General features: G+C 63.5%; 101 protein-coding genes and 2 tRNA genes (2 of these 103 running past the window's edge). 30 read left to right on the top strand and 73 right to left on the bottom strand.

The features are described 5' to 3' along the window. From AC0CMF_RS02325 to AC0CMF_RS02310, 4 genes are all read right to left on the bottom strand, one after another. On the bottom strand, positions 1-597 hold the 5' portion of the coding sequence (locus AC0CMF_RS02325; protein ID WP_208977442.1) for an inositol monophosphatase family protein. It extends 204 nt beyond the left edge of the window; only the first 597 of its 801 coding nucleotides appear in the window; its start codon is at positions 595-597; its stop codon lies beyond the left edge, outside the window. A gap of 122 nt (positions 598-719) precedes the next feature. Further along, positions 720-2,147, bottom strand: a complete 1,428-nt coding sequence (der, locus tag AC0CMF_RS02320; protein ID WP_122520189.1) for a ribosome biogenesis GTPase Der — start codon at positions 2,145-2,147, stop codon at positions 720-722. A 40-nt stretch (positions 2,148-2,187) separates the two neighbouring features. Then, a complete protein-coding gene (locus tag AC0CMF_RS02315) occupies positions 2,188-3,537 on the bottom strand; it encodes an outer membrane protein assembly factor BamB family protein (protein ID WP_244284724.1) in 1,350 nt (449 codons plus the stop codon). Continuing rightward, positions 3,537-4,214, bottom strand: coding sequence for a tetratricopeptide repeat protein (locus AC0CMF_RS02310; RefSeq protein ID WP_374629832.1), 678 nt, complete (start codon positions 4,212-4,214; stop codon positions 3,537-3,539). Before AC0CMF_RS02310 ends, AC0CMF_RS02315 begins: the two co-directional genes overlap by 1 nt. 464 nt (positions 4,215-4,678) lie before the next feature. Here AC0CMF_RS02310 and AC0CMF_RS02305 point away from each other — a divergent pair, with 464 nt between their 5' ends. Both AC0CMF_RS02305 and AC0CMF_RS02300 read left to right on the top strand, forming a co-directional pair. Beyond that, positions 4,679-4,954 carry a PilZ domain-containing protein gene (locus AC0CMF_RS02305; protein ID WP_374629833.1) on the top strand — a complete coding sequence of 92 codons (276 nt, stop codon included), beginning with the start codon at positions 4,679-4,681 and terminating at the stop codon, positions 4,952-4,954. Positions 4,955-5,089: 135 nt separating this feature from the next. Continuing rightward, positions 5,090-5,722, top strand: coding sequence for an NAD(P)H-dependent oxidoreductase (locus tag AC0CMF_RS02300; RefSeq protein WP_374629834.1), 633 nt, complete (start codon positions 5,090-5,092; stop codon positions 5,720-5,722). 115 nt (positions 5,723-5,837) lie between these two features. Here the strand turns inward: AC0CMF_RS02300 and AC0CMF_RS02295 are convergent, their stop codons facing one another. After that, positions 5,838-6,401 carry an isochorismatase family protein gene (locus tag AC0CMF_RS02295; RefSeq protein WP_374629835.1) on the bottom strand — a complete coding sequence of 188 codons (564 nt, stop codon included), beginning with the start codon at positions 6,399-6,401 and terminating at the stop codon, positions 5,838-5,840. Between the two features lie 134 nt (positions 6,402-6,535). On the opposite strand from AC0CMF_RS02295, the gene AC0CMF_RS02290 reads away from it, so the two are divergent. Then, the gene (locus tag AC0CMF_RS02290) at positions 6,536-6,958 is read left to right on the top strand and encodes an Lrp/AsnC family transcriptional regulator (protein WP_374629836.1); all 423 of its coding nucleotides are present in this window, start codon (positions 6,536-6,538) and stop codon (positions 6,956-6,958) included. A 23-nt stretch (positions 6,959-6,981) separates the two neighbouring features. On the opposite strand, the gene AC0CMF_RS02285 is transcribed toward AC0CMF_RS02290, so the two are convergent. From AC0CMF_RS02285 to AC0CMF_RS02260, 6 genes are all read right to left on the bottom strand, one after another. Continuing rightward, the gene (locus AC0CMF_RS02285) at positions 6,982-8,916 is read right to left on the bottom strand and encodes an alpha/beta hydrolase domain-containing protein (RefSeq protein ID WP_374629837.1); all 1,935 of its coding nucleotides are present in this window, start codon (positions 8,914-8,916) and stop codon (positions 6,982-6,984) included. A gap of 95 nt (positions 8,917-9,011) precedes the next feature. Further along, entirely contained in the window at positions 9,012-10,523 is a 1,512-nt protein-coding gene (locus AC0CMF_RS02280) for a malonate--CoA ligase (protein WP_374629838.1), read from the bottom strand. Further along, positions 10,520-11,941: a malonyl-CoA decarboxylase gene (locus tag AC0CMF_RS02275; RefSeq protein WP_374629839.1), complete on the bottom strand. Its 1,422-nt coding sequence runs from the start codon at positions 11,939-11,941 to the stop codon at positions 10,520-10,522. The genes AC0CMF_RS02280 and AC0CMF_RS02275 overlap by 4 nt, the downstream gene beginning before the upstream one ends. After that, entirely contained in the window at positions 11,941-13,254 is a 1,314-nt protein-coding gene (locus AC0CMF_RS02270; RefSeq protein ID WP_094461823.1) for a TRAP transporter large permease, read from the bottom strand. The genes AC0CMF_RS02275 and AC0CMF_RS02270 overlap by 1 nt, the downstream gene beginning before the upstream one ends. Beyond that, positions 13,254-13,784, bottom strand: coding sequence for a TRAP transporter small permease subunit (locus AC0CMF_RS02265; RefSeq protein ID WP_094461824.1), 531 nt, complete (start codon positions 13,782-13,784; stop codon positions 13,254-13,256). The genes AC0CMF_RS02270 and AC0CMF_RS02265 overlap by 1 nt, the downstream gene beginning before the upstream one ends. Positions 13,785-13,863: 79 nt before the next feature. Continuing rightward, complete coding sequence (locus AC0CMF_RS02260; protein ID WP_019966126.1) at positions 13,864-14,850, bottom strand: TRAP transporter substrate-binding protein; 987 nt, start codon at positions 14,848-14,850, stop codon at positions 13,864-13,866. Positions 14,851-14,989: 139 nt separating this feature from the next. On the opposite strand from AC0CMF_RS02260, the gene AC0CMF_RS02255 reads away from it, so the two are divergent. Continuing rightward, positions 14,990-15,664 (top strand): GntR family transcriptional regulator, encoded by a 675-nt coding sequence (locus AC0CMF_RS02255; RefSeq protein ID WP_374629840.1) that lies wholly within the window; start codon positions 14,990-14,992, stop codon positions 15,662-15,664. Positions 15,665-15,682: 18 nt separating this feature from the next. Here the strand turns inward: AC0CMF_RS02255 and AC0CMF_RS02250 are convergent, their stop codons facing one another. Beyond that, positions 15,683-16,591 (bottom strand): LysR family transcriptional regulator, encoded by a 909-nt coding sequence (locus tag AC0CMF_RS02250; RefSeq protein WP_050473256.1) that lies wholly within the window; start codon positions 16,589-16,591, stop codon positions 15,683-15,685. A 226-nt stretch (positions 16,592-16,817) separates the two neighbouring features. Between AC0CMF_RS02250 and AC0CMF_RS02245 the strand changes: the two genes are divergently transcribed. From AC0CMF_RS02245 to AC0CMF_RS02235, 3 genes are read left to right on the top strand one after another with little or no spacing between them, the layout of a single operon-like run. Further along, positions 16,818-17,162, top strand: coding sequence for a Dabb family protein (locus tag AC0CMF_RS02245; protein ID WP_374629841.1), 345 nt, complete (start codon positions 16,818-16,820; stop codon positions 17,160-17,162). Then, on the top strand, positions 17,162-18,226 hold the full coding sequence (locus AC0CMF_RS02240) for a maleylacetate reductase (RefSeq protein WP_374629842.1): 1,065 nt from the start codon (positions 17,162-17,164) through the stop codon (positions 18,224-18,226). The genes AC0CMF_RS02245 and AC0CMF_RS02240 overlap by 1 nt, the downstream gene beginning before the upstream one ends. 17 nt (positions 18,227-18,243) lie before the next feature. Beyond that, on the top strand, positions 18,244-19,083 hold the full coding sequence (locus AC0CMF_RS02235) for an intradiol ring-cleavage dioxygenase (RefSeq protein ID WP_374629843.1): 840 nt from the start codon (positions 18,244-18,246) through the stop codon (positions 19,081-19,083). Between the two features lie 91 nt (positions 19,084-19,174). Here the strand turns inward: AC0CMF_RS02235 and AC0CMF_RS02230 are convergent, their stop codons facing one another. Further along, complete coding sequence (locus AC0CMF_RS02230) at positions 19,175-19,741, bottom strand: nuclear transport factor 2 family protein (RefSeq protein ID WP_019966132.1); 567 nt, start codon at positions 19,739-19,741, stop codon at positions 19,175-19,177. A 518-nt stretch (positions 19,742-20,259) separates the two neighbouring features. On the opposite strand from AC0CMF_RS02230, the gene AC0CMF_RS02225 reads away from it, so the two are divergent. The 8 genes from AC0CMF_RS02225 to AC0CMF_RS02190 are packed head-to-tail and all read left to right on the top strand — an operon-like array spanning position 20,260 to position 27,024. Continuing rightward, complete coding sequence (locus AC0CMF_RS02225) at positions 20,260-21,423, top strand: amidase (protein WP_374629844.1); 1,164 nt, start codon at positions 20,260-20,262, stop codon at positions 21,421-21,423. Between the two features lie 2 nt (positions 21,424-21,425). Next, positions 21,426-22,565 (top strand): acyl-CoA dehydrogenase family protein, encoded by a 1,140-nt coding sequence (locus tag AC0CMF_RS02220; protein WP_247648004.1) that lies wholly within the window; start codon positions 21,426-21,428, stop codon positions 22,563-22,565. Positions 22,566-22,601: 36 nt separating this feature from the next. Next, positions 22,602-22,967, top strand: coding sequence for a hypothetical protein (locus AC0CMF_RS02215; RefSeq protein ID WP_050473251.1), 366 nt, complete (start codon positions 22,602-22,604; stop codon positions 22,965-22,967). 47 nt (positions 22,968-23,014) lie between these two features. Further along, positions 23,015-24,277 carry an aromatic ring-hydroxylating oxygenase subunit alpha gene (locus AC0CMF_RS02210; RefSeq protein ID WP_058899732.1) on the top strand — a complete coding sequence of 421 codons (1,263 nt, stop codon included), beginning with the start codon at positions 23,015-23,017 and terminating at the stop codon, positions 24,275-24,277. After that, positions 24,274-24,768, top strand: a complete 495-nt coding sequence (locus AC0CMF_RS02205) for an aromatic-ring-hydroxylating dioxygenase subunit beta (RefSeq protein WP_050473249.1) — start codon at positions 24,274-24,276, stop codon at positions 24,766-24,768. Before AC0CMF_RS02210 ends, AC0CMF_RS02205 begins: the two co-directional genes overlap by 4 nt. After that, complete coding sequence (locus AC0CMF_RS02200) at positions 24,768-25,529, top strand: SDR family NAD(P)-dependent oxidoreductase (protein WP_058899731.1); 762 nt, start codon at positions 24,768-24,770, stop codon at positions 25,527-25,529. The genes AC0CMF_RS02205 and AC0CMF_RS02200 overlap by 1 nt, the downstream gene beginning before the upstream one ends. Continuing rightward, positions 25,526-26,506 (top strand): PDR/VanB family oxidoreductase, encoded by a 981-nt coding sequence (locus tag AC0CMF_RS02195; protein WP_374629845.1) that lies wholly within the window; start codon positions 25,526-25,528, stop codon positions 26,504-26,506. The genes AC0CMF_RS02200 and AC0CMF_RS02195 overlap by 4 nt, the downstream gene beginning before the upstream one ends. Before the next feature lie 11 nt (positions 26,507-26,517). Then, on the top strand, positions 26,518-27,024 hold the full coding sequence (locus AC0CMF_RS02190; protein ID WP_374629846.1) for a flavin reductase: 507 nt from the start codon (positions 26,518-26,520) through the stop codon (positions 27,022-27,024). A 24-nt stretch (positions 27,025-27,048) separates the two neighbouring features. Here AC0CMF_RS02190 and AC0CMF_RS02185 read toward each other — a convergent pair whose 3' ends face one another. After that, a complete protein-coding gene (locus tag AC0CMF_RS02185; RefSeq protein WP_374629847.1) occupies positions 27,049-27,549 on the bottom strand; it encodes a MarR family winged helix-turn-helix transcriptional regulator in 501 nt (166 codons plus the stop codon). Positions 27,550-27,661: 112 nt separating this feature from the next. On the opposite strand from AC0CMF_RS02185, the gene AC0CMF_RS02180 reads away from it, so the two are divergent. The 3 genes from AC0CMF_RS02180 to AC0CMF_RS02170 are packed head-to-tail and all read left to right on the top strand — an operon-like array spanning position 27,662 to position 30,503. Continuing rightward, complete coding sequence (locus AC0CMF_RS02180; RefSeq protein WP_374629848.1) at positions 27,662-28,684, top strand: TRAP transporter substrate-binding protein; 1,023 nt, start codon at positions 27,662-27,664, stop codon at positions 28,682-28,684. Next, positions 28,681-29,217, top strand: coding sequence for a TRAP transporter small permease (locus AC0CMF_RS02175; RefSeq protein ID WP_050473245.1), 537 nt, complete (start codon positions 28,681-28,683; stop codon positions 29,215-29,217). Before AC0CMF_RS02180 ends, AC0CMF_RS02175 begins: the two co-directional genes overlap by 4 nt. Then, positions 29,214-30,503 carry a TRAP transporter large permease gene (locus AC0CMF_RS02170; RefSeq protein WP_050473244.1) on the top strand — a complete coding sequence of 430 codons (1,290 nt, stop codon included), beginning with the start codon at positions 29,214-29,216 and terminating at the stop codon, positions 30,501-30,503. Before AC0CMF_RS02175 ends, AC0CMF_RS02170 begins: the two co-directional genes overlap by 4 nt. A 168-nt stretch (positions 30,504-30,671) precedes the next feature. Here AC0CMF_RS02170 and AC0CMF_RS02165 read toward each other — a convergent pair whose 3' ends face one another. Next, positions 30,672-32,042 carry an aminotransferase class III-fold pyridoxal phosphate-dependent enzyme gene (locus AC0CMF_RS02165; RefSeq protein ID WP_050473319.1) on the bottom strand — a complete coding sequence of 457 codons (1,371 nt, stop codon included), beginning with the start codon at positions 32,040-32,042 and terminating at the stop codon, positions 30,672-30,674. A gap of 98 nt (positions 32,043-32,140) precedes the next feature. Then, positions 32,141-33,589 (bottom strand): APC family permease, encoded by a 1,449-nt coding sequence (locus AC0CMF_RS02160; RefSeq protein WP_094461827.1) that lies wholly within the window; start codon positions 33,587-33,589, stop codon positions 32,141-32,143. A gap of 159 nt (positions 33,590-33,748) precedes the next feature. On the opposite strand from AC0CMF_RS02160, the gene AC0CMF_RS02155 reads away from it, so the two are divergent. After that, positions 33,749-34,798, top strand: a complete 1,050-nt coding sequence (locus AC0CMF_RS02155) for an AraC family transcriptional regulator (protein ID WP_094461828.1) — start codon at positions 33,749-33,751, stop codon at positions 34,796-34,798. 24 nt (positions 34,799-34,822) lie between these two features. Here AC0CMF_RS02155 and AC0CMF_RS02150 read toward each other — a convergent pair whose 3' ends face one another. From AC0CMF_RS02150 to AC0CMF_RS02130, 5 genes are all read right to left on the bottom strand, one after another. Then, positions 34,823-36,163 carry a TRAP transporter large permease gene (locus AC0CMF_RS02150; protein WP_374629849.1) on the bottom strand — a complete coding sequence of 447 codons (1,341 nt, stop codon included), beginning with the start codon at positions 36,161-36,163 and terminating at the stop codon, positions 34,823-34,825. Continuing rightward, positions 36,153-36,668, bottom strand: coding sequence for a TRAP transporter small permease subunit (locus AC0CMF_RS02145; protein WP_050473240.1), 516 nt, complete (start codon positions 36,666-36,668; stop codon positions 36,153-36,155). The genes AC0CMF_RS02150 and AC0CMF_RS02145 overlap by 11 nt, the downstream gene beginning before the upstream one ends. A 74-nt stretch (positions 36,669-36,742) precedes the next feature. Further along, positions 36,743-37,783: a TRAP transporter substrate-binding protein gene (locus tag AC0CMF_RS02140; protein ID WP_374629850.1), complete on the bottom strand. Its 1,041-nt coding sequence runs from the start codon at positions 37,781-37,783 to the stop codon at positions 36,743-36,745. A gap of 320 nt (positions 37,784-38,103) precedes the next feature. Further along, the gene (locus tag AC0CMF_RS02135; RefSeq protein WP_374629851.1) at positions 38,104-39,204 is read right to left on the bottom strand and encodes an NAD(P)-dependent alcohol dehydrogenase; all 1,101 of its coding nucleotides are present in this window, start codon (positions 39,202-39,204) and stop codon (positions 38,104-38,106) included. A gap of 70 nt (positions 39,205-39,274) precedes the next feature. After that, complete coding sequence (locus AC0CMF_RS02130; RefSeq protein ID WP_374629852.1) at positions 39,275-40,747, bottom strand: benzaldehyde dehydrogenase; 1,473 nt, start codon at positions 40,745-40,747, stop codon at positions 39,275-39,277. 283 nt (positions 40,748-41,030) lie between these two features. Here AC0CMF_RS02130 and AC0CMF_RS02125 point away from each other — a divergent pair, with 283 nt between their 5' ends. After that, positions 41,031-42,773, top strand: coding sequence for a sigma 54-interacting transcriptional regulator (locus tag AC0CMF_RS02125; RefSeq protein WP_472480885.1), 1,743 nt, complete (start codon positions 41,031-41,033; stop codon positions 42,771-42,773). A 43-nt stretch (positions 42,774-42,816) separates the two neighbouring features. On the opposite strand, the gene AC0CMF_RS02120 is transcribed toward AC0CMF_RS02125, so the two are convergent. The 9 genes from AC0CMF_RS02120 to AC0CMF_RS02080 form a co-directional block, all read right to left on the bottom strand. Next, positions 42,817-44,520: an ABC transporter ATP-binding protein gene (locus AC0CMF_RS02120; RefSeq protein ID WP_374629854.1), complete on the bottom strand. Its 1,704-nt coding sequence runs from the start codon at positions 44,518-44,520 to the stop codon at positions 42,817-42,819. A 13-nt stretch (positions 44,521-44,533) separates the two neighbouring features. Beyond that, on the bottom strand, positions 44,534-45,466 hold the full coding sequence (locus AC0CMF_RS02115) for an ABC transporter permease (protein ID WP_374629855.1): 933 nt from the start codon (positions 45,464-45,466) through the stop codon (positions 44,534-44,536). Between the two features lie 10 nt (positions 45,467-45,476). After that, positions 45,477-46,448, bottom strand: coding sequence for an ABC transporter permease (locus tag AC0CMF_RS02110; protein ID WP_050473235.1), 972 nt, complete (start codon positions 46,446-46,448; stop codon positions 45,477-45,479). Between the two features lie 169 nt (positions 46,449-46,617). Then, positions 46,618-48,249, bottom strand: coding sequence for an ABC transporter substrate-binding protein (locus tag AC0CMF_RS02105; protein WP_374629856.1), 1,632 nt, complete (start codon positions 48,247-48,249; stop codon positions 46,618-46,620). 133 nt (positions 48,250-48,382) lie between these two features. Further along, the gene (locus AC0CMF_RS02100; protein ID WP_208991343.1) at positions 48,383-49,375 is read right to left on the bottom strand and encodes a sugar-binding transcriptional regulator; all 993 of its coding nucleotides are present in this window, start codon (positions 49,373-49,375) and stop codon (positions 48,383-48,385) included. A gap of 40 nt (positions 49,376-49,415) precedes the next feature. Beyond that, a complete protein-coding gene (locus AC0CMF_RS02095; RefSeq protein WP_374629857.1) occupies positions 49,416-50,735 on the bottom strand; it encodes an acetoin dehydrogenase dihydrolipoyllysine-residue acetyltransferase subunit in 1,320 nt (439 codons plus the stop codon). Continuing rightward, complete coding sequence (locus tag AC0CMF_RS02090; protein ID WP_374629858.1) at positions 50,735-51,745, bottom strand: alpha-ketoacid dehydrogenase subunit beta; 1,011 nt, start codon at positions 51,743-51,745, stop codon at positions 50,735-50,737. Before AC0CMF_RS02090 ends, AC0CMF_RS02095 begins: the two co-directional genes overlap by 1 nt. Continuing rightward, on the bottom strand, positions 51,742-52,785 hold the full coding sequence (locus tag AC0CMF_RS02085; RefSeq protein WP_374629881.1) for a thiamine pyrophosphate-dependent dehydrogenase E1 component subunit alpha: 1,044 nt from the start codon (positions 52,783-52,785) through the stop codon (positions 51,742-51,744). The genes AC0CMF_RS02090 and AC0CMF_RS02085 overlap by 4 nt, the downstream gene beginning before the upstream one ends. A gap of 10 nt (positions 52,786-52,795) precedes the next feature. Beyond that, positions 52,796-54,130, bottom strand: a complete 1,335-nt coding sequence (locus AC0CMF_RS02080) for an NAD(P)H-dependent oxidoreductase (protein ID WP_374629859.1) — start codon at positions 54,128-54,130, stop codon at positions 52,796-52,798. Positions 54,131-54,443: 313 nt separating this feature from the next. Between AC0CMF_RS02080 and AC0CMF_RS02075 the strand changes: the two genes are divergently transcribed. From AC0CMF_RS02075 to AC0CMF_RS02045, 7 genes are read left to right on the top strand one after another with little or no spacing between them, the layout of a single operon-like run. Then, positions 54,444-56,000: an ABC transporter substrate-binding protein gene (locus AC0CMF_RS02075; RefSeq protein WP_186393306.1), complete on the top strand. Its 1,557-nt coding sequence runs from the start codon at positions 54,444-54,446 to the stop codon at positions 55,998-56,000. A 9-nt stretch (positions 56,001-56,009) separates the two neighbouring features. Further along, positions 56,010-56,951 carry a carbohydrate ABC transporter permease gene (locus tag AC0CMF_RS02070; RefSeq protein ID WP_050473230.1) on the top strand — a complete coding sequence of 314 codons (942 nt, stop codon included), beginning with the start codon at positions 56,010-56,012 and terminating at the stop codon, positions 56,949-56,951. Positions 56,952-56,954: 3 nt separating this feature from the next. Beyond that, positions 56,955-57,797 carry a carbohydrate ABC transporter permease gene (locus tag AC0CMF_RS02065; protein ID WP_058899717.1) on the top strand — a complete coding sequence of 281 codons (843 nt, stop codon included), beginning with the start codon at positions 56,955-56,957 and terminating at the stop codon, positions 57,795-57,797. A gap of 5 nt (positions 57,798-57,802) precedes the next feature. Beyond that, positions 57,803-58,852, top strand: a complete 1,050-nt coding sequence (locus tag AC0CMF_RS02060; RefSeq protein ID WP_374629860.1) for an ABC transporter ATP-binding protein — start codon at positions 57,803-57,805, stop codon at positions 58,850-58,852. Between the two features lie 8 nt (positions 58,853-58,860). Beyond that, on the top strand, positions 58,861-59,862 hold the full coding sequence (locus tag AC0CMF_RS02055; protein WP_374629861.1) for a carbohydrate kinase family protein: 1,002 nt from the start codon (positions 58,861-58,863) through the stop codon (positions 59,860-59,862). Further along, on the top strand, positions 59,834-60,538 hold the full coding sequence (locus AC0CMF_RS02050; RefSeq protein WP_374629862.1) for a hypothetical protein: 705 nt from the start codon (positions 59,834-59,836) through the stop codon (positions 60,536-60,538). The genes AC0CMF_RS02055 and AC0CMF_RS02050 overlap by 29 nt, the downstream gene beginning before the upstream one ends. Position 60,539: 1 nt before the next feature. Continuing rightward, the gene (locus AC0CMF_RS02045; protein WP_374629863.1) at positions 60,540-61,151 is read left to right on the top strand and encodes a hypothetical protein; all 612 of its coding nucleotides are present in this window, start codon (positions 60,540-60,542) and stop codon (positions 61,149-61,151) included. A 439-nt stretch (positions 61,152-61,590) separates the two neighbouring features. On the opposite strand, the gene AC0CMF_RS02040 is transcribed toward AC0CMF_RS02045, so the two are convergent. Beyond that, positions 61,591-63,852: a ComEC/Rec2 family competence protein gene (locus tag AC0CMF_RS02040; protein ID WP_374629864.1), complete on the bottom strand. Its 2,262-nt coding sequence runs from the start codon at positions 63,850-63,852 to the stop codon at positions 61,591-61,593. 202 nt (positions 63,853-64,054) lie between these two features. Here AC0CMF_RS02040 and gltX point away from each other — a divergent pair, with 202 nt between their 5' ends. Together gltX and gltA are read left to right on the top strand one after the other, a co-directional pair. Further along, on the top strand, positions 64,055-65,479 hold the full coding sequence (gltX, locus tag AC0CMF_RS02035) for a glutamate--tRNA ligase (RefSeq protein WP_374629865.1): 1,425 nt from the start codon (positions 64,055-64,057) through the stop codon (positions 65,477-65,479). 240 nt (positions 65,480-65,719) lie between these two features. Further along, a complete protein-coding gene (gltA, locus tag AC0CMF_RS02030) occupies positions 65,720-67,012 on the top strand; it encodes a citrate synthase (RefSeq protein ID WP_050473222.1) in 1,293 nt (430 codons plus the stop codon). 128 nt (positions 67,013-67,140) lie between these two features. On the opposite strand, the gene lpxB is transcribed toward gltA, so the two are convergent. The 41 genes from lpxB to AC0CMF_RS01825 all read right to left on the bottom strand — a co-directional run bounded on the left by lpxB (position 67,141) and on the right by AC0CMF_RS01825 (position 111,058). After that, on the bottom strand, positions 67,141-68,343 hold the full coding sequence (gene lpxB / locus AC0CMF_RS02025; RefSeq protein WP_374629866.1) for a lipid-A-disaccharide synthase: 1,203 nt from the start codon (positions 68,341-68,343) through the stop codon (positions 67,141-67,143). Beyond that, entirely contained in the window at positions 68,340-69,230 is an 891-nt protein-coding gene (locus AC0CMF_RS02020; RefSeq protein WP_374629867.1) for an LpxI family protein, read from the bottom strand. Before AC0CMF_RS02020 ends, lpxB begins: the two co-directional genes overlap by 4 nt. Before the next feature lies 1 nt (position 69,231). Then, the gene (lpxA, locus tag AC0CMF_RS02015; protein ID WP_050473220.1) at positions 69,232-70,038 is read right to left on the bottom strand and encodes an acyl-ACP--UDP-N-acetylglucosamine O-acyltransferase; all 807 of its coding nucleotides are present in this window, start codon (positions 70,036-70,038) and stop codon (positions 69,232-69,234) included. 7 nt (positions 70,039-70,045) lie between these two features. Then, the gene (gene fabZ, locus AC0CMF_RS02010; RefSeq protein ID WP_208977450.1) at positions 70,046-70,513 is read right to left on the bottom strand and encodes a 3-hydroxyacyl-ACP dehydratase FabZ; all 468 of its coding nucleotides are present in this window, start codon (positions 70,511-70,513) and stop codon (positions 70,046-70,048) included. Between the two features lie 57 nt (positions 70,514-70,570). Then, positions 70,571-71,611 carry a UDP-3-O-(3-hydroxymyristoyl)glucosamine N-acyltransferase gene (gene lpxD, locus AC0CMF_RS02005; protein WP_186393297.1) on the bottom strand — a complete coding sequence of 347 codons (1,041 nt, stop codon included), beginning with the start codon at positions 71,609-71,611 and terminating at the stop codon, positions 70,571-70,573. Positions 71,612-71,696: 85 nt separating this feature from the next. Next, positions 71,697-74,069 (bottom strand): outer membrane protein assembly factor BamA, encoded by a 2,373-nt coding sequence (gene bamA, locus AC0CMF_RS02000; RefSeq protein WP_058899705.1) that lies wholly within the window; start codon positions 74,067-74,069, stop codon positions 71,697-71,699. Between the two features lie 147 nt (positions 74,070-74,216). Further along, complete coding sequence (gene rseP, locus AC0CMF_RS01995; protein WP_050473217.1) at positions 74,217-75,365, bottom strand: RIP metalloprotease RseP; 1,149 nt, start codon at positions 75,363-75,365, stop codon at positions 74,217-74,219. 162 nt (positions 75,366-75,527) lie between these two features. After that, the gene (gene dxr, locus AC0CMF_RS01990; protein ID WP_374629882.1) at positions 75,528-76,721 is read right to left on the bottom strand and encodes a 1-deoxy-D-xylulose-5-phosphate reductoisomerase; all 1,194 of its coding nucleotides are present in this window, start codon (positions 76,719-76,721) and stop codon (positions 75,528-75,530) included. A 75-nt stretch (positions 76,722-76,796) separates the two neighbouring features. Continuing rightward, positions 76,797-77,660 carry a phosphatidate cytidylyltransferase gene (locus AC0CMF_RS01985; protein WP_374629868.1) on the bottom strand — a complete coding sequence of 288 codons (864 nt, stop codon included), beginning with the start codon at positions 77,658-77,660 and terminating at the stop codon, positions 76,797-76,799. 2 nt (positions 77,661-77,662) lie between these two features. Continuing rightward, a complete protein-coding gene (locus AC0CMF_RS01980) occupies positions 77,663-78,430 on the bottom strand; it encodes an isoprenyl transferase (RefSeq protein ID WP_050473216.1) in 768 nt (255 codons plus the stop codon). Between the two features lie 66 nt (positions 78,431-78,496). Next, positions 78,497-79,060 (bottom strand): ribosome recycling factor, encoded by a 564-nt coding sequence (gene frr / locus AC0CMF_RS01975; protein WP_050473215.1) that lies wholly within the window; start codon positions 79,058-79,060, stop codon positions 78,497-78,499. 198 nt (positions 79,061-79,258) lie between these two features. Continuing rightward, positions 79,259-79,975 (bottom strand): UMP kinase, encoded by a 717-nt coding sequence (pyrH, locus tag AC0CMF_RS01970; RefSeq protein WP_050473310.1) that lies wholly within the window; start codon positions 79,973-79,975, stop codon positions 79,259-79,261. A gap of 81 nt (positions 79,976-80,056) precedes the next feature. Next, complete coding sequence (gene tsf, locus AC0CMF_RS01965; protein WP_050473214.1) at positions 80,057-80,980, bottom strand: translation elongation factor Ts; 924 nt, start codon at positions 80,978-80,980, stop codon at positions 80,057-80,059. A gap of 189 nt (positions 80,981-81,169) precedes the next feature. Beyond that, on the bottom strand, positions 81,170-81,946 hold the full coding sequence (gene rpsB, locus AC0CMF_RS01960) for a 30S ribosomal protein S2 (protein WP_026355731.1): 777 nt from the start codon (positions 81,944-81,946) through the stop codon (positions 81,170-81,172). Positions 81,947-82,153: 207 nt separating this feature from the next. After that, the gene (dnaE, locus tag AC0CMF_RS01955; RefSeq protein ID WP_374629869.1) at positions 82,154-85,597 is read right to left on the bottom strand and encodes a DNA polymerase III subunit alpha; all 3,444 of its coding nucleotides are present in this window, start codon (positions 85,595-85,597) and stop codon (positions 82,154-82,156) included. A gap of 581 nt (positions 85,598-86,178) precedes the next feature. Beyond that, positions 86,179-86,859: an ABC transporter ATP-binding protein gene (locus AC0CMF_RS01950; protein WP_374629883.1), complete on the bottom strand. Its 681-nt coding sequence runs from the start codon at positions 86,857-86,859 to the stop codon at positions 86,179-86,181. Positions 86,860-86,915: 56 nt separating this feature from the next. Beyond that, a complete protein-coding gene (locus tag AC0CMF_RS01945; protein WP_050473309.1) occupies positions 86,916-88,139 on the bottom strand; it encodes a lipoprotein-releasing ABC transporter permease subunit in 1,224 nt (407 codons plus the stop codon). Positions 88,140-88,379: 240 nt separating this feature from the next. Further along, the gene (proS, locus tag AC0CMF_RS01940; protein ID WP_058899702.1) at positions 88,380-89,708 is read right to left on the bottom strand and encodes a proline--tRNA ligase; all 1,329 of its coding nucleotides are present in this window, start codon (positions 89,706-89,708) and stop codon (positions 88,380-88,382) included. Between the two features lie 1,028 nt (positions 89,709-90,736). Then, the gene (locus tag AC0CMF_RS01935) at positions 90,737-90,997 is read right to left on the bottom strand and encodes a DUF1467 family protein (RefSeq protein WP_019964661.1); all 261 of its coding nucleotides are present in this window, start codon (positions 90,995-90,997) and stop codon (positions 90,737-90,739) included. Positions 90,998-91,007: 10 nt separating this feature from the next. After that, the gene (mce, locus tag AC0CMF_RS01930; RefSeq protein ID WP_058900795.1) at positions 91,008-91,412 is read right to left on the bottom strand and encodes a methylmalonyl-CoA epimerase; all 405 of its coding nucleotides are present in this window, start codon (positions 91,410-91,412) and stop codon (positions 91,008-91,010) included. Positions 91,413-91,506: 94 nt separating this feature from the next. After that, on the bottom strand, positions 91,507-93,174 hold the full coding sequence (locus tag AC0CMF_RS01925; RefSeq protein WP_374629870.1) for a ribonuclease J: 1,668 nt from the start codon (positions 93,172-93,174) through the stop codon (positions 91,507-91,509). Between the two features lie 48 nt (positions 93,175-93,222). Next, positions 93,223-93,987 (bottom strand): biotin--[acetyl-CoA-carboxylase] ligase, encoded by a 765-nt coding sequence (locus AC0CMF_RS01920; RefSeq protein ID WP_374629871.1) that lies wholly within the window; start codon positions 93,985-93,987, stop codon positions 93,223-93,225. Between the two features lie 17 nt (positions 93,988-94,004). Next, positions 94,005-95,447, bottom strand: a complete 1,443-nt coding sequence (gene nuoN / locus AC0CMF_RS01915) for an NADH-quinone oxidoreductase subunit NuoN (protein WP_050473209.1) — start codon at positions 95,445-95,447, stop codon at positions 94,005-94,007. A 26-nt stretch (positions 95,448-95,473) separates the two neighbouring features. Next, positions 95,474-97,009 (bottom strand): NADH-quinone oxidoreductase subunit M, encoded by a 1,536-nt coding sequence (locus AC0CMF_RS01910; RefSeq protein WP_058899699.1) that lies wholly within the window; start codon positions 97,007-97,009, stop codon positions 95,474-95,476. Further along, complete coding sequence (gene nuoL, locus AC0CMF_RS01905) at positions 97,009-99,036, bottom strand: NADH-quinone oxidoreductase subunit L (protein WP_374629884.1); 2,028 nt, start codon at positions 99,034-99,036, stop codon at positions 97,009-97,011. Before nuoL ends, AC0CMF_RS01910 begins: the two co-directional genes overlap by 1 nt. 10 nt (positions 99,037-99,046) lie before the next feature. After that, positions 99,047-99,355: an NADH-quinone oxidoreductase subunit NuoK gene (gene nuoK, locus AC0CMF_RS01900; protein WP_019964668.1), complete on the bottom strand. Its 309-nt coding sequence runs from the start codon at positions 99,353-99,355 to the stop codon at positions 99,047-99,049. A 90-nt stretch (positions 99,356-99,445) separates the two neighbouring features. After that, the gene (locus tag AC0CMF_RS01895) at positions 99,446-100,060 is read right to left on the bottom strand and encodes an NADH-quinone oxidoreductase subunit J (RefSeq protein ID WP_050473207.1); all 615 of its coding nucleotides are present in this window, start codon (positions 100,058-100,060) and stop codon (positions 99,446-99,448) included. Between the two features lie 129 nt (positions 100,061-100,189). Continuing rightward, positions 100,190-100,678 (bottom strand): NADH-quinone oxidoreductase subunit NuoI, encoded by a 489-nt coding sequence (nuoI, locus tag AC0CMF_RS01890; protein ID WP_019964670.1) that lies wholly within the window; start codon positions 100,676-100,678, stop codon positions 100,190-100,192. A 28-nt stretch (positions 100,679-100,706) separates the two neighbouring features. Continuing rightward, the gene (locus AC0CMF_RS01885) at positions 100,707-100,937 is read right to left on the bottom strand and encodes a hypothetical protein (RefSeq protein ID WP_019964671.1); all 231 of its coding nucleotides are present in this window, start codon (positions 100,935-100,937) and stop codon (positions 100,707-100,709) included. A gap of 4 nt (positions 100,938-100,941) precedes the next feature. After that, complete coding sequence (gene nuoH / locus AC0CMF_RS01880) at positions 100,942-101,991, bottom strand: NADH-quinone oxidoreductase subunit NuoH (RefSeq protein WP_050473206.1); 1,050 nt, start codon at positions 101,989-101,991, stop codon at positions 100,942-100,944. Positions 101,992-102,007: 16 nt separating this feature from the next. Further along, positions 102,008-104,077, bottom strand: a complete 2,070-nt coding sequence (nuoG, locus tag AC0CMF_RS01875; protein WP_374629874.1) for an NADH-quinone oxidoreductase subunit NuoG — start codon at positions 104,075-104,077, stop codon at positions 102,008-102,010. Further along, positions 104,077-104,412 (bottom strand): pentapeptide repeat-containing protein, encoded by a 336-nt coding sequence (locus AC0CMF_RS01870; RefSeq protein WP_374629875.1) that lies wholly within the window; start codon positions 104,410-104,412, stop codon positions 104,077-104,079. The genes nuoG and AC0CMF_RS01870 overlap by 1 nt, the downstream gene beginning before the upstream one ends. Before the next feature lie 4 nt (positions 104,413-104,416). Further along, entirely contained in the window at positions 104,417-105,718 is a 1,302-nt protein-coding gene (gene nuoF / locus AC0CMF_RS01865; RefSeq protein ID WP_050473203.1) for an NADH-quinone oxidoreductase subunit NuoF, read from the bottom strand. A 10-nt stretch (positions 105,719-105,728) separates the two neighbouring features. After that, positions 105,729-106,535, bottom strand: coding sequence for an NADH-quinone oxidoreductase subunit NuoE (nuoE, locus tag AC0CMF_RS01860; protein WP_058899697.1), 807 nt, complete (start codon positions 106,533-106,535; stop codon positions 105,729-105,731). Positions 106,536-106,595: 60 nt separating this feature from the next. Then, entirely contained in the window at positions 106,596-107,549 is a 954-nt protein-coding gene (locus AC0CMF_RS01855; RefSeq protein ID WP_374629876.1) for an FkbM family methyltransferase, read from the bottom strand. Positions 107,550-107,552: 3 nt separating this feature from the next. Beyond that, entirely contained in the window at positions 107,553-108,737 is a 1,185-nt protein-coding gene (locus AC0CMF_RS01850) for an NADH-quinone oxidoreductase subunit D (RefSeq protein ID WP_374629877.1), read from the bottom strand. A gap of 11 nt (positions 108,738-108,748) precedes the next feature. After that, entirely contained in the window at positions 108,749-109,354 is a 606-nt protein-coding gene (locus tag AC0CMF_RS01845; protein ID WP_050473200.1) for an NADH-quinone oxidoreductase subunit C, read from the bottom strand. A 99-nt stretch (positions 109,355-109,453) separates the two neighbouring features. Then, positions 109,454-110,035, bottom strand: a complete 582-nt coding sequence (locus AC0CMF_RS01840; protein WP_050473199.1) for a NuoB/complex I 20 kDa subunit family protein — start codon at positions 110,033-110,035, stop codon at positions 109,454-109,456. Beyond that, positions 110,026-110,391, bottom strand: coding sequence for an NADH-quinone oxidoreductase subunit A (locus AC0CMF_RS01835; RefSeq protein WP_026355734.1), 366 nt, complete (start codon positions 110,389-110,391; stop codon positions 110,026-110,028). Before AC0CMF_RS01835 ends, AC0CMF_RS01840 begins: the two co-directional genes overlap by 10 nt. A gap of 474 nt (positions 110,392-110,865) precedes the next feature. After that, positions 110,866-110,942 (bottom strand) — tRNA-Asp (locus AC0CMF_RS01830). 39 nt (positions 110,943-110,981) lie between these two features. Further along, positions 110,982-111,058 (bottom strand) — tRNA-Asp (locus AC0CMF_RS01825). Between the two features lie 353 nt (positions 111,059-111,411). Here AC0CMF_RS01825 and AC0CMF_RS01820 point away from each other — a divergent pair. Then, positions 111,412-113,100, top strand: a complete 1,689-nt coding sequence (locus AC0CMF_RS01820; RefSeq protein WP_050473198.1) for a methyl-accepting chemotaxis protein — start codon at positions 111,412-111,414, stop codon at positions 113,098-113,100. Positions 113,101-113,206: 106 nt separating this feature from the next. Here AC0CMF_RS01820 and AC0CMF_RS01815 read toward each other — a convergent pair whose 3' ends face one another. Beyond that, positions 113,207-114,457, bottom strand: partial view of a diguanylate cyclase domain-containing protein gene (locus AC0CMF_RS01815; protein WP_374629878.1) — the 3' portion only. 57 nt of this gene lie beyond the right edge of the window; the window shows 1,251 of its 1,308 coding nt (coding positions 58-1,308); its start codon lies beyond the right edge, outside the window; its stop codon occupies positions 113,207-113,209.

Genomic DNA, 114,457 nt, shown 5'->3' with positions numbered 1-114,457 from the left:
GAGCCGGCCGGCTGCCACATAGGCCAGCATCAGCCCGCCGGAGGCATTGCGGAAGAAGACGCCGCCCCGGTCCACCAGCGCATCGATCAGCTGCACGGCACCGCAGACCTTGTTGCGGCCGCTGAAGCCGACACCGGCAGAGCCGGTCTTGAGGCTGGTGCTGGCGGAGACCCGCGCCGGCCGGCCATTGACCGTCAGCCCCTTGCCGCGCTCAGCGGCGAACATTTCGCCCGACACCGGATCATGGATGACCCCGATGACGGTCTCCCCGTTGTGAACGCAGGCAATGATGACGCACCACTGCGGGATACCGGCAACGAAATTCGCCGTGCCATCGATCGGATCGATCACCCAGGTGTAGCCGGATGAGCCTTCCACGCGGCCATGCTCCTCGCCGACGATGCCATCGCCCGGGAAGACGGCCGCGATCTCGTCGCGCACCAGCGTCTCCACGTTGCGGTCGGCTTCCGTCACGAGGTCCTGGTGGCCCTTGTTGATGATGGTCAGCGTTTCCAGCTTGCGGAAATAATCAAGGCCAAGCGCGCCTGCGCGGCGGGCGAGGCCAACGGCAAACTCCATGCGTTGCGTCGTCGTCATCGCGGTCCCCATGTCATTCGGTTGCAGATGGTGTGCGGGGCTGAGGCGCCCCGATGGGAGAGGAAAGGTCACAGAAAAGGCCGGAGCGGATGCCCCGGCCTCGAAAGGGCCCTTGCCGGGGCCTAACGGGTTTTCTTTTTCTTGCCCGCATAGGGATTTTCGCCCTTGCGGTAGCTGAGACGGATCGGCGTGCCCGGCATGTCGAAGGTCTGGCGCAGGCCGTTGACGAGATACCGGGTGTAGCTTTCCGGCAGCTCTTCGGGGCGCGAGCAGAACACAACGAAATGCGGCGGACGGGTTTTCGCCTGGGTCATGTAGCGCAGCTTGACGCGGCGTCCCTGCACCGCCGGGGGCGGATGGTGGGTGAGGATCTTCAGGAGCCAGCGGTTGAGGCGCGAAGTTGAAATGCGGGAGTTCCAGACCTCATAGGCGTTGAACACCGCTTCCATCAGCCGGTCGATGCCCTGCCCCTGCAGGCCCGACATGGTGACGATCTGAACGTTGCGGATCTGGTTGAGATAGCGGTCTTGCGCGTCCTTGATGGCGGACCAGGCCGCCTCCCGGTCCTCGATCAGATCCCACTTGTTGATGGCGATCACCAGAGCACGGCCTTCACGGGCCACCAGCTCGATGATCTGCAGATCCTGCTTCTCGAAGGAATTGGTCGCGTCCAGCGCCACGACAACCACTTCGGCAAACTTGATGGCGCGCAAGGCGTCGGCAACGGAGAGCTTTTCCAGCTTCTCCTGCACACGCGCCTTGCGGCGGATACCGGCCGTGTCGAACAGCTTGAGATGGCGCTCGCGCCACAGCCAGTCAACAGAGATTGAATCGCGCGTGATTCCGGCTTCAGGCCCGGTCAGCATGCGCTCTTCGCCCAGCATCCGGTTGATCAGCGTCGACTTGCCCGCATTCGGACGCCCGACGATGGCCACCCGCAGCGGGCGTTCGCTGGTGCCCGCGGGAGCTGCTTCCGGCAGCAGCGGATTGCCGTCCTCGTCCAGCTCAACGGAAAAGTCTGCCTCGTCCTTGGCCGCCTGCTCTTCTTCCTCGACCTGCTCCACATAGGGAAGCAGCGCCTCGTAGAGACCGGCCAGACCCTCGCCATGCTCGGCGGAGATGGCCACCGGCTCGCCAAGACCCAGCGAGAAAGCCTCATAGAGACCGCCCTCGCCTGCCCGGCCTTCCGCCTTGTTGGCCAGCAGGATCACCGGTGTCTCGCTCTTGCGGGCAACGGCGGCAAAATGCGCATCAAGCGGCGTTACGCCCGCACGGGCGTCGATGACGAACAGAACGACATCGGCTTCCGCGATGGCTTCCTCGGTCTGGGCGCGCATGCGGCCTTCAAGGCTCGTTGCGTCCGCATCCTCAAGGCCTGCGGTGTCGATGATGGTGAAGCGCAGGTCGCCCAGGCGCGCCTCGCCCGGCCGCCGGTCGCGGGTGACGCCCGGCGTGTCATCGACAAGCGCCAGGCGCTTGCCGACCAGCCGGTTGAACAGCGTCGATTTGCCCACATTCGGACGGCCAATAATGGCTACGGTAGCGCCCAAGCCCCTTACTCCTCAGGCCGCAATCCCTGCGGCCCATCTATCAGTTGAATCCGGCGATGCCGCTGTCGCCTTCCAGCACCACGATCCGGCCGCCGGCAACAATCGGGGTCACGAAGACCTTGGCCGAAATGTCACGCACGCTCTGGATCTGGCCGCTGGCAGCGTCCACAAGGGCAATGCGGCCATCGTTGGAGAAGGCCACCAATGTGCCGTTTGCCAGCACCGGGCCCGCCCAGTTGCGCCGCTTCTTCTTGTTGTCAAGCTGCGGCAGGTCTGCCCGCCATAGAGCGTCACCGGTCTTGCGGTCAAGAGCAACCATCTTGTCATCCAGCGTTACCATGAAAATGGCATTACCGGAGACGACCGGCGTGTGCACCGATCCTACGTTCTGCTCCCACTGGCGCTCACCCGTCCTGAGCGAGGCAGCGACGATCTTGCCGCCGACGCCCGTGGCATAAACCGTGCCGCCGGAGACGACCGGGCTCGCGGCAACATCCGTCAGCGTGGACACCGCCAGGGTGCGGAAGGCACGCGAAACGCCTTCAGCCCAGATCGGCTCGCCCTTGCGGATGTCGAAGGCCATGATCTCGCCGGAGGAGAACGGCACCACAACGGTTCCGCCCGACACAGCCGGGGACGCGGCCGTCAGCAATCCTGCGTTTTCCTGAATGCCGGAATAGGTCCAGGCCACGGTGCCATCGTCCTGCTTGACCGCATAGACCTCGTTGGTCTGCGTCACGACGAAGACATGGCCACCGCCAACCGCCGGGGCGCCGCGCGCCGGGGCGCTGAGCTCGACGGACCACAATTCCTGACCCGATCCGGCGTCCAGCGCTGCAAGCGAGCGATAGCCGGTTGCGGCGAAGACACGGTTGCCGGAAACGGCAACACCGCCGCCGGAGGCAATGCCGTTCTCGTCGGCCGGACGCAGGTTCTTCGTCCAGGCACGGGCGCCGCCCGTGCTCATCGCAATCACCTCACCCGTGGGCTTGTAGACGAACAGACGCCCGCCAGAGGCCACTGGCCTTGCAGCCGTGCGCATGCCCGAAGACGTCAGGCCGCCGCCGGAACTGCCGATCGAGGCGCGCCAGGCCTGCTGGCCACTGAAGGACACGGCAACATTGCCCGGGTCATTGCTTTCATTGCCGCCAGCCTGCGGCCAGTCCTGACCGCCCGTGGCGGAACCGATGCTGGCGGAGCGGTTTGCGGTCTGCTCCAACGGATCAGCGCCCTGAAACAGCGGCTGACGGTCGCCGGGAAGAATCTTCTGCTTGGTCGCAAAGGGATTGATGGCATCGGTATATTCAGACACCGAGGAGCAGCCCGCCAGAAGCGTGGCAGCCAGAAAAACACTGGCAAACTGCCGGGAGGGCTTGGTCATACGCAACATCAGTTCGTCTCTCCCTTGTCGGCAATGCTGGGCTGTGAGCCACGGATCACCTTGGTGAGAATGGAAACCCGCGCCCCAATTTCGCGCGGCGCAGCGGCATCGTCCGTAATCTGGCTGGCATATTCGGTTGCAGCATCCATGTCGCCTGCGCTCCAGGCCGCGAAGGCAAGGATTTCGCGGGCCGCAAACCGCCAGGAATTGTTTTCGGCCGTCAGGGGCTCCAGCCGTGCCTTCAGCGCCGCAAGATCAGCCGTATCGAGGGCAATGTAGCCGGCGCGCACCGCAGCCAGGCCACGCAGAACCGATTCAACGGACGAATCGGCAGCCAGCGCATCATAGGCGGCGACGGCTTCATCCGCCTTGCCGGAGGCCGCAAGGCTCTCTGCGAGACGGAATTTTGCCAGCACCGGATAGCCGCCGGTGGCAGATCCCATGGCGGCGAAGGCAGCTTCCGCCTCCTCGGCCTTGCCCTCCTGCGCCAGGCGCACAGCCTCGATATAGGCATCACCGGCCTTCATTGACTGCTGGCCTTGCCAGTACAGCCAGCCGCGGTATCCGGCCGTTCCGGCCACAATCGCAACTGCCAGGATGATCACCCAAACGCCGAGACGGTCCCAAAGGCGACGGAATTTTTCGTGACGGATATCTTCGTCGACTTCCCGGAAAATGTCGGACATGCGTTCGAGCTTCCTGCAAACATCTGGACTTGTGTGTGAGGCCTTACACCCCGCGCAAGGCGGCGCCACCGCTCTGTCGCCCAGCTGCCGGTCACGGTGGAGCCTTACACCCCGCGCAAGGCGGCGCCACATTACAGTGTCACCGGCCCTGTGGCAAACGCCTGTATCCGGCTCTTTTCAATGGCTTGATGGCGCAAGTGAGGCGAGATCCGGCCAATCCGGCTTTTTGAAGGGCAGCGTATCCGGAATCACGCTCTCTTTTGGCCGGCTGACGAGGCAGAGCTCAATCCAAGGTGAAACACGCGCAAAACGCACACTTCAGAAATTCACCAGCGCTTTTCTCTCGTTACGTCATTCATCAATTTCGCAGACTGTCCTTTCCAATGTGAAGCGAATGAAATATTCTTGAAATATAACAAGCAGATACACGCACCCAACAAAGGGCAATGGCTGGGAGCACCCGCATGAACGAGGAAAAGCGCAGCAGCCCGCGGCGGCGGGCGCTCAAATCGGCCAGATTGGTCTTCGGCAATCTTGACCGGGTTTTCGACGGCACGATCCGCAATCTGTCTGAAGGGGGCGTGATGGTGAAGGTCGATAACACCCATCTCATCCCGGACGAGCTGCTGCTCTATATCGACAGCGAGAATATCCGCCGGCCCGCGCGCGTTGTCTGGCGCACGGATACGGAACTCGGGCTGGAATTTTCCGGCCCGCCCGAGCCGCTGGCCAAACGCTGACACAAAACGGACCGCGGGCAACCGGAGCCTTGAAGCAGCGATAAGAAGGTTTATCTAGCTGCAGACAGTTGTCTTGACGCGGCCAGCCCCTTTCCCCTCCCCTGGCCGCGGCTTTCCAGCCCGAAAGGCCATAGAATGCTGATTGAAAAGCTGAACTGGCGCTATGCGACCAAGAAGATGGACCCGTCGAAGACGGTTCCGGAAGACAAGGTCGAGCGCATTCTGGAGGCTGCCCGCCTTGCCCCCACCTCCAGCGGCCTGCAGCCGTTCGAGGTTATCGTCGTCACCAATCCGGAAGTCCGGGCGAAGATTCAGGAAATTGCCTGGAACCAGGCGCAGGTGACCGAAGGGTCGCACCTGCTGGTGTTTGCGGCCTGGGACAACTACACCGCAGACCGCATCAACATGATGTTCGACCTCGTCAACGAGGAACGCGGCTTCACCAACGAAGGCTGGGAAAACTACCGGCAGATGCTGCTCAACACCTATGTGCCGCGCGATGCCGAGACCAACTATCAGCACGCCGCCCGTCAGGCCTATATCGCCTTCGGCATCGCTCTGGCTGCAGCGGCCTTCGAAGGCGTTGATTCCACCCCGATGGAAGGTTTTGACGCGGACAAGCTCGACGAGATTCTGGGCCTGCGCGCCAAGGGTCTGCGGTCCGTCACCATTCTGCCGCTCGGCTACCGGGATGAAGCCAATGACTGGCTGGCCAGCCTGAAGAAGGTGCGCCGCCCGCGCGATCAGTTCGTCATCGAAGTGAAGTAACCAAAGAAAACGCGCATCACCGGATCCTGCTGGCGGACCGGTGATGCGCTTGCAGCCAGAAGCAATGGGTGGGCCTTCAACCCCTGATCCGCAATCCGGGATAGATCAGCCAGGTTCAGCTGGCGGAACCAAGCAGCTCCGCCGTTTTCACGACCTTGCAGAACTCAAAGCCAAGTGTGGCTCTGTGCACCTCGTGAACAGTGCGCGCGGGGATGACCGTCCCGCCCTCTCCCGGTAAATCGAAACAGTCACAGGCATCTTCGACCAGCGTCATGCGCCACCCGAAATTCGCTCCCGTGCGGATCGTCGTGGAGACGCACATGTCGGTGGAAATGCCGAAGACAACCACATCCTCAGCCCCGATGCGGCGCAGGCGCAGATCCAGATCCGTGCCGATGAAGGCCGAATTGACGCTCTTCACCACCAGCTGCTCGCCGTTCTGCGGCTCAAAGCCGGGGCGGAAGCGGTTGCCGGGCTGCCCGGGCCGGAGCGTCGAGCCGGGCTCGGCAGAATCATGCCGCACGTGGATGATAGGCAGGCCCAGCCTGCGCCACAGACCCAGCAGCGCCAGCCCGTTGCGGTCGATATCCGCGTTCCAGCGCGGCGGCCAGGGCGCCCCGTCGAAGGCGGTCTGCATGTCGACCGGCAGCAGCACGGTCTTTTCGTTGAGTGGCAGCATGGCCCGGGGGTCTCCGTCAGGAACCTCAGAAGTGTTGCCGCTTCTATCGCCCGCAGCGCTGCCGGTTGCACCCCGGCAAGACGCCGGATATGACCGGCATTATGCCGGTCTGGGCGTGGAGGATGGTGAAGGCCATGGATGAGAAGGATCAGCTGCTTCTGACCGCGCTCCGCCGCGATGCCCGCCGCCCGCTCGTGGCGCTGGCAAGGGACATCGGCCTGTCGCGCAGCGCCACGCAGGACAGGCTGAACCGGCTGCTGCGCAGCGGCGCAATCAGTGGCTTCACTACGGTGGAACCGGCCGGGAGCACGGGCAAGGTGGCGGCCCATTTCCTCGTCACCCATGCGCCGGGCGGCAGCTGCGCCAAGCTGATGCCGCATCTGGAAAAGATCCCGGGCATCCGCAGGATCCATGCTCTGGCCGGTCCCATCGACCTCGTCATCTTCGCCGAAGCTCCGGATATGGCCGGCATCGAAGCCATCCGCGCCGCCATCGACGCCCTGCCCCTCATCTCAGGCCTCACCACCCACATGGTGCTGGAACGGCATATGGGGTAGGAGCGAAGAATGCCGGGCACGGCTCAAGGCAATGCTGCGGCGTCTTCCTTGGCTCTTTCGACCACCAGCCCCATGTCGGCCTCCAGCATGTAGCCGGCCTTGATCAGGTCCTTCGCGGCCCCTTCGACAGCCGCCAGATAGGCCTGTTTGGTCTCGTAGCGCTGAGCGAAAGGTTTGCGGCCATCTTCGGCCAGAATGCTGCGGGGCAAGGGAATGTAGGATCCGGCAAGGCCGCAGAGTGCGCCCTCCGCATAGCCCTTGCGCCGCAGGTTCCAGCCGAGATAGCTGGCGGCAGGTGCCGCGACTGCCGGGAGGCGGATACCGCCTGTTTCCAGCCCGTCCTGATCCACCGCCGGGACAAAGGCCGGATAGGCCGCGCCATGCAGGGGGGGGACAGCCGTGTGGTTTTCCACCCGGACCAAATTATAGGGCGGCTTCAGATGCACCCCGCCGATCAGCGGCATGGTGAACCCGTCATGGGGCACAAGCGTGCCGTCAGCGAGGCTCGGGAACCGGCTTTCCGGCGGCAGCCCGCTGCCCTCGACCCATTTTGCCATGGCATCATAGAGGGCCCGCATCACCGGCGCGGGGCTCAAGGGATTGAAGGCAAACAGGCAGCTGGCGTTTTCCGTCGGCCGTGCCGTCCAGGTGTTGAGATGCGGCACGCTGGCAAGGCCGTAGAGCCGGACATTCTCCGGCATGGTCAGGGGCGCGCCATCGGGGCCTAGGGTAATCAGCGCCGAACGCGCCTGCCAGAACTCCGTAGAACTGTCCGAATGCATCAGCTTGGGGCAGGTTTTGCTGGCCTCGCAGCGCGCCAGCACCGAATCGGAGCGGTTCGTCAGCGGGTCCGTGCTCATGGCATAGCTGAAGGGGAACTGGTCGCCCGGATAATCATGCTCCTCGTGCTGACGGGAGTAGCGGCCCGGCTGCGAGAAGGGATAGTTCAGGAAGAGCTTGCGCGATCCGGCAACATGCACCATCGCCCCATCAAAGACCTTGCGGCCGAGGCCATCGGCGTTGAAGCCGTGGTAGAGGAAGTCCCGCAGGAACCGGCCCGACTGGGAAATGCCCATGACGACCGTATGCCGGATGTTTTTCAAGGGCGGCATCGCCTCATGCCCCGGCAACCCGCGCAGGAAGGAATTGAGGTCGCTGACGGCGGCAAAGCCGAGCCCGGCAGGAACCGGGTTCTTGGCCGTATAGACCACCTCATGGATGGCGCCCGCATCATGGTCCTTGCTGCGGGTGACTGTGATCTGGCTCTCGTTGTCGATCACAAAGGCCAGCGGCACGGCCGGCGCATCGGGCCCGGCCTGCACCGTCACCCGTATGGCGGACGGATCAAGGCTTGCCATGGGAAACTTCAGCGCCAGCGTGCTGCTGTCTTCCAGACGGTCAAAGACCACCTGCTCGCGCGCCAGCCCGGTCTTGCCCTCCAGCACCGGCAGAGTGATGCGGAAGAGGCCGGGCGCCACATCGGCCTGCCAGCCCGACCAGACGATGGTGTCGCCACGCAGCATCTGAAAGCCATCGCCTGCATCCGCCGCCTTGTCCGGCACGGAGGCACCCGGTGCAAGGTTCAGCAGGATGGGGCTGATGCTGCGGCCCCGGTTGGCGATTTCATAGAACAGCAGCCCGGAGGCACGGGCAGGATCGGCCGGCTTCAGGATGGTGACATTGGCCGAAAACTCCACATCGCCTTGCGCATTCACCGGCGCGTCATCGACACCCACAATCGCATCAAGGCGCGGCTCGTCCGGATCGACGGCGAATTCGGCAATGGCATCGATGCGCTCATAGGCACCCACTGCGCCAAAGGTCCGGCCCTCAAAGACCGGACGCTGGGAGACAATGGTGAATCCCGTCACACGGGCCTGCGCCTGATCTGCTGCGAAAGGAAATGCGAGACACGCTGCCATGGCGGCAGCAAGAAGCGAATGACTGGTCCGGCCCATCTACGTCCATCCATTGACACCGGGCAAGCAATACCACGCCAGCCCCGGCCTCAGGCAAATCATCTTGAGGCCGGGGACAATCTCACGTCTTTGTGTCAGGACTGATAAAGCCCGGCATAGGTGTCGCGCAGCACGTTCTTCTGCACCTTGCCCATGGTGTTGCGCGGCAGTTCATCCACAAAAATCACCCGCTTGGGCTGCTTGTAACGCGCCAGCCGGTCCTGCAGCTTTGCCAGAACATCGGTTTCCGCCAGATTCGCGCCTTTCTGGCGCACGACGATGGCGGTGACACCTTCACCGAAATCCGGATGGGCAACGCCGATGACGGCGCTTTCCACCACGCCGGCCAGCTGGTCGATCTCGGTCTCGACTTCCTTGGGATAGATATTGTAGCCACCGGAAATCACGAGATCCTTGCCGCGCCCGACGATGTGGACATAGCCGCGTTCATCGATCTTGCCGAGGTCGCCGGTGATGAAGAAGCCGTCGTCGCGGAACTCGGCCCTGGTCTTCTCCGGCATGCGCCAGTAGCCCTGGAACACATTCGGCCCCTTCACCTCGATCATGCCGGTCTCGCCATCGGCAACAGACGCACCCGTCTCCGGCTCGGTGACCCGCAGCGACACGCCCGGCAGCGGGAAGCCAACCGTTCCGGCCACACGCTCGCCCTCATAGGGGTTCGACGTGTTCATGTTCGTCTCGGTCATGCCGTAGCGCTCAAGGATGCGATGGCCGGTGGCCTCTTCGAACTGGCGGTGCGTATCGGCCAGAAGCGGCGCCGAACCGGAGATGAACAGCCGCATGCGCGCCGTTGCCTCCTTCGTCAGGCCCTCGCTCTGCAACAGGCGGACATAGAAGGTCGGCACGCCCATCAGCACGCTGGCCGACTGCATCAGCCGCAGCACCTCCTCCGGATCGAACTTGCTGAGGAAATACATGGAAGCGCCGGACAGCATGATCACGTTGGAGGCAACGAAGAGGCCATGGGTGTGGAAGATCGGCAGTGCATGGATCAGCCGGTCACCGCTGGTGAAGCGCCAGTATTCGCGCAAGGTCGCGGCGTTGGAGAGCAGGTTGTCGTGGGAGAGCATCGCCCCCTTCGACCGGCCGGTGGTGCCGGAGGTGTAGAGAATGGCCGCCAGATCATCCGGACCGCGCTGGACATTGGCAAAGTCTGCGGACTTGCCGGTGGCCTTGTCCATCAGGCTGCCGCCGCCCGCCTCATCCAGTGTCTCGACACGGGCGCCATATTTCGCCGCCACCGGCTCAAGCCCTTCTCTCGCCTTCGGCGCGCAGACGACGAGGCGTGGCTCGGCATCGGAGATGAAATAGTCGAGCTCGGCCAGCGTATAGGCGGTGTTCAGCGGCAGATAGACTGCCCCTGCCCGCACGCAGGCAAGATAGAGCATCAGCGCCTCCGCGCTCTTTTCCACCTGCACCGCCACCCGGTCGCCCGGCTCGACGCCAAGCTCAAGCAGCACGCCCGCAAGCTTCCCCGACTGGTCCATCATGTCCTGATAGGTCCAGGACCGGCCGTCGAGGGTTTCGATGAAGGGCGCAGCAGGATTTGCGGCGGCCCGGATTGCATCGAAAAGGTGATTGCTCATGCGGTGAACTCCTTGGTGGATTTTGTCTTTGTGCCGTCCTCGGACGGGCTGGAGGCAACGGGAACGAGCTGGCGGGGCTGCCGGTCCGGCGGCAATTGCTTGCGGACCTGAGAGGAGGCCGCCACTTCACCGCGGACGGCGAAGGCCTCGTGATTGGTTTCGATGTCGTCGAGCTTGTAGAGATAATTGACCATCAGCCCATGCGACTGTTCGAGCGCACGGGGCGAAAGATCGCCGAGGAAATTCAACCGCTCCAGCCGGGCGCCATTGCCCAGATGGAACCGGGCGACCGGATCGACCACCTTGCCCTGCGGCGTGCGAGCCTTGAGGAAATACCAGGCGGCAGCCCCCATCAGCACGGGCCGGATGCGCCCGGAAAGCTCCTCATCCAGATGCCAGCCTTCCGTATCAAGCCCCTGCAGCACCTCCCGGTCCTGCGCGCTCAGCACATCGGAGACCTCCGCCCGGCGCTCGCGCGAAAGCCAGGCGGCAAAGCCGGGAACCGGCGACAGGGTGACGAAGGTTTCCAGTTTCGGCAGCTCCCGCCGCAGATCCTCCACCACCTGCTTGATGAGGAAGTTGCCGAAGGAAATACCGCGCAGGCCGTCCTGACAGTTGGAGATGGAATAAAACACCGCCGTCGTCGCCTCTCCGGCGCCAATGGGCTCACGCTCTTCGCGCAGCACCTCGGCAATCGTGTCCGGCGTTGCGGTCGTCAGCGCCACTTCCACGAAGATCAGCGGATCATCGGCAAGGCGGGGATGGAAGAAGGCAAAGCAGCGCCGGTCCTCGGGCGCCAGCCGCAGGCGCAGCTCCTCCCAGCCGCCGATGTGATGAACCGCTTCATAACGGATGATCTTTTCCAGAATGTTCGCGGGCGTCGACCAGCTGATCGAGCGCAGGGTGAGAAAACCCCGGTTGAACCAGGAGGCAAAGAGATGGGCAAAATCCTGATCGACCGTCTCCAGCGTCTTGTCGGAGGCCTTCATCTTCAACAGCGCCTCACGCATGCGCACCAGCGTGGCGATGGCATCGGGCGCCAGATTGAGCCGGCGGATCAGCTCCTGCCGGCGCGGCTCGCTGGCCGTATGCAAGGCTGCCAGCGACACCGGTGACGGGTCTTCCTGATAGGCCTTGATGGCCTTTTCCAGCCGTCCGGTGTTGGGGCCGAAGCGGTCCAGCAGCAGCCGGGCGAAGCCGGTCTTCCCGGCCTCGTCCAGCTGATCCCAGCGGGTCAGCACATCCTTGGCCAGCGCCATGCCGGAGGCCTCGCCCTGACTGGACAGCAGCGTATCGCAGCGCTGCTCTAGGATGGCGAGCGGATCACCATCTCCGGTCTGGGGCGAGATGGACAGGAGACGGCGCCCCCGTTCCGTGATGGCCTGCAGCATTTCACTGAAGAAGGATGTGGTGTTCATCAGACCGCTCCGAGCATTTGGTTGGGTAACCAGGTTGCGATCCCCGGGAAGAGGCACAGGATGAAGATCGCAAGGAACATCACCAGCACATAGGGCAGCGCCCCCCACAGGATATCCTTCGTCGGGATCTTCGGCGCAATGGCGTTGATGACGAAGAGATTGAGCCCGATGGGCGGCGTGATCAGCCCCACTTCCATGTTGATCGTCAGCACGATTGCGAACCAGTAGGGATCAAAGCCCGCCTGGGTGACGATGGGGAACAGCATCGGCGCCGTCATCACGATCACCGCCACCGGCGGCAGGAACATGCCGCAGACCAGCAGGAAGACGTTGATGACCAGCATCAGAACCCAGGGGTTCAGATCCATCCCGGCAATGGCCGTGGCCACCGTCTGGGTGATGAACAGCGACGACAGGGCGAAGGCAAAAAGTTCTGCCGCCGCCATGATCATCATGATCATCACGCTCTCGCGCATGGCCGAGCCGAAGATCTGCGACACGGGCTTGAAGCGGAACAGCCGGTAGGCAATCACCACGACCACAAGCGTCAGAAACGCCCCTGCCCCGGCCGCTTCGGACGGCGTTGCCACACCGCCGTAGAGCACATAGAGCGTCCCGGCGATGATCAGCAGGAACGGCAGGATGCGCGGCAGCTGCTCCAGCTTCTGCTTCAACGTAAAGCTGATGCCCCGGCCGCTGAGGTCATAGCCCTTGCGGCGGCAGTCGATCAGCGCCCAGATCATGAACATGCCCGTGAGCATGATACCCGGAAACACCCCGGCCATGAACAGGCGGCCGATGGAGGTTTCCGTGGCGATGCCATAGACGATGAGCGTCACCGAAGGCGGGATCAGAATGCCGAGCGTGCCGCCCGCGGCAATGGAGCCTGCCGCAACGGAGTTGGGGTAACCCCGGTTCTGCATCTCCGGAATGCCCATCTTGCCGATGGCCGCACAGGTGGCGGGCGATGAGCCGGTCATGCCGGAAAAGATGGCGCAGGCACCAATGTTGGACAGAACCAGCCCGCCCGGCACCCGGTTGAGCCAGCGGTCCAGCGCCGTGTAGAGATCCGAGCCCGCTGGCGAGGAGGCCACCGCCGCGCCCATGAGCACGAACATGGGGATCGACACATAGGCCAGGTTGGCGATGCCGGCGAACATGGTTTCGCCGAGCACATAGACAATGCCGGGACCGATCTGCAGGAACAGGGCGGCGACGGCGGCGAGGCCGAGGGCAAAGGCGATCGGCATGCCCGTGCCCAGAAGCACGAAGAGCGCACCGATGAGCAGAAGACCGGAAGCCATGGGGCTCATCAGCGTCCCTCCCCGGCAAGCGCCGCGTGGCCTGTGTCCGTGGGGGCGGAACCGGTCAGGAGCAGCAGGATCTGCGCCACATATTGCAGGCACAGCATGGCAAAGCTGAGCGGCAGCGCCGACAGGGGGATCCACAGCGGCGGCGCCCACATGCTGGCATGTTTCCAGTTGCCGGCCCAGGCTTCATGAAACTGGATCCAGACCGCCCAGAGCATGATGGCGCAGAAGGTGAGCCCCAGCAGGCTGCCGAGGATCTTGAGGCCGTGGCGGGTGCGTGACCCCACCATCATCTCCACCACGTCAACGCCCACATGCCCCCCCTTCATCAGCACATAGGGCGCGCCGAGGAACATGGCCGCAGTCGCGGAGAAAACCACAAAGTCCGTCTGCCAGATCGTTGGATATGTAAAGACGTAGCGCATCAGGATCATCTGGCAGACGACCAGCATCGCCGCGATGATGAGCAGTGTGGCAATCACGGCCAAAGCCCGCGAAAGATGCCCGACTGCCCGGATATAGGCCCCGATCATTTCAAACCTCTCAGTTTGACCGTCCACATGCGGCCCGGCCCTGTCCGTCCGGCAGGTCCGGGCCGTGTGAGGGCCGGTATCACTCGACCGCAAGGGCCTTTTCGATCAGGGCGCCGCCGTTCGGCACCTTGGCGGCAAAGTTCTTGTAGGCAGACTCCTGAGCCACCGCGAGCCAGGCGTCATAGTCGGCCTTCGACATTTCAACGACCTCGACCCCGGCCTTCTTGTAGGTGTCGATCATCAGCTGATCGCCCTTGCGCACCTCGGCGTCGAAATAGGCTTCGGCCTTCTTGCCAGCCTCCAGAACGGCTGCCTGCTGCTCCGGCGTCAGGCGCTCGAACACCTGCTTGGAAAAGAGCACCGGCTCATACATGAACCACAGCGCATTCTCGCCCGGCGCCGTCAGGCACTTGGCCTGTTCGAACAGGCGGTAGGACACGAAGCTGGCCGACGAGGTGTTCGCCGCATCCAGAACACCAGTCTGCATACCGGTGTAGATTTCCGATGACGGCATGGAGGCAATCGAGGCACCGGCTGCGGCCAGCATCTCCTCAAATGCGGGACCTGCGGCGCGGATCACCTGCCCCTTCATCGTATCGGGCGAGGTGATGCAGCCCTTCTTGGACGCAAAGGCGCCCGACAACCACGCATCGGCAATGACGATGGCGCCGTTATCCTCGATGATCTTCTTGATATCCTGCATGAATTCGGACTGATTGAGCCGGTTGGCACGGTCGAAATTGCCGACAAGCCCCGGCATCAGCGTGACCGAAAACTCCGGATGGCGGCCGGAGGCATAGTCGAGCGGAAAGGATGTCATCTCCAGCAGGCCGCGGGTCAGCGCGTTCCACTGCTCATTCGGCTTGAACAGCGAGGAGCCGGGGAAGACCTGCACGGTCAGCCCCACATTCGCCGCCTCGACTTCACGCGCAATGACCTGCACCATTTCGTCGCGGATATCGCCCTTGCCGCCGGGAAACTGATGCGAGGCCTTGAGCACGGTCTGGGCGCTGGCAGACCCTGCCGCCGCTGCCATGCCTGCAAGGAGCACACCTGTCTTCAACATGCGAGTGAGTTTCTTCATCGTTCTTCCTCCCAGAAATCCGGCCTCCCTGCCGGATGAGAGCGAATGATGCGTTTGCCTTGCACGCGATGTCAATAATCTTGTATACAAGAAATTTCACGGCGTACGCGAGGGCGGAGCGATGTCAGAGAACACATTCCAGAAGCTTCGGGACGAGATCGAGAACGGCATCGTCACGGGGGAATTCGAGCCGGGCCAGCGGCTGGACGAGACGCAGCTTGCGGCGCGCTACGGCGTGTCACGCACGCCGATCCGCGAAGCCCTGATGCAGCTGAGCGCCATCGGCCTTGTCGAGATCCGCCCCCGGCGCGGTGCCGTGATCGTGGATCCGGGCCCGCACTATGTGCTGGAAATGTTTGACGTGATGGCGGAGCTCGAAGGCATGGCTGGAGCGCTGGCCGCCCGCCGCCACACGGCCGGGGACAGAACCGCGCTGGAAACCGCGCATGCCACCTGCGAGGCCGCCGCCGCACGCGATGACACCGACGCCTATTATTATGAGAACGAGCAGTTCCACCACGCGATCTACGCCGCCAGCCAGAGCGCCTTCCTGAAGGAGCAGTGCATCGCCCTGCACCGGCGCCTCAGGCCCTACCGCCGCCTGCAACTCAGGGTGCGCAACCGCATGAAAGTGTCTCTGCAGGAACATGCCGGCATCGTTGCCGCAATCCTTGATGGCAATGAGGACAGCGCCCGCCGCCTGCTGCGCGACCATATCGCCGTGCAGGGGGACAGGTTCTCGGACCTTGTGGCCAACATGGAACGCCTGCGCAGCCGCACGGCAGGACAGGGATAAGCCCCGTCCGGTGCCTGCCTACCACAGCGCCTCAAAGTTGTTGCGCCGGAAATACTCGACCAGCGCATCGATGAAGAGCCGGGTGCGGGCAGGCATGTGGGCGCGGGAGGGAAAGGCCAGGTTCATGCTGAGGCGCGGCAGATGCCAGCCTTCCAGAACCTTGACGAGGCGGCCCGACTGAAGATCGTCATGCAGCACATAGGACGGCTGCACGACAATGCCGAGCCCGTCCCTTGCAGCCTGGCGCAGCAGCAGCCCGTCATTGCACACCATGGTGCCGCTGACCGGGATCCGCATGCTTTCGTTGCCGCGGGTGAAGGTCAGATTCTCCCAGTCATCGGCGAGGCTGTAGAGCAGCAGGTCGTGGTCCGCCAGATCATGCGGATGGACAGGCTCGCCCCGCGCGGCGATGTAGTCCGGCGAGGCGGCGAGCGTGCGCTGGGTCTCCGCCAGCTTGCGGATGGTGATCGAGCTGTCCGCCTCGCCCCGCCGGGTGCGGATGGCAAGGTCAAGGCCGTTCTCGATCATGTCGTAGTAGCGGTTGGAGGCCTGCAGCTCGATGTTGACCAGCGGATAGCGCGCCCGGAACTCGCGGATCACCGGCATCAGATGCAGTTTGGCAAAGGCAAGCGAGGCACCGACACGGATGGTGCCGCGCGGTTCGGCCGAAACCGCACTGACACTGGTTTCCGCCTCATTGAGGCTTGAGAGGATTTCCCGCGCACTGGCGGCGAACCGCTCCCCCTCCCCGGTCAGGAACAGCTGCCGCGTGGTCCGCTGCACCAGCCTCACGCCCAGCCGGTTTTCCAGGCTGGTCAGATGCCGGCTGACGCCGGAGACAGACAGGCCGAGCGCATCGGCCGCCCGCGTCAGGCTGCCTGCATCGGCGATCTGGGTGAATACCTCAAGCTCTGCCAACCGGTCCATTCTTGCCCCTCCTGCAAGATTGTTACGGTATTATTACCGTATAAACACATATCTTGCAATTGTTCTGTCGCATGCCCGGCGGACGCGTTCATTTTTGCGCGCCGGGCAAGAAACATTCCCAGATTACGGGATTTATCACCTAATCAGCCAATGCAACTCTGATGCCACGTGATCAGGGCCGCCGCAAAGAGAAGCAGCCCGCACCAAGCCAGAGGGAGCGCCCGCAATGGACGCGAGCACTAGAAGCACCGCAGCGGTGCGGCATATCGTGATGTGGAATGTGGCCGGAGAGACACCGGAAGACCGGGATAAGGCCAAGGCGCAGATCAAGACGGCCTTTGAAAGCCTGCGCGGGCTGATCCCCGGAATGACCTGTCTGGAGATCGGCATCGATGTGAGCCGCATCGATTACGCCTGCGACCTGGTGCTGTTCAGCGAATTTGAGAGCGCCGAAGCGCTCAAGGCTTATGCAGTTCATCCGGCCCATCTGCGTATTCGTGATGCACTGGAAGGCCTGCGGATCACGCGCCATCAGGTGGATTATCCAGTGAACGGGGAGAGGGACCGGTGATGGCAGGCTTTACCTACACGGCCCATCCGGCGCGGGTCATCTTCGCCGATACCGCTCTTGATCAGCTGGACGCGGAGGCCGAACGTCTGGGAGCAAGGCGGGTGCTGATCATCACCACCCCGCGCCAGACCGGGCTGATGGACACCATCACGGCTGCGCTCGGAGACAGGGTCTGCGGCACCTTCGCCGGCGCTGCGATGCACACGCCCGTCGATATCAGCGATCTGGCCGCCGACACCGCCCGCACCCGCAAGGCCGATCTGGTGGTGGCCGGCGGCGGCGGTTCCGCCATCGGCCTGTCCAAGGCGGTGGCACTGCGCACCGGCCTGCCGCAACTCGTCATCCCCACCACCTATTCCGGCTCGGAGATGACGCCTGTTCTCGGCGAGACCCGCAACGGCCAGAAGCAGACGCAGGTTTCGGCCAAGGTGCTGCCGCAGACCGTGCTCTATGACGTCAGCCTCAGCCTTGCCCTGCCGGTCCATGTCAGCATGACCAGCGGCATGAATGCCATCGCCCATGCGGTGGAAGCGCTTTATGCCCGTGACCGCAATCCGGTCATCGGCCTGCTGGCGCTCGAGGCCATCAGCGCCATGGCCGGAGCATTGCCCGCCATCCACCGCACGCCAGATGATGGCGAAGCACGGCGCAAGGCGCTTTATGGCGCATGGCTCTGCGGCCTGTGTCTCGGCTCCGTCGGCATGGCGCTGCATCACAAGCTCTGCCACACGCTGGGCGGCAGTTTCGCCCTGCCCCATGCCGAGACGCATACGGTGCTTCTGCCCCATGCGCTGGCCTACAATGCCCCGGCCATTCCGGAGGTGATGGATCAGCTGGCCGGCGTTCTGGGCAGCGATCCGGCCCGCCGCCTTCAGGACCTTGCCCGCACCACGGGTGCACCGGTCAGCCTGGCCGAAATCGGCATGCCGGAAAGCGGACTTGAGCGGGCGGCAGACATCGCCCTTTCCAACCCCTACTGGAATCCGCGGCCGCTGGAGCGGCAGGCCATTCTGGCCCTGCTCCGGCGCGCCCATGACGGGTCCCTGCCCCAGATGGACAGCTGATAGCGAAGGAGACCGCCATGATCGACTACTTCACAGAAGACCGGTCTGCCGAGCAGGTGAACGGCCGCATTGGACCTGCCACCAGCCCGCGCCTTGCCCATGTCATGACCTCACTCGTCAACCACCTGCATGCCTTCATCAAGGACGTGGAACTGACCGAAGAGGAATGGGCTACAGCCATCAGCTTCCTCACCCGCAGCGGCCAGATCTGTTCGGATACGCGGCAGGAGTTCATCCTGCTGTCGGATATTCTGGGCGTGTCGATGCTGGTGGATGCCATCAACCACCGCCAGCCGGAAGGCGCAACGGAGACGACCGTCTTCGGCCCCTTCCACGTGGACGGCGCGCCGGAGCGGCAGATGGGCGACAGCATCAGCCTCGACGGCAAGGGCGAAACCTGCCTCTTCGAGGGCCGGGTGCTGGATCTGGATGGAAATCCTGTCGAAGGCGCGCTGATTGACGTGTGGTCGGACAATGAAGACGGTTTCTACGACGTGCAGCAGCCCGGCGTGCAGCCGCCCTTCAACAATCGCGGCATCTTCCGCACGGGCGCAGACGGGCGCTATGCCTTCCGCGGCATCCGGCCCGTCTCCTATCCGATCCCCCATGACGGGCCGGCCGGGCAGCTGCTCGACGCCCTTGGCCGCCACCCCTGGCGGCCCGCCCACATGCATTTCATGGTCACGGCACCGGGCTACCGGCGGGTGATCACCCATCTTTTCGTTTCAGGTGATCCGTATCTGGAAAGCGATGCCGTGTTCGGCGTCAAGGCCTCGCTCATCACGCCTTTCGAACGGGTGGACCGGGACAGCGAGACATGGCACGCAGCCTATGACTTCGTGCTGCAGGCAGAATAAGACACGGGTCAGCCTCCATGCCCAAAAAGCTGAAGCCCCGGCGGTGACCGGGGCTTCAACTCGTACTGCAGGTGCCGGAAGGAGCCGCCGCTCAGGGCCGCATCAGCACGGACTTTGACGGATAGTCCGAGGCCCAGGTGGACGGCAGCGGGGCAACGAAGACGTTTTCCGTGCGGGTGCGGGTGATCTTCCACACCCCGTCCGGCTCCTTGCGGAAGGTGTTGTTGAGGCGCGAGGAGCGCAGGAGCGCCTTGCCGTCGGAGAACAGCCACGGCTGCATGTGCACCCACTGCCCGTCTGCCGTTGTCCCGCCCTCATGCACGTGGATCTGCTCCGAGGTGAGATAGTGGCAGTTGAGGATCAGGGCCGGATCGGTCTTGCCGCCCCAGAAGCCCTCGAAATGCTTGCGGATGGCCGCCGCCCCCACAGCCCGGCCGAACTGGTTGTCGTAATATTCGCCAACGCCTTCCCACACCGCATCTTCCGTGTAGAGCGCCATGATCAGGCCGATGCGCTCCGCATCGCTTGTCACGCCGAACTCCGGCATGGGTGTGTCGCACAGGAACATGTAACGGGCCTGAAGGCGCCGGATATCGGCTTCCGCTTCCAGCACCTCGATCCGCCGCACCAGTGCGTCCAGCCTTGTGGTCTCAGTCATGACTTCCCCTCTTTTCGTTGCAGATGAACAGGCGCATGAGCCGTCAGATGAACCGGCACACGCCTGCGCGCTAGCGCAAGGCTTGCGCCGTCCGCCCTCAGGGTCAAGCGGTAATATTCACGTAATATGGCGCAAAAGATGAGTTTCCAATACAGGATTACTCTTCACCGCGTGCAAAACACCTTCAAAACCAAGAACCCTTGCAAAGGCCACAAGGGCAAGCGGTGCAGCAGACATCACCAGCGCAAAACAGACTTTCAGAATACGCAACAATTCACGTGATTTTACATGTTACGCTCTGGCTGTCTGTATTTCGTTGAAATTGCGCCGAGTGTTCATTCCGCGCCTGAAGAGAACGGCACAGCCGATAGGGCTGGCGCCGCATTTCTCGTTTATCTAATTGATTTCAAATAATTTTTTTGATCCTTATCAACGATTTTACGTTGACGGCTTTCCGATTTGCGGTAATTTTACCGTATCCAGAGGGAACGGAGCCGCAAGCGCTCCGCATAGAAAAAATGACAAATGACTCTTCAGCCCTGACCGGCGGCTCGCCGGTCTTTACGGCCACGCTTGCGCTTGGCCAGACGGGTCCGCGTGTTGCAGTCAAGGACTGCATCGACATCGCGGGCACCGTAACGCGCTGCGGCTCGGCGGCCTTCGACGCGGCCCCTGCCGCCACAGTGCATGCCGATGTGGTGGCGGCCCTGCTTGATGCCGGGTGCCGCATCACCGCCAAGACCAACATGCACGAGCTTGCCTATGGCATGACGGGCGTGAACGCCCGCTTCGGCACCCCGGTCAATCCGCGCTGGCCGAACATCATCCCCGGCGGCTCGTCCTCCGGCTCTGCTGCCGCCGTGGCAGGCGGGCTCGTCGACTTTGCCATCGGCACCGACACCGGCGGCTCCATCCGCCAGCCTGCGGTCTGCTGCGGCGTCATCGGCTTCAAGCCCACCTTCGGGCGGATCAGCCGCAAGGGCGCAAGCCCGGCGCAAAGCTCGCTAGACTGCATCGGCCCCTTTGCCAGAAGCATGGACCGGATCGAGCAGGCGATGGCCGCACTCGACGGCAGCTTCACGCCAACACGCCTGACGGCAGCGCCGAAACTTGCCATCACCGGCATGGATGCCGAGCCCGCCATCCTGGCAGCACTCGCCCCGGTGATCACACCGCAGGCGGGAGCGCTGACCGCCGTGAACCTGCCCTCACTGGAAGCCGCCTTCAAGGCGGGCATGACAGTGATCGGCCGCGAGACAGCAGCAGCCTTCGGCCATCTGGTCACGGAAGGCGCGCCGCTGGGCGCAGATGTCAGGGCGCGCATCGCTGCAGCCATGGCCATCACGGATGAGGATCTGGCCGCTGCCGAAGAGGTGCGCGCCCGGTTCACGGCCGAAGTGGATGCCGCCCTTGCCAGCCATGACGCGATCCTGACCCCGGCCCTGCCGGTGGTGCCGCCGCGCCTTTCGCAAGCGGATGATCCGCAGCGGGTTCTCCCCCTCACACGCTATCTGCGGCCGTTCAACCTGTCGGGTCATCCGGCGCTGGTTCTGCCGCTGCTCACGCCGGACGGGCTGCCCGCCGGACTTCAGATCATTGGCCGCAAGCAGGGAGATGAGCAGGTCTGCGCCATCGCCCGCTGGCTTTGCGAGACCTTCAAAGACTTCCAGGTGGAGGAATGACCATGGATGCCCTTTCCCAGTCCCCAGCGGACGTGACACTCGAAAGCCTGAAGGCGGAGATCCGGTCCCGCAGGCATGAATTTCATCAGCTGCGCCATATCCCGATCGATATCGTGCGCCAGTTTCAGGCCATCGGCATCTACCGTGCCTTCGTGCCCCAGCGTTTTGGCGGCGACGCCCTGTCTCCGGCGGCCTTCTGCCGACTGATCGAGGACATCGCCAGCGCCGATGCCTCGGCCGGCTGGGTTGCCAGCTTCGGCGTCTCGGCCACCTATCTGGCGGCCCTGCCGAAGGAAACCTATGCCTCCATCTACAGCAAGGACCCCAACACAGTCTTTGCAGGCGGCTTGTTCCCGCCCCAACTTGCCAAGCGCGTGCCCGGCGGGCTGGAAGTCACCGGCCGCTGGCCCTGGGGCTCCGGCGTCATGGGCGCCTCTCTGGTCGGTGCCGGCATCAAGATCGAGGGCGAGGACAGCCCGCTGCCCCGCACCGCCGTCATGCCCCGCCATGCCGTTACCGTGGACGAGACCTGGGACACGGTCGGTCTGCGTGCCACCGGCAGTCACGACATCGTCGCGAACAAGGTCGTGGTGCCGGAAGAATGGACCTTCATCCGGGGCGGCAAGCCGGAAATGGACGACCCGATCTTCCACTATCCGGCGATGGCGCTCGCAGCACAGGTGCTGGCCGTCGTCGCCCTTGGCACCGCACGTGCGGCTCTCGACTGGCTGAGCGAGGACGCCACCAAGCGCGCCTCCATCACCGGCGCACCGAGCCCTGCGGCACGCGGCTATATCCAGACCGGCTTTGCCCGTGCGGAAGGCCTTCTGTCCGGCGCAAGGGCCGGTTTCTACGACGCCATCGAGGAAGGCTGGCAGCAGATGCTCGAAAAGGGCGAGGTTGACCGCGCCACGCACATCCGCCTGCGCCATGCCGCCTCCAAGGCCGCCGAAGACGGGGCCGAGGCCGCCCGCCTTGCCTTCGTCATGGGCGGCTCCGACGCGATGATGAGCGGCCATCCGCTCGGCCGCTGCATGATCGATGCGGCCTGCGTTGCCCAGCACGCCTTCATCGGCGCAGGCAGCTGGCAGGCGGCGGGCGCCGCGCTGCTCGGCCAGCCCGTGCCCCCCGGCTACCCGTGAGACACTCACCCTCATTTCCAGTGAAAGGATAAAAAAATGGCTGAAGCCAAACAGATCCGCACCCTGCTCTGCATTGCCGTGCACCAGAACTTCTTCGATCTGCCCTTCGACAAGATCGGCAGCGTCTGGACGGGCTTTGCCACGTTCATGTCGAGCGTTGCCAAGATGGACGGCGTGACCGTCCTGGGCACCATCGATGACGACGAGACCATGGTCGGCACCTCGCCCACGGGCTTCCCGTGGACCTGCTACATGCTCTGCGACTTCCCAGACCGGGATGCCGTGGTCGCGGCCTGCAACCTGTTCCGCACCATTCAGGTCGGCGACGAGAACCACCGCCTGTGGCGCTACATGCGCATCGAGGCACGCATGGGCCGTGCGCTGCAGATCCCGGATCTGTGAGACGCCGCCATCAGGGTCAAAGCAACAAACCAGAGGAAAGAGCTCAAATGACGATCGCCGCAACACAACCGCAACCCGGTGATCTGGTCGAATTCGACCGGGTCAAGACGCCGATGTACGAGGACGAGGCACTTTTCGAGGAAGAGCTGGAGCGCATTTTCGGCCGCACCTGGGTGTGGGTCGCCCACACTTCCGAAATCCCGGACAAGGGCTCCTTCGTCCGCTCCTGGGTTGGCCGCCAGCCGGTCATCGTGGTGCGGGACCGCAAGAACGAGATCCACGTGATGGTCAACCGCTGCCGCCACCGGGCCGCAACGGTGTGCGAGGTGAAGAAGGGCAAGACCTCCTCCTTCCAGTGCCCCTATCACGGCTGGGGCTACGGCCTCGACGGTTCCCTGCGCGGGTTGCCCTATCCGGAGCAGTATGGCGAGGACTTCGACAAGGAAGCCCACGGCCTGAAGAAGCTTCGGGTGGAAAGCTATCAGGGCATGATCTTCGCCACCTTCAACGAGGAGATCGAGCCGCTGGAAAGCTTCCTTGCCGGAGCGAAGAAGTGGATCGACCTGTTCATGAAGCAGGGCGGCGGCTTCCCCATCAAGGTGCTGGGCGAACATCAGTTCACCTTCCCGGGCAACTGGAAGATCCAGCTGGAGAACACCACCGACGCCTACCACTTCCCCGTGGTGCACAAGTCCTTCCTGCAGTCGCTGGACAAGGAAGCCGAAGCCACCTTCACCTTCCTTGAGGGCGAAGGCTTCGTGGAAGACCTCGGCAACGGCCATTCGGTGATGGTGATGATGCCGGAACTCGTCGACCTCGACGACAACCTCGATGCCGCCATTCCGCAGCGCTTTGAAGCGCTGGCGCAGGAACTGCGGGACGAAGGCTATCCGGAAGATCAGGTGCGCAAGATCGTGCGTGCGGTGGGCGGTGCAGGCTTCAACCTGAACCTCTTCCCGAATGTCTCCTTCTCCCTGTCCTTCTTCCGCGTGCTGCGCCCGATCAACGTGCGTGAAACCGGCATCCGCCACATCGCGCTCGGCATGGACGGCGGCCCGGTGGCGGCCAACCGCATGCGCCTGCGCCTGCACGAGCATTTCCAGGGCCCGCTCGGCTTCGGCTCGCCCGATGATGCAGAAGTGTGGGAACGCGTCCAGCGCGGCACGCTGGGCGGTGAGGATCTGCCGATCCTCGTCAATCGCGGCCTTGTTGACGAAGTGCCCGGCGAGCACGGCCCGCGCGGCCACGTGAGCGCGGAAACCGGCATGCGCGCCGCCTACAAGATGTGGAAGAGGATGATGGACCAATGAACTCGATGAGCACCATCACATCCGCAGTGACCCTGCAGGAAATCGCCGAATTCGTCTGGAACGAGGCCGAGCTGCTGGACCGCAAGGACTATGACGCCTGGCTCGCCCTGTGGGCTGGCGAAGGCCATTACATCATGCCGATCAATCCGGACGGCAATTACGAGGACGAACTGAACCTGTGCTACGACGACGCCAAGATGCGCAAGATGCGGATCGAGCGTTTTCAGGCCGGGTTCTCCATCTCCTCCGCGCCCCCGGCCCAGACCATCCGCACCGTCTCGCGCTTCGTCATCGAGGCACAGGACGGGGAGACGGTGACGCTGCGCTGCGCCCAGCACCTGATCGAGGACAAGTTCGGCCGCCAGCGCGTCTTTGGCGCGAACCTGCGCTATGTGCTGCTGCGCACCGAAAACGGCCTGCGCATCCGTGACAAGGTGGCAACGCTGCTCAACTCTGACGGGGAGCTGACTGCGCTCAGCTATCTGTTCTGATGGCAGCGCCGCTTCCTGAAAAGATCCAGACAGCCGTCGTGACGGGCGGGGCCACCGGTTTCGGTGCCCTGGCCGTCCGGGCCCTGCACAAGGCCGGTTTCCGCGTCGTCATCACCGACGTGGATCCCGGCCCCGCCGAAGCGCTGGCGCAGGAGCTTGACCTGGCCGGGGAGACGGCGGTCATCGGCACGCTGGACGTGACGAAGCCGGACGACTTCCAGACCATCCTCGACCGCAGCGTCGAGCGCTGGGGTTCGGTCGAGGTGCTGGTGAACAACGCCGCCCGCACCGCCGTCCAGCCCGTGCTGGAGATCGACCCGGCCGACTTCAACGCCATCATGGCGGTGAATGCGGGCGGCACCTTCACCGGCTGCCAGATCTTCGGCCGCCATTTCCGCGACCGCGGCTATGGCCGGATCATCAACATGGCCTCGCTCGCAGGCCAGAACGGCGGCACCGCCACCGGCGCGCATTATGCCGCCTCCAAGGGCGCGATCCTGACGCTGACGAAGATCTTCGCCCGTGATCTCGCCCCCTTCGGCGTCACCTGCAACGCCATCGCCCCCGGTCCCATGGACACGCCGATGGTGCGCTCGGTAATCACCCCGGAAAAGATGGCCGGTGCGCTGGCCAATATCCCGGTGGGGAAACTGGGGGATCCGGATTTCGTGGCCGGGCTGGTCGCCCTTCTGGCCGGCCCTGAGGCAGCATTCGTCACCGGCGCCTGCTGGGACGTTAACGGCGGGATCTACATGCGATGAATGCGATCAGTCCGAAACAGACGCTTGAGCTGACCGTCACCGAGCGGATCGAGGAACCGGGCAACATCATCCGCCTGCGGCTGGCAAGTCCGGACGGTGCGCCCCTGCCCCCGTTCACCGCCGGTGCCCATCTCGACATCCACCTTCAGGACGGCGGCCTCGACCTGTGGCGGCAGTACTCGCTCTGCTCGGACCCTGCCACGAATACGGCTTACGAAATCGGCGTGCTGAAGGATCCGAAGAGCCGTGGCGGCTCGGAAGCGGTGCACCGGCTGGCAACACCCGGCGCGCGCTTCCGGATCGAGGGCCCGCGCAATCACTTTCCGCTGGAGGAAAGCGCCACCCGCACGGTGCTTTTCGGCGGCGGCATCGGCATCACGCCGATGCTGGCCATGGCCCAGCGCCTCCATGCTATCGGCCGGGACTTCACCCTGCATTACTGCACCCGTTCGGCCGGCATCACGGCGTTCCGCAGCATGATCGCGGCCTCCGCCTGGGCGGACCGGGTGGTCTTCCATCATGACGATGAAGACGAGGCCCAGCGCCTGCAGCTGCCGCGTGACCTGCCGGAGCCCGCCGCCGGAACGCATCTTTATGTCTGCGGGCCGCAGGGCTTCATGGACTGGGTGATTTCCAGCGCCGAGGCGATGGGCCATGCCCCGTCGCACGTGCACCGCGAGTATTTCTCCGCCGATGTGGACACCACCGGCGAAAGCTTCGAGGTGGAGGCGCGCCTGTCCGGCGTCACGGTGACGGTTGGCCCGGAGGACACCATCGCCAAGGCACTGGCCCGTGCGGGCGTGAAAATCGAGGTAAAGTGCGAGGAAGGTGTCTGCGGCACCTGCGTGACGGATGTGCTGGAGGGCACGCCCGATCACCGCGACCAGTTCCTGACGGACGGCGAGAAGGAAGAAGGCTTGATGATCTGCGCCTGCTGCTCACGCGCCTGCACCTCCCGCCTCGTGCTCGACATCTGAGGAGGAGAGCCATGACCGAGACCCCAATTCCCCCGGCAATCACAGCCTTCCGCGAAGGCATGAGCCGCCTGGGGGCCGCCGTCAATCTGGTGACGACCGATGGCCCCGCCGGGCGCCATGGCATGATCGTCTCGGCTGTTTGTTCGGTAACCGACAGCCCGCCCATGCTGCTGGCCTGCATCAACCAGAACGCCTATGCCCATGACGCCTTTCTGGCCAATGGCACGCTCTGCGTGAATGTGCTGCGGCCCGGGCACCGGGATCTGTCGCGCGCCTTCACCAAATGGACGGGCGAAGACCGCTTCTCGCAGGCCGGCTGGGACACGCTGGAGACGGGCGCCCCCGTTCTTCAGGGCGCAGCCGTCGCCTTCGACTGCCGGATCATCGACCGTCAGCAGAAGGGCACCCATTCCGTGCTCTTCTGTGAGGTGGCCGCAACCCGGCTGTGGTCCGGCACGCCGGAAGGGCTGATCTGGTTCAGCCGCGCCTTCCACCAGCTTGAAGCAGCGGCGGGGTAAGCGATGGCAGGACCGGCAGCGCGCTCAGATCTCTCCCAGACGGTCGAAGACCTTCTCCAGAAGGCCGTTGAGTGCTGCCAGCTCCTCGCTGGAAATATTGATGAAGGACGCGGCGAGGATCTTGTCCGCTTCCATCAGGGCGCGGCGGCGCATCTCGTGGCCCCTGGGTGTCAGGGTCACTTCGGTGACGCGGCCATCCGTCGGACGGACACGGGTGGTGACCAGACCATCGGCCAGCATGCGCTGCACGATTTTCGTGGCGGTGTTGAGCTTGAGCACGCTGTAGTCGGCAATCTCGGAGACACTGAGGTAGCCGTCCTCATGCAGCGACATCAGCACGCGCCAGCGCGGCATGTCGAGATCGATGGGCTTCAGGCGGCGCTCCAGCACCTGCACGTAACGCCCGTTCACACGGGAAATCCAATAAAACGGCCAGTTCCGCTTCATCCGCTTCACAGCCTGCTCGCCCTCGTCGAGGGCGGCCTCTGCGGCCTGAGAGACGTGAGCGGTGTCGGATGCAGTCATGGCCAGTCTTTCCAAGGTTTCGAGGGGCGCAAAGCCTCCGAACAGCGGCGGTCGCAATGAGCCGATTGCCGGTTGCATGCACAACAATACACCAGAGGGGAATTAGATGAAAATGAACGTGATCACAAGTTTTGCTCTTGCCGGCGCTACGGCACTTGGCCTGATGACGGGCGCAGCTTCTGCCCAGACCGTGCTGACCCTGAACAGCTGGCTGCCGCCCAGCCACCCGCAGGTCACCCAGCTCATGCAGCCGATGGCAGAAGACATCGAGCGCGTCACGGAGGGCCGCGTCAAGGTGCAGATCCTGCCGGCTCCCCTTGCCCCGCCGCCTGCCTCCTTCGACCTTGCCAAGAATGGCATTGCCGACATCACCTACGCCGTCAACGGCTACACCCCGGGCCGCTTCAAGACCGCCGTTCTGGGCGAGATGCCGTTCCTGGGCGACAGCGCGGAAACCGTGTCGATCGGCTACTGGCGCACCTACGAGAAGATGCTGAAGGACGCCAACGAATACGAGGGCGTTAAAGTTCTTGCTTTGTTCACGCATGGTCCCGGCGCCATCTTCATGAAGGGCGGCGAACTCACCACGCCGGAAGCCATTGCAGGCAAGAAGGTGCGCGTCGGCAGCACGCTGGCCCATGACCTTGCCACCGGCCTTGGCGCCGTACCCGTGGAAGGCCCCTCCTCCAAGGCCTACGAGCTGCTGTCCCAGGGCATTGCCGACGGCATTCTCTTCCCCTTCGAATCCGTCAGCTTCTTCAACCTGATCCCGCTGCTGGACCAGGGTCTGGAGTTCCCCGGCGGGCTCTACAACACCACCATGTTCATCGTCATGAACCAGGCGAAGTTCGACAGCCTGGACCCGAAGGACCGTGAAGCCATCGAAACCGTCATCGGCGAGCCGCTGGTCCGCCGCGCCGGCAAGATGTGGGATACCGTCGATGCAGCCGGCCGCAGCGCCATGGAAGGCAAGATCACCCTGCACAAGGCAACGGCGGAAGAAGTCGAGGCCCTCAAGGTCAAGTTCCAGCCGGTGATCGACAAGCGCATCGCGGAAGTCTCCACCAGCGGCGTCGATGGCGCTGCTGCCTACGAGATGCTGCAGGCGGAAATCGCCAAGGCCGCCGCTGAATGAGCACCTGCGTCCAGAAGACGCCCATCATCGGGGAAAGGCCTGCGCGCAGCGCGGGCCTGACCTGGTTCCGGATGGGCCTTGCCGGCATCTGTGCGGTCATGCTGACCGCCATGATGCTGCTCACCGTGGCCGATGTGGTCGGCCGCTATTTTCTCGCCTCCCCGGTTCAGGGCGCCACCGAACTGACCGAAATGCTGCTTGCGGCGGTAATCTTCATCGGCCTGCCCGCCGCAACGCTGGATGATGACCATGTGACCGTGGACATGCTGACCGCCCGCCTGCCCTGGGCGGTGGAGAGACTGCGCAGGCCCGTGGTTGCCTTTGCCTCCGCCGCCATCCTGTGTGTCATCGGCTGGCGTCTTTGGGCCGCGGCCGCGCAGGTCGGCTCCTATGGCGGCACCACCATCAGCCTGCAGATCCCGCTGGCCCCGCTCGGCTACCTTGTTTCGATCTTCACCGGGCTTGCCGCCCTCATCCTTGTCGCCAAAGCCATTGCCTGCCTCCTTCCGGTGCAGGCTGGGAGGCCCGAATGAACCATTGGGAAGTCGGCATCCTCATCCTCTTCGCCCTTCTGGCCGCCGGACTCCCGATCAGCTTTGCGCTGGCCGCCGTCGGCACCGCCGGAACGGTCGCCATCATCGGCCTCAACCCGGCCCTGTCCCTGCTGGGCCAGACCTTCTTTGACAACAGCCGCAGCTACTCCCTGTCGATCCTTCCCCTCTTCCTGATGATGGGCAACTTCGTCGTGCAGTCGGGCATCGCGCAGGATCTCTACAACGCCGCCTATGCCTGGCTGAGGCACCGGCGCGGCGGACTGGCGGTGGCGACCGTCTTTGCCTGCGGCGGCTTCTCTTCCGTCTGCGGCTCGTCCCTTGCCACAGCCTCGACCATGGCCAAGATCGCCCTGCCCTCCATGCGCAAGTATGGTTATCCGGACGGGCTCTCCACCGCCTCCATCGCGGCGGGCGGCACGCTGGGCATCCTCATCCCGCCGTCGGTGATCCTCGTCTTCTACGGGATCATGACCCAGCAGGACATCGGCAAGCTGTTCCTGGCCGGCATCGTTCCGGGCATCATCGGCATTCTCGGCTATGCGCTTGCGGTGATCATCTCCGTGCGCATCGGCAAGCTGGATCTGCCGGTGGAGCCGAAACTGCCGCTGATGGACCGCATCCGGGCGCTGAAGGGCATCAGCGGTGCCATGCTGCTGTTCGTCTTCGTCATGGGCGGCATTTATCTCGGCGTCTTCACCCCCACCGAAAGCGCCGGCATGGGCGCGGCAGGCGCCTTCCTGCTCGTCATCATCCAGCGGCGGCTCAACCTGCGCCAGACGATCATGACGCTCTACGAGACCGCCAAGACCACGGCCGTGATGTTCTTCATCCTGTTCGGTGCCCTCACCTTCACCAACTATGTCAACCTCTCCGGCATGACGCAGGACATTCAGACGATGCTCAATTCGGTGGGCAACCATCCGATGCTGATCATCCTGATGATCACGGCCATCTACCTGCTGCTTGGCTGCGTGCTGGAAGGCCTGTCCATGATCACGCTGACCATTCCGGTGTTTTACCCGATTGTCGCGGCCTCCGGCTTCGACCTCATCTGGTTCGGCATCTATGTGGTGATCGTGACCGAGGTGAGCTACATCACACCGCCCGTCGGCCTCAATGCCTTCGTGCTGCGGTCGGTGGTGCGCGATGTCAGCCTTGGCACCATCTTCCGGGGCCTTGGCGTCTTCGTTGCGGTGGATGTGGGCCGCATTGCCCTGATCCTCGCCTTCCCGGCCATAGTTCTCTTCGTGCCGCGGATGATGTGAGACCAACTCCCGATGAGACTTACTCATCGGGAGTTGGTTAAGCCCGTGCGGCGCCTGAGCCATTTCAAGGCGTGATGCGTCAGCATCGTAAGCCTTGGCATGATAGGCCGCAGGTGTGAAGAAAGGGCCCCGCCGGATTGCTCCGGCGGGGCCTTTCCATTTGCAGGATCAGAGTTCCGTCTCGACCTTGGCAAAGGCCTTGCCGAGGGCGGCGACCAGGATGGAGATTTCCTCCTCGCCGATGACCAGCGGGGGTGAGAGGATGATGGTGGAACCGGCCGGGCGGACAATCGCGCCTTCCTGACGGGCGTAGAAGGCCACCTTCTCGGCAATGCCGTTGGACGGATCAAGCGGTGCACGGGTCTTCTTGTCGCCGACGAGATCGATGCCGACCATCAGGCCCTTGCCGCGCACTTCGCCGATGATCGAGGAGACGCCTTCCAGCGGCTTCAGGCCATCGAGCAGCACCTTGCCCATGCGGGCGGCGTTGCCCGGCAGGTCTTCCCGTTCGACGATGTCGAGTGCCGCGAGAGCTGCGGCACAGGCGAGCGGGTGGCCGGTGGAGGTATAGCCGTGCATCAGGAAGCCGCCCGGCGTCACGTCCTTGTACCAGGCCGAGGCCACGCGGCGGTTCAGCACGGTGGCGCCCAGCGGCACATAACCGGCAGAGATTCCCTTGGCGAGGCACATGATATCCGGCTTCACGCCCCAGCCGCGCGAGCCGAACATGGAGCCTGACCGGCCAAAGCCGGTGACGACCTCATCGGCGATCAGCAGCACGCCGTAGCGGTCGCAGATCTCTCGCACCTTCGGCCAGAAGGAGGCCGGCGGCACGATCACCCCGCCCGCGCCCTGCACCGGCTCGGCGATGAAGGCAGCCACCGTCTGCGGTCCCTGATGATAGATCTCGCGCTCCAGCAGGCGGGCAATGATTTCCGAGAGTTCTTCCGGGTCTTCCGTGTAGGGGTTGCGGTAGGTCCAGGGCGTGTCGATCTGGGTGCAGCCCGGCAGCAGCGGCTCGTAGGCGCCGCGGTAATAGGGCGAGCCGTTGACGGAAACACCACCGAAATGCACGCCGTGATAGCCGTTCTTCATGGAGATGAACTTGTAGCGGCCCGGCTCTCCGGCAAGCTGCCAGTACTGACGTGCGAGCTTCAGCGCGGTCTCCACCGCATCCGACCCGTTGGCGCTGAAGAACACCTTGTCCATGTCCTCCTCGGCGGCCATCTCACAGACCTTGGCCGAGAGTTCGATGGAGGGCGGTGTGGTGGTGCCGGCAAAGGACGAGTAATAGGAAATGCGGTCCATCTGGGCGATGATCGCTTCCTTCACCTCACGCCGGTTGTGACCGACGTTGACGTTCCACAGGCCGCCGAAACCGTCCACATAGCGCTTGCCGTCAATGTCGGTGACATAGCAGCCGTCACCGGAGACGATGATCTGCGGCGGATTGGCCTGCGAGATCAGCGGATGGATCATCGGGTGGAACTGGTGCCGCGTGTTGTTCTCGCGGATGAAGTTGGACGTTTTGTCGAGCATTGACTGCTCCTCCTTTGGATGGATTCCGTGTTCTTGCTTGTTGGAATGATGCTGCCGGGCGGACAGGCTCTGTGGCAGAACCGCCCGGCAGGAAGGGATCACTCGAAGACAGCGCCGAGGTTCTTGTAGAGGTCCGGCTGGCGGCTCTTGATCCGCATGGCGAAGAGGAACCCGGCAAGGCCGCAAAGGGCGATGAGAACCGGGAAGGACTGCACCAGCGCACTGTCACTGCCCGACAGAAGCTCCAGATTGCTGCTGACCAGCAGGATGGCGCCACCAAGCCCCACGACCGACAGGGCCGGCATGATCCGCGTGACGAGGATGCTGTGCTCATGGCCATGCTGGCGGCGGAAGTAGGCGATGATGGCCAGCGACACGAGGAACTGCACCATCAGGATGCCAAGCACCGCAAGAGCGGACATCCAGGAGAACACCACCGCATAGGCATCTGCGCCGCCGATGATGAAGATCGCAAGAATGCTTGCGGCAATCGCCGACTGAAGCCAGCCGGCCGCCGCCGGAGAGCCATGCGCGGCACTGACCTTGCCGAAGATCTTCGCAATCAGCCCCTCACGGCCGAGGGCGAAGAAATAACGGTTCAGCGTGTTGTGGAAGGACAGGACGCAGGCAAACAGCGAGACGATGAGCAGGATTTCCATGGCCGTGACCGACCAGGGGCCCAGCACATCGGCAGCGGCATTGAAATACAGCGTCTCAAGACCGGCTTCCGCCGTCTGCTGGATCACGGACGAGCCGTAATGCTGCGCGATGGCCCAGGTGGAGAAGGCATAGAAACCGGTGATCAGCAGCACCGCCGTATAGGTGGCGCGGGGGATCGTGCGGTCCGGATCGCGGGCTTCCTCACCGAAGATGGCGGTTGATTCAAATCCAATGAAAGAACCGATCACGAAGACCAGTGCCACGCCCAGCCCTGGCGAAAACACGACGGACGGCGCGAAATTCTCAAGGCTGAGGCCCTCCGGGCCGCCGCCGCGCAGCAGGATGCCGACATCCAGCATCAGAAGGATGGCGATTTCCAGCACCATGGCGACGCCAAGGATCTTGCCGGAGAAGGAAATGTTGCGCTGGCCGCAGAGATGAACCACCGCAAGGGCCGCCAGCGACCATGCCCACCAGGGCGCTTCCAGCCCGAGCCCGGCCATGGCACCTGCCGTGAAGACACCGAAGAGCGCATAGACGGCAATCTGAACCGAACTGTAGGTCACCAGCGCCATGACGGCTCCGGCGACGCCCATCGGCTTGCCAAGTCCTTGCGAGATATAGGTGTAGAAGGCACCGGCACCGCCGACATGGCGGCTCATGGCCGTGAACCCGGCCGAGAAGATGATGTAGAGAAGCCCCGCCAGCACGAAGGCGCCGGGAACTCCGGCCCCGTTGCCGAAGGCGAAAGCCACAGGCGAAGCCCCCGCCACAGCCGTCAAAGGCGCGGCTGCTGCAACCACAAAGAAGACAATATGCGCCAGCCCGACCGAGTTGCGGGCAAGCCGCACCTCTCCGCCGGCGCGAGTATTCGCGTCGATCGTCATGTTTTTACCCCTGGAAGTTCATTTTTATTCTTTGAGTATGACCGCGCGCGGCGCCAGTCCCATTGCACTATGCGTCAAACTTCCGATAATATGCGCCACATTCCCGTAATTCTGCGTAAGGGAAATTCCTGCATGGGACGAACGCCTAAAATAAAGTCAGTGCGTGCCTCTGTCTTGACCCCGCTGCTGAAGCACATCGCAGATCAGGGCAGCAATATACAGGAGTTCATCGCCAAATATGGCATCACCCGGACGCAGCTTTCCGACCCCTATTCGGTGCTGCCGCTGGGCCGCTATGTGACCCTGTTCGAGGCGGCTGCCGTCCATCTGAAGGATCCGGATCTGGGGCTGAAACTGGCCATGCGGGTGCAGCCGGCAGACATGGGGCCGATGGGCGTCCTGTTCTCCCTGTCACCCAGCATTGCGGCCGGATTCCAGCGGCTGGCGAGCCACGTGATGGCCCTGCAGAGCGGCACCCAGTCCAACATGTTCGAGGTCAATGGCGATCTGGTCTGGACCTACCGGCTGCAGGATCCGGTCATGTGGCCGCGGCGGCAGGATGCGGAATACACGCTGGCCGCCTGCGCCCAGCTGGTGCGCTCCTGCTTCTCGCCGGAGTGGAAGCCGCTGGAAGTGCATTTCGAGCATGCGGAAAACGCCAATCCGCAGCTTTTACAGCGGATATTCCGCGCGCCCGTGCTCTACCGGCAGGCCAGCAACCGGATCATCATGGGCCGGGATGATGCGACGCGGATCTACCGCAGCGAGGACCGGGAGCTTGTCACCATTCTGGAGCATCACCTTGCCGACCTGATCGGCGACGAAAGCGATGAAAGCCAGACGATGACGGACCGCATCCGCAACCGGATCAGCCTCTATCTTGGTCAGAAGCCGGTGACGCTGACCGCCCTTGCGGCCGAGCTCAACATGTCGGCGCGCAGCCTGCAGCGGCGGCTGGCAGAAGAAGGCACCTCGCTGCGCGATCTCGTCAGGGAGCACCGCATCCAGCTGGCGGCCAATCAGCTGACCCAGAAGGATGCCCGCGTCACCCAGATCGCCCATAGTCTGGGCTATGCCGACGGCACGGTCTTCTGGCGCGCCTACCGGGGCTGGAAAGGCGAACCGCCCAGCGCGGCCAAGGGGCAGCGCCGGGCGGCACAGGACGCAAGCGGCGATGACGGGGAGGAGTGGATCACCGGCGGCGCTTAGGCTTTGCCTGCCTCCCTCAAGGTGTCACTTCATGCCCGCAAGCCCCAGCACCAGTTGCGGCCAGATGAGGCAGGCGGCAAGCACCGCCATCTGCAGCAGCACGAAAGGCGCCGCCGCCCGGTAGATGGTGCCGATGGCGGCATCCGGAACCGTGTTCTTGAGATAGAACAGCGCCATGCCCACAGGCGGCGTCAGGAAGGAGGTCTGCAGGCAGACAGCCATCAGGACCGCCACCCAGGCCGGATTGTGACCCATGGCGGTCAGCACCGGCATCACCAGCGGCGCGATGATGAGGATGATCTCCATCCAGTCGAGGAAGAAACCCAGCAGGAACAGGATGAAGAGGATCAGCAGCAGCGTGCCTTCCGGCGGCAGCGGAATGGCATGAAGGGCATCGGCAATCACCTCGTCCCCGCCATAGCCGCGCAGCACCACCGAAAAGCAGGAGGCACCGAAGATCAGCGCGAAGAGAAAGGCCGTCGTCAGCCCGCTTGCCTCGCAGACTTCGACGAACCCCTTCCAGCCCAGCCGTCCGGAAGCGATGGCGAGCAGCGTTGCCCCCGCCGCGCCGATACCGGAGGCTTCCGTCGGCGACGCAATGCCGAAGACGATGGACCCAAGCACGGCCACAACCAGCAGCAGCGGCGCCACAAGAACCCGGGCCAGCTCGCCAAAGGTCACCTTTGCCGCATCACCGGTATGACCTTTGGGGGCCCTGTCCGGCCAGATCAGAGCCACGGTGACGATATAGACCACATAGGCACCGGCGAGCAGCAGGCCCGGTACGATGGCGCCCTTGAACAGGTCCCCCACCGGGATCTGCAGCTGGTCGCCCATGACCACCAGCATGATCGACGGCGGAATGAGAATGCCGAGGCATCCGGTCGCACCAATGGTGCCAAGGCTCAGACGGTCGTCATAGCCTGCCGCCCGCATGGCCGGCATGGCGATGGTGGCGAGCAGCACCACGGAAGCACCGATGATGCCGGTCGAGGCCGCCAGGACGACGCCGATCAGCACCACCGACACCGCCAGCCCGCCCGGCACCTGCCGCAACAGCCCGTGCATGGAGGTGAGCAGCTTTTCGGCAATGCCCGAGCGGTCGAGCATCAGGCCCATGAAGATGAACATGCTCATGGGAATGAGCGAATAGCTGGACAGCGTGTCGAAGGTCCGGTTGGCGACAAAGCCCAGCATGCGGATGGAGGCCATGTCCGCATCAAAGGCAAAGGCATCCAGCACACTGCCGAGCACGGCAAAGAGAACGCCGACGCCGCCCAGCACGAAAGCCACCGGATAGCCGGAGAACATCACCACCATGAAGGTGGAGAACAGCAAGAAGACGAAAACCGCATCAACGCCCATCGGCGGACCTCCCGGGGCGGATCAGGACGGCAAGGGATTTCAGGAGCACGGAAAGCCCCTGCAGGAAGAGAAGGGCAAAGCCTGCGGCCATGACGCCCTTGATGATGTAGCGGGCCGGCAGGCCGGAGGGCATGGGTGAGCCTTCCCTGAGGCGCCAGGAATATTCGAAGATCTTCCAGGAATTCAGGGTGAGGAACCCGGCGAAGGGCAGCAGCAGGAAGAGAACGCCGAGCACTTCGGCCAGCGCCCTGCCCCGCTCCCCCATGCGCCCGTGCAGGGCATCGACCCGCACATGCATGTCGCGCTGGTAGGCCCAGGCAAGACAGCACATGACCACGACGGCATTCATGTGCCACTGCAGTTCCTCAAGCTCGATCATGCCGAGATTGAACACATAGCGCAGCAGCACATTGACCAGAATGGTGAGCATCAGCAGCGGCTGTACCAGCGCCCCTGCAAGCCCCACCGACCGGCTGAGCCGGTCCACCAGTTCGACGAAATGCATGAGGATGGCCCCGTTGCAGTGAAGGCGGACGGGCGGCAGGCCATCTGTGCCCCGCCACCCGCGCAATCCTCGTGTTACTGACGGGCTGCCCAGGCTTCGGTCGAGGCACGGTAGGCCGACACGGACTCCCAGACGCGCTTGAAGTCGGCGTCCTTTTCGCTCTGCTCCTTCATCACCTCATCCACCTTGGCCTTGATGGCCTCCAGCACCTCCGGCGGGAACTGGCGCACCTGCACGCCCTTGGCCTCAAAGCCCTTCACCGCTTCCGCATTGGCGGTCTGGGTGGACATGACGGAGCGCAGGTTCGTCGCCTTGCAGGCCTCCTCGATGGCCGTCTTCTGGGCCTCGTCCATGCTGTCCCACTTGGCCTGATTGATGATCAGCTCATTCATGGCCGCAGGCTGGTGCCAGCCCGGCAGGTAGTAGTTCTTGGCCACGTTATCGAGCCCGACGGTGACGTCGATGGCGGGCATGGACAGCTCGGCGCCGTCGATCACGCCCTTCTCCATGCCCGGATAGATCTCACCGGTCGGCAGCAGCACGATGGAGGCGCCGAGCTTGACCATGGTCTCGCCCGCAAGCCCGGCAAAGCGCAGCTTCTTGCCGCTGAAATCAGCGACAGAATTGATCTCGAAAGAGTACCAGCCGCCCGCTTCCCGCTCCATCAGACCGCAGGGAATGGTGACGACGCCCTGCTTGGCATAGATCTCGGACCAGATCTCCCGGCCGCCGCCGTTATAGATCCAGGCCGCGTGGGTCAGCACATCCGGACCGAAGGGGATGCCGCCAAAGAGCTGCACGGCCGGGAAGCGCCCGGCCACATAGAGCGGCGAGGTGTAGCCCGCATCCAGCGAACCCTGCTGCACGGCGTCGAAAATCTGCAGCGGCGGCACCAGCTTGCCGGCCGAATAGACCTTCACCTTGAGGCTGCCACCCGACAGGGCATTCAGCTTCTCCGCCAGATATTCGGCATTCTGGCCGCTGGCCGGCATGGTCAGGGGCCAGGCGCTCTGCAGATCCAGAGAAACGGTATCCGCCTGCGCTGGCGCGGCTGCCACAAGTGCCGTTGTCAATGCGAGGGCCGCCAGACGCGGCAGAGAACGGGTGAATTTCATGATGAACCTCTGGGCATGGGCCAGCATCGGGAGAAAATTACTTTTTTCCCGCGTGGATCTTGTTGTTTATCGATGGGATCACCTGCCGGTGAAACATGCTGCAGGGTCAGGCTTGCACTTTGATCTTCCGGAATAAATCGCGCATTCCGGAAAACTCTGTTGCAGCCAGCGCAAGAAAGCAGCGCCAGCCCCGCATCCCGCGCGCAAAGATAAGCCGGACGGCGGAAGCGGACGCCCAAGCCAGATGCAGAAGGCCGCCTTCACGTGCGTGAAGACGGCCCAAGAACTTCATCTCACATACAACGAAATAGATCTTCTACTCACACCATCCGCAGGACGGGCTTGATGGCGGAGCCCGTTTCGGAGGCATGGATGGCGGCGTTGATTTCGTCGAACTCATAGAAGGTGATGAGCTTGTCGAAGGGGAACAGCCCCTTCTTGTAGAGTTCGACCAGATGCGGAATGAACTCATCCGGATCGCTCTCGCCTTCCACGATGCCCATCAGCCGCCGGCCGCCGCTCATGAAATGCATCTCGTTGATCTGCAGCTCCGCCTCCGGCCCCGAGGCGCCGAGAATGCCGCAGGTTCCGGCATTGGCAAGCGCCATCACGGCCGAGCGGATGACCGGCGGCAGGCCCGTGGTGTCGAGCGCATAATGCACGCCCGTGCCCGTGAGGGCGAGGATCGCCGCCGTGGCATCTTCCGCCTTGGGGTTGATGACATGGGTCGCGCCCAGGTCCTTCGCCAGTTCCAGCCTGTCCGGATTGAGATCCACGGCGATGATGGTTCGTGCTCCGGCCACCTTGGCTGCCATCACGGCGGACAGGCCAACGGACCCGGCACCGAAGACGGCAAAGCTCTTGCCCTCGCGCACCTTCAGTGCATTGAGCACCGCACCTGCACCGGTCTGGATGCCGCAGGCAAGCGGCCCCAGAAGCTCCAGCGGCGCGCCCTCCGGCACCTTCACCACATTTCTTTCATTGCAGATGGCATGGCTTGCAAAGGAGGACTGGCCAAAGAAATTGCCATGCACCCGCTCGCCGTCCTTCGACAGGGCCGTCGAGCCGTCGGGCCGCGTCGCAAAGAAGTTGCGGGGGAAGAACTCGTAGCAATAGGACGGCTGATGCTCCTTGCAGGTTTCGCAATGGCCACAGGAGTTGAACGTCATAACCACCCGGTCGCCCGGCTTCACCTTGGTGACGGCACTGCCCGTGCTGCGCACGATGCCTGCCCCCTCATGGCCCAGAACCACCGGCAACGGCGTCGGCAGCATGCCGTCCCGCACCACGATGTCGGTGTGGCACACACCCGTGGCCACCACCTCCACCAGAATTTCATCTGCCCTCGGCTCTTCCAGATCCAGCGTTTCCAGAACGAGTTCCGCACGCGTCTCGCGCGCAACGGCTGCCTTGATTTTCATGATTGCCTCCAGCAACGGAAAGGGCCGGACGCGGCCGCACAAGGCCAGTCAGCGTCCGGCGGAAGGGATGTCAGAACGGATAAGGCTGGGCCTGATCGCGGACCGTCACCCATTGCCACTGGGTGAATTCCTCGATGTCGGCAGGCCCGCCGATCCGGGTGCCGTTGCCCGACTTGCCGAAGCCGCCGAAGGGCGCAAAGGGCCCGCCGTTCACCGTCTGGTCGTTGATGTGCAGCATGCCGGTCCGCAGTTGATTGCCGATGGCCATGGCGCGCGAGGTGCTGGCCGAGAGAATGCCGGCGGACAGGCCGTAGTCATTGTCCTGCGCAATGCGGACAGCCTCCGCATCGCCGGCAAAGCTCATGATGCAGGCCACAGGCCCGAACAGCTCCTCGCGGAAGGCCAGCATGTCCGGCGTGATGCCCGCCAGAACGGTTGCCGGATAAAACAGGCCATCCGCCTTGCCGCCCGCCAGAAGCCGGGCACCCTTGGCAACCGCATCATCGACGATGTGCTGGATCGTCTCCACCTGATTGGGGGAAATGACCGGCCCCAGCGCCACACGGCCGGAGGCTGGATCGCCCACCGGAAGATGCCGGGCCTTGGCCGCGATCTTTTCCGCCAGCGCCTCCACAATGCTTTCATGTGCAAGGACAAGACCTGTCGCCATGCAGATCTGCCCCTGATGCAGGAAGGCACCCCAGGCGCAGTTGGAGGCAGCCACATCCACATCCGCATCATCCAGAACGATCAGCACGTTCTTGCCGCCCAGTTCCAGCTGCACCTTCTTGAGATGACGGCCGCAGACTTCGCCCACCTTCGAGCCGCCTGCCGCCGAGCCGGTAAAGGAAATCATGGCAATGTTCGGGTCCTTGCACATGGCCTCGCCCGCATCCGCGCCGCCCGGCAGCACATGCAGGACACCGGCAGGAAGGCCTGCTTCCTCGAACAGCCGGGCGATGATGATGCCGCCGGAAATGGGCGTGCGCGGATCGGGCTTGTGCACCACTGCATTGCCCACCGCCAGCGCCGCAGCGATGGCGCGCACCGACAGAACGAGCGGGAAATTGTAGGGTGAAATGACACCCACCACCCCATGCGGCAGGCGTCGGGCGTGGCTGCTGCGGCCATCCATCGTGGGCAGAACCAGCCCCATCGGCATGGTGGCCAGCGAGGCCGCATGGCGCAGGAACTGGGCGCCGTGCTCGATCTCGATCCCGGCCTTGGCCTCGATCGAGCCGCTTTCGCGCATGATCCAGGGGATCAGCTCCTGCCCGTTCTGCTCCAGAAGATCCGCCGCCCGGTTCAGGATCGCGGCACGCGCCTGCGGCAGCACGGCGGCCCAGGCCTTCTGGGCCGCAGCGGCGGCCTTTGCTGCGGCGGCAACCTCCTGCGGCCCGGCAAGGCCCGTTTCGGCAAGCACGTCTCCGGTCGCAGGTTCGCGCACGGTCAGCGTACCGGCGGCAGAGGCCAACCAGCTGCCGTCAAAGATGCGCCCGCTCCAGCTTCCCGGCTTCAGAAATCCGGCATGCAGCATGTTCATGATCAGGTCCTCCCTTTGGCCGGAGGCGCCGCAGTTTGCCCTGCCGCACCGCCCGTGCCGTCCTCCTCTTGGCAGCTTCCGCCGCCAGACCATCTCCTCAAATGGCCGTAGTTTCCCTTAGGCAAGCGCCGTGCCACAACGGGCCTGCGCCAGACATGTGGGGCAAGCCACTGAAGAACATGGACTTTTCCGCGAGGAACAACGGGCGGGCAGCCATGCCGCATTCCGCAGGGTTTCAGAATTTCATTGAACATCTCATCAGTTTCATGAAAACATGAAATTCATGAACACACCCGGCACCCCTGACCATCTGATTTCCCTGGCCGAAGCCTCGGCGCGCACGGGCCGGATGATCCGGCGCGGGGCCTTCAGCGAGCTGCCCACGGCCGCCCCGCCAACGCTGGATGATCTGGCGCATTCGCTGCTCTTTGCCCTCGGCGACGGGCGCATCTGGCTCAACGACCAGCGCATGGTACTGATCCAGTCGCAGGTGCTGGGCGCGCTTCGCGCCGAGCTGATCGACACGCTGGGCATGGAGCGGGCCAAGGCGCTGCTGATGCGCATCGGCTATCTGCAGGGCGTAAGGGCGGCGGAACTGGTGCTGGACCGCTTTGCCGGAGCCAGCATCACCCAGCTTCTGGCCGCAGGTCCGCGCGTTCACACGCTGGAGGGCTTCGTCAAGGTGACGACCCGCCACTTCGAGTTTGATGCGGACAAGGGCACCTATCACGGCGAATTCGTCTGGGAGGACTCCTCGGAAGCCGCAGAGCATCACGCCAGCCATGGCCTTGCGCAGGAGCCCGTATGCTGGATGCAGACCGGCGTGCCCTCCGGCTACACCAGCCGCATTCTCGGCCATCCGGTATTCTTCCGCGAGATCGAATGCGCAGGCATGGGCGCACAGCACTGCCTTGTGGTGGGACGCGATGCTGCGGCCTGGGGCAAGGATGCGCCGGAGCAGGAATATTTCGGCCTGTCCTGGCGCGGGCGCAGCGCCGCAACCAGCGCCAAAGGGACCTCAGCGGAAACGGCCGCAGCAGAGCCTGCTGCCCAGGGCCCGAGCGGCATGGTCGGCGTCTCCGCCAGCTTCCAGCGTGCCAGCCACCTTTTGGAAAAGGTCGCCGCAACCGATGCGACCGTGCTGTTCATCGGCGAATCCGGTGTGGGCAAGGAGCTGTTTTCCAGCCAGCTGCACCAGCTGGGCCGGCGCAGCAAGGCGCCCTTCATCGCCATCAACTGCGCGGCCATTCCGGACAATCTGGTGGAGTCAGAACTCTTCGGCGTCGAAAAAGGCGCCTATACCGGGGCGGTTACCGCCCGTCCCGGCTATTTCGAACGGGCAGAAGGCGGCACGCTGTTTCTGGACGAGATCGCCTCCCTCACCTTCTCCGCACAAGGCAAGCTGCTGCGCGCCATTCAGGAGCGCACCATCGAGCGGCTCGGCGGCACCCGTTCCATTCCGGTGAATGTGCGCATCGTTGCGGCCAGCAATGTGGATCTGGCGCAGGAGGTCTCTGCCGGGCGCTTCCGGCGCGACCTTTATTACCGCCTCAACGTCTGCCCCATCCACATTCCCCCGCTGCGGGAGCGGCGCGATGACATCCCCCTGCTCTGCGCCCATTTTCTGGCCCAGTTCCGGGAGAAGCACGGCAAGGCCATCACTGGCTTCAGCCGCAGCACCATGGACGCGCTGCTGGCCTATGACTTTCCCGGCAACATCCGCGAATTGCAGAACCTTGTGGAGCGCGGCGTGGTCTTTGCCGATGACAACGGCCTGATCGGCCTGCACCACGTGTTTCAGGGCAGCGAACGGCCGACAGGCCCTGTGCCGGTGCTGCGCACGACGCCCGGCACCGCCCCGCTTCCAGCCCGCAGCGAAGGGCTTGGACAGATTGAGGCACAGGAACAGGCGCTCTACCGCGATGCGCTGGCGCAGGAAAAAGGCAACATCTCCGCCGCCGCCCGCCGCCTCGGTCTGACGCGGGCACGGCTGGAATACCGTCTGCGCAAGCACGGGCTGATCTGACGGTACTTATGCCAAGGCTTGAACGCCGCTCGGGGGTCTGGAGTTACAGGCTGGGCATCAGGTCAAGCAGGTGCCGGGCATAGGGGCTGGCGGGGGCGGTAAAGAGCTGTTCGGTCTCAGCTTCCTCGACAATCAGCCCCTCCTTCATCACGATCACCCGGTCGCACATCTGGCGCACCACCGGCAGGTCATGGCTGATGAACAGCACCGTCAGATCCAGCGCATCACGCAGATCCTTCAACAAGTTGAGGATCTGCGCCTGAATGGACACATCCAGCGCCGAGGTCGGCTCGTCGCAGATGAGGAACCGGGGCCGCGTGGCGAGCGCCCTTGCGATGGCGATGCGCTGGCGCTGGCCGCCGGAGAACTCATGCGGATACTTGTCCGCCGCAGCTGCCCCAAGCCCCACCGCTTCCAGCAAATCCGCCACGATCCTGCGGCGTTCGGCAGATGAGGTGGCAAGGCCGTGGTGGGACAGCGGCTCGGCAATGATCCGGCCCGTGCTCATGCGCGGGTTGAGCGAGGAATACGGGTCCTGGAAGATCATCTGCACCTGCTGGCGCAGGGCCCTGTCTTCCGCCCGGCTCGCCGCACCGCCCACGGTCTTGCCATCAAAACTGATGGCGCCGGAGGTTGGCCGGTAGATCTGCACCAGCATGCGGGCAAGCGAGGACTTGCCGCAGCCGGATTCGCCCACAAGCCCCAGCACCTCGCCCTGCCGGATATCAAGGCTGACGCCGCGCACGGCTTCGAAGTAACGGCGGTTGGACGGCAGCAGCGCCGCCTTCGTCTGGAAACGCAGGCGCACATCGCGCACTTCGATGAGGGGCCTGGCGTCAGCCGCCTTCACTCCGGTCTCCCGCCCTTCCGTCAGCCATTGCAGCGCCGGGCTGCGGTCCATGCCGAGCGGAGCATCCTCTGCCTGCGGCGGATAGGTCAGGCGCGGAAAGCGGTCCAGCTTGCGGTCACCGCGCGGCACCGCGCCGATGAGGCTGCGGGTATAGGGATGGGTGGGCGCATCGATGATCTGCCGCACCGGACCGCTCTCCACCACCTCGCCCCGGTACATCACCACCACCCGGTCAGCCGTGCCGGAGATGACGCCCATGTCGTGGGTGACGAGAATGACGCCGATGCCCCGCTCCTTCACCAGCTTGCGGATGAGATCAAGGATCTGCGCCTGCACGGACACATCCAGCGCCGTCGTCGGTTCATCTGCAATGATCAGATCCGGGTCCGAACACAGCGCCAGCGCAATCACCACACGCTGGCGCATGCCGCCGGAAAACTGATGCGGATAGGCCGCGATGCGCTCTGCCGGACTGGCAATGCCAACCTGCGCCAAGAGGCCGATGGCCTTCTCCCGCGCGTCCCCCTCGCTCATGGGCTGGTGAATGCGGATGGTCTCGATCAGCTGCGCCCCCACGGTCATCAGCGGATTGAGACTGGTGAGCGGGTCCTGAAAGATCATCGAGATGCGCTTGCCGCGCAGGCGGCGCATGGTCTTTTCGCTGGCCGGATCGATGGCCCCGCCGTCAAAGCGGATTTCACCCGCCGTCACCCGGCCCGGCGCTTCCAGCAGGCCCATCACGGCGCTGCCGATGGTGGACTTGCCCGCCCCGGACTCGCCGACGATGCCGACGATCTCGCCGTGCCCAACCTCAAGGCTGACATTCTGCACGGCCACAAAGGTGCCAAGGGGCTGCGGGTATTCCACCCTCATGCCGGAAATGGAGAGCAAGGACATGAAAGGCCTCCGATCAGCGCAGCTTGGGGTCGAGGACATCGCGCAGCCAGTCCCCCACGAGGTTGACCGACAGCACCAGCAGCGCCAGCGTCATGCCCGGAAACACCACCAGCCAGCGCTCGCCGGAGAACAGGAAGTTGTTGCCGATGCGGATCAGGGTGCCAAGCGAGGGTTCGGAGGCCGGAATGCCGACGCCGAGGAAGCTCAGCGTCGCCTCACCCAGCACGGCAACGCCGAGATTGATGGTGGCAATCACCAGCACAGGGCCCATGACGTTGGGCAGGATGTGGCGGATGAGGATCACCGGCGCGGAAATGCCGGTCACCTGCGCGGCCAGCACATAGTCCTTGTTGCGCTGAACCAGCGTCGAGGCGCGCACCGTGCGGGCCACCTGCGGCCAGATCGACAGGCTGAGCGCGAAGATGATGACGAAGACGGCGAGCCGGTCATGCTGGTCCGGCGGCAGGATGCCACGGCTGACGCCATCCACCAGCAGCGCCACCATGATGGCCGGAAAGGTCATCTGGATATCGACGACACGCATGACGATGGCATCCGTCAGCCCGCCAAAATAGCCGGCGAGCAGCCCGAACAGGAGGCCGAAGAGAACAGCCGCCAGAACCGACACCCCGCCCACCATCAGCGAGGTGCGGGTGCCGTAAAGCAGCGCGGAAAAGAGGTCGCGGCCCTGATCATCGGTTCCCAGCAGGAACTCGGGGCTGCCGCCCTCATGCCAGACCGGCGGCAGCAGCGAGTTGAGCAGGTCGAGCGAGGCAATGTCGAAGGGATTGTGCGGGGCAATCAGCGGTGCGGCGATGGCCGCAAGGATCATGACCGAGCCGATGAACGCAGCCAGAACCGTCAGCGGCGAAGCGAGGAACCGGTAGAGCACCGGGCGCCGGGCGACCCAAAGGCGCAGACCGGATGGCGTGGCAGAAGCAGGCATCCGTTCCTCCTCAGCTGGCGCTGGCGCGCAGGCGCGGATCAACCGCGTAGTAAAGCAGGTCCACCACCAGGTTGACCGTCACGAAGATCACCGCCACCAGCAGCAGGTAGGTGGAGATGACCGGGATATCGACGCTCGAAATCGCCTGCAGGAACAGAAGGCCGATCCCCGGCCACTGGAATACGCTCTCGGTGATGATGCCGAAGGCGATGATCGAGCCGAATTGCAGCCCGGCAATGGTCATCACCGGCACCAGCGTGTTCTTCAGCGCATGGCGGAAGTGGATGCGCCGCGCAGGAAGACCTCGCGCCTTGGCAAAGCGGATGAAGTCCATGCGCATCACCTCCAGCATTTCCGCCCGCACGAGGCGCATGATGAAGGTGAGCTGGAACAGGCCCAGCGTGAAGGCCGGAAGGATGATGGAGAGCCAGCCGGAGCGGGTCAGAAGCCCCGTTGTCCAGAAGCCGAGATCCACCGTCTCGCCCCGGCCAAAGGTCGGCAACAGGTTCAGCTCCACGCCGAAATAGACCATCAGCATCAGCCCGACAAAGAAGGTGGGCATGGAAATCCCGGCGAGCGAAAAGATCATGATCGCCCGCGCCAGCCAGCTGTCCGGCTTCAGCCCTGCCAGCACGCCGAGCGGAATGCCCAGCGCCAGCGCCAGAGAGAAGGCAATGACGCTGAGTTCGATGGAGGCTGGAAGCCGGTCGGCAATGAGCCGGCCCACCGGCTGGCCCATCTGGTAGGAGAGCCCGAACTCACCCTGCACCACCCGGCCGATGAAATGGCCGAACTGCACCAGCACCGGATCATTCAACCCCAGCGCCTCGCGCAGCGCCGCCCGGTCGGCAAGGCTCGTCTCCTCGCTGACCAGCTGCGACACGGGATCGCCCAGATAGCGGAACATGAAGAACGCCACCAAAGCCACGACAAGCAGCACGATACCCGCCTGAAACAGGCGGCGGAGCATGTAGAAGATCATTGCGCCGAGAATCCCGGTTGCGCCACGGCATCCAGAACCCGGATGCCGCAGCTTCTGACAGCAAGCTTATACCAATTCTCGATGAGCTTGCCTCATCGAGAATTGGTTAAGCCCGTGCGGCCCTTGAGCAATTTCAAGGCGTGATGCGTCAGCATCGAAAGCCTTGATATTATTGCCCGATGGTCACGTGGCGCCAGTCAAAGACGTTGTCGGCGCGCCGCTCCAGCTTCACGTTCTTGCCCGTGCCCCACGCGGCCCAGGTCTGGTGCAGCGGCACATAGGCCACGTCATTGGTGGTGAGGGTCCAGGCCTCGCGGATCAGCGCATTGCGCTTGTCCTGATCGGCTTCCTTCAGGATCTCGCCCGCCAGACGGTCCACTTCCGGATTGCAGTAACCGGCGAAGTTGGACTTGCCCGCGACGATCTTCGTCAGATCATCCTTGTCCCACAGAGGCCGGTCTTCTGCCGCGCGCGGGCACATGTGCAGGGAGTAGAGCGCGATGTGGCTGTCGAGGCTGGACGGCGTGGTGCCCAGCATCGCAAGGCCGAAGTCCATGTTCGGCGCAGTGATGGATTCCAGATACTTGGCCCGCGGCTGCACGTTCGGCTTGGCCTTGATGCCCACCTTCGCCAGCATGGAGGAAATGGCAAGGCAGGTCGCCTCGTCATTCACATACATGTCGTTGGAGCACTGGTAAGTCAGGGCAAAGCCGTCCGGATAACCGGCTTCCGCCAGCAGCGCCTTGGCCTTTTCCGGATCATAGTCCAGCCGCTTGATCTCGTCCGTGTAGCCGTTGACGCCCGGTGCCACCATCAGGGCGGCAGGCGTGGTCTGGCCGCGCATGATCTTGTCGCGGATGGTGTTGACGTCAATGGCCCGGTAGATGGCCTCACGCACGCGCACATCCTTCAGCGGATTGACGCCCTCAAGGCCGGAGCCCGGCAGCGTGTCCTTCCACTGGTTCATGGACAGGTACATGGTGCGCACTTCCGGCCCCGCAGCCACGTCCGTATTGGGTGCAGCCTCGAGGCGCGGGATATCCTGCACCGGAATGGGGAACACCACATCCAGCTGACCGGCCAGAAGCCCGGCCACACGGGTCGCCGGGTTCGGCACCGGGGTGTAGGTAACCTTGTCCACGTTGCCGGTTTTTGCCGAAGCACCCCACCACTGCGGATAAGCCTCAAGCACTGTGCGCACGCCCGGCTCACGCGCTGCCAGCTTGTAGGGGCCGGTGCCGTTCTCGTGCAGGGTCGCGTAGTTTTCCGTGTCCCCGCCCTTCTGCGGCGGTGCCACCTTGTTCGCCTCGGACCAGGACTTGGACATGATGTACCAGTTGGCCCAGGTGTAGTTCAGGATCGGGTTCGGTTCCTTTGTCAGAAAATCAACCGTGTGATCATCCACCTTGACGATCTCGACACCCGCAGGAAGCCGGTTCTTGAAGTCGGAGGAACCGGAGCGCACGCGGTCGGCGGAATAGATCACGTCATCTGCGGTAAAGGGGCTGCCGTCATGGAAGGTCACACCCTTGCGCAGATGGAAGCGCCACTGGGTGGGCGACAGCATTTCCCAGCTTTCGGCCAGCGCCGGTTCAAGCTTCAGGTCCGGCGTGCGGCGCACGAGGCCCTCATAGACGTTGCCGAGAAAGCCGGAGGTGAAGACCTCTTCGACCGCATAGGGGTCCATGGACACCAAATCGCCCTGCGAGGCAAAGCGAAGCTCTGCCGCCTGCGCAGATGCGGCAAAGGCAAATAAAACGGAAGAAGAAAGCAGCAATGCTGCGCGTTTCGCCTGTGTCATGGCCGAACCCGTATGATTGAGATGCCCTGAGGCAACAAAGGAAGGAGCGCTATCAGTCCCAGAGGCACCAGAGCCTGTCAAGGCAACCGGCCACCGGAAATGTCCGCACGAGGGACAAGGCAGTGAACTTGGCTCATGCTTCAAGCTGGCCCAGCAGGCGCTGCGCGGTCAGTTCATCCGTGATGACAACATCCATATCCAGCGCCTTCAGGGCGGCGCGCATCATCTGGGTCTTCTCGCGCCCGCCGGAAATCAGCACCTTGGACTTCACCCGGTCGAGCCGGTCGAGCGGGATGGAGATGGAGCGCTCGTTCACCGGATGTGGCACGGTGCGCCCTTCTGCGTCGAGGAAATGGTAGAGCACATCCCCCACAGCCCCCGCCGCCACAAGGGACTGGCGCTCGGCTTCCGACACTTGCCCCAGCCTGTAGGAGGTGGTGAGCGTCGAGATACCGCCGCAGGAGAGCAGCGCCACATCGCAGGTCTCGGCCATCTGCAGCACCTGATCAAGGCCGCAATGCTCCAGCAGCGCGTGGCGGGTCTGGACGGAATCCACCAGCGCCGGCGCGGGCACGAGGAAACCTTCGGCGTCAAAGAGTTCGGCAAACTGCCAGGCGAATTCCGCCGGGTTGAAGCGCTTGGCCTGCGAAATACCGCCCAGAAGCGAGATGACGCGCACGCCTTCCAGCTGCCGCCCCTCGATGAAGGGCAGCATCTGATGCAGCGTGCGGCCCCAGCCCACGCCCACGGTCATGCGGTTGGCCATGATGCCGGAGACATAGGTGCCTGCCGCCGAGGCAATCGCCCGGGTCGGATCGCCGTCAGGATCGGAGAAAGGCGCGACGATGGCTTGGCGCAGGCCGAAGCGCTCTTCCAGCTGGCGCTGCAGCTCCACCAGTGGGGCAATGTCCGACTTGATGCGGATGATCACCTCGCCCCGCTTGCGGGCATCGGACAGGAGCCGCGTGATGAGAATGCGGTTCACGTCCAGCTTCTTCGCAACTTCCGACTGGGTCAGCCCCTCGACATAATAGAGCCAGGCAGCCCGGATGCGGAGCTGGCCGTGCTGGTCGGCAGGGCCGCGCTCCCGCGCTCCGTTTGTCTGGCTGCTCTGGCTGTCGGACATGGGCATTTCCCGCTATCGATGAGGAATCCGTGATCCCCCATCATAGGTGCTGCCGCAGGATTTTGCCAATCTGATCCGGGACTTCCACCTGCGGCATATGCCCGGCGCCCTCAATGAGGTGCAAGGCCACCTGACCGCTGGCGCGCAAGGCATGCTGCCAGGGGATGATCCCGTCCTGCCGGCCCCAGATGATCCGCGCCGGAACATCGAGACGGCCCAGCGCCGCGCGCAGATCGAAGCCCTGCGTGCCATCGGGGAACAGTACATCGGCCAGCGCCGTTTGCGCCGCCCTGAGAGCCGCATCCTTGCGCCCGGCCATGGCGGCCTTGGCGTAGCCATCGGTGATCATGTCCGGATTGGCAACGAGGCAGCGCAGCCAGGGGGCAAGGCTCTCGGCCCGCTGCGCCCGGCAGATGCCGGAGAGAACCTGCCCGTTGATGTCCGGCCCGAGGCCAGCAGGCGCGATCAGCGTCAGGCTCTCCACCTGCCGGGGCCGCGTATCGGCCAGCGCAAGCGCCAGCGCGCCGCCAAGGCTATGGCCGATCAGATGCACCTTCTCCTCGCCCGTCTGCTCCAGCGCCCGGCGCAGTTCGGCAGCGAGCGAAGCAAAGTCGGGAATGCGCAGGCGCGGCGACTTGCCATGCGAGGGCAGTTCGATGCGGATCAGCGGACGGTGCTTGAGATAGGCCTCCAGCGGTGCCCAGCTCGCCCCGTCGCTGGCAAAGCCATGGATGAGCACAACGGGAAGCCCGGTGCCGCCCTTGCTGCGGGTGATGGAGAGCGGGCCCGTCTGCCATTCGGGAGACGACGGCAATGCAGAAGCCGGAAGGACCGCTTCCGCTCTCACATCCGCCCTGCCCGCCTCAAGCGCCTTGCGCACATCCTCCCCCTGCACGCGGCCCTGCGGACCGGAGCCGGAGAGAGAAGCAAGATCGACACCGCCCTCACGGGCAAGGCTGCGGGCCAGCGGCGTGGCGCGCAGGCCCTGCCCCCCGCCTGCTGTTTCGCCCGCAGGCGCGGCAACGGGTGCAGCGGCGGGAGCAACCGCTGCAGGTTCCGGCGAAGCGGCAGGCGTTTCAACAGCAGGCGCGGCGGATTGATTAAGCGGCTCACCAACGGCTTCATTCTTGCCATAGAGCCAGGCGACCGTTGCACCAATCGGCACATCCGTTCCTTCTGCAATGACATGATGCAGGAAGCCCGAGGCCGGTGCCTCCACTTCCATGGCGGCCTTGTCGGTTTCGATGTCGAAGAGCGGCGCGCCCTTCTCCACCCAGTCACCGGGTGCAACATGCCAGGTGGCGAGCTTGCCGCTCGCCATGTCCATGTCCACCTTCGGCATGATCACTTCATTGGGCATCACACACGCCCCTTCGCCAGCTTGCGGGCCGCATCCAGAATGTCCGGCGCCTGCGGCACAACGGCCTTTTCCAGCTCGGGATTATAGGGGATCGGGCTTTCGGCCCCGCCCAGGCGGATGATCGGCGCGTCGAGGAAATCAAAGGCATCGCTTTCGGCCACCATGGCGCTGACTTCAGCGCCAACGCCCAGCGTCTTCACGCCCTCATAGACGCAGACAAGCCGGCCCGTCTTGCGCACGGAGGCCAGAACCGTCTCCCGGTCCATCGGCCGCACGGTGCGCAGGTCGATCACTTCGGCGCTGATGCCTTCGGCTTCCAGCGTGGCGGCTGCCTCCAGCGCCTTGTGCACCATGATGGCGGTGGCGACGATGGTGAGGTCCTTGCCCGGACGGCGGATCGCGGCCTTGCCGATCGGCGTGGTGTAATGGCCCTCCGGCACATGCCCCTTCATCTTGTAGAGGATCTTGTGCTCGAAGATCATCACCGGGTCCGGATCCTCCAGCGCCGCCAGCAGCAGGCCCTTGGCATCTTCCGGCGTCGAGGGCTGCACCACCTTCAGGCCCGGGACATGACCCAGCCAGGCTTCAAGGCTCTGGGAGTGCTGCGCGGCAGCGCCCGTGCCGGAGCCTGCCGGAAAGCGCATGACCAGCGGCACGGAAACGGCGCCGCCCAGCATGTAGCGCAGCTTGGCCGCCTGATTGACGATCTGCTCCATGGCAAGGGCGGCAAAGTCGGAGAACTGGAACTCGAAGATGGGCCGCAGGCCGGTCAGCGCCGCACCAACGGCGACACCGGCACCGCCCAGTTCCGAGATGGGCGTGTCCATCACCCGGTCGGTGCCGTATTTATGCACGAGATCGCCGGTCACCTGAAAGGCGCCGCCATAGACGCCGATGTCCTCGCCCATGAGAACGACGCGGGGATCTGAGCCCAGCGCCAGATCCATGGCCTCGCGGATGGCCTCGGCATAGGAGAGTTCGCGGAGGGGGCTCGCCGGATGCGCGTTCATGCTGAGGTCTCTTCAGTGTAAACGAAACGGGTGGCCTCGGAGGCCTGTGGCGACGGGCTCGCGGCGGCAAAGGCGATGGCATCGGCAATCTGCTGCGCCACACCGGCCTCCAGTGCCTCGATGCCTTCCTGGGTCAGGATGCCATGATCAACCAGCATCGCGGCCATGCGCTTGATCGGGTCGCGGTCCATCCATTCGGCGATTTCTTCCTTGGTGCGGTAGCGGTTGCGGTCAGACTTGGAATGGCCGCGCCAGCGGTAGGTGACGTTCTCGACCAGACTCGGCCCCTCGCCTGCCCGCGCACGGGCCACCGCCGCATCCACGGCTTCGGCAACGGCGGAGAAGTCATTCCCGTCCACGGTCACGCCCGGCATGCTGTAGGCGGCGGCACGCTCGGAAATATGCTTCACAGCCGTGGAGCGCTCCACCGAAGTGGACATGCCGTATTTGTTGTTCTCGCAGACGAACACCACCGGCAGCTTCCAGACGGCGGCCATGTTCAGCGCCTCGTGGAAAGCGCCCTCGTTGTTGGCGCCATCACCGAAGAAGCAGACCGTCACAGCGCCCGTGCCCAGCCGCTTGGCAGCAAGAGCAGCACCCACGGCAATCGGCAGGCCGCCGCCGACGATGCCATTGGCGCCGAGATTGCCCTTGGCCACGTCTGCGATGTGCATGGAGCCGCCCCGGCCCCGGCAGTAGCCGGTTTCCTTGCCGAAGAACTCGGCAAACATCCGCCCCAGATCCGCGCCCTTGGCAACGCAGTGCCCATGGCCGCGATGGTTGGAGGTGATTTTGTCCTCATCGCTCAGCGACATGGACGAGCCCACGGCGGAAGCTTCCTGCCCGATGGACAGGTGCATGGTGCCGTGAATGAGGCCGCGCATGTAGCTGTCTTCCGCGCCTTCCTCGAACTTGCGGATCAGCATCATCTTGCGCAGCGCTTCCGTCAGCACCTCGGGCGAGTAGGTGCGCAGCGCATAGGGAAGATTGGCGTCGGCTGCGGGCGCAGCGCCCTTTGCCTTTTCAGCGGTGTTGGCCATGGCTTTGTCCTCAGGCATGCGCCAGCTCTTGCCCGTACACCATCGCATCCTGGCGGCGGCGCAGTTCGGCAATGCGGGAGTTGGCGGGAAGCGCGGTGTTGTCGCTGGTGATCAGTTCGCCCTTGCGGATCGGCTGGGTGACCTTGGCCCCCGTCAGCAGACCGGCGGGAATGCCCTTGGCGGCACGGGCGCGGGAGACTTCCATGACCCAGGCGCGGTAGGTGTATTCGCCGATCTGGTCCAGCGTCTCGCCCGGCTGCAGGTCGCGCTTCGCCACCGCGCAGACTTCCGCCACCGGCTTGTCGAGCGGGATCATGTCGGCCTTGCCATACAGAACCGCACGGGCGCAGGTCAGCGGCACTTCCAGCGAGGTCAGATGATAGGGCCGGATGAAGCTGAAATACGGGCCGTCGCCCATCTTCAGATCCTTCATCCGCTCCCAGACGCGCGGATGCTCGGCTTCGGCAACAACGAAAACGCCCGGCGCCAGCCCCTTGCCGACGGAAAAGTCCACACGGCCGATGCCGGACAGCACGCCGCCATCCTTCTGCGGGATGAGGGTGGTTGCCAGTTCCTTCGGCCCGGCAGCGGGCCCATGCATGCCGTCACAGTCCGGGATCAGGCCCGTGGCATTGGCGATGGCGGCCATTTCCACCATGGTCTTGGAGCCATCGACGAATTCCACCAGCATGCGCGCATTCATATGGCGCGCCTTGGCTTCCGCCGCATAGGCATCCGGCGTCGCGTCGATGTTGAGCGGGTTGTTCTTGCCCTTGCCCGCACAGACGATGCGGTGGCCCATGGCGGAGACGAACTCGATCAGCTCCATGCAGGAAGACGGCTCATCGCCCGCCCCAAGGCTGTAGACAACACCCAGACGGTCCGCCTCGCGCCGCAGATAGGCACCGATGGTCACGTCTGCCTCGACGTTCATCATGACGAGATGCTTGCCGCGCTCCATGGCATTGAGGCCGATCTCGGCACCGACAGCCGGAACGCCCGTGGCATCAATCACCACGTCGATGAGGCCCGATTCGAGAATGATGTCCGAAGACGCGGCAATCGCCGTGCGGCCGGATTCGATGGCGGCATTCAGCTTGTCCACCGTGCCGGCGTCCTGGCTATGCCCTGGCTCCTGACGGGCAATCTCCACGGCCTTGTGCGCGGCCGCCGGATTGATGTCCGCAATTGCAGCCACTTCGACGCCATCCATCATGGAGGCGCGGGTGACGATGTCCGTGCCCATTTCGCCGGACCCGATCAGTCCGATGCGGACCGGACGGCCCGCCTGCGCCCTGGCGGCCAGATCGCGGGCGAGACCTGTAAGCGCGACGTTTGAAGCCATTTCATATGCCTTGGTGGGGTTGAGTTGCCGCAAGCATTGTGAACTTTCGTTCTTGTGTCAACGAACTTGTTCAATCATTCGTCACTGCAATCGCTCACAGACCCCATCGCACCGCACAACGCCTCAGATCCAACTTTGCATCAAATCCGATTGACAAGCGCGAAATTGCGAACAATTGTTTTATAGAACATTCAAATGTTCCGGCCCCATCTCCGCAGGCAACGAACAGCCTGCCCGGCGCAACCTCTGCGCAACCGGGGCCGCGGAAATGCCATCGGCAAATCATGGCCATCGTCATCTGGGAGGAGACTTGATGGGTATCACCGGTAATCTTTCGCGCCGTTCGTTCCTGAAGGCAGGCACTGCTGCCGCCGGCGCATCACTGATCGGCACGTCATGGAGCACGCGTCTTCTGGCGCAGAACGGCCTGCCCGATCCGCAGACCGTTCTGGACGATATTTCCATCTCGAAATACGTCCGCGCCGATTATCAGAAGCTCTATGGCCTGACCGACAGCAAGCCGCTGTGGGACCCGGCAAAGGACTGGATCCGCACCTGCGACTGGGAGGCGGTGCGCAAGGAATTCGCCGGCACGACCGTGCGCTTTGCCATTGGCGCTGCCGATCAGGAATCCGCCGCCGAGGGGCTCGACCCGTTCGAGGCCCTGTCCGGAATCAAGGTGGAGCTGGTGCCGATCCCCGATGACAGCTTCTATGACAAGGCCGTTGCCGAGTTCATCTCCGGCAATGCGTCCTTCGATGCGCTGCAGTTCTTCTCACCCTGGCTGGGCGATTTTGCAGCCCCCGGCTTCCTCGCCCCGCTTGGCGACTATGCCGAGAAGTGGAAACTGCCGCTCGACGACTTCTACGACACCTACCGCCTGAACTACGGCTATTTCAACGGGACCATGTACGGCATCCCGTTCGACTGCGACATCCAGATGGTGCATCTGCGCAAGAAGATGGTCGAGGAGGTTCTGGGTGGCCCGATCGACAGATGGACCTCCGTCCCGACCTATGACGAGCTGATCCGCCTGTCGGCAGAACTGAACAACAAGACCCGGGGCGTTGCCGGTATCGGCATGCTGGGCGCGCGCGGTTTCTGGTCCACCTACACCTGGGAGCATGTGGCGGCGCAGGCCGGCATGATGCTCTTCGACGACAAGTGGGAACCCATCTTCAACGGCGACGCGGGCAACAAGGGCATGGATATCATCCTTGCGCTGTCCAAGAACGCCATCGAAGGCTTTGCCGGTGCAGGCTGGGGCGAAAACCGCGCCGCATGGCTCGGCGGACAGGTCGCCACCAACATCAGCTGGCAGGATTCGGGCACGCAGGCCATGCGCCCCGACCAGTCGCAGATCGTCGATGATTTCGTCACCATCTACGAGCCGCGCATTGCCGGCGGTCATTTCGCACCGCCCAATATCGCAGGCTCGACCTCCTGCGTGGCGGCAAACAGCCAGAATGCGGAAGGCGCATTCCTGATGCTCGCCTTCCTCACCACCGCCTCGATCATGGCCATGAACGAGGCCAACGCCAATGGCGTGGCGCCGGGCTACCGGTCGGTTCTCACCAATCCGAACCTGCAGGTGGCCTCACAGCCGGCGGAAGTGTGGAGCAAGTCGCTCGACTATGCCTGGTGCGCCCCGCGCCTGCCCGGCATGTTCGAGATGGAACAGGTCATGGGCAACGAGATCAACCGCGCCCTGACCGGCCAGATCTCCGGCAAACAGGCTCTGGACAATGCGGCGGCCGCCGTCCGCAAGATCATGGACCGCAACGGCTTCTATGGCAGCAAGCCGCCGGTCGACTATGCCGCCGCCGCACCCGGCCTCTGGGTGGGCAAGGACAAGGCTCTGCCCTTCTGAGGACCTGCAATGACCGGCACCCACCTGCCGGCAGCCGGGGCGGCTTCTGCCGCTCCGGCTCTGCCCGGCCGTACCTTCAGGCGCCGCAATCCGCGCATGCGCCAGCTTTTCCCCTACCTGCTGGTGGCTCCGGCCGTCTGCTTCCTGCTGACGATCACGCTCTATCCGGGCGCCTATGCGATCTATCAGTCTCTCTTCTATGTGAAGTTCAACACCTGGAATTTCGTCGGGCTGGAGAACTATCAGGATCTCCTGAGCGACCGGGAGTTCTGGGCAGCGCTCGCCAATACCGCGATCATCGGCGGCATCGCCCTCATCGCCGAATGCCTGCTGGCGCTGCTGCTGGCCTTCCACGCCTACCGTGACCCGTGGATCAAGGGCTGGCGCATCATCTTCCTGGTGCCGATGCTGTTCATGCCCTCGGCCGTCGCCTTCATCTGGAAGCTCGCCTTCATGGATGGCCGCGTCATTGCGGACCTCCTCATGCGCATCGGCCTCATCGACGGGCACATCGCCTGGACATCCTCGATCTGGTTGTCCCGCCTGACGCTGATCGTCGCCGATATCTGGCAGTGGACGCCATTCCTCTTCATCATCTTCGTGGCCGCGCTTCAGGGGCAGGACGAGGAAGTGGAGGAAGCCGCCCGCCTCGATGGCGCCAGCTGGGGCGCGATCTTCTGGAACATTTCACTGCCAATGATGCGGCCCGTGATCGCCGTGGCGGTGATCCTGCGCGGCATCGACATCACCACCATGTTCGCCAACGTCTTCATCATGACGCAAGGCACGCCCGGCGGCGCGACGGAGACGATCAGCTATTTCATCTACCGGATCGGCTTCAAGACCTTCAACTTCGGCTACGCCTCGGCAGCCTCGGTGGTCATGCTGGTTCTCACCGTCATCATCGCGCAGCTTGCCGTCAAGCGCGCCTTCCGCTCCGGGAGGGACTAGGCCATGGCCTCGCAGCGCCGCAACAAGGGCGAAAAGCTCTTCCTGCGCTATCTCATCCTCGGGGCCTGGGCCCTGTTCTGCCTCGCCCCCGTGCTCTGGTTCCTGTCCATCGGCTTCCGCCCGCGGACAGAAATCATCACGCCCCAGCCGATCTACCTGCCGAGCTTCAGCCTCGATGCCTGGCACATGATCTGGCGTGACTGGCCGATGGGCCATTACCTGCGCAACTCGCTGCTGGCGATTGCCGGGTCCGTCGTCATCGATCTGGTGCTGGCCGTGCCAGCCGCCTTCTCGCTCGCCCGCTACCGCTACAAGGGCCGGGAGGACATCGGCTTCTACATCCTTTCCACCCGCATGATGGCCCCGGCCATCGTGGCGATCCCGATCTTCTTCCTGTTCAAGACGATGGGCCTGCTCAACACGGTCTGGGCGCTGATGCTGATCTATGCGGCGGTCAACCTGTCGGTCGTCACCTGGATCATCCGCTCCTATATGCTCGACATCCCGAAAGAGCTGGAGGATGCGGCGCGCACGGACGGAGCCTCGGACCTGCGCATCCTGTGGGAGATCATCATCCCGGCCATCCTGCCGGGCATCATCACCGCAGGCGTCATCGCGGCCATTTTCGCGATCAACGAATTCCTCTTCACCCTTCTGATCGCCTCCACCAAGGATGCCTATACGCTCTCGGTGGCGCTCGCCAACTTCACCGGCGGATCAGACGGGGTCATCTACAACGCAATTGCCCTCGTCGCCTTCCTCGCGTTCGTTCCGGTGTTCCTGGTGGTGGCCGCCATCCAGAAGCATCTCTCGCGCGGGCTGACGATGGGCGCGGTCAAGGGATAAGCACCATGGCACGTATCGAACTCTCCGGCATCCAGAAGTCCTGGGGCAGCTTCTGGGGCGTGCGCGATGTGAACATCGACATCGCCGACAAGGAATTCATCGTCTTCCTCGGCCCTTCGGGCTGCGGCAAGACCACCACCATGCGCATGATCGCCGGGCTGGAGGACCCCAGCGAAGGCGAGATCCGCATGGATGGCGAGGTGATGAACTCCGTGGACGCCCGCGACCGTGATGTGGCCATGGTGTTCCAGGGCTATGCGCTCTACCCCAACATGAGCATCTACGAGAACATCCGCTTTCCCTTGCGCATGCGCGGCGTGCCGAAGGCCGAACATGACCGGCGCGTGCGGGAAGCCGCCGCCCTCGTGGAGCTATCGGACTATCTCGACCGCAAGCCGGGCGCGCTCTCCGGCGGCCAGCGCCAGCGCGCAGCTCTTGCCCGTGCCATCGTGCGCCAGCCGCAAGTGTTCCTGATGGACGAGCCGCTGTCGAACCTCGACGCCAAGCTGCGGCAGGCGATGCGCGTGCAGATCAAGCATATCCAGCGCCAGCTGGCCATCACCACCGTCTACGTCACCCATGACCAGATTGAGGCCATGACGCTGGCCGACCGGATCGTCATCATGCAGAACGGCGCGATCCAGCAGACCGGCACCCCGGACGAGATCTACAACGACCCGGCCAACACCTTCGTTGCAGGGTTCATCGGCTCTCCCCCGATGAACCTGGTGCCGGGGCGGCTGGAGAACGGAACGTTCTCCGCCCCCGGCATCTCCATCCCGGGCGTGCGCCTTGCCCACAGCGGGGACGTGACCCTCGGCGTGCGCCCGGAAGACTGCCACGTCACCGACAGCGGCGGCCACATGAGCGCACCAGTCTATGGCGTGGAGCCGACCGGCGACCTCACCTATCTGACGCTGAAGCCCGGCAGCCTGCTGTTCGAGGTGAAGGCCGACCGCAGCTACCGCTCGGATCTTGACCGGACACAGGCTATCGCCTTCGATCTGTCCCGGCTGTATTTCTTTGACACAGTCAGCGGTCAGCGGCTGCGGTGAGGTGGGCCATGCGGGCAGATTACACATCCATGGGCTTCTACACGTTTGACGCCCTCTGCCGCCCGGTGAACGAGCTTCCGGCGGGCGGCGGCACCCTGTTTGTCGAGGACTTCACGCTGGCCGTCTCCGGCGCGGCCGGCAGCGCCGCCATCGTTGCGGCCAAGCACGGGCTGAAAGTGCGGGCCGTGGGCGGCGTCGGCCAGGACGACATGGGCGACTGGGTGCTGATGAAACTCGGCCGCTTCGGCGTCGACACCAGCCTGATGCAGCGCTGCGAGGGCTTTTCCACCTCTTCCTCCATCGTCACCACCCGGCCAGATGGTGCCCGCCCTGCCCTGCACAAGCGCGGCGCCACGGCGGGCTTCTATGTGGACGACGCGCAGGCGGAAACCGTTCTCGACACGAAGATCCTGCATGTGGGCGGCGTTGGCCTGATGGACCGGATGGACAAGGGCCGCAATGCGGAGCTGATGGCGGAAGCGAGGCGCCGCGGCGTTACCACCACGCTGGACGTCTTCGCCTCCATCCGCGATGACCTGCCGCTGGTCAGGCCGCTGCTGGCGCATACGGACTATTTCATGCCCTCCGAGGAAGAAGCCCGCGCCCTGTCCGGGCTGGAGGATTTCGAGGACATTGCCAAATTCCTGCTCGATCAGGGCACCGGGGCTGTCATCCTGACCCTCGGCGCGCTGGGCGCCATGTACCGGGACAACAAGGGCCTCGCCTTCGATCTCCCGGCCTATGCTATTGAGGTGGTCTGCACCTGCGGCTGCGGCGACTGCTTCAATGCCGGCTTTGCCACCGGGCTGCATCTCGGCCTGCCCATCGAGGACTGCGTGCGCATGGGACAGGCAAGCTCGGCCCAGAATGCCATGGGCCTCGGCTCGCAGGCTGTTGTGAAAGATCTCGATGCGACCTTGAGGTTTATGGCAAACACGGCGCTGCGCCCCTATACTTGGGCGGAAAATCAGGAGTTGCGCCATGAAGCACCCGCCCGTTCCGGGGCCTGAGGAACTTGCCCTGCCGCTCAGGGACATCCTGCGCGGCCTGCGCCAGAAGGCACCGGTGCCGAAGTCGCTCATCGAACCGGCCCTCAGCCTGCTGCCGCGCGAGATCCGCGCCTCGCTGAACCGCATTGTCGAGGACGTTGCCGGTGAAAAGATCGGCCGCCTGCGTGTGCGCACGCCGGATGCTGTTTCCCTGCAGCGGGCCAGCCTTGCGCTGCAAGGCGGTCCTGCCGCTCCCGCCGATGTGGCCGGCGCGCTCGCCTGGGGTGGCGCGGTGTTCCTGGCCGAGACCGGTCTTTCCACCCTTCTCGTCAGCGAGACGGTGGCCGTGCTCTGCTGGCACGAGGCGCTGGATGAAAGTTTCGACAGCCCGGCCCGTGCCGCAGCGCTTGTGCAGGGGCTCGACCGGCACAGTTTCATCAGCCCGGCTCCCGGCATCGTCTCCGCTGCCGTGCCGGACAGCGGCATGGAACCGGCGCGCCTGCGCCTTGCCATGACCGCGCTTGTGGTCTGGCTGCTGGCGGAGCGCTCCGGAACGCCGGGCAGCCTCTCGGGCGAGCATGAACTTCTGCGCATCGCCCTGCTGCTCTGCGACAGCAGCAAGGACGAAATTGCGGGCGCATTCCGCGACCGCGAGGCGCTGGGCAGCCTGCTGCAACAGCTGGCCGAAAGGATCTGACATGAGCGGCCCGCTTGCCAGCTTCGAGAACTCCCGCATGCCGGTGCGCAAGGCAATCCGCCGCCTGCGCTGGTTCATCGCTTCCTTCCACGAGCATGCCTCCGGCCTGACGGTCGAGACCGGCCAGCCCTTCACCGTGGATGACGGCAAGCTGACCGCCGCCTTCATGAGCTGGTACCGCGCCTTTGAAGCGCAGAAGCACAAGGCAGATGCAGACCGGCGCGGCTATGTCACCTTCGCCGCCGGGCTGATGCTGCGCGAGCTTCTGCATTTCGGCCCGCTGACGGCCCGGCGCTGCGGGACGGCACCGGACGCACCTGCCCCGTCGGGCGGCGGTGCCCCGGCCGTCTTCTGGCCGGAAGGCCACGCCTATGTCACCTATTGCCTTGCCGTGCGGGCTGCCGTTCTGGCGCAGGAATTCCACACAGAGCCGCATGAAGTGCCGGAGCTTTCGGACCTGCGCACCTGGTGGTCCTTCCGGGAGAACATCCTCGAAGACCCGGACCTTGCCATCAGCTTCCTGGAGCTTTTCAGCGGCGAGCAGCCGCACTGGACCGCCTCCGCCATCTTCGCCCCGCACGAGGACATTCCACCCTTGCCCCGGCAGCAGTGAGGCCAGCCCACTTGCTTTCCTCTCCATCGTCATCCCAGGCCGAAGCGAAGCGTAAGTCTGAGGTGCGCTCATTCGCAGAGCTTTGGGACTGAAAGCCGCACAGAGGCTGGCGAAAGAGAAAACCCTGCCTCACGGCTCAAGACAAAGCACCTCTCTGCGAGCGAGTAGGCCCCGGCTCGCGCTGCGCTTGGCCGGGGTGACACGGTGCCTGACGACAAGGCCGTCATCAGCGGCTGCGGCCTTCACTATGCTGAGGCAAAAGCACAGATCTGCCACACGCTCCGCGTCGTCCCGGACGCAGCAAAGCGGAGATCCGGGAACCACTCGCTTGCAGAGCGTTGAGATTGAAGCGCAGTGCTGAAGCTGGCCACTGTCCCGGATCCTCTCTTCGTTCGTCCCAGCATGAAGCTGGAGAGAAAAGCACGTGGACGCTCCCCCCTCACGGCACCCCGTGCCACGGGCGCGTGCGGACGGGGCGGGCCCATTGCAGGTGCGTGATCACCACCTTGCCCTCCACCACATCCAGCCAGAGGGCGAGCGCGCCTTTCTCCGTGCGCTCCGGCCCGCCGATGGCCAGCGCCTTTGCACAAGCGTGCGGAAGGGTGAAGCTGCTGATGACCATATCCGCAAGGCGGCAATCCTCCTCCAGCGCCTCGAGACTGCGGCTGAGAGCCACGCGAAGTGGAGCCACCCCAGCCCCTTCTTCCGAAGGCAGCGGATAGGCCCAGGTCACGCAGCCGGACGGATCACAGGCCATGTCCCGCGGCAGCAGGCGGCGCGCCTCGAAGGCCATCGGAGGCACCCCATCGCCCCGCAGCCAGGTCTCCGCAGCAAAGCCGACCTTGGAGGCCGTGACACGCAAATCTCCTGAGGCATCGCGCAGGGCCACCAGCATGCCCCGGTCAGCGACAAGCACATCCGGCGGGCGGAAGAGCATCAGTGAGACAATGCCAATCCCGAGCGGTATGGCTGCTAGGACCCGCCAGCGCCCATTGGCCAGCAGCAGCAGGAAGACCGAGGCCGTCAGCATCACCGCCGCGAGCGCGGGCATCTGTCCGGTCACCCCGTCCGTGTCGCTGAGCGAGGCGGTGAAACTGGCCGAGGCCAGCATCAGGTCGATACCCCAGGCCATCACCGCCAGCGGCAGATCCGCAAGACCAAAGGGCAGCAGCAGGAAGGCCAGCACTCCGGCCGGCATGACGATGAAGGAGACGGCAGGCATCGCCAGCAGGTTGCCGAGCAGCCCGTAGGGCGAGACCCGGTCGAAATGATAGGCCCCGATCACCCCCGTCGCCACACCGGCCACAAGCGACGTCACCGCCAGTCCGCCAGCCCATAACACAACAGATGAAAGGATGCGGCGGAAGGGCGAGAGGCCCGCCCGCCGTGCCGCATTCATCTTCGTGGCCGGACGGCGTGACCAGTCGTCATAGACGGCGACAAGACACAGCACGGCGGCAAAGGACATCTGGAAACCGGGGTTATAGAGGTCCTCCGGCGCGATGATCAGCAGTGCCAGCGCCACCAGCGACAGGCTGCGCAGGCTGAGGCCACGCCGCCCGGTCAACAGCCCCAGAAACACCAGCGCGATCATCAGATAGGAGCGCTGCGTCGGCACACTGGCGCCCGACAGCAGCAGATAGGCCGTGGCCGTGGCCAGCGCCACACAGGCGGCGATCTTGTGGATGGGCAGGCGCAGGGCAACCGGCGGAAAGGCGGCCAGCAGCGCCAGCGCCGCCGCATAGACGCCGCCTGCAAAGAGCGCCATGTGCAGACCGGAAATCGACAGCACATGCGCCAGCCCGGCCTCGCGCAGATCCTCAACCGTTTCATCGGAAATGAGGCTTCGATCACCCACCAGCAGTGCCGCCGCCAGCGCCGCCCGGTCTCCCTCGCCAAGGGCGGTGCGAATGCCTTCGACAAGGCCCGCCCGCACCGCCTCGATCTCCCGAAGCGCCTTCAGCCGGAGCCCCGGCGGCGGCAGGTCTATTGTCTCCGGCGCGCCCAGCACAAAGCCGGTGGCGCCGATCCGGTCATAATAGGCGCGGAAGGCAAAGTCATAGCCGCCCGGCCTCACCGGGCCCGAGGGCGGCACCAGCCGGGCCCTCACCTTGATGGCATCGCCGATGGCAAGCTTCTGCGCCTGCCGCAGCACCAGCCGCACCCGCGCCGGCGGCTCGCCCCGGCGCGACCAGTGCGCCACATCAACCGTCACCTGCCGGGATGCGCCCGCCCCGGCGATGCCCGAAACGTGGCCGGAAATCTCCGCCGAAACCGGCCCCTTCAGCACCGGCGCGGCGATGCTGACCGTGCGCATGGCCCCTGCCGCCGCCCCTGCCAGCGTCAGGGCCAGAACCAGCACCACCGGATTGAGCCGCCCGCGCCAATGCGCCCGGAGGGCGAAGCCCAGGGAGACAACCGCCAGCGCCATCAGCACCCAGGCATTGGGCTCACGCGGGAGGGAAAAATAAAGTGCAATGCCACCGCAGAAGGCAAAGGCCTGCAGCACGGGGGCAAGATCACGCGGGGCCTTGCGGCTGACCGCTGCAGCCGGTTTCAGCAGTCCGGCATCGGGCGCATGCGCCCGCTTGCGCCACAGGCGCTCACCATGCCGGTAAAACCAGTGAGGAATGGAAAAGGGGCGGCGCGGCGGCGGCGCCCTGTCATCTGTTGCAGAGCCTGTCAGCCCTGCATCGGCCATGGCCCTGCGGCCCCTGCTTCACACGCCAAACGCAAACCCGCCCCACACTGCCGGCGCGCCTCACCGGCCTTGCCCATAGCCTTTGTCCATTCGCTGCACCCCGGACATTTGCCGGGCCGCGCGCCTGTGCTAAAGAGCCAGCAACCGGATTCCGGTCCTGACCGGCATCACCTCACTCTGACAGAGAAACAACATCCTGACCATGGCTGACCAGATCGTCACGCGCTTTGCGCCTTCCCCGACCGGCTACCTTCATATTGGCGGCGCCCGCACGGCCCTCTTCAACTGGCTGTTTGCCAAGCGCCACGGCGGCAAGATGCTGCTGCGCATCGAGGACACCGACCGCGCCCGCTCCACCAAGGAAGCCGTGGATGCGCTGCTCGACGGCCTGACCTGGCTCGGCCTCGATTGGGACGGCGAGCCCGTGTCCCAGTTCGGCCGCGTCAAGCGCCATCAGGAAGTGGTGGAAGAAATGCTGGCCCGCGGCACCGCCTACCGCTGCTATTGCTCGCCGCAGGAACTGGAAGAAATGCGCGAGAAGGCCCGCGCCGAAGGCCGCCCGCCGCGCTATGACGGCACATGGCGCGACCGCGACGCCTCAGAGGCACCGGCTGGCGTTGCCCCGGCCATCCGCCTGCGCGCACCGCTTGAGGGCGAGACCATCGTCGACGATCAGGTGCAGGGCCGCATCACCTTCCCGAACAAGGATCTCGATGATCTCGTGCTGATGCGCTCGGACGGCGTGCCGACCTACATGCTGGCCGTGGTGGTGGACGACCATGACATGGGCATCACCCATATCATTCGTGGTGACGACCACCTGACCAATGCCGCCCGCCAGACCCTGATCTATCAGGCCATGGGCTGGGATGTGCCCAGCATGTCGCATATCCCGCTGATTCATGGTCCGGATGGCGCCAAGCTTTCCAAGCGCCACGGCGCGCTGGGGGCGGAAGCCTACCGCGCCATGGGCTATCTGCCGGCCGCCATGCGCAACTATCTCGCCCGTCTCGGCTGGAGCCATGGCGACGACGAGATCATGTCCACCGAAGACATGATTTCCTGGTTCGGCCTAGAGTCCATCGGCCGTTCGCCGGCCCGCTTCGACTTCAAGAAGCTGGAGAACCTCAACGGCCACTACATGCGCGCCACCGCCGATGCGGACCTTCTGGTGCACTGGAAGGCCTGCATTGCCCATAACGAGGGCGGCGCTGCCATTCTCGACTGGATGGCAGCCCCCGGCAACGAAGCCAAGGTGCTGGCGGCCCTGCCAGGCCTCAAGGAACGCGCCAAAACGCTGGTGGAACTCACCGAAAGCGCATCATACCTTTGGCGGGTGCGGCCAATTGACCTCGACGAGAAAGCCGGCACCATTCTGGATGCAGAAGGCAAGTCGATCCTCGCCCGCCTTCTGCCGCAGCTCGAGGCCGACGGCACCTGGTCGCAGGAGAGCACGGAGGCCATCGTCAAGGCCTTTGCGGAAGCCGAAAACCTCAAGCTTGGCAAGGTGGCGCAGCCCTTGCGCGCCGCTCTGACGGGCCGTGGCACCTCGCCCGGCATCTATGATGTGCTGGTGGTTCTGGGCAAGGACGAATCCCTTGGCCGCATCGCCGACCAGGCTGCTTGATGCCTGATCAGGCAGGTATTTAAAGAATAACGTTCAGCGTTATTCAGTGGAACAAGGCTCATGGCGCAGACGTTTTCGCGCCATGGGCAGCGCAGCATGCAGCTTGCGGCCCCCGCTCAAATGGGCTACGCAATCCGGGGCTATTTCAACCGCCGCGCAAGCATCAGGCAGACCGGTCAAGGTCTGCGGCGCTCCCAACGCCAGAATGCACCGGCAGTTCCAGACGAAGGGGTTACCTGAATGGGCGACACGAAAGCCAACCTGACTGTTGACGGCAAGGCCAGCGATTTCAAGATTCTCGATGGCTCCATCGGACCGTCGGTCGTGGACATCTCCACTCTCTACAAAGAGACGGGCATGTTCACCTACGATCCGGGTTTCACTTCGACCGCATCGTGCGAATCCAAGATTACCTACATCGATGGCGACGAAGGTGTGCTTCTGCACCGCGGTTACCCGATCGAGCAGCTGGCCGAGAAGGGTGACTTCCTGGAAGTCTGCTACCTGCTTCTCTATGGCGAGCTGCCGACAGCCGCCCAGAAGAAGGACTTCGACTACCGCGTCACGCACCACACCATGGTGCATGAGCAGATGAACCGGTTCTTCACCGGCTACCGCCGCGACGCCCATCCGATGGCCGTCATGGTCGGTACCGTGGGTGCCCTCTCCGCCTTCTATCACGACTCGACCGACATCACCGATCCGCACCAGCGCATGGTCGCTTCGCTGCGCATGATCGCCAAGATGCCGACGATCGCCGCGATGGCCTACAAGTACCACGTCGGCCAGCCCTTCGTTTACCCGAAGAACGACCTCGACTACGCCTCCAACTTCCTGCGCATGTGCTTTGCCGTGCCTTGTGAGGAGTACAAGGTCAACCCGGTCCTGTCCCGCGCCATGGACCGCATCTTCATCCTGCACGCCGACCACGAGCAGAACGCCTCGACCTCGACCGTGCGTCTTGCCGGCTCGTCGGGTGCCAACCCGTTCGCCTGCATCGCGGCCGGCATTGCCTGCCTCTGGGGCCCGGCACACGGCGGCGCCAACGAGGCCGCGCTCAACATGCTGATGGAAATCGGCTCGGTTGACCGCATCCCCGAATATATCGAGCGCGCCAAGGACAAGAACGATCCGTTCCGTCTGATGGGCTTCGGCCACCGGGTCTACAAGAACTACGACCCGCGCGCCAAGATCATGCAGAAGACCATGTACGAAGTGCTGGAGGCCACCGGCCATGCGGATGACCCGCTGATGCAGGTTGCCCTCGAGCTGGAAAAGATCGCCCTCAACGATCCGTACTTCATCGAGAAGAAGCTCTACCCGAACGTCGACTTCTACTCGGGCATCACGCTGCGTGCGCTCGGCTTCCCGACCACCATGTTCACCGTGCTCTTCGCCCTCGCCCGCACCGTGGGCTGGATCGCACAGTGGAACGAGATGATCGAAGATCCGTCCCAGCGCATCGGCCGTCCGCGCCAGCTCTACACCGGCGCTCCGCAGCGCGACTACGTGCCGCTCGGCAACCGCAGCTGAGATCTTCTGATCTGATAAATACGGAAAGGGCGCCAGACGGCGCCCTTTTTGCTATGTGCATGCAGAACAGGAAAAGGGGGGCTTGAGCATTTTCAAGGCGTGATGCGTCAGCATCGAAAGCCTTGGTATTACGACGTGAGGAGATCCAGCACGATCCGGGCCGCGGCCTCGCTCTGGGAGCGGCCATCCGGCAGGCGCATCATGCCATCGAGCGCCGTGAAGGCATCCACCTGCGTGCGCCGCTCGGGCGTATCGCTCAACAGCTTCGAGATGACGGGCACAAGGCGCTCCGGATTGACCTCCTCATCGAGGAATTCCGGCACCACATTGCGCTCCAGAATGATGTTGGGCAGCACCATGGAAGAGACGCTGGCAATCGGCATGATCTTGTGCAGCTGTTTCAGGCGGCGGTAAAACCAGTCGAGCCGGTAGCAGATCGCCATGGGAACGCCTGAGGCTGCCAGTTCCAGCGACACGGTGCCGGAGGCCGCCAGTGCCGCATGCGCACGGCGGAAGGCTGCAAATTTCTCCGCCTCGCCCCGGATGATCTGCGGCGGCAACGGCCAGCCGGCAACCCGCTCCGTGATGCGGTCCGCCAGATGCGGCACCGCCGGCAGCAGCACTTCCAGCCCCGGGTGAAGCGGGGCAAGCTGCAACAGGATCTGGCCGAAATCATCCAGCAGTGCATCCACCTCGCTGCGGCGGCTGCCGGGCAGCAGCAGCAGAACGGGAGCGCCCTCGCCCACCGGCCTGCGCTCACCGGCAGCCGGGCGCAGCAGAGCCGCCTTCTCGATCAGCGGATGACCGACGTAGAAGGTGGGCGGGCCGCCGAGGCGCTTGTGGGCCGCCGGTTCAAACGGCAGCAGCGCCAGAAGCCGGTCCACATAGACGCTCATCTTCTTCGCCCGGCCCGGACGCCAGGCCCAGACGGAAGGCGACACGTAATCGACAATGGGAATATGCGGCGCGCGCTTGCGCACCCGCTTGGCGACATTATGCGTGAAATCCGGGCTGTCGATGATGATCAGCACATCCGGATTGGCGGCAATTGCCGCGTCGACAGCCTGATAGACGCGCCGGACGATGGTGGGCAGGCGCTTCAAGACCGCCGTCAGGCCCATCACTGCAATGTCGGACAGCGGAAAGAGGCTCTCCAGCCCCTGATGCGCCATCCGCTCGCCGCCGACGCCCTCAAAGACAATCGGGCCGCCGTGCAGCTGCTTCAGCGAGGCCATGAGATTGGCGCCAAGAGAATCGCCCGATTCCTCGCCAGCCACCAGAAACACCTTCAGCGGACGCCCCGGATTGCCGGTCATCACCTCAGTGTTCATGCTGCATCGCTCCCGTTTCGCGTCAGGCCGAAGAGAAACAATCCGCCCGCCTTGGCGGCCGCCGCCGTCTCGGCTTCATCGGCCACCAGCGCATGGCCCGCTTCCACCGCAATGCCGGCAAGCCCGGCCGCCTTGGCAAGCTCGACCGTGCGCGGGCCAATGGTGGGAAGATCCACCCGAAGGTCCTGCCCGGGCTTTGCCGCCTTCACCAGAACGCCTGCCGCACCCTTGGTCTTGACCCGGCCAATGCGCCGCAGCTCGGCGCAGCGCGCCAGCATCGCATCGGTGCCTTCGGCCCCTTCCAGCGCGATCACACGCCCGCCAATGGCGACAGCGGCCTGGCCAATATCCAGTTCACCCAGCCTTTGCACCGCCTTGTAGGCCAGTGCCATATCGGCCTGAGCTTCGCTTTCAGGCATCCTGCCTGCCAGCAGGCCTTCCCGCGCCAGCAGCGCAGGGGCCACATCGCGCACGCCAACGGCCTTGAGGCCTTCGGCTTCAAAGATGCCGATCACACGGGTCAGAAGACTGTCATCGCCGCCAATCATCGCCTTGAGGATGGCCGGCAGGCGGCGCATGGTGCCCAGATCGCCCATGACGGAGGTGAAATCCGGCCTCTTGGTGATGCCGCCGATCAGCAGCACCCGGTCGCAGTGCGCCTGTTTGAGGCTCTTGAACAGCTGTCCGATCTGGCCCCAGCCCAGCTCGATATCGGCCTGGGCGGCAAGCTCCGGCTCGGCCTCGCCCTTGATGGCGACAAGATGCACGGGCTCGCCCCGGGCCTGCAGATCGGCCAGAATAAGCCCCGGCAGACGGCCGCCGCCCGCGATGATACCGAGACATCCTGTGGAGGTCCCGGTCTTTCCGGCATCGCTGGCGGTAGTCATGTCAGGCATCGCCCGCAGGGCCACGCGGCGTGCAGAACCGGCGCTCACCCTCGACAAGGATGAAATCCGTCACCTGCTTCACCAGCGGCTGGTCCGTCATACTGGCGGCAATCTTCTGGGCGCGGTCACGCAGCGTGCCTTCCTCGCTCTCGAACAGCTCGCGGTAGGCGGCTCGCAGGGCATGGATCTGCTCACGCGGGAAGTTGCGCCGCTTCAGACCGACGAGATTGAGGCCGCCAAGCCGCGCCCGGTTGCCCGTGACCATGCCATAGGGAATGAGATCATTCTCGAGGCCCGCCAGGCCACCAACAAAGGCGTGGTCGCCAATGCGGGTGAACTGGATGACGGCCGATCCGCCGCCGAAAATGACGTGGCTGCCCACTTCGACGTGGCCGGCAATCATCACATTGTTGGATAGCACGCAGCCATCCCCCAGATGGCTGTCATGGCCGACGTGAGAGTTCGCAAGGAAAGCGCAACGGTTGCCGATGGTGGTGGAAGAACCGCCCCCTTCCGTTCCGGCGTTCATCGTCACGCCTTCCCGGATGATGCAGTCCTCGCCGACGCTCAGCGTTGCGTGCTCGCCCTTGAACTTGAGATCCTGGGCCTGATGACCGATGGACGCAAAGGGGAAGATGACCGTGCGCGCACCGATCCGGGTGGATCCGGCAACGGCCACATGCGACTTCAGCTCGACACCATCGCCCAGCACCACATCCTTGCCCACGTGGCAGAAAGGCCCGATGCGAACCCCGTCACCGAGAGACGCACCGTCTTCAATGATTGCGGAGGGATGAATGTGGGACATGATTTCCTCAGGCGTCGACGATCATGGCGCTGATTTCAGCTTCAGCGACCTTAGCGCCATCCACCTTGGCAATCGCCTCAAATTTCCAGATGTTCAGGCGGTTACGGATCTTCTTCACATGGAATTCGACCTGATCGCCCGGCATCACCGGCTTGCGGAACTTGGCCTTGTCGACGGTCATGAGATAGACGAGCTGCGGCGTGTCGTCGGTGCTCAGGGAGTTGACGCACAGGGCGCCGGCCGTCTGCGCCATGGCCTCGATCAGCAGAACGCCCGGCATCACCGGATGAGCCGGAAAATGCCCCTGGAAATGCGGCTCGTTGATCGTGACATTCTTGATGCCGATGCAGGATTCGTCACCGTTCATCTCGATGATCCTGTCGATCATCAGGAACGGATAGCGGTGCGGCAGGAGCTCCATCACGCGCATGATGTCGGCAGCGTTGAGCGTTGTCTTCTGTTCTTCCATATCCATCGCCCTCTTGCAGGGAAACTGTCATTTGCTGCTGTTTATCGCAGTAGAACGCGCCTGTCAGGCGTCAGATCCACGTTCTGCCAGTTTTTTCAGTGCCGTGATTTCACGGAACCACTGTTTCACCGGTTTGGCGGGCACGCCGCCATAGCGCCCGCCTGCCGGAACCGCGTCATTGACGACGCTGACCGCAGCGATCTGCGCGCCCATGCCGATTTCCACGTGGCCGGCCACACCGGACTGTCCGCCAATGGCCACATAGTCGGCCAGGGTCGAACTTCCGGAAAGCCCGACCTGCGAAACGATCACGCAGTGGCGGCCGATAACGACGTTGTGGCCAACCTGGACCTGATTGTCGATCTTGGTGCCTTCACCAATCACCGTGTCACGGTTGGCACCGCGGTCAATTGTGGTGTTTGCCCCGATCTCCACGTCGTCCTGAATGATGACACGGCCGATCTGAGGCACCTTCAGATGCCCGCCAAGACCCATGGCATAACCGAAACCATCCTGCCCGACACAGACGCCGGGATGAAGAATGACCCGGTTGCCAAGCAGGGCGTGCTGCAGCACGGCATTGGCGCCGATCCGGCACTCCCGGCCGACACGCACATTGCAGCCGATGACGGCATTGGGGCCAATATGGGACCCCGCACCAACTTCGGCGCCCTCACCGATGACGGCGCCCGGCTCGATGACGGCGCCCTCTTCAATGACGGCTGCCGGATGCACGGTTGCCCGCTCCGAAATCCGTGTCTCGCCATAAAAGGGCTCCGGCTGCATGGCCGCAGGAAACAGACCGGCCAGCACAAGCGCCCAGGCTCTGTACGGATCCTTGCAGACGATGACAGCCACCTCCTCCGGCACTTTGGCGACATGCTTCGGCGCAACGATGCAGGCACTTGCCCGTGTGCTGCCGAGCTCAGCGAGGTACTTCACATTGTCGAAGAAAACCAGCGCACCCGGCTCCGCATCCTCAAGCGGCGCCACCTTGCTGATCAGAAGAGCCGGGTCACCGCGCTGAAGCTCGCCGCCGGACAGGGCCACGATCCGCTCAAGCGGCATCTCGGCCATGGGCGGGAAGAAGATGGGATCGGACATGAACTGTCTCCCGCAAGATGTTCTGACTACAAAAGAAAACGGCCGCCGTTTGATGCGGCGGCCGTTGAATTCCTGCTTCTCCGGCTCAGAACCGGGTACCGCCACCGAGACGGAACACCTGGGTCTTGTCGCCTGTTTCCTTGACGACCGGCACGGCGAAGTCCATGCGCAGCGGGCCGAAGGGCGACTGCCAGCGGATACCGGCACCCACCGAAGCGCGCACCTTGAAGCTGTTGCTGTTCACACCGTTGGTGCCCACAGCCTGAACCAGCTTGTTGTCCGCATCCCACAGCGAACCGGCGTCGGCAAAGACGGCACCGCTCAAGCCGAACTCTTCCGGAATGACCGGGAACGGGAAAGTCGCTTCCACAGTACCAGCCACGTAGAAGCGGCCACCGATGGCATCACCCGTCGTCGCATCACGCGGACCGATGCCCTGGCTTTCGAAGCCGCGCACCAGCTCACCACCCATCATGAACTGATCGGAGATGCGCAGACGCTTGCTGCCGAAGCCCTGGATATGACCGGCACGCAGCGTGACGTTACCGACGATCCCGGCATCCGGGAAGATCTCCCGGTAAGCACGGCCTTCAACGGTCGAGCGCATGAACTGCGTGTCACCGCCGATACCTGCGAATTCCTGCTGGAACTTGCCGTAAAGGCCGTTCGACGGGTTCAGGTTGTTATCGAGCGTGTTGTAGATCAGCGCGTAACCAGCCAGCGATGTCAGATAAGTACCAAGGGCATCGCAAACCGCAGGAGACAGGTTCGAGTTGTTCGAACAGGTCGCCAGATTGGTGGCAAGGTTCTTCGGATCCTTAATCTTGGTCTGGTAAATGTTGTAGAACAGCTTCAGAGAAAGCTCATCCTCACGCAGCGGCAGGGTGAAGCCGAAACCACCACCGGTGATCTCTTCATCATAGCTGCGGTAGTCATTGTTCTTCGAAACACGGCGATAGGCTTCGAGATCCAGAGCAATACGGCGGCCCAGGAAGAACGGCTCCTGGAAAGCAAACTCGTAGGACTGGGTGCTCTCACCACCGCCAACGCCAAGCTTGATATACTGACCGCGGCCGAGGAAGTTCTTTTCGCTGATGGAGATATCGCCGATCACGCCATCGGTGGTCGAGTAACCAACACCGAACGACACTTCACCGGTTGCCTGCTCTTCCACATCCACGTTGATGACAACGCGGTCGGGCGAGCTGCCACGCTCGGTGGTGATGCGCACTTCCTTGAAGAAACCAAGGTTCTTCAGGCGGCGCTCGGCCTTGTCCATGAGAACACGGTTGAAGGCATCGCCTTCCGCCAGATCGAATTCGCGGCGGATGACATATTCACGCGTCCGGTCGTTGCCGCGGATGTTGATCCGCTCGACATAGGCGCGCGGGCCTTCCTCGATGTTGTAGACGAGATCAATCGTCTTGGTCTCGTAGTTGCGCAGGGCGCGCGGACGCACCTCGGCAAAGGCATAGCCTTCCCTGGACACCTGCATCGTCAGGTCTTCCAGAGACTGCTCGACACGGCGGGAGTTATAGGTGTCGCCAGAGCTTGTACGCACGTAGGACTTCAGGCTCTCGGGGTCGATCGACGACAGGGAGCTCTGAACTTCCACATTCCCGATCTGGTACTTCTCGCCTTCATCAATCGTGAAGGTCACATAGAAGACGTTCTGCTCGCGATCGAGGTCGGCACTGGCAGCAATGATCCGGAAATCAGCATAACCATTCTGATAATAGTACTGACGCAGCAGCTCCTGATCCGCGGCAAGACGGTCCGGATCATAGGTGTCGGAGCTGCGCAGCCAGCTCAGCAGACCGCTTTCGCGCGTGCGGATCACATCGCGCAGGCGGCGGTCACTGAAGTTCTTGTTACCAACGAAGCTGATGCGCTCGACGCCGGTCTTTTCGCCTTCATTGATCTCGAACACCAGATCGACGCGGCCATTGCCACGGTCGATGGTCTTGGGATCAACCGAGGCGCGGTAACGGCCCGAGCGGCGGTATGCTTCCAGAATGTTCTGAACGTCGCTCTGCACCCTGCTGCGGCTCAGCATGGAGCGCTCGGTGGTGCGCACGACGCCCTTGAGGGTTTCCGCGCTCAGACGCTTGTTGCCCTCGAAGGACACACGCGAGATGACCGGGTTTTCCACAACCGTGACGACCACAGTGCCGCCCTGCTGCGTGATGCGGACATCTTCGAACAGCCCCGTCGCAAACAGCGCCTTGAGCGATTCGTCGATATCGGCCGCAGAATACTGCTGCCCCCGCTTGATGGTCATGTAGCTCGCGACGGTTTCTGCCTCGATGCGCGTGTTGCCACGCACGACGATGGAACCCGCAACGGCTGCCTCCGCAGTGGAAACGAACGACCCGAACGGGTCAGGCAGCATCCCGCCGGTGACAAGGAGCGGCGCCGACAAAATCACGGCGCGGGAGATTTTCCGCAGTCGCTGCATATTCGAGCTATGCCTTTTTTACAAAACTGATCCCGAAGGATCATAGTCAGATTCTCAGCATCCGGCCTTGGTTTTACATCCTTTTGCCGAATACGCAACCGCACGATTCACACGAAACAGATTTCATTTGAATGCGTTGCGGGCATGTCACGCAGGCAGCCAGCGGCCAACAAGACGTGACAGGTCATTCCAGGTCGCAAAAACCATGAGCATCAGCACCAGCGTGAGGCCGATGCGGAAGCCGAATTCCTGCGCTTTCTCACTGAGCGGCCGCCCTCTGACAGCTTCCGCAGCATAATAAACCAGATGTCCCCCATCCAGCATCGGCACCGGCATCAGATTGAGCAGGCCAATGCTGACCGAAAGCACTGCGGCAAGCTGCAGCAGCGGAATGAAGCCAAGCGTCGCCACCTGACCGGCCACTTCCGCGATGCGGATCGGGCCGCCAAGCTGGTCAGCCGGTTCGCGTCCGCGCACGACCTTGCCGATATACTCCACGGTCCGCACCATAACGAACCATGTTTCGTTAACACCCTCTTTCACTGCAGCTGCAGGACCATAAGTTTTCTGGATCCGGTCGCCTTCCTGCACGGTCCGCGACACCCCCAGAAGGCCGATACGCTGCACATTGCCGAAGTCATCCTTCAGCTCGCGCAGCTGCGGCGTCACGGTCAGGTCCGTCAATTGCCCCTGCCGCTCGACCTCCAGCCGCAGCGGCACACCGGCACTGACGCTGACGATGCGCTGCAACTCGGCAAAGGTCTCGATCGGAGTGCCGTTGACCGCGGTGATCAGATCTCCAGGCTGAAGCCCTGCCTCCGCAGCCGCACTTTCCGGCTGCACTTCGCCAACCAGCGGCGTTGAAACGACACGGCCAAAAGCGCCGAAAATGAAGGCGAAGATGACGATGGCGAGGATGAAATTGGCGACCGGGCCGGCGGCAACCACGGCCGCGCGCTGCCAGACAGGCTTGGCCATGAAAGCCCCTGCCCGCTGCGCCTCGCTCATGGCCGCCACCTTTTCATGATCAGGCACACTGGCCGCATTCTCATCGCCGGAGAATTTCACATAACCGCCCAGCGGTATGAGGCAGAGTTTCCAGCGTGTGCCCTTGCGGTCATTGAAGCCGATCAGCTCACGGCCAAAGCCGATGGAGAAGGCCTCCACGTCCACGCCGCACCAGCGGGCCACCGCAAAATGGCCAAGCTCATGAAAGAAAACGACAACCGTCAGCACGAACAGGAAGGCTGGCAGGGTGAGCACCGGCTGGGACGACAGGGCTGCGAGAAGATCCATTCACCTATCCTGAACTTGCGCAAGACGCGGGTAGCGGGGCGGTCATGTTTCGCCCCTTTCCTGCCCGGAAGATAGCCATCCAGCCAAGGTGATGCCAGATGTATGGCGGAAATTAGTCCCGAGCGCCAAATGCGGCGGGGAAAACCTCCCTCCTGGCGGCGGTCAGGTCAATGCAAAGCGGTTCAGCAATTCGTGAGCCACGGCCCGCGCCTGCATATCAAGCGCCAGAATGGAATCGATGTCTGCAGCCGGAGCCAGATCCTGCCCAGCCGCCAGCCTGTCGAGCACCGCCCCAACCAGCCCGGCAATGCCCGTAAAGCCGATCTGCCCGGACAGGAATGCGGCAACCGCCACTTCGTCCGCCGCGTTCAGCGCAGCCGGTGCGCAGCCCCCTGCCCGCATGGCATCCAGTGCAAGACCGAGCGCCGGAAACCGCTTGATATCCGGAGCTTCGAAGGTCAGCGAGCCGAGCTTTGCAAGGTCGAGCCGTGCCCCCGGCACGGGCATGCGGGCGGGCCAGGCAAGGCAGTGAGCGATGGGCGTGCGCATGTCGGCCGGTCCAAGCTGCGCCAGCAGCGAGCCATCGGTATATTGCACCATTCCGTGGATAGCCGATTGCGGATGCACCAGAACCTCGATCTGATCGTGGCGCAGCGGGAAGAGATGTGAGGCCTCGATCACCTCCAGCCCCTTGTTCATCAAGGTGGCACTGTCGATAGTGATGCGGCTGCCCATGCTCCAGTTGGGATGTTTCAATGCCTGTTGAGGCGAAACATGCGCCATTTCGGAGAGGGAGAGGGTGCGGAACGGCCCGCCCGAAGCGGTGAGGATGATTTTTTCCACTTCCGCCAGATTGCGGCTCTCCAGCACCTGGAAGATGGCATTATGCTCCGAATCGACCGGCAGCACCGTTGCCCCTGCCCGCCCTGCGGCGGCCATGAAGAGGTCCCCGGCGCAAACGAGGCATTCCTTGTTGGCCAGCGCGATGGTGCGGCCCGCTTCAAGCGCTGCAAAGGTGGGCCGCAAGCCGGCAGCACCGACGATGGCCGCCATCACCATGTCTGCGGGCCGAAGCGCCGCCTCAATGACCCCAGCTTCACCGGCACCGCAGGCAATCCCGGTTCCCGCAAGATACGCGGCCAGCTCTTCGCCTTTTGAAGGATCGGCCAGAGCGGCAAAACCGGCTCCGGTCTGACGGGCGAGTTCCGCAAGCCCGGCCGCATCCTGACCGGCCACGAGTGCCGCCACTTCAAAATGCTGCGGATAGCGGGCAACGAGATCGAGCGTGTTGCGGCCGATGGAGCCGGTGGCCCCGAGAATGACCAGCCGCAGCGGCGCGGTCCGCCCTGCCAGCATCGCCTCAAGCCCTGCCGAAGCGTCCCGGCCCTTCTCTGCCTCACTCACCACAGCCAACCACCCAGGCTCTTGAACTTACTGAAAACCGATGCCGGACATCGGATCGGCAAGACTGCCGCCGAAGAGCAGTCCGCACAGCACGGCGAAGATGGCAGCCGCCACCAGCCCGTCGATCCGGTCCATGATACCGCCATGGCCGGGAATGAGACGCCCGGAATCCTTGACGCCAAAGCGCCGCTTGATCGCCGATTCCAGCAGGTCACCGCCCTGCGAAACAGCGGAAACTGCAAGACCGAAGGCAAACCAGGAAAGCGTGCCGCCCTGCCCCAGAACCGCAACAACGCCGAGGCCGCCAAGCGCACCGAAGACCAGGCCGCCGATGGCGCCGGACCAGGTCTTCTTCGGCGAAACGCGCGGCCAGAGCTTCGGGCCCCCCAGCTTGCGCCCGGTGAAATAGGCCGCAACATCGGTCACCCAGACAACCGCCAGCAGGAAGAAGATGTGCAGCTCGCCCTCGCTGCCGCGGCGCAGCAGCATCAGCGCCCCGAGAGCGAGACTGGAATAAAGAATGCCTTCTGCCGTCCAGAAACCGGTCTTCCCGGCCCGGGCCGACAAGATGCTGAGCCCCGCACCGGCGGCCAGCGCGGCAAGGGCCCACAGCTCATGCCCCGTGTAGATCAGCCCCGCGACGGCCAGAAGCGTAACAAAGCCCGCCAGTGCAGGCAGGCCGGCCGGCCGCGCCCCGACAATCGCCAGCCACTCCTTCAGGAACAGCGCGCAGCCAAGCAGCGCCAGCGCGAAGAATGCCTCGCCGCCCCGCCAGGCGATGAGAAGCACGAGCGGCCCCAGAATCAGCGCGGAAATGAACCGCAGCTTCAGGTCCGCCATCGGCCCGGCCGGACCGCCGGTTCCGCTATTGCCATTTGCCCCCCCGGCCATGATCAGGATCCCGTAGCGGTCACGCCGCCAAAGCGCCGCTCACGCTCGCAGAAGGAAGCAAGCGCCGCGTCAAACTCCTCAGGCCCGAAATCGGGCCAAAGAACCGGCGTGAAATAGAATTCGGCATAGGCCGCCTGCCACATCAGGAAGTTGGACAGGCGCAGCTCGCCGCTGGTGCGGATGATGAGATCAGGGTCAGGGATACCGGCCGTATCGAGATTGGCCGAAATCTCCGCATCGGTAATGGCCGAAGGATCACGCCCCTCCGCCAGATATCGCTGCGTGAGCTTGCGCACCGCACGGGTGATTTCATCGCGCGAGCCATAATTGAAGGCGATGACAACGGTCATGCCGGTGTTGGCTGCCGTCACCCGCTCGCTCTCTTCAAGCAGGCTGCGGATGCCCGGATCCAGCCCTTCACGCTCGCCGATGATGCGCACCCGGCAATTGGCCTTGTGCAGTTCGCTCAGATCGCGCTGCACGAAACGGCGCAGCAGCGACATCAGGAAGCTGACTTCGGTGGGTGGACGGCGCCAGTTTTCGGAGGAGAAACTGTAGAGCGTGATGAAATCGACGCCGCGCGACGACGCATGGCGGATGATCTTGCGCAGCGCTTCCAGCCCATGGCGGTGCCCTTCGGTGCGGGGCAGCCCGCGTGCCTGAGCCCAGCGGCCATTGCCATCCATGATGATGGCGACATGGCGCGGCGCGGCGGCACCGCCGGGAGCGGGGCCTGTCACGCTGGAGCCAGTTTCAGGTCGGCTGGTCATCAAGTCCCCCGGGGCACACTTCCAGGCTGGCGGGGGCAGGCACAGAACCAGCCCCCTTTCAGATCCTCAGACCTGGGAGATTTCCTGCTGTTTCTTTTCCAGCATGCTGTCGGCCTCGGCAATGCGGGCGTCGGTCAGCTTCTGCACGTCATCGGAAGCAACACGGGCGTCATCCTGGCTGATGCCGCCATCCTTCTCCAGCTTCTTGATGATGTCCATGCCGTCGCGGCGCACGTGACGGATGGCGACCTTGGCGGCCTCGGCATATTTGTGCGCGACCTTGATCAGCTCCTGGCGGCGCTCAGCGTTCAGCTCCGGGATCGGCAGGCGCAGCAGCTGGCCATCGATCACCGGGTTGAGGCCAAGGCTCGACTCGCGAATCGCCTTTTCGACGGCGCTGACCATGCCCTTGTCCCAGACCTGGATCGCGACCATGCGCGGCTCCGGCACGGAGACGGTGCCAACCTGGTTGATCGGCATGGACTGGCCATAGGCGTTGACGACGATGGCATCCAGCATGCTGGAGGAAGCACGGCCGGTGCGAAGGCCCGCAAGTTCGGTCTTCAGAACACCAAGTGCGCCCTGCATACGACGCTCGAGATCTTTGAGATCGACACCTTCAACCGGCATAACTTCCTCGCTTTGTTTTTCGTTGGCTCACGCTTTGCTGGCGCGGCGCAAACATGGCACAGTCTCGCCGAAAGACAAGACCAACTCAGGCAGAGCCCCTGAATAAGCAGGAGACAGGCGGATGCGCAAGCCGCATTCCGCCACTCTGCATGTCCTGACGCCGGGAAGGCCGGAAAAGCCCTCCCGCTCTTTGGAAAATCAGCTGACGACCGTGTAGAGGCCGCGCTCTTCCAGAACGCTCACCAGAGCGCCGGGGGTGTGGATCGAGAAGACGATCACGGGGATCTTGTTGTCGCGGGCCAGCGCAATGGCCGTCGTGTCCATGACCTTGAGATTGCGGGTGATCACATCCTCATAGGTCAGTTCGGTGTAGCGCTCCGCATCCGGATTGATCTTCGGGTCTTCCGAATAGATGCCGTTCACCTGCGTGCCCTTCAGGAAGGCATCGCACTTCATTTCGGCTGCGCGCAGGGCCGCGCCGGAATCGGTGGTGAAGAACGGGTTGCCCGTGCCGCCGGCAAAGACGATCACGTCGCCGTCTTCCATGTAACGCTCGGCACCACGCTGGGTGAAGGTTTCGCAGATGGAGGGCACCGGCACGGCCGAAAGCACGCGGGCCGGGATGTCGTGGCGGCGCAGGGCGTCGGCCACGGTCAGGCTGTTCATGACCGTCGCCAGCATGCCCATGTGGTCACCGGTGACGCGGTTGCCGCCCTTGGCCGCAACAGCCACGCCGCGGAAGATGTTGCCGCCGCCGATCACCACACCCACCTGCGCACCCAGCTTCACCGCACTGGCAATCTCAAGCGCGATCCGCTCGACCACTGCCGGATCGATGCCGAAGGACTGGCTGCCCATCAGGGCCTCGCCCGAGAGTTTCAGAAGCACACGGCGCCAGCGCAGCGGTTTGGACATGGGCATACCTTCCGGTTCAATGATCGTGAAAAAAAGGGCTGTCAAAAAAAAGGCGCCGGTTTGATCCGGCGCCCTCTGGGCTTAGTGGCCGGCCGCCGCGGCGACCTCTGCCGCGAAGTCCGTCTCTTCCTTCTCGATCCCCTCGCCGAGAGCGAAGCGGACGAAGCCGGAGAGCGTGACTGCGGTGCCGAGTTCCTTGCCGAGAGCCTCAACGGCCTGCTCGACGGTCTTGTCCGGGTCGATGACGAATGCCTGCTTCACGAGGGTCACTTCCTCGTAGAACTTGCGGATGCGGCCTTCGACCATCTTCTCGATGATGTTGTCCGGCTTGCCGGATTCGCGAGCCTGCTCGATGAACACGGCGCGCTCACGCTCGACAACGGCCGGGTCCAGCTGGTCGACGTTCAGCGACAGCGGGCTGGTGGCGGCAATGTGCATGGCGATCTGGCGGCCCAGAGCGTTCAGCTTGTCCTTGTCACCAGCAGATTCGAGCGCGACGAGCACGCCGATCTTGCCGAGGCCATCGGAAATGGCGCTGTGAACATAGGTAGAGACAACGCCGTCGTTGACGGACAGGACGGCTGCGCGGCGAAGGGTCATGTTCTCGCCGATGGTGGCGATGGCATCCTTGATGGATGCGTCAACGGACTTGTCGGAGCCCGGGTAGCCGGCAGCGGAAATCGCCTCGACATCACCGCCAGCGGTCAGGGCAACGGCGGCGACATCGCGCACCAGAGCCTGGAAGCCGTCGTTACGGGCCACGAAGTCGGTTTCGGAGTTCAGCTCGATGACGGCAGCGGTCGTGCCCTTGGATGCAACGCCAACCAGGCCTTCAGCAGCCACGCGGCCGGCCTTCTTGGCAGCCTTGGCGAGACCCTTGGCACGCAGCCAGTCGATCGCTGCTTCCATGTCACCGTTGGTTTCGGTCAGAGCAGCCTTGCAGTCCATCATGCCTGCGCCGGTCTTCTCGCGCAGATCCTTCACCATTCCTGCGGTAATGCTCATGGTAGCCTCGTGAATCGGAGTTAAAGCTTCGCACGGTTTAGCCCAAGGCCAACCGCGCCTTTATGACGGTTCCCGCAAGAGGGGCCTCCGTCAGCGGCATTGCCGCGCCTGACCTCAAAACGGCGCAGCCATGAGGCCGCTGCCAAGGTCAGAACAGGTGCGGCGCCGGGCGCCGCACCTGCAACAGAATCAGGCGTCAGCCGATTCTTCTTCAGCGTCGAGAGCCGGCTCGACCGGAGCGGACTCGGAAGCACCGACGTCGATGCCCATGCCACCCTGGGCGCGGGAAATGCCGTCGAGAGCTGCACGGGCGATCAGGTCGCAGTACAGCGCAATCGCACGGCCGGCGTCGTCGTTGCCCGGGACCGGATAGGTGATGCCTTCCGGCGAGCAGTTCGAGTCGAGGATCGCGGCGACCGGGATGCCCAGACGGCGGGCTTCCTGGATGGCGATGGCTTCACGGTTGGTGTCGATCACGAAGATCAGATCCGGCAGGCCGCCCATGTCCTTGATGCCGCCCAGGTTCCGCTCGAGCTTCTCGCGCTCGCGGTCCATGAACAGCTTTTCCTTCTTGGTCAGGCCCGAGGTGTCCGTGGACAGGGTCTCTTCGAGTTTGCGCAGGCGCTGAATCGAACCGGAAATGGTCTTCCAGTTGGTCAGCATGCCGCCGAGCCAGCGGGCGTTGACGAAGTACTGCGCGCAGTTGCGTGCGGATTCGGCAACAGCTTCCTGAGCCTGACGCTTGGTGCCGACGATCAACACACGGCCGCCCTTGGCAACGGTGTCGCTGACGGCCTTGAGAGCCTGGTGCAGCAGCGGAACGGTCTGGCCGAGATCCATGATGTGGATGTCGTTGCGAACGCCGAAGATGTACGGCGCCATGCGCGGGTTCCAGCGGTGCTTCTGGTGACCAAAGTGCACACCAGCTTCGAGCAGCTGACGCATGGTGAAATCGGGCAATGCCATGGCCCTGAACTCCATATTTTTCCGGTTGAACCTCCACGGGGAGCGTGCAGCAGCAGCCTGAGGCTGAAGCAGACACCGGAACGGCAAATGGACAAGCCAAAGCCTTCCCCCGTGTGTGGAATGGGCGCCTTATATGCGCGCATCCGCGCCATGACAAGCGCAAATGACAGGTTTTAACAGCCTCGCCCGCCGTTTTCCGGTGCAGGATCAGGCCAGTTGCACGTCCGTGACGCCCGGCACGGCCTTCAGCGCACCGGCGATTTCCGGCGACAGGCGGTAGCGGCCCGGAAGACGGACTTCCACCTCGCGCTTGCCCTCGTCCAGCAGCACGACCACGTTCACCTCCCCCTCGCCCTTGACGCCGAGGTGGTGCGACAGGCTCTTGAGCGGGCGCGGGTCGCGCAGGAAGACGCGCAGGCTCTTCTGCACGCGGGCAGCCATCACCTCCACCGGATCCACCTGCTCGATGCGGATGGAGGGCTCGTCGTCGCGCATGTCGGCGTTGACCAGCACCACCATCGACTTGCCGACTTCCAGCACATCGCGGAACTGGGCGAGCTTTTCGGAGAAGAGCAGTGCCTCGAACTGGCCGGTGGGATCAGAGAAGCGCACGATGCCCATGCGATTGCCGGACTTGGTCTTGCGCTCCTGCTTGGAGATCACGGTTCCGGCAAGGCGCCCGGCCGACGCACCGCGCTTCACGGCCTCGGAGAACTGCGCCCACATCTGCACCCGCATGCGCTCCAGCAGCGGCGCATATTCATCGAGCGGATGAGACGACAGATAGAAGCCGATGGCCGCATGCTCGCGCTGCAGCCGCTCGCCCGGCAGCCAGCCGTTCACCTCCGGCAGCTGCAGTTCTTCCTCAGCCCCTGCCCCGCCGAACATGTCGTTCTGGCCAAGGGTTGCGTTGGATTCGGTGCGCTGCGCCAGCCCCATGATGCGGTCCAGCCCCTCGAACACCCGGGCGCGGTTCGGCTCGATACAGTCAAATGCCCCTGCGTTGACAAGGCTTTCCAGCGTTCTCTTGTTCAGGAACTTCGGCGAAATGCGGCTGGCAAAGTCGCTGAGGTTGCGGAATGGCCGGTCACCGCGCACATCCACGATATGCTGCACCGCCTGCTCGCCCACGCCCTTGATGGCGCCCATGGCATAGACGATGCGGCCCTCGTCCACGTCGAAATGCACCATGGAGCGGTTGATCGACGGCGGCATCACCTCGATCCGCATGCGCCGGGCTTCCTGCCGGAAGTCGCCCAGCTTGTCCGTGTTGCCCAGATCCAGCGTCATGGACGCGGCCATGAACTCCACCGGGTGGTTCGCCTTGAGCCAGGCCGTATGATAGGAGACGAGCGCATAGGCGGCGGCGTGCGACTTGTTGAAGCCGTAGTTGGCGAACTTGGCCACAAGGTCGAAGATCGTGCCGGCCTGATCCTTGTCGACGCCGCGCTCCACCGCACCGTCAACGAAACGGGCGCGCTGCACCTCCATCTCGGCAGCAATCTTCTTGCCCATGGCGCGGCGCAGAAGGTCAGCTTCGCCGAGCGAGTAGCCGGAGAGCACCTGGGCGATCTGCATCACCTGCTCCTGATAGACGATGATGCCGTTCGTCTCTTTCAGGATGGGTTCCAGCAGCGGATGCAGGTAATCGGGCTCCAGCTCGCCGTGCTTGACCGAGTTATAGACCGGGATGTTCTCCATCGGGCCCGGACGGTACAGCGCCACCAGCGCAATGATGTCCTCGAAACGGTCCGGCTTCATGCCCGCAATGGCGCGGCGCATGCCCTGGCTTTCCAGCTGGAACACGCCCACCGTTTCACCGGCGGCCAGAAGACGGTAGGTCTTCTCGTCATCCAGCGGCACTTCCTCGATCTTGATATGGATGCCCTTGCGCGCGATCAGTTTCAGCGCCGTATCGATGACGGTCAGCGTCTTGAGGCCGAGGAAGTCGAACTTCACCAGCCCGGCTTCTTCCACCATCTTCATGTTGAACTGCGCCACCGGCATGTCGGAGCGCGGATCGCGGTAGAGCGGGACGAGCTGTTCCAGCGGGCGGTCACCGATCACCACACCGGCGGCGTGGGTGGAGGCGTGGCGGTACAGCCCTTCCAGCTTCTGCGCCATTTCCAGAAGGCGCTCGACCACCTCTTCCTCGCGCGCCGCCTCACGCAGGCGCGGCTCGTCGGCAATGGCCTGCGCCAGCGTTACCGGGTTCGCCGGATTGGCAGGCACCAGCTTGCACAGCCGGTCCACCTGGCCATAGGGCATCTGCAAGACGCGCCCGACGTCGCGCAGCACGGCGCGGGCCTGCAGCGAACCGAAGGTGATGATCTGCGCCACCTGGCTGCGGCCATATTTCTCCTGCACATAGCGGATCACTTCTTCGCGCCGGTTCTGGCAGAAGTCGATGTCGAAGTCCGGCATCGACACACGTTCCGGGTTGAGGAAGCGCTCGAACAGCAGCGAGAAGCGCATGGGGTCGAGATCGGTGATGGTCAGCGCCCAGGCCACCAGCGAGCCTGCACCCGAACCACGGCCTGGCCCCACCGGAATGTCATGGGCCTTGGCCCATTTGATGAAGTCGGCCACGATGAGGAAGTAGCCGGGGAACTTCATCCGCTCGATGATCGACAGCTCGAACTCAAGCCGGTCCCAGTAGTCCTTTTCCGTCAGCCCATCGGCAAGGCCGTGGACGCGCAGACGCTCGGCAAGGCCTTCGCGGGACTGGCGCTTCAATTCGGCCGACTCGGCCTGTTCGGCCTCCTCCGGGTCCGCATCAGCCCCGGCAAAGCGCGGCAGGATGGGGTTGCGCTTCAGCGGCCGGTAATGGCAGCGCAGCGCAATCTCGACGGTGTTCTCCACCGCCTCCGGCAGATCGGCAAACAGCTCGATCATCTCCTGCCGGGACTTGAAATAATGCTCCGGCGTCAGCCGCCGCCGTTCCTCGTCGGAGATCACCCGGCCTTCGGAAATGGCGATCAGCGCGTCGTGGGCTTCATAGTCCTCGCGCTTGGGGAAGAATGCCTCGTTGGTGGCGACCAGCGGCAGCCCCATGTCATAGGCCAGATCGATGAACCCGGCTTCCGTGCGCCGTTCATCGGCCATGCCGTGGCGCTGAAGCTCCACATAGCAGCGCCCATCGAAGGATTTCGCCAGCCGGGAAAGCCGCGCCTGCGCCAGCGTGCGGTTGCCGGTCAGCAGTGCCTTGCCGATGGGGCCTCTCGCGCCGCCGGTCAGCAGAATGATTCCTTCTGCGTGCGATTCGAGATAGGCCTGCGGCACATGCGGCAGCTGGCCCGTGGGCGTGTCGAGGAAGGCGCGGCTCGTCAGCTCCATCAGGTTGCCGTAGCCGCGTTCGCTCATCGCCAGCAGAACGACGTCAAACAGCGCCGGATCACCCCGGCGGTCATCGCCGCCCTCCTCGTCAAAGGCGACGGAGATCTGGCAGCCGATGATGGGCTGAATGCCGGAGCCCCAGGCCTTGCCGGCGAACTCCTGCGCACCGAACAGGTTGCCCGTGTCGGTGATCGCCAGCGCCGGCTGCGCGTCGGCCTTGGCCAGGTCGAGCAGCTTCTTGATCGGCAGCGCGCCTTCCAGCAGCGACAGGGCCGAATGGACGCGCAGGTGAACGAAACCGGGATTTGCAGACATGGGACTTCACTTTCAGGCAACCGGAAACCGGCCTGCCGGCAGCCGGCACCCGCAAGCGCCAGCCCTTGAAACTGTGTCCCCTACCATGAACGCTCAGCCCTTGCCCTGTCGAGCCCTGCTGGCTGCAGGAAACGGCAAATGCGCCATGGCAGCGCCTGTTTTCTTTGGATGACCGCAGAAGGCCGCGGCCACGTCTTTCCTTCACTGCCGATGCTGGAGCAACGCTTTGCCAGCATCAGATGGCAGGATCAGTGCACGGCGAACAGCACCTCGCCCCAGACGGCGATGGTGGCAACGAAAATGACCAGCGAACCGAAGGCTGCGACGTCTCTTGCGAAAAAGGTCATGGATACCTCCTCTTGGACCAAGTCATCTGAGCTGGAAGCTCAATATGTATCCATTTTGTTCTCTTCTCGTTCACCTTTCAAGACCAAAAAAGCCCGCTCCGGAGGGAGCGGGCGAAAAGCATCAGCCATAGTGAACAGACTGTGAACAGAGATCTCTTAGGGAGCCAGGCAAAAACCGGACTTACCGGCCCTCACGAACCGGAGGCGCCGCAGGAACTGCCTCAGACGCAGACGTCAGAGATCCACCACCTTGCCGTCGCGCAAGGTGATGACCCGGTCCATGCGCCCGGCCAGTTCCATGTTGTGGGTGGCAAAGAGCGCGGCAACGCCGGAGGCCCGGACCAGCGCATAGAGCGCATCGAACACATAGGCAGCCGTTTCCGGATCGAGGTTGCCGGTCGGCTCGTCCAGCAGCAGCAGGCGCGGCGCGTTGGCGACCGCACGGGCGATGGCGACGCGCTGCTGCTCACCGCCGGAAAGCTCGGACGGGTGATGGCTGCCGCGCTCGCCGAGGCGCATGTAATCGAGCAGCTGCGCCGCCCGCTCCGCCGCAACCTTCTTCGGCAGCGTGCGGATCATCTGCGGCATCATCACATTCTCCAGCGCCGTGAACTCGGGCAGGAGATGGTGGAACTGGTAGACAAAGCCGATGTCATTGCGCCGGATCGCCGTGCGCTCATCATCGCTCATGGCGCTGCAGGCCTTGCCGCCCACATAGACCTCGCCCTCATCGGGACGCTCCAGCAGGCCGGCCAGATGCAGCAGCGTGGACTTGCCGGTGCCGGAGGGCGCGACAAGCGCCACCATCTGGCCGCCATCCAGCGTCAGGTCGGCGCCTTTCAGGATTTCAAGCTTGCGGTCGGCTTCGTGGAAGATACGGGAAACACCGGAAAGGCGCAGCGCCGGAACGGACATGGGCGGGCTCTTGGCTGGTCTTGCGGAGGGTGCGGGGGCAGTGCCGGTCGTGCTGCTCATTCGTAACGCAGCGCCTCCACCGGGTCGAGCCGCGCTGCCCGCCAGGCGGGATAGAGCGTTGCCAGCAGCGACAGCACCAGCGCCATGATGAGGATCATGATGGTTTCGCCTGTGTCCATTTCCGCCGGCATCTTGGACAGGAAATAGAGCGTCGGATCAAACAGCTGGGTCTGGGTCAGCCAGGAAATGCCCTGACGGATGCTCTCGATGTTGAGACACACGAGCAGGCCCAGCAGGAAGCCGGAAATGGTGCCGACCACGCCGATGCTGGCCCCCGTGATGACGAAGATGCGCAGGATCGAGCCGCGCGTCGCCCCCATGGTGCGCAGGATGGCAATATCCTTGCCCTTGTCCTTCACCAGCATGGTGAGACCGGAAATGATGTTGAGCGCGGCCACGACGACAATCAGCGTCAGGATCAGGAACATCACGTTCCGCTCCACCTCAAGCGCCGAGAAGAAGGTGATGTTGCGCTGGCGCCAGTCGGTGACGAAAGCCGGGCGCCCTGCCCCGTCCTCGACGGCAGCACGCATGCGGCCGACGCTGTCCGGGTCCTTCACATAGACTTCAACGCCCGTCGCCCGGTCGTCCATGTTGAAGTAGCTCTGCGCTTCCTTCAGCGGCATGAAGACGATGGTGCCGTCATATTCTGACATGCCGATCTCGAAGATCGCCGTGATCGGATAGGACTTGCGCCGCGGCGTCACGCCCATCGGCGTCACCGTTCCGCGCGGCGAGATGATGGCAAGATTGTCGCCAATGGTGAGGCCGAGCTGCGCGGCGAGCCGTGTGCCGATGGCAACGCCCTCGCCCGTGTCAAAGCCTTCCAGCGTGCCCATGCGGATGTTGCCGGCAACCAGCGGCAGGCGCTTCAGATCCTGCTCGTAGAGGCCGCGCACCAGCGCGCCGAGGCTGTTGGCGGGCCCGGTGACCAGCGCCTGGCCTTCGACGAAAGGCACGGCCGCCACCACGCCCTCCACGCCCTGCAGACGTGAAGCGACCGCATCGAAATCCGTCAGCGGCTGATCGATGGGCTGCACCAGCATGTGGCCGTTGATGCCAAGGATCTTCGACAGAAGCTCGGAGCGGAAGCCGTTCATCACCGCCATCACGATCACAAGCGTGGCAACGCCAAGGGTGATTCCGGCAAAGGAAAAGCCGGCGATGACGGAAATGAAGGAATCACGCCGCCGCGAACGCAGATAGCGCCCGGCCAGCATCCACTCGAAAGGGGCAAAGGCCTTGCCCGGCGCGCGGGAATCCTGCGCTGCCTTGGTGTTCTTGCCCTTGCCGGAAACGTCCTTGGGTCCGCTCATGCTCTGCCTTGCGTCCGGAGCCGCTGGCCAAAAGGCCACAAGCGGCAGATCGGTGGTCACTGCGGATAGTACAAGACCGGGCGGAGGAAATCCTGTGCGCCCGGTCCCTTATCCCCCAGATGCGGGAGCCGGAAAGCGGCTGGCTCAGAGAGCCAGTGCTTCCCGGACCTTGTTGAAGGCCGCGTCGATGGTGAGTGTTTCGCGGGCTCCCGTGGCCCGCTCCTTCACTTCAATCACGCCATCCTTGAGGCCGCGCGGTCCGGCGATCAGCTGGAACGGCAGGCCAATGAGATCCATGGTGGCGAACTTGGCACCGGCGCGGGTGTCGACGTCGTCATACAGGACTTCGATCCCGGCATTTTCAAGACGCTGATACAGCGCCTCACAGGCCGCATCGGTGTCAGCGTCACCCGGCTTGAGGTTGACGAGGCCGACATGGAACGGCGCGACGGAGGCCGGCCAGATGATGCCTTCCTCGTCGTGGCTCGCCTCGATGAGCGCGCCCATCAGGCGCGACACGCCAACGCCGTAGGAGCCCATGTGAACCGGCACTTCCGTGCCTTCCTTGGTCATGACCTTCGCGCCCATGGCTTCGGAATACTTGGTGCCGAAATAGAAGATGTGACCCACTTCAATGCCACGGGCCGACACCTGCGCATCGGCAGGCAGCGCGGCGAAGGCGGCTTCGTCGTGCATCTCTTCCGTCGCCGCATAAGGCGTCGTCCACTGGTCAACCAGCGGCGTCAGATCCGAGGCAAAGTCCGTGTTGGCGGCGGGAGCCGGCATGTCCAGCAGGCTCTTGTCGCAGAACACGGCGCTTTCGCCGGTCGAGGCCAGGATGATGAACTCGTGGCTCATGTCGCCGCCGATCGGGCCGGTGTCGGCGCGCATCGGAATGGCCTTCAGCCCCATGCGGGCGAAGGTGCGCAGATAGGCGACGAACATGCGGTTATAGGCGTGGCGCGCGGCTTCCTTGTCGATGTCGAAGGAATAGGCATCCTTCATCAGGAACTCACGGCCGCGCATGATGCCGAAGCGCGGGCGCACTTCGTCACGGAACTTCCACTGGATGTGGTAGAGGTTCAGCGGCAGATCCTTGTAGGAGCGCACATAGCCGCGGAAGATGTCGGTGATCATCTCCTCGTTGGTCGGGCCGAACAGCATCTCGCGCTCGTGCCGGTCCTCGATGCGCAGCATCTCCTTGCCATAGGCATCATAACGCCCGCTTTCGCGCCACAGGTCGGCGGACTGGATCGTCGGCATCAGGAGCTGGATGGCTCCGGCGCGATTCTGCTCCTCCTCGACGATCTTCTCGATCTTGCGCAGCACGCGGAAACCAAGCGGCAGCCAGGAATAGATGCCTGCGGACTGCTGGCGGATCATGCCGGCACGCAGCATCAGGCGGTGCGAAACGATTTCCGCTTCCTTGGGGGTTTCCTTCAGGATCGGCAGAAAAAAGCGGGACAGGCGCATGGTCTCTCTCTGGTCTTGCTTGGCCCGCAAGCCGGGCCCATATGCGGGACGGCCTGAGAGAAACCGCAGGTGCGGCAAAAACTCAAGCCCCTTGCCGCCAAATGCGCGGTTATCCGCCGTTTCCCGCACTCCGGCGCCGCACAGGCCGCCATTTTCCGAAGCCGGCAAACCGCATCATAAAGCGGCATGCAAAAAGTTTGTGCTTATGCGCTCAAAATAGTGACAAGTTTGTGTCGATGCGCTAGTTTCCACTTTCATAAGAACAGGACGTTGATTTTCAACGTTCGGAGCCACTGAAAAGAGGCATCGCGGTCTGAGTCTTGGGAGGAAGATCCCCCAGGCGCACCTTCGGGTTCGCAGCCGGCACCAGAAGCTTAAAAGAGCACTGGTGTAAAACGGGGGAGTTTAGACGCGGAACTTAAAGAGGCAGGACGCAAGTCCTGCTTTTTTTTCGTCCGGATTTTGGGGCGGGATTTTTGGATGTGAGCGGTTGCGGCTTTTTTCAGCAGCCCCCGCACCCCAAAAAATTCACACGGCGTCACGCCTGAGCTTCACAAGGCCTGACATCACAACAGAAGACGTCAAATATCTGCAAACTTTTCAGCAGAAACCGCGCACTCGGCCAAGCCAAACCCTACTCCGTCATGCCATGACTTGATCATGGCATCCATACCCTTGCGTATAACGGAAAAGGAAGAAGAAAATACCCCTCCTGAAAACACTGAAAGATCACGGGGTGGATGCCATGATCAAGTCATGGCATGACGAATACGGAAGAGTTGATACACTATATCTGCCGTCATTTCGATCGATGAGGCAGGAATAATCTTCCTGACCAGACAAGACAGAAACAGGCAGTCAAGCCGGTTCCCGCCTCAATCACCACGACGCAAAGCCGCCCCGCATAACTGACTCTACGGCAGCCGCCTCAACCGGCATATCATCCCACTTCACAAGAAGTTCAGGACTCCATTCCAAGGGATTCCAGACGCTGCGTCAGATTACGCTTCCGCGCAGGACAAGCGTCCTCACCTCGGACCCGGCAGCGGAATGTCGTCCAGCGTGAGGCCGGACTGGCGCAGCCAGAGGAAACCGGCGAAGACGATGGTCGTCACCACCGTGTTCCACATGGCCACCCGCCACATGCGGTGGCGCGCCGGGGCGCTTTCCACCGTGCCGGGGACGACCTTGCCCTCCTCCTCCTGCGTGCGCACACCGAAGGGCAGCGCGGCGAAGAGGAGGATCCACCACATCATGAAATAGACAGCCAGGCCGTAGGCAATCGACATTGCAGATCCTTCAGGCTTGTTCGAGTTCGGTCAAGGTGCCGAGAAAATCCTTCGGGTGGAGGAACAGCACCGGCTTGCCATGGGCGCCAATCTTCGGCTCGCCATCGCCCAGCACGCGCGCGCCCCGGGCCAGAAGCTGGTCACGCGCGGCCAGAATGTCATCCACCTCGTAGCAGACATGATGAATGCCGCCGGACGGGTTCTTCTCAAGGAACTTCAGGATGGGAGAGTTTTCGCCGAGCGGCTCCAGCAGCTCGATCTTGGTGTTGGGCAGATTGATGAAAACCGTCGACACGCCATGATCCGGCTGCGGCACCTTGGCCGAGACATCGGCCCCCAGCGTGTCGCGGTAGACGGCGGCGGCCGCGTCAATGTCGCTGACGGCAATGGCCACGTGGTTCAGTCGTCCGATCATCTTTCCTCCTTCGCCCGGCGGGCCGGTTGTCACATGGCCCGCCACGCGCCAGCGCGTGCCTGCGGCCCCTCTCCCAAGGGGCCGTACCGGATCATCATACCCGGGAGACGAGCACCTTGCAGAGCGTCTTCTTGCCCCAGACGTCGTTGACGCTGGAGCGCACGGAACGGCGCACCGCCTCGCTCACCAGATCAGGGTCCTTGCGGCGGGCCTTCGGAATGCTGCCGAAGGCACCGTGCACGGCCTTGATGACGATCTCCTCCATCTCGTCGCCTTCACCATCCACTTCCGGGATGCCGAAGAGCGCGACGGCCGGATCATCCAGAAGATCGCCGGTCTTGTTGATCACCAGAGACACCACCAGAGCCCCTGCGAAGGACAGCTTGCGCCGCTCCTTCACGCCGGTCTCCTCCGGATCCCCCATGATCCTGCCATCCACCACCGTGATGCCGAACGGCGCTTCATCGATGACTTCGGCACGGCCCGGCGCCAGGCGGATGATGTCGCCGTTGCCAGCCACCACCACCGACTTGATCTTCTGCGAGCGGGCGAACTCGCCGTGAGCTGCAAGATGGAACGGTTCGCCGTGGACGGGAACCACCACCTTTGGCTGAAGCAGCTTGTAGAGTTCGGCCAGTTCCCCCTGACGGGGATGGCCGGACACATGCACAAGCCCGTCCCTGTCGGTGACGATCTCGACGCCAGACTTGGCCAGATTATTGACGATGGCGCCCACTTCCTTCTCGTTGCCCGGAATGGTGCGGGCCGAGAAGATCACCACATCGCCCTTCGACAGGGCAATGTTGCGGTGCTCGCCCGCAGCGATACGGGCAAGGGCCGCCCGGACTTCACCCTGCGAGCCGGTGCAGAGCAGCACCGTCTTCTCGCGCGGCAGGAAGCCGTAGCTGTCCTCATCGAGGAACGGCGGCAGATCATCGAGATAGCCCAGCTCTCCGGCCACCTCGATCACCCGGCGCATGGAGCGGCCGACGACGACAAGGTTGCGGTCCGAAGCAGCTGCGGCTTCAGCAATGGCGCGGATGCGGGCGACATTGGACGAGAAGGTGGTCACGGCGACACGATGCTTCGACCGCTTCATGATCTTCGTCAGTTCACCGGCCACATCACCTTCGGAGGGACTGAAGCCTTCCCGGTAGGCGTTGGTGCTGTCGCAGATGAGGGCCGTCACCCCTTCCCGGCCAAGCTCGGCCAGGCGGTCCAAGTCGATCGGCTTGCCGACACCGGGCGTGCGGTCGATCTTCCAGTCGCCCGTATGCACCACCATGCCTTCCGGAAAGCGCAGCGCCAGGGCGCAGGGCTCGGGGATGGAGTGGGACATGGCGACGAATTCGACGTCGAAGGCGCCGATCTTCAGCCGGTCGCCCTGCTTCACAAGCGTCACCGGAACCTCTTCGGCACCCGGCTCGCTCTCGATCTTTACTTCCAGCAAACCGGCGGTGAAGGCAGTGGCATAGACCGGCACCCGCAGATGCGGCCACAGGTGCATGATGCCGCCGTAGTGATCTTCATGCGCGTGGGTGATCACCATGCCGACAATGCGGTTGCGTTCGCTTTCCAGAAAGCGGATGTCCGGCAGCACCAGATCGATGCCCGGCAGGTCGGGGCCTGCAAAAGTGACGCCGCAATCCACGATCAGCCACGTACGGTCGCCGTCCGGGCCATAGCCATAGAGGCCCAGGTTCATTCCGATTTCGCCAACGCCGCCAAGCGGCAGGAAGACGATTTCGTTGGCATCCGCCATACGGTGTGCTCCTTGCATATTCATGTCCGCACAGTCTGTTGCGTGCGGTCAGCCTGTGGTTCCGAAGAAAACATCTCCGGCCGAAATTGTCTTTTTGCTGCCGTTGTCAAGCACGAGAACCATCTGCCCGCGCGTATCGATTTCGGCAAAGCGGCCTTCTATCAGCTCTTCCCCCATGCGCACGGCAATCTTCTCGCCCAGCCGCAGCGCCCGTTTCATCCAGGCGTCCCGCACCGGATCAAAACCATCGCGCTGCCAGTGGCCGAGCCAGAGGGCGAACTGTTCCGCCAGCCGCTCGAACATCACTTGCGCCGAAACGCGGAAGCCAAGCGCGGTCAGGTCCGTCGTGGCATAGGCCTCGATCTGCGGATGAGCCGCCACATTGACACCGAACCCGCAGACGACCCCGGTGCGGCCGCCGCTGAGCGGCTGAGCTTCCAGAAGGATGCCGGAAAGTTTGCCGCCATCCACCAGAAGGTCGTTCGGCCACTTCAGCCGTGCAAGGCCGATGGAGCCGACCGCCCGGTCCACGGCCTCGGCCAGCGCAACGGCGGCCACCATGGGCAGCTCGCCCAGCCGGTCACGCGGGCCCGGATCGATCAGCAGCACCGAGGCGAAGAGGTTGCCCTTCGGCGACACCCAGGCCCGGCCGCGCCGGCCGCGTCCGCCGGTCTGCACATCCGCCAGCACCCACAGGCCGCCCACCTCCCCTGCCCGGCCCAGTTCCATGGCACGGGTATTGGTGGAGTCCAGCGCGGAGTGCCTTTCAAAACGGAAGCCCGGTGCGCAAGGCACCGGGCCAAATTCTTGCAATGTCCCGCTCATAAGGCTCAGAACAGGCTCTTGGCCGCCGCCGTGGCGATCGGAATGAAGCTGGACGCACCGGCGAAGAAGAACAGCACGCCGATGCTGGACAGGCCCAGCACGACCCGCAGTTCCACCGGCATCGGCTCGAACTTCTCGGCCGGCTCATCAAAGAACATCACCTTGATGACGCGCAGGTAGTAGTAGGCCCCCACCACCGAAGCGACAACACCGATGATCGCCAGCGGATAGAGCCCAGCCTCGACAGCGGCCGAGAACACGTACCACTTGGCGAAGAAGCCGATGAAGGGCGGCAGACCGGCCAGCGACCACATGATGCAGGCGAGCAGGATGGCCATCGGCAGGTTGGACTTCCACAGGCCGGACAGCTCGCTGATTTCTTCCACCATGCCCGACTTGCGGCGCATGGAGAGAATGCAGGCGAAGGCGCCGAGGGTCATGACCAGATAGGCGGTCATGTAGACGATGACGCCCATCACACCCTGTTCCGTGCCGGAGGCAAGGCCGACGAGCGCATAGCCCATGTGGCCGATGGAGGAATAGGCCATCAGGCGCTTGATGTTGGTCTGGCCGATGGCGGCAAAGGCACCCAGCACCATGGAGGCGATGGAGACGAAGACCACGATCTGCTGCCAGTCATGGGCAACCGGCTGGAACACGTCGATGACGACGCGCACCAGAAGGCCCATGGCCGCGACCTTGGGAGCTGCCGCAAAGAAGGCGGTGACCGGAGTCGGCGCGCCTTCATACACGTCCGGCGTCCACATGTGGAACGGCACGGCCGAAATCTTGAAGGCAAGGCCAGCAAGCATGAAGACGAGGCCGAAGACGAGACCGATGGACGCGCCCTCCTTCGTCAGCACCGCTGCAATTTCCGGGAAGCCGACATGACCGGTGAAGCCGTAAACCAGCGAGATACCGTAGAGCAGCATGCCCGAGGACAGGGCACCCAGCACGAAGTACTTGAGGCCGGCTTCGGTGGAGCGCACGGAGTCCCGGTTGATCGCAGCCACCACGTAGAGCGACAGGCTCTGCAGCTCGAGACCAAGGTAAAGGGCGATCATGTCATTGGCCGAGAGCATCAGCATCATGCCAACGGTGGCCAGCAGGATCAGCACCGGATACTCGAAGCGGTCGAAGGACTGGCTCTTGGCATAGGCCCAGGACATGGCGATGGCGAAGAACGAGCCGATCAGCACCAGCTGCTTCATGTAGAAGGCAAAGCCGTCCAGAATGAAGGCGCCGTGGAAGGTCGTCCCGAGCTGGGCGCCGTAGGGCAGCACGAAGAGCGCTGCCGCCGCGACCAGGCCCATGGCCATGCCGTTGACGAGGAAGCTGATCTTCTTGCCGCCAAAGGCGCCAATCATCAGCAGCACGAGGGCACCCGCAGAGAGGAAGATCTCCGGCAGTACGGGCAGAAGGTCGGGCAATTGAGTGGTTTCAGACATTGCGCGCGTCTTTCGTCCAGTCGGGATCAGTGGCTGGCATGGGCGGCAGCGGGAATGTGTGCCTGCTGCGCCGGGCCAGCCGCCTCGATGGCTGCATTGTAATTGGTGATCAGGGCTTCCACCGAGGCCGCCGTCACATCAAGTACCGGCGACGGATAGAAGCCGAAGAAGATGGTCAGCACGACGAGCGGCACCAGAAGCACCTTCTCGCGGAGGTCGAGATCGAGGATCGACTTCAGGCTCTCCTTGTCCAGCGCGCCGAAGACGACGCGGCGGTAGAGGTAGAGCGCATAGGCGGCCGAGAGGATCACGCCGGTGGCTGCGAAGAAGGCAACCCAGGTGTTGGCCTCGAAGGCACCCATCAGGGTCAGGATTTCACCGACGAAGCCGCTGGTGCCCGGCAGGCCGACATTGGCCATGGTCAGGATCAGGAAGATCACCGCATAGACCGGCATCCGGTTGACAAGGCCGCCATAGGCCGAAATCTCGCGGGTGTGCATCCGGTCATAGATCACGCCGACGCAGAGGAAGAGCGCGCCGGAGACGATACCATGCGACAGCATCTGGAAGATCGCGCCCTGCAGGCCCTGCATGTTCATCGCGAAGATGCCCATGGTGACGTAGCCCATGTGGGCGACGGAGGAATAGGCGATGAGCTTCTTGATGTCCTCCTGCGCCAGCGCCACCAGCGAGGTGTAGATGATGGCGACAACAGACAGGGTGAACACCAGCGGGGCGAACATTTCGCTCGCCAGCGGGAACATCGGCAGCGAGAAGCGCAGGAAGCCGTAGCCGCCCATCTTCAGCAGCACGCCGGCCAGGATCACGGAACCGGCGGTCGGCGCTTCCACGTGGGCGTCCGGCAGCCAGGTATGCACCGGCCACATCGGCATCTTCACCGCGAAGCTGGCGAAGAAGGCGAGCCATAGCCACGTCTGCGCATTCTCCGCGAAGGGATGGCGCATCAGGGCTGCGATGTCTGTGGTGCCGGCCGTCCAGTACATGGACATGATGGCCACCAGCATCAGCACGGAGCCGAGCAGCGTGTAGAGGAAGAACTTGTAGCTGGCATAGACGCGGCGCTTGCCGCCCCACACGCCGATGATGAGGAACATCGGCAGCAGGCTCGCCTCGAAGAAGACGTAGAAGAGCACCAGATCCAGCGCGCAGAACACGCCGATCATCATCGTTTCCAGAATGAGGAACGCGATCATGTACTCCTTCACGCGCTTCTGCACGCTCTCCCAGGAGGCGAGGATGCAGAAGGGCATGAGGAACGTCGTCAGGATGACGAAGAGCATCGAGATGCCATCGACGCCCATGCGGTAGCCGATGTTGCCGCCGAGCCATTCCTTGCTTTCGACAAGCTGGAAGCCCGGGTTGGCGTAGTCGAAGGCGCCCCAGATGAACAGCGACAGGATGAAGGTGAAGATGGTGGTGACCAGCGCAACCATGCGGATGTTGCGCTTTGCCCCGTCATCGTCTCCCGGCACCAGGAGAATGGCCAGCACACCTGCCAGCGGCAGGAATGTGGTCAGTGTCAGGATCGGCCAATCGATCATCAGTGCGCTCCCCCGCCGGTCGAAACGCCGGTGAACATCGACCAGGTGACGAGCGCCGCCACACCGATCAGCATCGCAAAAGCATAGTGGTAGAGATATCCGGTCTGCAGGCGCACGACCCAGGACGTGACATTCTGGACACGGGCGGCAACGCCATCGGGGCCGTAGCCATCGATGATCTTGCCATCACCCTTCTTCCAGAGCTGACGGCCGATCCACATGGCCGGACGCACGAAGATGAGGTTGTAGAGCTCGTCGAAGTACCACTTGTTCAGCAGGAACTTGTAGAGGCCCTCATGCTCGGCAGCCAGGCGCTTGGGCGTCTCGGGCGAGCGGATGTAGAAGTACCAGGCGGTCGCGAGGCCAAGCACCATCATGACGAAGGGCGAAACCTTGACCCACTTCGGCACGTCATGGATGGCGTGCAGGATGTGGTTTTCGGTACCGGTGAACAGCGCACCCTTCCAGAAGGCATCGTAGCCCTCGCCGGCAAACTGGCTGTAGAACAGCATGCCCGCCAGAACAGCACCGATGGACAGGATGAACAGCGGCGCCAGCATCACCATCGGAGATTCATGCACGTGCTTCATCACATCCACCGGAGCACGCGGCTTGCCGTGGAAGGTCATGAAGGTCAGGCGCCAGGAGTAGAAGGAGGTCAGGCCAGCGGCCACCACCGTCATCCAGAAGCCGTAGAGCGCGAAGGCATTGGCATGCGCACCCGACGAAGCGGCATAAGCGGCTTCGATCACCAGATCCTTGGACAGGAAGCCGGCCAGACCAATGTGCGTGAGCGGAATGCCGACACCCGTGAGGGCGAGCGTGCCGATGAACATGGTCCAGTAGGTGAACGGGATATGCTTGCGCAGGCCGCCCATCTTGCGCATGTCCTGCTCGTCCGAGACGGCATGGATGACCGAACCGGCGCAGAGGAACAGCAGCGCCTTGAAGAAGGCGTGCGTGAACAGGTGGAACACGGCGATCGAATAGGCTCCGACGCCGAGCGCCACGAACATGTAGCCGAGCTGCGAACAGGTCGAATAGGCGATCACGCGCTTGATGTCGTTCTGCACAAGGCCGACCGTTGCCGCGAAGAAGGCGGTCGTGGCACCGAAGAAGGTGACAACCGTCAGCGCAGTATGGGACAGCTCGAACAGGGGCGACAGACGGGCGACCATGAAGACGCCTGCGGTCACCATCGTGGCGGCGTGAATGAGGGCCGACACCGGGGTCGGGCCTTCCATCGCGTCCGGCAGCCAGGTGTGCAGCAGGAACTGCGCCGACTTGCCCATGGCACCCATGAACAGCAGCAGGCAGACAACCGTCATCGCCGTGTGCGCGTCAAGCGGGTGGCCGAGGAAGTTCAGCACGGCCGCGCCATGCTCCGCACCCTCTGCCCCGTGACCGCCAACGACGGCCTGCGCATTGGCGAAAATTTCCGGCAGGTTGATGGTGCCGAACATCATGAACACGCCGAAGATGCCGAGCGCAAAGCCGAAGTCACCGACGCGGTTGACGACGAAGGCCTTCATGGCTGCCGCATTGGCCGAGGGCTTCTTGTACCAGAAGCCGATGAGCAGGTAGGAGGCCACGCCCACGCCTTCCCAGCCGAAGAACATCTGCAGCAGGTTGTTCGACGTCACCAGCGACAGCATGGCGAAGGTGAAGAGCGACAGATAGGCAAAGAAGCGCGAGCGGTGCGGGTCGTGGTGCATGTAGCCGATGGAATAGACATGCACGAGAGCCGACACCGTGTTCACCACCACCAGCATCACCACGGTTAGCGTGTCGATGCGCAGCGACCAGGCGACATTGAGCGCGCCGGAGGAGATCCAGCGCAGGATCTCCACTTCGACAAGCGCGGTTTCGCCGTAGCCGATGGTGAAGAAGGCAACCCAGGACAGCACGGCCGAGACGATCACCAGACCGCTGGTGATGTACTCGCTGGCCGTATGCCCGATCACACGCCCGAAGAGACCGGCAATCAGGAAGCCAATCAGGGGCAGGAAGACGATCGCTGAATACAACATCCGTCCGTTACCCCTTCATCGCATTGATGTCTTCCACGGCAATGGAGCCGCGGTTGCGGTGGAACACGACCAGAATGGCGAGGCCGATGGCAGCCTCGGCGGCCGCCACGGTCAGAACCAGCATGGTGAAAATCTGGCCCATGAGATCGCCCAGGTGTGTGGAGAAGGCGACAAAGTTGATGTTGACGGCGAGGAGCAGCAGCTCCACCGACATCAGGATGACAATCACGTTTTTCCTGTTCAGAAAGATCCCGAAGATCCCGATCGTGAACAGGATGGCCGCGACCGACAGATAGTGCGACAGACCGATTTCCATGGGCGCCTCGCAGTGCTCCCTCGTTTACCCCGATCCGGGCAGAAGAGCATCAGATGCCCCTACCCGGGTTTAAAACCGCGGTTTCCCGCGTCAAATGCCCTTGCCCGGCTCGACCTTGCGGATCTCGATGGCCGTTTCCTTGTTGCGCGCAACCTGAGCCGGAACGCTCTGGCGCTTGATGCCCTCACGGTGGCGCAGCGTCAGGACGATGGCCCCGATCATCGCCACCAGCAGCACAAGCCCGGCAACCTGGAAGAAGAAGATGTACTTGGTGTAGAGCACCTGGCCGATGGCCTCGATGTTAGACACCTGATCCAGCGGCGGGATCGGCTGTGAGCCATGCCCCAGCAGGTCCGGCGCGATCACCCAGGCGCCAACGCCCATCAGCAGTTCGACCAGCAGGATGAGCCCGACCAGCGCACCGACCGGCATGTACTGCAGGAAGCCCTGCCGCAGCTCGACGAAGTCGACGTCCAGCATCATCACCACGAAGAGGAAGAGCACTGCCACCGCGCCGACATAGACGACGATCAGCAGCATGGCGAGATACTCGGCCCCCAGAAGGATGAACAGACCAGCCGAATTGACGAAGGCCAGAATGAGGAACAGCACCGAGTGCACCGGATTGCGCGACGAGATGACCATGAAGGCAGATGCCACGGTCACTCCGGCAAACAGATAGAAGAAGAGGGCTTTCAGGATCATGTCAGGACCTGCCTGTCTCGGGCTCTTGCCTTTGGCTCATTCTTGCGTCCCCCGCCGGCCGGCCGGTTCCGCGCATCCCCTGCCCGCTTCATGCAGCGGCCAGGGGTCTTGTTTCTTGTGCCTGCCGCCTCAGCGGTAGGGCGCATCCATTGCGATGTTGCGGGCGATTTCCCGCTCCCACCGGTCGCCGTTCGCGAGCAGCTTTTCCTTGGAGTAGTAAAGCTCTTCGCGCGTCTCGGTGGCGAACTCGAAGTTCGGGCCCTCGACGATGGCGTCCACCGGGCAGGCTTCCTGGCAGAAGCCGCAGTAGATGCACTTGACCATGTCAATGTCATAACGGGTGGTGCGGCGGGTGCCATCGTTGCGGCGCGGGCCGGCCTCGATGGTGATTGCCTGCGCCGGGCAGATGGCTTCGCACAGCTTGCAGGCGATGCAGCGCTCTTCCCCGTTGGGATAGCGCCGCAGGGCATGCTCGCCGCGGAAACGCGGGCTCACCGGCCCCTTCTCGAAGGGGTAGTTCACAGTCGGCTTCGGCTTGAAGAAATACCGCATGGCGAGAAAGAACGCCGATACGAACTCCTTCAAGAACAGCGACTTTATGGCCTGATCAAGTCCCATCGCCAGAGCCTCTTTGCCTTCCTGCCGCTCAGCCTACAAGCTGAAACGCGGCCAGATACCCGATCACCGGAAAGAGGGTGACCGGAAGGATGAAAACCAGTTTGCGCAGGACTGGCTCGAACCGTACGGCCCATCCGCCGCCCTTGCGCTTGTTCTTTTCGACCATCGCCGACAGCAGCCCGTTCAGGATGCCGTAGTCGAGCCAGCCGATGTACAACCCGATGGCTGCGCCAATCAACCCGGCGACGGAAATATCCATGGCCTTACGGGGCCCAGCCCATCACCTGCAGAACGCCGGCGACAACCACAACCATGATCAGCGACAGCGGCAGGAAGATCTTCCAGCCCAGACGCATCAGCTGGTCGTAGCGGTAACGTGGGACCATTGCCTTCACCATGGCGAACATGAAGAAGACGAGCAGCGACTTCAGCAGGAACCAGACGAAGCCCGGCACCCAGGTGAAGGGAGCCGCATCCACCGGCGGCAGCCAGCCGCCCATGAACAGGATGGTCATCATCGCGCACATCAGCGCAATCGACACATACTCGCCGAGCATGAACATCATGTACGGGGTGGAGCCATATTCCACCATGAAACCGGCCACGAGTTCCGACTCTGCTTCCGCCAGATCGAAGGGCGGGCGGTTCGTCTCGGCCAGGGCCGAAATGAAGAACACCACGAACATCGGCAGCAGCGGCAGCCAGTACCAGTTCAGGATCGACAGCCAGGGCAGACCAACGGCCGTCGCCAGACCCGTCTTCTGGGAATTGACGATCTCGGTCAGGTTCAGCGAACCGGCGCAGAGCAGGACGGTGACGATGACGAGGCCGATGGAGACTTCATAGGACACCATCTGCGCGGCAGAGCGCAGGGCCGACAGGAAGGGATACTTCGAGTTGGAGGCCCAGCCGCCGATGATGATGCCGTAGACGCCGAGCGAGGAGATGGCGAAGATATAGAGAATGCCCACGTTGATGTCGGCAATCACCCAGCCATCGGCCACCGGCACCACGGCCCAGGCGCTGAGCGCCAGAAGCACGGTGAGGAGCGGCGCCAGCAGGAACAGGCCCTTGTTGGAGCCCGCCGGAATGACCGGCTCCTTCAGCACGAACTTCAGAAGGTCGGCAAAGGACTGCAGCAGCCCCCAGGGGCCAACCACGTTCGGGCCCCGGCGGATCTGCACGGCAGCCCAGATCTTGCGGTCGGCATAGAGGATGTAGGCGATGATCACGAGGAGCACCACCATCAGCAGCACGCTCTGGAACGCCATCCAGAGGAACGGCCAGCCGTAGGTCGTCATAAACTCCGACATCGTTGTCCTCTGCCCCTTATTCCGCTGCCGCCGCCAGGCGCGACTTGGCCAGTGCGGAACATTCCGCCATGACCTTCGACGCGCGGGCGATCGGGTTCGTCAGATAGAAGTCGCTGATCACGTTGGTGAAGGCGACGGAGTTGGTCTTGCCGCCAAGACCGGCCAGAGCCTCCACGTCAGCCGGGTTGCCGGCTGCGATGGTGTCGATGGCCGCCATGTGCGGGAATGCCTCGAAGAGCTTGGCGCGCAGCTGCGCCAGGCTGTCGAAGGGCAGAGCCTTGCCGAGAACCGCCGACAGGGCACGCAGGATGGCCCAGTCCTCACGCGCTTCACCCGGGGGGAAGCCGGCGCGGTCGCCCAGCTGGACGCGGCCTTCAAGGTTCACGTAAAGGCCGGACTTCTCGGTATAGGCAGCGCCCGGCAGGATGACGTCGGCGCGGTGCGCGCCCTTGTCACCATGGGTGCCCTGATAGACCACGAAAGCCCCGGCCGGGATCTCGATCTCGTCGACGCCCAGCAGGAACAGCACGTCGAGGCTGTTTTCAGCCAGGATCTGGCCGGTCGACAGACCGCCCTCGCCCGGCACGAAGCCGATGTCGAGCGCGCCAACCTGAGCTGCTTCCGTGTGCAGGACGCTGAAGCCGTTCCAGTCTTCCCGGACCGCGCCGCGTGACTGGGCGAGCTTGGCCGCCAGCGACAGAACAGCAGCCCCGTCCGGACGGTTGATCGCGCCCTGACCGACGATGATGAGCGGCTTCTTCGCACCGGCGAGGAAGGACGCATCGTCGATGAGGGAAGCCAGCGTGTCGGGGCCAGCGCCCTTGTAGGTGGCCGGATAGGTGAGATCGGCGTTCTGGCCGATCACGGAAATCTCGACATTGCCCTTGACCCAGCGCTTGCGCAGACGGGCGTTGAGCACCGGAGCTTCGAGGCGCGGGTTGGTGCCGATCAGAACGATGGCATCGGCCTCGTCGATCCCGGCAACCGTGGCATTGAACAGATAGCTGGCGCGGCCATGCTTGGGATGCAGCGGCGAGCCGGGGAAGCGGCTGTCGATGTTCTTCACACCGAGGCTGTCCATCAGGCTCTTCAGCGCAAACAGCTCTTCCACGCTGGACAGCTGGCCGGCGAGCGCACCAATCTTGTCAGCGGTGGTGGCCCTCACCTTGTCCGCAATAATCTGGAAGGCTTCGCTCCAGCTCACCGGAACCAGCTTGCCGTCCTTGCGGGCGTAGGGCCGGTCGAGGCGCTGGGTCTTCAGGCCGTCCCAGATGTAGCGGGACTTGTCCGAAAGCCACTCCTCGTTCACCTCGTCATTGAGGCGCGGCATGATGCGCATCACTTCGCGGCCACGGGTGTCGACGCGGATGGCAGAGCCGAGCGCGTCCATGACGTCGACGCTTTCCGTCTTCACCAGTTCCCAGGGACGGGCATTGAATTCGTAAGGCTTGTGCGTCAGCGCGCCCACCGGGCACAGGTCGGCCACGTTGCCCTGCATTTCGGAGGACAGCGCGGCTTCCAGATAGGTGGTGATCTCCGCATCTTCGCCACGGCCGATCAAGCCCATGTCGGCGACGCCGCAGACTTCCGTGGTGAAACGGACGCAGCGCGTGCAGTGGATGCAGCGGGTCATGATGGTCTTGACCAGCGGGCCGAGGTGCTTGTTCTCGACAGCGCGCTTGTTTTCGGCAAAGCGCGAGCTGTCCACACCATAGGCCATGGCCTGGTCCTGAAGGTCGCACTCACCGCCCTGGTCACAGATCGGGCAGTCCAGCGGGTGGTTGATGAGCAGGAACTCCATCACCCCTTCGCGGGCCTTCTTGACCATCGGGCTCTTGGTCAGCACCACCGGCGGCTCGCCGTTCGGGCCGGGCCGCAGGTCACGCACGCCCATGGCGCAGGAGGCGGTCGGCTTCGGGGGCCCGCCCTTCACTTCCACAAGGCACATGCGGCAGTTGCCGGCAATCGAAAGCCGGTCGTGGTAGCAGAAACGCGGCACTTCTGCGCCTGCTTCCTCGCAGGCCTGCAGCAGCGTGTAATCCGCCGGGACGTCAACTTCCTTGCCGTCGATGATCAGCTTTGTCATCACTTCGCCTCTTGTGCTGCGGTGTAGGCAGCCAGCAGTTCTGTGACCTCGATGCCGTTGATGGTCATCCCATCAAGCCGGCAATCGTTGATAGAGGCCCCCGCCAGATTGGCGTTGGTCATACGAAACCCGGCCATATTCACGTCGTCATACCGTCCGCCGGACAGGTTTGCGTCGCTGTATGTACAGCCAGACAGATTGATGTTGCGGTAAGATCCACCAGACAGGTTCACGTTCACGAACGTGCTCCCGGAGAGATTGACGACATCAAAGGACGATCCGGAAAGATCGCTGCCTTTGACATCCATGCAATGCTTTTCGTGGTGGATCTTCATCGCATCACTCCGCTGCAGCCAGGGCCTTGGGAGCCTTGGTCTTGGCCACGTAGTCGTCAATGCGGGCCTCGATCACAGGCCGGAAGTTCTTGATCAGGCCCTGGATCGGCCATGCAGCCGCATCGCCAAGGGCGCAGATCGTGTGACCTTCCACCTGCTTGGTGACGTTGAACAGCATGTCGATTTCCTCACGCGAGGACTGGCCCTTGACCATGCGCTCCATGACGCGCCACATCCAGCCGGTGCCTTCACGGCACGGCGTGCACTGGCCGCAGCTCTCGTGCTTGTAGAAGTAGCTCAGGCGCGCAATCGCCTTGATGATGTCGGTGGACTTGTCCATGACGATCACCGCCGCCGTGCCGAGGCCGGAGCCGAGGCCGCGCAGGGTGTCGAAGTCCATGGCCGTGTCCTTGATCTGCTCGCCGGTGAGGCAGGGAACGGACGAGCCGCCCGGGATCACCGCCAGCAGATTGTCCCAGCCGCCGCGAATGCCGCCGCAGTGCTTCTCGATGAGTTCGCTGAACGGGATGCCCAGCTCCTCCTCGACCGTGCAGGGACGGTTGACGTGGCCGGAGACGCAGAACAGCTTCGTGCCCGCGTTGTTCGGCTTGCCGAGACCGGAGAACCAGACCGCGCCACGGCGCAGGATCGTCGGGGAAACGGCGATCGATTCCACGTTGTTCACGGTGGTCGGGCAGCCATAGAGGCCGACGTTCGCCGGGAACGGCGGCTTCAGGCGCGGCTGGCCCTTCTTGCCCTCAAGGCTTTCGAGCAGCGCGGTCTCTTCACCGCAGATATAGGCACCTGCGCCGTGATGGACATAGATGTCGAAGTCGTAGCCGTTCTTGTTGTTCTTGCCGATCAGCCCGGCGTCATAGGCCTGGTCGATGGCTGCCTGCAGGCGCTCGCGCTCACGGATGAACTCGCCGCGCACATAGATGTAGGCGGCAATGGCGCCCATGGCGAAACCGGCGATCAGGCAGCCCTCGACCAGCGTGTGCGGGTCGTGGCGCAGGATCTCGCGGTCCTTGCAGGTGCCCGGCTCGGACTCGTCCGCATTGACCACCAGATAGGACGGACGGCCGTCGCTGGCCTTGGGCATGAAGGACCACTTGAGACCGGTCGGGAAGCCGGCGCCACCGCGCCCGCGCAGACCCGAACTCTTCATCTCCTCGATGATCCAGTCGCGGCCCTTTTCGATCAGCCCCTTGGTGTTGTCCCAATGGCCACGCTTGCGGGCGCCCTCAAGGCCCCAGTCGTGCAAGCCGTAGATATTGGTGAAGATCCGATCCTGATCCTTCAGCATCTTGCCTCTCTCACCCCTCGTTCTTGGCTGCGGCTTCAGCAGCCTTGCGGGCGGCCACTTCGGCCTTCACACGTGCAACTGACACTTCAGCCGAATCCGGTACGCCGTTGAAATCCTTGCCGCCACCGTTGATCGACGGACCGGCGAAGGCGTGCGAAGCCTTCTCTGCGCCATCCACCACATGCGGTACGGGAAGAACGCCCTGCGTGTCGTCGGCAATGTCCGTCAGCGACGTCGGGCCGCCTTCCGGAGCGCCGAAACGGCGGTCGATCTGCGGGCCAGGCGTCACTTCGCGGCCGGCGGAAATGTCGTCGATGAGCTTCTCAAGGCTCTCCGGCGTCAGATCCTCGTAGGTGTCCTTGAAGATCTGCACCATGGGCGCGTTCACGCAGGCACCAAGGCACTCGACCTCTTCCCAGGAGAAATTGCCGTCAGCCGACAGATCATGCGCATGAGCGGCGATCTTCGACTTGCACACGCGGATCAGGTCTTCCGCGCCGCGCAGCTGGCAGGGCGTGGTGCCGCACACCTGGATGTGCGCCTTCTTGCCCACCGGCTGCAGCTGGAACATGGTGTAGAACGTCGCCACTTCCAGCACGCGGATGTGCGGCATGCCCAGCATTTCCGCGATGTAGCGGATCGCCGGCTCGCTCACCCAGCCTTCGTTCTGTTCCTGTGCGCGCCACAAAAGCGGGATCACGGCCGAGGCCTGACGGCCAGCCGGGTAACGGTCGATCACCTTCTTCGCCCAAGCGAGATTTTCCGCCGTGAAAGCAAAGCTTTCAGGTTGTTCAGCGGCAAGTCTGCGAACCGCCATGGTCCTTTTCCCCGTTCCGTGCCCTGTGGGCCGCTGCCACTCCGGTCCTGCCCGGCGCCCCTACCCTCTTGCGAGGGATTCGAGACGGTCGAGCCAGAAGCGGCTGCGTGTGGCGAAGAAGTCGTAACCTCTGCGCCGGTTGGTCTTGATACGGTCCAGCTCACCGAGCGGGCCGAGTTCAAAAAAGTCGTGTCCGGCATGGCCGAACAACCGCATTCCGCAGTCCTCGCGCAAGTAGCGCGAAACGGCATGGCTGCGGTCGCTGCCATGCTCCTCGTAGATCACGAGCACATCGCGCATCAGAAGCGCCACACCACCGCGCAGCGCCTCGATCTCGATGCCCTCCACATCCAGCTTCAGGACCAGCGGCCCCTCCTGCGGAATGTGTCCATCGTCCACGAGGCGGTCCAGCGTGACCGAAAGAACCTCGCCCTTCGGCTCCACACCGGCCTGAGGCACAACGGATCGCGCCTCATGCTTGGCCCCGTAGAAACGGAGCACATCGTCATCCCGTCCGGCCACCGCCCGGTTGAGGCAGGTGACCCTGCCGCCGTTCACCGCCACATTCGCCTCAAGCAGCGCGAAACTGGCGGGGTCCAGCTCGATTGCGGCCGCCTTGTGCCGGCCAAACCGCTCACTGGTCACCTTCAGCGACCAGTATCCGTAATTGGCACCGCAATCGATGAAGGCGTACTCACAATCCTTCACCGCCAGCAGCAGCGCCTCCACCTCTTCCTCGTAGGTATCGCGAGGATCCAGCAGAAGCCCCCAATAGCCGTCGCCATAAGGGAAGCAGAACGTCATGTCCTGCGTGAACCTGACAGCCACCTTGCGGCGGCTTGGCAGCAGGCAGCGGATCAGCCGCGCCGCATGCGAGAACCCCAGATCGTCCAGCGGCCGCAGCGCCTTGGCTGCCATCCGTGTCAGAACCAGTCCCGCGTGCTCCACCGGCGTCGCATCCGAGATGGCGCCGCTGGCCTTGTCCACGCAGATCGGGGCTCTTGTCAGATCCATTCCCTAGCGGTCGACCTCCCCGAACACGATATCGAGCGAGCCGAGCACTGCGGAAATGTCGGCCAGCTGATGCCCGCGGCAGAGGAAATCCATCGCCTGGAGATGGCTGTAACCCGGCGCCTTGATCTTGCAGCGGTACGGCTTGTTGGTGCCATCCGCCACGAGGTAGACGCCGAACTCACCCTTCGGCGCTTCCACGGCGGCGTAAACTTCGCCGGCCGGCACGTGGTAGCCTTCCGTATAGAGCTTGAAGTGGTGGATGAGCGCTTCCATCGACCGCTTCATCTCGCCCCGCTTCGGCGGCACGATCTTGCCATCGGTGGACGAGACCGGACCGGTCTCCTTGGTCAGGCGCTCAAGGCACTGCTTCATGATGCGGATCGACTGGCGCATCTCTTCCATGCGGATGAGATAACGGTCATAGCAGTCGCCGTTCTTGCCGATCGGAATGTCGAAGTCGAGATCGCCGTAGCACTCATAGGGCTGCGACTTGCGCAGATCCCAGGCAGCGCCCGAGCCGCGCACCATGACGCCCGAGAAGCCCCAGGCCCAGGCCTCTTCCAGCGTCACAACGCCGATATCGACGTTACGCTGCTTGAAGATACGGTTCTCGGTGAGAAGCCCGTCGATATCGTCCAGCGTCTGCAGGAACGGATCGCAGAAGTCCCAGATGTCATCGAGCAGCTGGCGCGGCAGATCCTGATGGATGCCGCCCGGCCGGACGAAGGCAGCGTGCATGCGCGCGCCGCAGGCCCGCTCATAGAATACCATCAGCTCTTCACGCGGCTCGAAGCCCCAGAGCGGCGGCGTCAGTGCGCCAACGTCCATGGCCTGCGTCGTCACATTGAGCAGATGCGACAGGATGCGGCCGATTTCCGAGTAGAGCACACGGATCAGCTGCCCGCGCATCGGCACGGTGATGCCGAGCAGACGCTCCACCGCCAGGGCAAAGGCATGCTCCTGGTTCATCGGCGCCACGTAGTCGAGGCGGTCGAAATAGGGAACCGCCTGCAGATAGGTCTTCTGCTCGATCAGCTTCTCGGTGCCGCGGTGCAGCAGGCCGATATGCGGATCAACGCGCGTCACCACTTCGCCGTCCAGTTCCAGCACAAGGCGCAGCACGCCGTGCGCCGCCGGATGCTGCGGACCGAAGTTGATGTTGAAATTGCGAACCTGAGCCTCAGCCATGCCGCCCGCCCTTAATTCGTCGTTGCCTTCTCATCGCCGGGAAGCACGTAGTCCGTGCCTTCCCAGGGCGAGAGAAAGTCGAAGTTGCGGAATTCCTGTGTCAGCCGGACCGGCTCATAGACGACGCGCTTCTTGTCGTCGTCATAGCGCACTTCCACGTAACCGGTTACGGGGAAGTCCTTGCGCAGCGGATGGCCGTCGAAGCCGTAGTCCGTCAGGATGCGGCGCAGATCCGGGTGGCCGGAGAAGAGAATGCCGTACATGTCGTAGGCTTCGCGCTCGAACCACTCGGCACCGGGGAAGACCGGCGTCAGCGACGGAACCGGCGTGTCCTCGTCGGTCGCCACCTTCACGCGGATGCGCTGGTTCTGCACCGGCGACAGGAAGTGGTAGACGACATCGAAGCGCTTGTCGCGGAAGGGATAATCCACACCGCAAATGTCCGTCAGATTGACGAACTTGCAGCTCGCGTCATCACGCAGGAAACGCACCACATCGATGATGTCCTGGGCCGGAACGGTCAGCGTCAGCTCGCCATAGGCAACCTGCCACGACAACAACCGGTCCTTCAGCGCCAGCCCGATATGCTCGCCGAGTTCCTTCAGCGTCTCGTCCATCGTTTTGTTCCCGACCCTTCCGGACCTGACGGCGCGGATCCCTCAACCCGCACCCTTGCATTCTACACGGTGCTGCCCGGGCCTTGTGCCCGGACGGCCTTAGCGTTCGATCGTGCCTGTGCGACGGATCTTCTTCTGCAGCATCAGCACACCGTAAAGCAGCGCCTCTGCCGTCGGCGGGCAGCCCGGGACATAAATGTCAACCGGCACGATGCGGTCGCAACCGCGCACCACCGAATAGGAATAGTGATAATAGCCGCCGCCATTGGCGCAGGAGCCCATGGAGATGACGTAGCGCGGCTCCGGCATCTGGTCGTAGACCTTGCGAAGCGCGGGCGCCATCTTGTTGGTCAGCGTGCCGGCGACGATCATCACGTCGGACTGGCGCGGGCTGGCGCGCGGAGCAAAGCCGAAGCGCTCCGCGTCATAGCGCGGCATCGACATCTGCATCATTTCCACGGCGCAGCAGGCCAGACCGAAGGTCATCCACATCAGCGAGCCGGTGCGGGCCCACTGGATGAGGCTCTCGGTCGAGGTGACCAGAAAGCCCTTGTCGGCCAGTTCGTCATTGACCTGCATGAAGAAGGCATCGGAAGCCCCGGCGGGCTTGCCGGTGGCCGGATCGATCACACCCTTCGGAGCGGGTGCGACCAGCGTGCCCGAAGACGTGGTCAGTCCCATTCCAGAGCCCCCTTCTTCCATTCATAGATAAAGCCGATGGTCAGCACACCAAGGAAGGTCATCATCGACCAGAAGCCGAGCCAGCCCAGATCCCCGAACACAACCGCCCAGGGGAAGAGGAAAGCCACTTCCAGATCAAAGATGATGAACAGGATGGACACCAGATAGAAGCGCACATCAAACTTCATGCGCGCATCGTCAAAGGCGTTGAATCCGCACTCGTAGGCCGACAGTTTTTCAGGATCCGGCTTGGAATAGGCCAGCAAAAACGGCGACACCAGCAGCGCCAGGCCAATGACCAGCGCAATACCGATGAAGACGGCAATCGGGAGATAATCCCGCAACAGATCTTCCATGTCTTTCGCGTCCTTGCACTTGGCGGGCCGGATCGGGAGGAGATCCGGTGGTTCCGGCACGTGCCCCACTCATAGGAGTACGACTCGAGCCTGTCAAACGCCCCGATTTTACCAACATGCGAGCGCACGCTTAGCTCACGCGCATGGGCAACGCAAGAGCCGAAAGCAGACAGCGCAATCGCCTGCAGAAGCCAGCTGCCGCCGCCATCACCGGAAAACCATGCCTCCGCTACGGCAGAAGAGCACTACGCATATCCTCTTACAGACAAGCTAGAGCGCAAACCGCATTGGGAAAGCCCCTGCGAGCCTCCGAAACGCCCTAGCCCACCATCCGGCCCACCATCCGGGCCAGCCCCCAGCGCCGCGGCCAACCGCCGCAGCCCTGCCCCGCTGGGCGGGCATTTCATAAACGTGGAAAGTTTTTACCGGACATGAAAAAAGCCCCGCAAAGGGGGCTTCATCAAGTTTCGTAAGTGGCGCGAGTGACGGGGCTCGAACCCGCGACCTCCGGCGTGACAGGCCGGCACTCTAACCAACTGAGCTACACCCGCACACTTTACGAAACGGTTGCCAAACCCTTTGAAAGGGAATGGCGCGAGTGACGGGGCTCGAACCCGCGACCTCCGGCGTGACAGGCCGGCACTCTAACCAACTGAGCTACACCCGCTTCGTTTCCCCCGCAGCAACCTTCCGGCGCCGCGAAGTGGTGCCGATGTACGGCGGCCCCGGACGGAAGTCAAGCACCCCTGAACCGGCGAATGACCTGTTTTTCAAAAAAGGCAGAAAACCGCCATCCCGCATCGGCGGATCGGCTGCAGCTCTGTGGATAAATTCTCACCGCGCGCAAAAAGCTGCAGACTTATCCAGAAAACCACCAGCCACCACACATCCGGAGATTCACATTCGCAGACAGATGCAACCAGAGCAATACATAAAACTAACGTAGCGTTTTTCTGAATTATTAAGCGATAGACCGCATAGTTCCGCTGGGACGGACCCTGCATCTGAGGAATTTTAAAAATGAAATTCGGAACACCCAAGACTGTCAGCGGCAAACTCTATGCCCTGGTCGGATTGTTCAGTCTGTGTTTCGCGGCTGCCTTTGCGTACCAGCTCTATGCACTTGGCGAAAACCTGAACGCCTTCAAGCGTACGGAAATCAAGAGTGTTGTTGAGGCGGCGCAGAATGTGGCTCTCACCTATCAGGCCCGCGCGGCCAAGGGCGAGATGAGCGAATCCGACGCACAGCTTGCTGCCCGCAACGCCCTGCGCGGCATGCTCTATAATTCCGGCAAGGATTATGTCTTCGTCTATGACGCTGCCGGCACCAGCCTCGTGCATCCGGCCAAGCCTGACAATGAAGGCAAGAACCTGATCAACTCCACCGATGGAGATGGCAAGCAGCACATCCGCGAGTTCGTGACGGAGGCGAAGGCGAAGGGCAGTGCCTATGTCGCCTATTCCTGGAAGGATCCGAACAACGTGGTGCTGCCGAAGGTGAGCTATGTCTCCTATTTCCAGCCCTGGGATTGGGTGCTGGGCTCCGGCGTGCTTCTGGAAGACATCAACGCGGCCTACTGGCGCACGGCCATCAGCAGCGCCGGCCTCATGGCTGTGCTGGTTCTGGCCTGTGTGACGCTCGCCGTTCTCGTTGCCCGCTCCATCGCCCGCCCGCTGCGCAGCCTGTCGCTGCGCATGCTGGAGATCGCCGACGGCAACTTCGGCTCGCAGATTGATGGCACGGGCCGCGAGGATGAAATCGGTGACATGATCCGGTCCGTCAACGTGTTCCGCGACAATGGCCTTACCCGGCAGCAGTTGGAAAGCCAGAGCGAAGCCGACCGTCTGCGCGAGCATCAGCGCCAGGAGGCGATTGCCCGCCTGATCGAGAATTTCCAGGTCGAGTCGCAGCAGGCACTCAGTGTCGTCGCCGAAAACACCGGCCGCCTCAATGAGGCAGCTGTTGCCCTGAAGCAGATCGCAACACGCACGGAAGAAACCTCCGGCAGCGCAGCGGCCGCCTCCGAACAGGCCACCGCCAATGTGCAGACCGTCGCCTCGGCCGCAGAGGAGCTCTCCGCCTCCATCGGCGAGATCAACCGTCAGGTCAGCCAGAGCAGCATCATCGTCGGCAAAGCCACCACCAGTGCCGCCCAGTCGAACCAGAAGGTCGCCAGCCTTGACGCTGCCGCTCAGAAGATCGGCGAGGTCGTCAGCCTTATCCAGGCGATTGCCGAACAGACCAACCTGCTCGCCCTCAACGCCACGATCGAGGCGGCCCGCGCCGGTGAGGCCGGCAAGGGCTTTGCTGTCGTCGCCGCGGAAGTGAAGGAACTGGCCAACCAGACCTCAAAGGCAACGGAAGAAATCTCCTCGCAGATCTCCGCCATCCAGGCCTCGACCCGTGAAACGGTTGCCGTGATCGAAGAGATCACCGACATCATGGAAGAGGTGAATGGCTACACCGGCGCCATTGCCGGGGCCGTGGACGAGCAGGGCAAGGCGACGCGGGAAATCTCCGCCAACGTTCAGGAAGCCGCTCAGGGAACCCGTATGGCCACGGAAAACATGCATCACGTCGCCGACGGGGCAACCCGCACCGCACAGACAGCGGAAGACGTGCTGCAGAACTCCGGCCAGACCGCCAAGAGCACCGAAGACCTGCGCAACCGCATCGAAACCTTCCTGCGCGCTGTCGCTGCCGCCTGATGACAGACCCGGCGGGTAGTCCCCTGCCCTCCACATACAGAAACCGGCGGATCACTCCGCCGGTTTTTTGCTGGGCAGGCGTCTGCTGCAGTCCCTGGCCGGACCGTCAGATGTCCGCTCCCGCCTCAAGAGGGAACATGGCGAACTGATTCTTGCCGTTTTTCTTGGCCGCATACATGGCGCAATCAGCCGCGTGCAGAAGCAGATCGCTTTCGCATCCGTCGGACGGGTAATGCGAAATCCCGATGGATGCACTGACGCAGACAGCCTCCTTGCCGGTGTCGATCGGACGGGCGATATCCGTCAGCAGATGCTGGGCCAGCGCTCTCACCGCATCAACTCCGGACTGGGCGTCAACAATCAGCGCAAATTCATCGCCGCCAAGACGAAAGCTTCCTGCGCTGGCACACAGGCTGATACGGCGGCTCACTTCCTTGAGAACATCGTCCCCGGCGCGGTGGCCATAGGTGTCATTGACGGCCTTGAAGCCATCAAGATCAATGATCAGCAGAAAGAACTCAGCCGCCTTGCCCTTGGGCTCCGTCCGGCCCGACAGCTCTGCATTGAAATGATAGCGGTTGCCCAGGCTGGTGATCTGGTCGAAATGGGCTGCGCGCCACAGGTCGAGCTGACTGTTATAGGCGTCCGTGATGTCCTGCAGAACGCCCTGAATCACCGGCTCGCCGAGCTGGTTGACGCTGCCATGGCCTGCAATCTTGAAACGGCGGACCAAACCTGACGAATGGCTGAACTCCACTTCATGGGACACGGGCGCCAGGCTCGGCAGATCCGGCTGCGCCAGCATATCCTCGATCATCCTGCGGACGGCGGGCGCAAAGGGCCGCAGAGCCGTTTCCAGATCGATATCCGTGCCGCTGCTGATTCCGTAAAGCTCGTAGGTCCGGCCGGACCAGAGCATCCGTCCCGTCCGGATCTCGTAGGTCCATGCTCCGATGCCTGAAAGAGCCTCAAGCTGGGCAAGCCAGGCAGCGCGCCGCTCGGCATCGCTCTTGAGGCTGAGCAGTTGCTCTTCAAAGGAGCGCCGCTCCGGCGCCGGAAAGACGGCCACATCGTAGAGCCGCGGCGAGACCCCGGTCCGGACCGTCATGTTGACCAGAACGGGCGTGGACGAAGACGCAGCCTGCAGGCTGAGCGCGACTTCAAAACAGGCGCCTTCGATGTGCAGCAGCGGCGCCAGAACACTTTCGAAATAGATCTGGCTTGGCCTGCTCAGGAAGCTGCTGAGGCGCTTGCCTTCAGCTTCACTTTCGCCGGTTCCGGCAAGGCGGCAGAACAGCCTGTTGGCACGGATCACCCGGAAGGAGGCATCCGTGACCACCAGCGCGCAAGGAGCATC

The sequence above is a fragment of the Pannonibacter sp. CBAS1226 genome (assembly GCF_055685825.1).
The sequence above is the reverse complement of the archived record's forward strand: the minus strand, read 5'-3'. Positions and strand labels throughout refer to the sequence as shown.

Excerpts from the sequence above, each read along its gene's own strand:
- gltA (WP_050473222.1), top strand. The coding sequence starts at position 65,720 with ATGGGCGACACGAAAGCCAACCTGACTGTTGACGGCAAGGCCAGCGAT.
- fabZ (WP_208977450.1), bottom strand. The coding sequence starts at position 70,513 with ATGGATATGGAAGAACAGAAGACAACGCTCAACGCTGCCGACATCATG.
- nuoK (WP_019964668.1), bottom strand. The coding sequence starts at position 99,355 with ATGGAAATCGGTCTGTCGCACTATCTGTCGGTCGCGGCCATCCTGTTC.
- AC0CMF_RS01835 (WP_026355734.1), bottom strand. The coding sequence starts at position 110,391 with ATGGAAGATCTGTTGCGGGATTATCTCCCGATTGCCGTCTTCATCGGT.
- rseP (WP_050473217.1), bottom strand. The coding sequence starts at position 75,365 with ATGGATCTTCTCGCAGCCCTGTCGTCCCAGCCGGTGCTCACCCTGCCA.
- AC0CMF_RS01870 (WP_374629875.1), bottom strand. The coding sequence starts at position 104,412 with ATGAAGATCCACCACGAAAAGCATTGCATGGATGTCAAAGGCAGCGAT.
- AC0CMF_RS02120 (WP_374629854.1), bottom strand. The coding sequence starts at position 44,520 with ATGTCCTTGCTCTCCATTTCCGGCATGAGGGTGGAATACCCGCAGCCC.
- nuoG (WP_374629874.1), bottom strand. The coding sequence starts at position 104,077 with ATGACAAAGCTGATCATCGACGGCAAGGAAGTTGACGTCCCGGCGGAT.
- AC0CMF_RS02210 (WP_058899732.1), top strand. The coding sequence starts at position 23,015 with ATGACGATCGCCGCAACACAACCGCAACCCGGTGATCTGGTCGAATTC.
- AC0CMF_RS02310 (WP_374629832.1), bottom strand. The coding sequence starts at position 4,214 with ATGTCCGACATTTTCCGGGAAGTCGACGAAGATATCCGTCACGAAAAA.
- AC0CMF_RS02070 (WP_050473230.1), top strand. The coding sequence starts at position 56,010 with ATGACCGGCACCCACCTGCCGGCAGCCGGGGCGGCTTCTGCCGCTCCG.
- AC0CMF_RS02115 (WP_374629855.1), bottom strand. The coding sequence starts at position 45,466 with ATGCCTGCTTCTGCCACGCCATCCGGTCTGCGCCTTTGGGTCGCCCGG.
- AC0CMF_RS01820 (WP_050473198.1), top strand. The coding sequence starts at position 111,412 with ATGAAATTCGGAACACCCAAGACTGTCAGCGGCAAACTCTATGCCCTG.
- AC0CMF_RS02135 (WP_374629851.1), bottom strand. The coding sequence starts at position 39,204 with ATGAAAATCAAGGCAGCCGTTGCGCGCGAGACGCGTGCGGAACTCGTT.
- AC0CMF_RS02145 (WP_050473240.1), bottom strand. The coding sequence starts at position 36,668 with ATGCATTTCGTCGAACTGGTGGACCGGCTCAGCCGGTCGGTGGGGCTT.
- AC0CMF_RS02275 (WP_374629839.1), bottom strand. The coding sequence starts at position 11,941 with ATGAACACCACATCCTTCTTCAGTGAAATGCTGCAGGCCATCACGGAA.
- AC0CMF_RS02240 (WP_374629842.1), top strand. The coding sequence starts at position 17,162 with ATGGCAGGCTTTACCTACACGGCCCATCCGGCGCGGGTCATCTTCGCC.
- AC0CMF_RS02075 (WP_186393306.1), top strand. The coding sequence starts at position 54,444 with ATGGGTATCACCGGTAATCTTTCGCGCCGTTCGTTCCTGAAGGCAGGC.
- AC0CMF_RS02175 (WP_050473245.1), top strand. The coding sequence starts at position 28,681 with ATGAGCACCTGCGTCCAGAAGACGCCCATCATCGGGGAAAGGCCTGCG.
- AC0CMF_RS02285 (WP_374629837.1), bottom strand. The coding sequence starts at position 8,916 with ATGGGCCGGACCAGTCATTCGCTTCTTGCTGCCGCCATGGCAGCGTGT.
- AC0CMF_RS02205 (WP_050473249.1), top strand. The coding sequence starts at position 24,274 with ATGAACTCGATGAGCACCATCACATCCGCAGTGACCCTGCAGGAAATC.
- rpsB (WP_026355731.1), bottom strand. The coding sequence starts at position 81,946 with ATGGCATTGCCCGATTTCACCATGCGTCAGCTGCTCGAAGCTGGTGTG.
- AC0CMF_RS01910 (WP_058899699.1), bottom strand. The coding sequence starts at position 97,009 with ATGATCGATTGGCCGATCCTGACACTGACCACATTCCTGCCGCTGGCA.
- AC0CMF_RS01885 (WP_019964671.1), bottom strand. The coding sequence starts at position 100,937 with ATGGATATTTCCGTCGCCGGGTTGATTGGCGCAGCCATCGGGTTGTAC.
- AC0CMF_RS02090 (WP_374629858.1), bottom strand. The coding sequence starts at position 51,745 with ATGAACGCGCATCCGGCGAGCCCCCTCCGCGAACTCTCCTATGCCGAG.
- AC0CMF_RS02300 (WP_374629834.1), top strand. The coding sequence starts at position 5,090 with ATGCTGATTGAAAAGCTGAACTGGCGCTATGCGACCAAGAAGATGGAC.
- AC0CMF_RS02100 (WP_208991343.1), bottom strand. The coding sequence starts at position 49,375 with ATGTCCGACAGCCAGAGCAGCCAGACAAACGGAGCGCGGGAGCGCGGC.
- AC0CMF_RS02245 (WP_374629841.1), top strand. The coding sequence starts at position 16,818 with ATGGACGCGAGCACTAGAAGCACCGCAGCGGTGCGGCATATCGTGATG.
- AC0CMF_RS02250 (WP_050473256.1), bottom strand. The coding sequence starts at position 16,591 with ATGGACCGGTTGGCAGAGCTTGAGGTATTCACCCAGATCGCCGATGCA.
- AC0CMF_RS01985 (WP_374629868.1), bottom strand. The coding sequence starts at position 77,660 with ATGGCCGGGGGGGCAAATGGCAATAGCGGAACCGGCGGTCCGGCCGGG.
- AC0CMF_RS02045 (WP_374629863.1), top strand. The coding sequence starts at position 60,540 with ATGAGCGGCCCGCTTGCCAGCTTCGAGAACTCCCGCATGCCGGTGCGC.
- AC0CMF_RS02185 (WP_374629847.1), bottom strand. The coding sequence starts at position 27,549 with ATGACTGCATCCGACACCGCTCACGTCTCTCAGGCCGCAGAGGCCGCC.
- AC0CMF_RS02305 (WP_374629833.1), top strand. The coding sequence starts at position 4,679 with ATGAACGAGGAAAAGCGCAGCAGCCCGCGGCGGCGGGCGCTCAAATCG.
- AC0CMF_RS02215 (WP_050473251.1), top strand. The coding sequence starts at position 22,602 with ATGGCTGAAGCCAAACAGATCCGCACCCTGCTCTGCATTGCCGTGCAC.
- AC0CMF_RS02225 (WP_374629844.1), top strand. The coding sequence starts at position 20,260 with ATGACAAATGACTCTTCAGCCCTGACCGGCGGCTCGCCGGTCTTTACG.
- AC0CMF_RS01950 (WP_374629883.1), bottom strand. The coding sequence starts at position 86,859 with ATGTCCGTTCCGGCGCTGCGCCTTTCCGGTGTTTCCCGTATCTTCCAC.
- tsf (WP_050473214.1), bottom strand. The coding sequence starts at position 80,980 with ATGAGCATTACCGCAGGAATGGTGAAGGATCTGCGCGAGAAGACCGGC.
- AC0CMF_RS02230 (WP_019966132.1), bottom strand. The coding sequence starts at position 19,741 with ATGACTGAGACCACAAGGCTGGACGCACTGGTGCGGCGGATCGAGGTG.
- AC0CMF_RS02095 (WP_374629857.1), bottom strand. The coding sequence starts at position 50,735 with ATGCCCAATGAAGTGATCATGCCGAAGGTGGACATGGACATGGCGAGC.
- AC0CMF_RS02315 (WP_244284724.1), bottom strand. The coding sequence starts at position 3,537 with ATGTTGCGTATGACCAAGCCCTCCCGGCAGTTTGCCAGTGTTTTTCTG.
- proS (WP_058899702.1), bottom strand. The coding sequence starts at position 89,708 with ATGCGCCTGTCCCGCTTTTTTCTGCCGATCCTGAAGGAAACCCCCAAG.
- AC0CMF_RS02160 (WP_094461827.1), bottom strand. The coding sequence starts at position 33,589 with ATGACGATCGACGCGAATACTCGCGCCGGCGGAGAGGTGCGGCTTGCC.
- gltX (WP_374629865.1), top strand. The coding sequence starts at position 64,055 with ATGGCTGACCAGATCGTCACGCGCTTTGCGCCTTCCCCGACCGGCTAC.
- lpxA (WP_050473220.1), bottom strand. The coding sequence starts at position 70,038 with ATGTCCCACATTCATCCCTCCGCAATCATTGAAGACGGTGCGTCTCTC.
- AC0CMF_RS02295 (WP_374629835.1), bottom strand. The coding sequence starts at position 6,401 with ATGCTGCCACTCAACGAAAAGACCGTGCTGCTGCCGGTCGACATGCAG.
- nuoI (WP_019964670.1), bottom strand. The coding sequence starts at position 100,678 with ATGGGACTTGATCAGGCCATAAAGTCGCTGTTCTTGAAGGAGTTCGTA.
- pyrH (WP_050473310.1), bottom strand. The coding sequence starts at position 79,975 with ATGTCCAAACCGCTGCGCTGGCGCCGTGTGCTTCTGAAACTCTCGGGC.
- lpxD (WP_186393297.1), bottom strand. The coding sequence starts at position 71,611 with ATGTCCGATCCCATCTTCTTCCCGCCCATGGCCGAGATGCCGCTTGAG.
- AC0CMF_RS02060 (WP_374629860.1), top strand. The coding sequence starts at position 57,803 with ATGGCACGTATCGAACTCTCCGGCATCCAGAAGTCCTGGGGCAGCTTC.
- dxr (WP_374629882.1), bottom strand. The coding sequence starts at position 76,721 with ATGCTGGCAGGGCGGACCGCGCCGCTGCGGCTGGTCATTCTCGGGGCC.
- AC0CMF_RS02190 (WP_374629846.1), top strand. The coding sequence starts at position 26,518 with ATGACCGAGACCCCAATTCCCCCGGCAATCACAGCCTTCCGCGAAGGC.
- AC0CMF_RS01980 (WP_050473216.1), bottom strand. The coding sequence starts at position 78,430 with ATGACCAGCCGACCTGAAACTGGCTCCAGCGTGACAGGCCCCGCTCCC.
- AC0CMF_RS01935 (WP_019964661.1), bottom strand. The coding sequence starts at position 90,997 with ATGTCGATTGCCTACGGCCTGGCTGTCTATTTCATGATGTGGTGGATC.
- bamA (WP_058899705.1), bottom strand. The coding sequence starts at position 74,069 with ATGCAGCGACTGCGGAAAATCTCCCGCGCCGTGATTTTGTCGGCGCCG.
- AC0CMF_RS02050 (WP_374629862.1), top strand. The coding sequence starts at position 59,834 with ATGAAGCACCCGCCCGTTCCGGGGCCTGAGGAACTTGCCCTGCCGCTC.
- AC0CMF_RS02200 (WP_058899731.1), top strand. The coding sequence starts at position 24,768 with ATGGCAGCGCCGCTTCCTGAAAAGATCCAGACAGCCGTCGTGACGGGC.
- AC0CMF_RS02065 (WP_058899717.1), top strand. The coding sequence starts at position 56,955 with ATGGCCTCGCAGCGCCGCAACAAGGGCGAAAAGCTCTTCCTGCGCTAT.
- AC0CMF_RS02290 (WP_374629836.1), top strand. The coding sequence starts at position 6,536 with ATGGATGAGAAGGATCAGCTGCTTCTGACCGCGCTCCGCCGCGATGCC.
- AC0CMF_RS01840 (WP_050473199.1), bottom strand. The coding sequence starts at position 110,035 with ATGGGACTGACCACGTCTTCGGGCACGCTGGTCGCACCCGCTCCGAAG.
- AC0CMF_RS02040 (WP_374629864.1), bottom strand. The coding sequence starts at position 63,852 with ATGGCCGATGCAGGGCTGACAGGCTCTGCAACAGATGACAGGGCGCCG.
- AC0CMF_RS02235 (WP_374629843.1), top strand. The coding sequence starts at position 18,244 with ATGATCGACTACTTCACAGAAGACCGGTCTGCCGAGCAGGTGAACGGC.
- mce (WP_058900795.1), bottom strand. The coding sequence starts at position 91,412 with ATGATCGGACGACTGAACCACGTGGCCATTGCCGTCAGCGACATTGAC.
- AC0CMF_RS02280 (WP_374629838.1), bottom strand. The coding sequence starts at position 10,523 with ATGAGCAATCACCTTTTCGATGCAATCCGGGCCGCCGCAAATCCTGCT.
- AC0CMF_RS02055 (WP_374629861.1), top strand. The coding sequence starts at position 58,861 with ATGCGGGCAGATTACACATCCATGGGCTTCTACACGTTTGACGCCCTC.
- AC0CMF_RS01925 (WP_374629870.1), bottom strand. The coding sequence starts at position 93,174 with ATGGCGGATGCCAACGAAATCGTCTTCCTGCCGCTTGGCGGCGTTGGC.
- nuoE (WP_058899697.1), bottom strand. The coding sequence starts at position 106,535 with ATGGCGGTTCGCAGACTTGCCGCTGAACAACCTGAAAGCTTTGCTTTC.
- AC0CMF_RS01850 (WP_374629877.1), bottom strand. The coding sequence starts at position 108,737 with ATGGCTGAGGCTCAGGTTCGCAATTTCAACATCAACTTCGGTCCGCAG.
- AC0CMF_RS02080 (WP_374629859.1), bottom strand. The coding sequence starts at position 54,130 with ATGGCTTCAAACGTCGCGCTTACAGGTCTCGCCCGCGATCTGGCCGCC.
- AC0CMF_RS02270 (WP_094461823.1), bottom strand. The coding sequence starts at position 13,254 with ATGAGCCCCATGGCTTCCGGTCTTCTGCTCATCGGTGCGCTCTTCGTG.
- AC0CMF_RS01845 (WP_050473200.1), bottom strand. The coding sequence starts at position 109,354 with ATGGACGAGACGCTGAAGGAACTCGGCGAGCATATCGGGCTGGCGCTG.
- AC0CMF_RS02180 (WP_374629848.1), top strand. The coding sequence starts at position 27,662 with ATGAACGTGATCACAAGTTTTGCTCTTGCCGGCGCTACGGCACTTGGC.
- AC0CMF_RS02195 (WP_374629845.1), top strand. The coding sequence starts at position 25,526 with ATGAATGCGATCAGTCCGAAACAGACGCTTGAGCTGACCGTCACCGAG.
- AC0CMF_RS02105 (WP_374629856.1), bottom strand. The coding sequence starts at position 48,249 with ATGACACAGGCGAAACGCGCAGCATTGCTGCTTTCTTCTTCCGTTTTA.
- nuoH (WP_050473206.1), bottom strand. The coding sequence starts at position 101,991 with ATGTCGGAGTTTATGACGACCTACGGCTGGCCGTTCCTCTGGATGGCG.
- AC0CMF_RS02085 (WP_374629881.1), bottom strand. The coding sequence starts at position 52,785 with ATGGCCAACACCGCTGAAAAGGCAAAGGGCGCTGCGCCCGCAGCCGAC.
- AC0CMF_RS01855 (WP_374629876.1), bottom strand. The coding sequence starts at position 107,549 with ATGGATCTGACAAGAGCCCCGATCTGCGTGGACAAGGCCAGCGGCGCC.
- AC0CMF_RS02150 (WP_374629849.1), bottom strand. The coding sequence starts at position 36,163 with ATGGGCGTTGATGCGGTTTTCGTCTTCTTGCTGTTCTCCACCTTCATG.
- lpxB (WP_374629866.1), bottom strand. The coding sequence starts at position 68,343 with ATGAACACTGAGGTGATGACCGGCAATCCGGGGCGTCCGCTGAAGGTG.
- nuoF (WP_050473203.1), bottom strand. The coding sequence starts at position 105,718 with ATGCTGAAGGATCAGGATCGGATCTTCACCAATATCTACGGCTTGCAC.
- AC0CMF_RS02130 (WP_374629852.1), bottom strand. The coding sequence starts at position 40,747 with ATGAACATGCTGCATGCCGGATTTCTGAAGCCGGGAAGCTGGAGCGGG.
- AC0CMF_RS01895 (WP_050473207.1), bottom strand. The coding sequence starts at position 100,060 with ATGATCCTGAAAGCCCTCTTCTTCTATCTGTTTGCCGGAGTGACCGTG.
- nuoN (WP_050473209.1), bottom strand. The coding sequence starts at position 95,447 with ATGTCTGAAACCACTCAATTGCCCGACCTTCTGCCCGTACTGCCGGAG.
- AC0CMF_RS02265 (WP_094461824.1), bottom strand. The coding sequence starts at position 13,784 with ATGATCGGGGCCTATATCCGGGCAGTCGGGCATCTTTCGCGGGCTTTG.
- AC0CMF_RS02255 (WP_374629840.1), top strand. The coding sequence starts at position 14,990 with ATGTCAGAGAACACATTCCAGAAGCTTCGGGACGAGATCGAGAACGGC.
- dnaE (WP_374629869.1), bottom strand. The coding sequence starts at position 85,597 with ATGTCTGCAAATCCCGGTTTCGTTCACCTGCGCGTCCATTCGGCCCTG.
- AC0CMF_RS02170 (WP_050473244.1), top strand. The coding sequence starts at position 29,214 with ATGAACCATTGGGAAGTCGGCATCCTCATCCTCTTCGCCCTTCTGGCC.
- AC0CMF_RS01945 (WP_050473309.1), bottom strand. The coding sequence starts at position 88,139 with ATGCTGGCCGGGCGCTATCTGCGTTCGCGGCGGCGTGATTCCTTCATT.
- AC0CMF_RS02220 (WP_247648004.1), top strand. The coding sequence starts at position 21,426 with ATGGATGCCCTTTCCCAGTCCCCAGCGGACGTGACACTCGAAAGCCTG.
- AC0CMF_RS02125 (WP_472480885.1), top strand. The coding sequence starts at position 41,031 with ATGAACACACCCGGCACCCCTGACCATCTGATTTCCCTGGCCGAAGCC.
- AC0CMF_RS02110 (WP_050473235.1), bottom strand. The coding sequence starts at position 46,448 with ATGATCTTCTACATGCTCCGCCGCCTGTTTCAGGCGGGTATCGTGCTG.
- AC0CMF_RS02140 (WP_374629850.1), bottom strand. The coding sequence starts at position 37,783 with ATGAAATTCACCCGTTCTCTGCCGCGTCTGGCGGCCCTCGCATTGACA.
- AC0CMF_RS02020 (WP_374629867.1), bottom strand. The coding sequence starts at position 69,230 with ATGACTACCGCCAGCGATGCCGGAAAGACCGGGACCTCCACAGGATGT.
- AC0CMF_RS02260 (WP_019966126.1), bottom strand. The coding sequence starts at position 14,850 with ATGTTGAAGACAGGTGTGCTCCTTGCAGGCATGGCAGCGGCGGCAGGG.
- frr (WP_050473215.1), bottom strand. The coding sequence starts at position 79,060 with ATGCCGGTTGAAGGTGTCGATCTCAAAGATCTCGAGCGTCGTATGCAG.
- AC0CMF_RS02165 (WP_050473319.1), bottom strand. The coding sequence starts at position 32,042 with ATGCTCGACAAAACGTCCAACTTCATCCGCGAGAACAACACGCGGCAC.